The 87,059-nt window shown below is 73.4% G+C and carries 82 protein-coding genes and 1 pseudogene; 34 read left to right on the plus strand and 49 right to left on the minus strand.

The window, feature by feature from the left end:
- Both ABZ318_RS07035 and ABZ318_RS07040 read left to right on the plus strand, forming a co-directional pair.
- Positions 1-85 (plus strand): annotated as a pseudogene (locus ABZ318_RS07035) (polysaccharide deacetylase family protein); the annotation flags it as partial.
- A 128-nt stretch (positions 86-213) separates the two neighbouring features.
- Positions 214-1,536, plus strand: a complete 1,323-nt coding sequence (locus tag ABZ318_RS07040) for an MFS transporter (RefSeq protein ID WP_356901467.1) — start codon at positions 214-216, stop codon at positions 1,534-1,536.
- Here ABZ318_RS07040 and ABZ318_RS07045 read toward each other — a convergent pair.
- The 3 genes from ABZ318_RS07045 to ABZ318_RS07055 form a co-directional block, all read right to left on the minus strand.
- A complete protein-coding gene (locus ABZ318_RS07045; RefSeq protein ID WP_356901468.1) occupies positions 1,498-2,343 on the minus strand; it encodes a fused MFS/spermidine synthase in 846 nt (281 codons plus the stop codon). The two genes, ABZ318_RS07040 and ABZ318_RS07045, sit on opposite strands and share 39 nt — an antisense overlap.
- A gap of 192 nt (positions 2,344-2,535) precedes the next feature.
- Entirely contained in the window at positions 2,536-3,405 is an 870-nt protein-coding gene (locus ABZ318_RS07050; RefSeq protein ID WP_356901469.1) for a patatin-like phospholipase family protein, read from the minus strand.
- 49 nt (positions 3,406-3,454) lie between these two features.
- On the minus strand, positions 3,455-4,156 hold the full coding sequence (locus tag ABZ318_RS07055) for a DNA alkylation repair protein (protein ID WP_356901470.1): 702 nt from the start codon (positions 4,154-4,156) through the stop codon (positions 3,455-3,457).
- 215 nt (positions 4,157-4,371) lie between these two features.
- On the opposite strand from ABZ318_RS07055, the gene ABZ318_RS07060 reads away from it, so the two are divergent.
- Together ABZ318_RS07060 and ABZ318_RS07065 are read left to right on the plus strand one after the other, a co-directional pair.
- A complete protein-coding gene (locus ABZ318_RS07060) occupies positions 4,372-5,127 on the plus strand; it encodes a VTT domain-containing protein (RefSeq protein ID WP_356901471.1) in 756 nt (251 codons plus the stop codon).
- A 107-nt stretch (positions 5,128-5,234) separates the two neighbouring features.
- Complete coding sequence (locus ABZ318_RS07065) at positions 5,235-6,110, plus strand: undecaprenyl-diphosphate phosphatase (RefSeq protein ID WP_356901472.1); 876 nt, start codon at positions 5,235-5,237, stop codon at positions 6,108-6,110.
- A gap of 110 nt (positions 6,111-6,220) precedes the next feature.
- Here the strand turns inward: ABZ318_RS07065 and ABZ318_RS07070 are convergent, their stop codons facing one another.
- The gene (locus ABZ318_RS07070) at positions 6,221-6,814 is read right to left on the minus strand and encodes a flavin reductase family protein (RefSeq protein ID WP_356901473.1); all 594 of its coding nucleotides are present in this window, start codon (positions 6,812-6,814) and stop codon (positions 6,221-6,223) included.
- Positions 6,815-6,930: 116 nt separating this feature from the next.
- On the opposite strand from ABZ318_RS07070, the gene ABZ318_RS07075 reads away from it, so the two are divergent.
- A complete protein-coding gene (locus tag ABZ318_RS07075) occupies positions 6,931-7,374 on the plus strand; it encodes a nuclear transport factor 2 family protein (protein WP_356901474.1) in 444 nt (147 codons plus the stop codon).
- Positions 7,375-7,381: 7 nt separating this feature from the next.
- Here ABZ318_RS07075 and ABZ318_RS07080 read toward each other — a convergent pair whose 3' ends face one another.
- Together ABZ318_RS07080 and ABZ318_RS07085 are read right to left on the minus strand one after the other, a co-directional pair.
- The gene (locus ABZ318_RS07080) at positions 7,382-8,287 is read right to left on the minus strand and encodes a Gfo/Idh/MocA family oxidoreductase (protein ID WP_356901475.1); all 906 of its coding nucleotides are present in this window, start codon (positions 8,285-8,287) and stop codon (positions 7,382-7,384) included.
- A gap of 61 nt (positions 8,288-8,348) precedes the next feature.
- Positions 8,349-9,578 carry an FAD-dependent oxidoreductase gene (locus ABZ318_RS07085; protein ID WP_356901476.1) on the minus strand — a complete coding sequence of 410 codons (1,230 nt, stop codon included), beginning with the start codon at positions 9,576-9,578 and terminating at the stop codon, positions 8,349-8,351.
- A 172-nt stretch (positions 9,579-9,750) separates the two neighbouring features.
- Here ABZ318_RS07085 and ABZ318_RS07090 point away from each other — a divergent pair, with 172 nt between their 5' ends.
- From ABZ318_RS07090 to ABZ318_RS07100, 3 genes are all read left to right on the plus strand, one after another.
- On the plus strand, positions 9,751-10,368 hold the full coding sequence (locus tag ABZ318_RS07090; RefSeq protein ID WP_356901477.1) for a TetR family transcriptional regulator: 618 nt from the start codon (positions 9,751-9,753) through the stop codon (positions 10,366-10,368).
- Between the two features lie 52 nt (positions 10,369-10,420).
- The gene (locus ABZ318_RS07095; protein ID WP_356901478.1) at positions 10,421-10,948 is read left to right on the plus strand and encodes a DinB family protein; all 528 of its coding nucleotides are present in this window, start codon (positions 10,421-10,423) and stop codon (positions 10,946-10,948) included.
- Positions 10,949-11,054: 106 nt separating this feature from the next.
- Complete coding sequence (locus ABZ318_RS07100) at positions 11,055-11,540, plus strand: hypothetical protein (RefSeq protein WP_356901479.1); 486 nt, start codon at positions 11,055-11,057, stop codon at positions 11,538-11,540.
- Between the two features lie 7 nt (positions 11,541-11,547).
- On the opposite strand, the gene ABZ318_RS07105 is transcribed toward ABZ318_RS07100, so the two are convergent.
- The 8 genes from ABZ318_RS07105 to ABZ318_RS07140 form a co-directional block, all read right to left on the minus strand.
- The gene (locus ABZ318_RS07105; protein WP_093878975.1) at positions 11,548-12,021 is read right to left on the minus strand and encodes a hypothetical protein; all 474 of its coding nucleotides are present in this window, start codon (positions 12,019-12,021) and stop codon (positions 11,548-11,550) included.
- Positions 12,022-12,091: 70 nt separating this feature from the next.
- The gene (gene ung / locus ABZ318_RS07110; protein WP_030686303.1) at positions 12,092-12,775 is read right to left on the minus strand and encodes a uracil-DNA glycosylase; all 684 of its coding nucleotides are present in this window, start codon (positions 12,773-12,775) and stop codon (positions 12,092-12,094) included.
- An 81-nt stretch (positions 12,776-12,856) separates the two neighbouring features.
- Positions 12,857-14,434 carry an ABC transporter substrate-binding protein gene (locus ABZ318_RS07115; protein ID WP_356901480.1) on the minus strand — a complete coding sequence of 526 codons (1,578 nt, stop codon included), beginning with the start codon at positions 14,432-14,434 and terminating at the stop codon, positions 12,857-12,859.
- Between the two features lie 149 nt (positions 14,435-14,583).
- Complete coding sequence (locus tag ABZ318_RS07120; RefSeq protein ID WP_356901481.1) at positions 14,584-15,351, minus strand: SDR family oxidoreductase; 768 nt, start codon at positions 15,349-15,351, stop codon at positions 14,584-14,586.
- Positions 15,352-15,383: 32 nt separating this feature from the next.
- Positions 15,384-16,145 (minus strand): 3-oxoacyl-ACP reductase FabG, encoded by a 762-nt coding sequence (fabG, locus tag ABZ318_RS07125; protein WP_030686311.1) that lies wholly within the window; start codon positions 16,143-16,145, stop codon positions 15,384-15,386.
- Positions 16,146-16,315: 170 nt separating this feature from the next.
- The gene (locus ABZ318_RS07130) at positions 16,316-16,699 is read right to left on the minus strand and encodes a DUF3037 domain-containing protein (protein ID WP_356901482.1); all 384 of its coding nucleotides are present in this window, start codon (positions 16,697-16,699) and stop codon (positions 16,316-16,318) included.
- Positions 16,696-17,541, minus strand: a complete 846-nt coding sequence (locus ABZ318_RS07135) for a HipA family kinase (protein ID WP_356901483.1) — start codon at positions 17,539-17,541, stop codon at positions 16,696-16,698. Before ABZ318_RS07135 ends, ABZ318_RS07130 begins: the two co-directional genes overlap by 4 nt.
- Before the next feature lie 9 nt (positions 17,542-17,550).
- Complete coding sequence (locus ABZ318_RS07140; protein WP_356901484.1) at positions 17,551-18,003, minus strand: LPXTG cell wall anchor domain-containing protein; 453 nt, start codon at positions 18,001-18,003, stop codon at positions 17,551-17,553.
- 223 nt (positions 18,004-18,226) lie between these two features.
- Here ABZ318_RS07140 and ABZ318_RS07145 point away from each other — a divergent pair, with 223 nt between their 5' ends.
- On the plus strand, positions 18,227-18,874 hold the full coding sequence (locus ABZ318_RS07145; RefSeq protein WP_356901485.1) for a response regulator transcription factor: 648 nt from the start codon (positions 18,227-18,229) through the stop codon (positions 18,872-18,874).
- Between the two features lie 66 nt (positions 18,875-18,940).
- On the opposite strand, the gene ABZ318_RS07150 is transcribed toward ABZ318_RS07145, so the two are convergent.
- Positions 18,941-19,915 carry a TauD/TfdA family dioxygenase gene (locus ABZ318_RS07150; protein ID WP_356901486.1) on the minus strand — a complete coding sequence of 325 codons (975 nt, stop codon included), beginning with the start codon at positions 19,913-19,915 and terminating at the stop codon, positions 18,941-18,943.
- A gap of 205 nt (positions 19,916-20,120) precedes the next feature.
- On the opposite strand from ABZ318_RS07150, the gene ABZ318_RS07155 reads away from it, so the two are divergent.
- Both ABZ318_RS07155 and ABZ318_RS07160 read left to right on the plus strand, forming a co-directional pair.
- Positions 20,121-20,567, plus strand: coding sequence for a hypothetical protein (locus ABZ318_RS07155; RefSeq protein WP_356901487.1), 447 nt, complete (start codon positions 20,121-20,123; stop codon positions 20,565-20,567).
- A gap of 141 nt (positions 20,568-20,708) precedes the next feature.
- The gene (locus ABZ318_RS07160) at positions 20,709-21,458 is read left to right on the plus strand and encodes an AfsR/SARP family transcriptional regulator (protein WP_356901488.1); all 750 of its coding nucleotides are present in this window, start codon (positions 20,709-20,711) and stop codon (positions 21,456-21,458) included.
- A gap of 59 nt (positions 21,459-21,517) precedes the next feature.
- Here ABZ318_RS07160 and ABZ318_RS07165 read toward each other — a convergent pair whose 3' ends face one another.
- The 9 genes from ABZ318_RS07165 to ABZ318_RS07205 form a co-directional block, all read right to left on the minus strand.
- Entirely contained in the window at positions 21,518-21,799 is a 282-nt protein-coding gene (locus tag ABZ318_RS07165) for an acyl carrier protein (RefSeq protein ID WP_356901489.1), read from the minus strand.
- Positions 21,800-21,869: 70 nt separating this feature from the next.
- On the minus strand, positions 21,870-23,591 hold the full coding sequence (locus ABZ318_RS07170) for an acyl-CoA dehydrogenase (RefSeq protein ID WP_356901490.1): 1,722 nt from the start codon (positions 23,589-23,591) through the stop codon (positions 21,870-21,872).
- Entirely contained in the window at positions 23,588-25,399 is a 1,812-nt protein-coding gene (locus ABZ318_RS07175) for an acyl-CoA dehydrogenase family protein (RefSeq protein WP_356901491.1), read from the minus strand. Before ABZ318_RS07175 ends, ABZ318_RS07170 begins: the two co-directional genes overlap by 4 nt.
- The gene (locus ABZ318_RS07180) at positions 25,396-27,159 is read right to left on the minus strand and encodes a fatty acyl-AMP ligase (RefSeq protein WP_356901492.1); all 1,764 of its coding nucleotides are present in this window, start codon (positions 27,157-27,159) and stop codon (positions 25,396-25,398) included. The genes ABZ318_RS07175 and ABZ318_RS07180 overlap by 4 nt, the downstream gene beginning before the upstream one ends.
- Positions 27,156-28,559 carry a condensation domain-containing protein gene (locus ABZ318_RS07185; RefSeq protein ID WP_356901493.1) on the minus strand — a complete coding sequence of 468 codons (1,404 nt, stop codon included), beginning with the start codon at positions 28,557-28,559 and terminating at the stop codon, positions 27,156-27,158. The genes ABZ318_RS07180 and ABZ318_RS07185 overlap by 4 nt, the downstream gene beginning before the upstream one ends.
- Positions 28,552-29,340, minus strand: coding sequence for an alpha/beta fold hydrolase (locus tag ABZ318_RS07190; protein ID WP_356901494.1), 789 nt, complete (start codon positions 29,338-29,340; stop codon positions 28,552-28,554). The genes ABZ318_RS07185 and ABZ318_RS07190 overlap by 8 nt, the downstream gene beginning before the upstream one ends.
- Positions 29,341-29,576: 236 nt before the next feature.
- A complete protein-coding gene (locus tag ABZ318_RS07195; protein WP_356901495.1) occupies positions 29,577-29,756 on the minus strand; it encodes a hypothetical protein in 180 nt (59 codons plus the stop codon).
- Positions 29,757-29,937: 181 nt separating this feature from the next.
- Complete coding sequence (locus ABZ318_RS07200; RefSeq protein WP_356901496.1) at positions 29,938-30,366, minus strand: hypothetical protein; 429 nt, start codon at positions 30,364-30,366, stop codon at positions 29,938-29,940.
- A gap of 1 nt (position 30,367) precedes the next feature.
- Complete coding sequence (locus ABZ318_RS07205) at positions 30,368-31,753, minus strand: hypothetical protein (RefSeq protein ID WP_356901497.1); 1,386 nt, start codon at positions 31,751-31,753, stop codon at positions 30,368-30,370.
- Between the two features lie 261 nt (positions 31,754-32,014).
- Between ABZ318_RS07205 and ABZ318_RS07210 the strand changes: the two genes are divergently transcribed.
- The 5 genes from ABZ318_RS07210 (at position 32,015) to ABZ318_RS07230 (ending at position 52,575) form a co-directional block, all read left to right on the plus strand.
- Positions 32,015-36,595 (plus strand): amino acid adenylation domain-containing protein, encoded by a 4,581-nt coding sequence (locus tag ABZ318_RS07210; RefSeq protein WP_356901498.1) that lies wholly within the window; start codon positions 32,015-32,017, stop codon positions 36,593-36,595.
- Positions 36,588-38,876 (plus strand): amino acid adenylation domain-containing protein, encoded by a 2,289-nt coding sequence (locus tag ABZ318_RS07215; RefSeq protein WP_356901499.1) that lies wholly within the window; start codon positions 36,588-36,590, stop codon positions 38,874-38,876. The genes ABZ318_RS07210 and ABZ318_RS07215 overlap by 8 nt, the downstream gene beginning before the upstream one ends.
- Positions 38,873-50,044, plus strand: coding sequence for an amino acid adenylation domain-containing protein (locus tag ABZ318_RS07220; RefSeq protein WP_356901500.1), 11,172 nt, complete (start codon positions 38,873-38,875; stop codon positions 50,042-50,044). The genes ABZ318_RS07215 and ABZ318_RS07220 overlap by 4 nt, the downstream gene beginning before the upstream one ends.
- Before the next feature lie 71 nt (positions 50,045-50,115).
- Positions 50,116-51,339 (plus strand): MFS transporter, encoded by a 1,224-nt coding sequence (locus tag ABZ318_RS07225; protein ID WP_356901501.1) that lies wholly within the window; start codon positions 50,116-50,118, stop codon positions 51,337-51,339.
- A gap of 84 nt (positions 51,340-51,423) precedes the next feature.
- Positions 51,424-52,575: a histidine kinase gene (locus ABZ318_RS07230; protein WP_356901502.1), complete on the plus strand. Its 1,152-nt coding sequence runs from the start codon at positions 51,424-51,426 to the stop codon at positions 52,573-52,575.
- A 76-nt stretch (positions 52,576-52,651) separates the two neighbouring features.
- Here ABZ318_RS07230 and ABZ318_RS07235 read toward each other — a convergent pair whose 3' ends face one another.
- From ABZ318_RS07235 to ABZ318_RS07245, 3 genes are read right to left on the minus strand one after another with little or no spacing between them, the layout of a single operon-like run.
- Positions 52,652-53,251, minus strand: a complete 600-nt coding sequence (locus ABZ318_RS07235; protein ID WP_356901503.1) for a hypothetical protein — start codon at positions 53,249-53,251, stop codon at positions 52,652-52,654.
- A gap of 2 nt (positions 53,252-53,253) precedes the next feature.
- Positions 53,254-54,363 (minus strand): hypothetical protein, encoded by a 1,110-nt coding sequence (locus ABZ318_RS07240; RefSeq protein WP_356901504.1) that lies wholly within the window; start codon positions 54,361-54,363, stop codon positions 53,254-53,256.
- Entirely contained in the window at positions 54,360-54,578 is a 219-nt protein-coding gene (locus ABZ318_RS07245) for an MbtH family NRPS accessory protein (protein ID WP_356901505.1), read from the minus strand. The genes ABZ318_RS07240 and ABZ318_RS07245 overlap by 4 nt, the downstream gene beginning before the upstream one ends.
- Before the next feature lie 181 nt (positions 54,579-54,759).
- Here ABZ318_RS07245 and ABZ318_RS07250 point away from each other — a divergent pair, with 181 nt between their 5' ends.
- On the plus strand, positions 54,760-55,701 hold the full coding sequence (locus ABZ318_RS07250) for a TauD/TfdA family dioxygenase (protein WP_356901506.1): 942 nt from the start codon (positions 54,760-54,762) through the stop codon (positions 55,699-55,701).
- A gap of 16 nt (positions 55,702-55,717) precedes the next feature.
- Here ABZ318_RS07250 and ABZ318_RS07255 read toward each other — a convergent pair whose 3' ends face one another.
- Genes ABZ318_RS07255 through ABZ318_RS07265 form a run of 3 tightly spaced genes read right to left on the minus strand, consistent with a single transcriptional unit; the run spans position 55,718 to position 57,902 of the window.
- Positions 55,718-56,908 carry an MAB_1171c family putative transporter gene (locus ABZ318_RS07255; RefSeq protein WP_356901507.1) on the minus strand — a complete coding sequence of 397 codons (1,191 nt, stop codon included), beginning with the start codon at positions 56,906-56,908 and terminating at the stop codon, positions 55,718-55,720.
- Complete coding sequence (locus tag ABZ318_RS07260) at positions 56,905-57,486, minus strand: ImmA/IrrE family metallo-endopeptidase (RefSeq protein WP_356901508.1); 582 nt, start codon at positions 57,484-57,486, stop codon at positions 56,905-56,907. The genes ABZ318_RS07255 and ABZ318_RS07260 overlap by 4 nt, the downstream gene beginning before the upstream one ends.
- Positions 57,459-57,902, minus strand: coding sequence for a helix-turn-helix domain-containing protein (locus ABZ318_RS07265; protein ID WP_356901509.1), 444 nt, complete (start codon positions 57,900-57,902; stop codon positions 57,459-57,461). Before ABZ318_RS07265 ends, ABZ318_RS07260 begins: the two co-directional genes overlap by 28 nt.
- 247 nt (positions 57,903-58,149) lie before the next feature.
- Here ABZ318_RS07265 and ABZ318_RS07270 point away from each other — a divergent pair, with 247 nt between their 5' ends.
- The 5 genes from ABZ318_RS07270 (at position 58,150) to ABZ318_RS07290 (ending at position 64,114) form a co-directional block, all read left to right on the plus strand.
- Positions 58,150-59,157, plus strand: a complete 1,008-nt coding sequence (locus ABZ318_RS07270; protein WP_356901510.1) for a LuxR C-terminal-related transcriptional regulator — start codon at positions 58,150-58,152, stop codon at positions 59,155-59,157.
- A 100-nt stretch (positions 59,158-59,257) separates the two neighbouring features.
- Positions 59,258-60,262: a beta-ketoacyl-ACP synthase III gene (locus ABZ318_RS07275; protein ID WP_356901511.1), complete on the plus strand. Its 1,005-nt coding sequence runs from the start codon at positions 59,258-59,260 to the stop codon at positions 60,260-60,262.
- An 82-nt stretch (positions 60,263-60,344) separates the two neighbouring features.
- A complete protein-coding gene (locus tag ABZ318_RS07280; protein ID WP_356901512.1) occupies positions 60,345-61,361 on the plus strand; it encodes a TauD/TfdA family dioxygenase in 1,017 nt (338 codons plus the stop codon).
- Positions 61,362-61,474: 113 nt separating this feature from the next.
- Entirely contained in the window at positions 61,475-63,292 is a 1,818-nt protein-coding gene (locus tag ABZ318_RS07285) for a non-ribosomal peptide synthetase (protein ID WP_356901513.1), read from the plus strand.
- Between the two features lie 72 nt (positions 63,293-63,364).
- Entirely contained in the window at positions 63,365-64,114 is a 750-nt protein-coding gene (locus ABZ318_RS07290; protein WP_356901514.1) for an alpha/beta fold hydrolase, read from the plus strand.
- A 10-nt stretch (positions 64,115-64,124) separates the two neighbouring features.
- Here the strand turns inward: ABZ318_RS07290 and ABZ318_RS07295 are convergent, their stop codons facing one another.
- The 6 genes from ABZ318_RS07295 to ABZ318_RS07320 form a co-directional block, all read right to left on the minus strand.
- Positions 64,125-64,817: a DUF6230 family protein gene (locus tag ABZ318_RS07295; RefSeq protein WP_356901515.1), complete on the minus strand. Its 693-nt coding sequence runs from the start codon at positions 64,815-64,817 to the stop codon at positions 64,125-64,127.
- On the minus strand, positions 64,814-65,437 hold the full coding sequence (locus ABZ318_RS07300) for a hypothetical protein (protein WP_356901516.1): 624 nt from the start codon (positions 65,435-65,437) through the stop codon (positions 64,814-64,816). Before ABZ318_RS07300 ends, ABZ318_RS07295 begins: the two co-directional genes overlap by 4 nt.
- The gene (locus ABZ318_RS07305; protein ID WP_356901517.1) at positions 65,434-65,856 is read right to left on the minus strand and encodes a DUF6114 domain-containing protein; all 423 of its coding nucleotides are present in this window, start codon (positions 65,854-65,856) and stop codon (positions 65,434-65,436) included. The genes ABZ318_RS07300 and ABZ318_RS07305 overlap by 4 nt, the downstream gene beginning before the upstream one ends.
- Positions 65,850-66,593 carry a DUF6230 family protein gene (locus tag ABZ318_RS07310; protein WP_356901518.1) on the minus strand — a complete coding sequence of 248 codons (744 nt, stop codon included), beginning with the start codon at positions 66,591-66,593 and terminating at the stop codon, positions 65,850-65,852. Before ABZ318_RS07310 ends, ABZ318_RS07305 begins: the two co-directional genes overlap by 7 nt.
- A complete protein-coding gene (locus ABZ318_RS07315; protein WP_356901519.1) occupies positions 66,590-67,066 on the minus strand; it encodes a DUF6114 domain-containing protein in 477 nt (158 codons plus the stop codon). The genes ABZ318_RS07310 and ABZ318_RS07315 overlap by 4 nt, the downstream gene beginning before the upstream one ends.
- 84 nt (positions 67,067-67,150) lie before the next feature.
- Positions 67,151-67,837: a DUF6230 family protein gene (locus tag ABZ318_RS07320; RefSeq protein WP_356901520.1), complete on the minus strand. Its 687-nt coding sequence runs from the start codon at positions 67,835-67,837 to the stop codon at positions 67,151-67,153.
- A 135-nt stretch (positions 67,838-67,972) separates the two neighbouring features.
- On the opposite strand from ABZ318_RS07320, the gene ABZ318_RS07325 reads away from it, so the two are divergent.
- On the plus strand, positions 67,973-68,575 hold the full coding sequence (locus ABZ318_RS07325) for a TetR family transcriptional regulator (protein WP_356901521.1): 603 nt from the start codon (positions 67,973-67,975) through the stop codon (positions 68,573-68,575).
- A 3-nt stretch (positions 68,576-68,578) separates the two neighbouring features.
- Here ABZ318_RS07325 and lepB read toward each other — a convergent pair whose 3' ends face one another.
- Positions 68,579-69,187: a signal peptidase I gene (lepB, locus tag ABZ318_RS07330; protein ID WP_356901522.1), complete on the minus strand. Its 609-nt coding sequence runs from the start codon at positions 69,185-69,187 to the stop codon at positions 68,579-68,581.
- Between the two features lie 103 nt (positions 69,188-69,290).
- The gene (locus tag ABZ318_RS07335) at positions 69,291-70,322 is read right to left on the minus strand and encodes an AraC family transcriptional regulator (RefSeq protein WP_356901523.1); all 1,032 of its coding nucleotides are present in this window, start codon (positions 70,320-70,322) and stop codon (positions 69,291-69,293) included.
- Positions 70,323-70,467: 145 nt separating this feature from the next.
- On the opposite strand from ABZ318_RS07335, the gene ABZ318_RS07340 reads away from it, so the two are divergent.
- Complete coding sequence (locus ABZ318_RS07340) at positions 70,468-70,863, plus strand: Rieske (2Fe-2S) protein (protein WP_356901524.1); 396 nt, start codon at positions 70,468-70,470, stop codon at positions 70,861-70,863.
- On the opposite strand, the gene ABZ318_RS07345 is transcribed toward ABZ318_RS07340, so the two are convergent.
- Positions 70,850-71,521, minus strand: a complete 672-nt coding sequence (locus tag ABZ318_RS07345) for an isochorismatase family protein (protein WP_356901525.1) — start codon at positions 71,519-71,521, stop codon at positions 70,850-70,852. The genes ABZ318_RS07340 and ABZ318_RS07345 overlap by 14 nt on opposite strands.
- Before the next feature lie 85 nt (positions 71,522-71,606).
- On the opposite strand from ABZ318_RS07345, the gene ABZ318_RS07350 reads away from it, so the two are divergent.
- A complete protein-coding gene (locus ABZ318_RS07350) occupies positions 71,607-72,074 on the plus strand; it encodes a pyridoxamine 5'-phosphate oxidase family protein (protein ID WP_356901526.1) in 468 nt (155 codons plus the stop codon).
- A 75-nt stretch (positions 72,075-72,149) separates the two neighbouring features.
- Here ABZ318_RS07350 and ABZ318_RS07355 read toward each other — a convergent pair whose 3' ends face one another.
- Complete coding sequence (locus ABZ318_RS07355; RefSeq protein ID WP_356901527.1) at positions 72,150-73,052, minus strand: LysR family transcriptional regulator; 903 nt, start codon at positions 73,050-73,052, stop codon at positions 72,150-72,152.
- Between the two features lie 73 nt (positions 73,053-73,125).
- Between ABZ318_RS07355 and ABZ318_RS07360 the strand changes: the two genes are divergently transcribed.
- Positions 73,126-74,136 carry a DMT family transporter gene (locus ABZ318_RS07360; protein ID WP_356901528.1) on the plus strand — a complete coding sequence of 337 codons (1,011 nt, stop codon included), beginning with the start codon at positions 73,126-73,128 and terminating at the stop codon, positions 74,134-74,136.
- A 128-nt stretch (positions 74,137-74,264) separates the two neighbouring features.
- Positions 74,265-74,459 (plus strand): hypothetical protein, encoded by a 195-nt coding sequence (locus ABZ318_RS07365; RefSeq protein WP_356901529.1) that lies wholly within the window; start codon positions 74,265-74,267, stop codon positions 74,457-74,459.
- A 77-nt stretch (positions 74,460-74,536) separates the two neighbouring features.
- Here ABZ318_RS07365 and ABZ318_RS07370 read toward each other — a convergent pair whose 3' ends face one another.
- The 3 genes from ABZ318_RS07370 to ABZ318_RS07380 all read right to left on the minus strand — a co-directional run bounded on the left by ABZ318_RS07370 (position 74,537) and on the right by ABZ318_RS07380 (position 77,303).
- Positions 74,537-74,857 carry a hypothetical protein gene (locus ABZ318_RS07370; protein ID WP_356901530.1) on the minus strand — a complete coding sequence of 107 codons (321 nt, stop codon included), beginning with the start codon at positions 74,855-74,857 and terminating at the stop codon, positions 74,537-74,539.
- Complete coding sequence (locus ABZ318_RS07375; RefSeq protein ID WP_356901531.1) at positions 74,854-75,717, minus strand: isocitrate lyase/PEP mutase family protein; 864 nt, start codon at positions 75,715-75,717, stop codon at positions 74,854-74,856. Before ABZ318_RS07375 ends, ABZ318_RS07370 begins: the two co-directional genes overlap by 4 nt.
- A 251-nt stretch (positions 75,718-75,968) precedes the next feature.
- Positions 75,969-77,303: an aminotransferase class I/II-fold pyridoxal phosphate-dependent enzyme gene (locus ABZ318_RS07380; protein WP_356901532.1), complete on the minus strand. Its 1,335-nt coding sequence runs from the start codon at positions 77,301-77,303 to the stop codon at positions 75,969-75,971.
- Positions 77,304-77,338: 35 nt separating this feature from the next.
- Here ABZ318_RS07380 and ABZ318_RS07385 point away from each other — a divergent pair, with 35 nt between their 5' ends.
- Positions 77,339-78,025, plus strand: a complete 687-nt coding sequence (locus ABZ318_RS07385) for a pyridoxamine 5'-phosphate oxidase family protein (RefSeq protein WP_356901533.1) — start codon at positions 77,339-77,341, stop codon at positions 78,023-78,025.
- A 21-nt stretch (positions 78,026-78,046) separates the two neighbouring features.
- Entirely contained in the window at positions 78,047-78,691 is a 645-nt protein-coding gene (locus ABZ318_RS07390) for an FMN-binding negative transcriptional regulator (RefSeq protein ID WP_356901534.1), read from the plus strand.
- Positions 78,692-78,781: 90 nt separating this feature from the next.
- On the opposite strand, the gene ABZ318_RS07395 is transcribed toward ABZ318_RS07390, so the two are convergent.
- From ABZ318_RS07395 to ABZ318_RS07405, 3 genes are all read right to left on the minus strand, one after another.
- Entirely contained in the window at positions 78,782-79,747 is a 966-nt protein-coding gene (locus ABZ318_RS07395; RefSeq protein WP_356901535.1) for an EamA family transporter, read from the minus strand.
- A gap of 176 nt (positions 79,748-79,923) precedes the next feature.
- On the minus strand, positions 79,924-80,949 hold the full coding sequence (locus ABZ318_RS07400) for an EamA family transporter (protein ID WP_356901536.1): 1,026 nt from the start codon (positions 80,947-80,949) through the stop codon (positions 79,924-79,926).
- Positions 80,950-80,990: 41 nt separating this feature from the next.
- Positions 80,991-81,596, minus strand: a complete 606-nt coding sequence (locus ABZ318_RS07405; protein WP_356901537.1) for a Clp protease N-terminal domain-containing protein — start codon at positions 81,594-81,596, stop codon at positions 80,991-80,993.
- A gap of 196 nt (positions 81,597-81,792) precedes the next feature.
- Between ABZ318_RS07405 and ABZ318_RS07410 the strand changes: the two genes are divergently transcribed.
- On the plus strand, positions 81,793-82,017 hold the full coding sequence (locus ABZ318_RS07410) for a hypothetical protein (RefSeq protein ID WP_356901538.1): 225 nt from the start codon (positions 81,793-81,795) through the stop codon (positions 82,015-82,017).
- A gap of 69 nt (positions 82,018-82,086) precedes the next feature.
- Positions 82,087-82,515, plus strand: coding sequence for an SRPBCC family protein (locus ABZ318_RS07415; RefSeq protein WP_356901539.1), 429 nt, complete (start codon positions 82,087-82,089; stop codon positions 82,513-82,515).
- Positions 82,516-82,540: 25 nt separating this feature from the next.
- Here the strand turns inward: ABZ318_RS07415 and ABZ318_RS07420 are convergent, their stop codons facing one another.
- Positions 82,541-82,963 carry a PadR family transcriptional regulator gene (locus ABZ318_RS07420; protein ID WP_356901540.1) on the minus strand — a complete coding sequence of 141 codons (423 nt, stop codon included), beginning with the start codon at positions 82,961-82,963 and terminating at the stop codon, positions 82,541-82,543.
- Between the two features lie 308 nt (positions 82,964-83,271).
- Positions 83,272-84,474 (minus strand): erythromycin esterase family protein, encoded by a 1,203-nt coding sequence (locus tag ABZ318_RS07425; protein ID WP_356901541.1) that lies wholly within the window; start codon positions 84,472-84,474, stop codon positions 83,272-83,274.
- A 69-nt stretch (positions 84,475-84,543) separates the two neighbouring features.
- Between ABZ318_RS07425 and ABZ318_RS07430 the strand changes: the two genes are divergently transcribed.
- Together ABZ318_RS07430 and ABZ318_RS07435 are read left to right on the plus strand one after the other, a co-directional pair.
- Positions 84,544-85,263 (plus strand): TioE family transcriptional regulator, encoded by a 720-nt coding sequence (locus ABZ318_RS07430; protein WP_356901542.1) that lies wholly within the window; start codon positions 84,544-84,546, stop codon positions 85,261-85,263.
- A 40-nt stretch (positions 85,264-85,303) separates the two neighbouring features.
- Positions 85,304-85,462 (plus strand): DUF4158 domain-containing protein, encoded by a 159-nt coding sequence (locus ABZ318_RS07435; RefSeq protein ID WP_356901543.1) that lies wholly within the window; start codon positions 85,304-85,306, stop codon positions 85,460-85,462.
- Between the two features lie 210 nt (positions 85,463-85,672).
- Here ABZ318_RS07435 and ABZ318_RS07440 read toward each other — a convergent pair whose 3' ends face one another.
- On the minus strand, positions 85,673-86,020 hold the full coding sequence (locus ABZ318_RS07440; RefSeq protein WP_356901544.1) for a hypothetical protein: 348 nt from the start codon (positions 86,018-86,020) through the stop codon (positions 85,673-85,675).
- A 119-nt stretch (positions 86,021-86,139) separates the two neighbouring features.
- Here ABZ318_RS07440 and ABZ318_RS07445 point away from each other — a divergent pair, with 119 nt between their 5' ends.
- Entirely contained in the window at positions 86,140-86,949 is an 810-nt protein-coding gene (locus tag ABZ318_RS07445) for a PhzF family phenazine biosynthesis protein (protein WP_356901545.1), read from the plus strand.
- The last annotated feature ends 110 nt before the right edge of the window (positions 86,950-87,059 follow it).

Consider the following 87,059-nt stretch of genomic DNA (forward strand, 5'->3'; position numbering starts at 1 on the left):
CGACGCGGGACCGGGCAAGGACACCCCCCACCTCCTCGACGTCCTCAAGGAGAAGCAGGTGCCCGCCACCTTCTTCCTCCTCGGCAGCATCCGGGTCCTGACCGCCCGTGCGCCGGGGCCGCCGGGCCGGCCCCGGCGGACGACTCTCGGAGCTTGACGGACCGTCCGGATATCCGGTTGGCAGTACGGGGAGGCGCCGGGGATAGTCCCGGGGTGACCTCACCCGCCGCCTCCCCCCACCAGGCACCGTCCCGCTCCCGCCGCCCCGAGTGGGCCGGCCGCAACTACCTCCTGCTCACCGCCGCCACCGTCGTGACCAACCTCGGCACGCACGGCGCGCTGATCGCCACGACCTGGGCGGTCTTCGACGCCGGGGGCGACGCCGGCGACGTGGGTCTGGTCGCCATGGCGCGCTTCGCGCCGCTGGTCCTCTTCCTGCTCATCGGCGGCGCGGTGGCCGACCGGGTGCCCCGGCACCGGGTGATGGTCGCGGCCAACGCCCTCAACTGCGTCTCGCAGGCCGCCTTCGCCGTCCTCGTGCTCTCCGGCGAGGCCCGCATCTGGCAGATGATGGTGCTCACCGCGCTCTGCGGCACCGGTCAGGCCTTCTTCAACCCGGCGGCCGAGGGCATGCTCATGTCCAGCGTCAGCGGGGAGCAGGCGAGCCGTGCCTTCGCCGTCTTCCGGATGGCGATGCACGGCGCCGCCATCGGCGGTGCGGCGCTCGGCGGCGCGCTCGTCGCCTTCGTCGGACCGGGCTGGGTCCTCGCCATCGACGCGGTCGCCTTCGCCGTCGCGGGCGGCCTGCGCGCCTTCCTCGACGTGAGCGGCATCCCGGACCGCGCGCCCGGCGGCGGACTCTTCGCGGATCTGCGGGAGGGCTGGCGGGAGTTCGTCGGCCGGCCCTGGCTGTGGTCGATCGTCGCGCAGTTCTCGGTGGTGGTGGGCCTGATCGGCGCGGTCGAGTCGGTGTACGGACCGCTGGTCGCCCGGGACGAGTTGGGCGGCTCGCGCCCCTGGGGCATCGCGCTCGCCGCGTACGGGGCGGGGACGGTCGCGGGCGCCGTCCTGATGACCCGGTGGAAACCGCGCCGGATGCTCTTCGTCGGAACCCTGTGCGTCTTCCCGATCGCGCTGCCCTCCGCCGCGCTCGCCGTGCCGCTGGACGCGGCCGGTCTGACGGCGGCGATGTTCGTCAGCGGGGTGGCGATCGAGGTCTTCGGCGTCTCGTGGATGACGACCATGCACCAGGAGATCCCGGAGGAGAAGCTGTCCCGGGTCTCCGCGTACGACTGGTTCGGCTCGACGGCGCTGCTGCCGCTGTCCACGGCCCTGGCGGGCCCGGCGGAGAGCGCGTTCGGCCGGAGCGAGGCGCTGTGGGGCGCGGCGGCGCTGATGGTGCTGGTCACCGCGCTGGTCCTGCTCGTGCCGGACGTACGGAACCTGACGCGCCGTCCGCACACGAAGGAGGTCGCGGGCGCCCCTGCCGCCGGTACCTCAGCCGATGCCGAAGGCGCCCTCCGGGGGAACGGGTGACGGGACGGCTCCGGCGTCGAGGACCGGCTGTGCGCCGCCGGTGAACCGGTCGAGCGTCTCCCCGTGCTCCACGCGCGCGGGGAAGGCGTCGGCCGCCGCACGCCGCGCGAGACGGGCGGTGTCGATCCCCCGCCCGGAGGCGACGAGCACCGCGTTCCCGAAGCGGCGGCCGCGCAGCACGGCGGGCTCCGCGACGAGCGCCAGTTCGGGGAAGACGACGGCGAAGGTGGCGAGCTGGGAGCGGAGGAAGGCGAAGGGCGCGCCGTCGGCCAGGTTGGCGGCGTAGAGACCGTCGGGCCGCAGGACGCGCCGGACCTCGCGCGCGTACTCGACGGAGGTGAGGTGCGCGGGCACGCGCGAGCCGCCGAAGACGTCGCCCACGATCAGATCGGCCGAGGAGTCCGGCGCCGCCTCCAGCCAGGCGCGGGCGTCCGCCGCGTGCACGGTGGTCCCCGAGTCCTCGGGCAGCGGCAGGTGCTCCTCGACCAGGGCGAGCAGCCCCCGGTCGGCCTCGACCACGTCCTGACGCGAGCCGGGCCGGGTGACGGCGACGTACCGGGGCAGCGAGAGCGCCCCGCCGCCCAGGTGGAGGACGTCGAGGGGCGCGCCGGCCTCGGCGGCGCCGTCGACGACATGGGCGAGGCGCCGCGCGTACTCGAACTCCAGGTACGCCGGATCGTCCAGGTCGACGTACGACTGGGGCGCGCCGTCGACCGTCAGGAGCCAGGCCCGCTCCCGGTCCACGTCGGGCATGAGGCGCGCGGTGCCCTGATCGACCTCGCGGATGACGGGGATGTGCTCGTTCACGCCTTCATTGTGCCGCCACGGCCTCCGGCCCCCGGTGCCGGGCGACGCCACCACCGCTGCGGGCATCGTTCCGCGGGGCGAGGGGGTCCCCCTGCTCGAGCGAAGTCGAGAGCTTGGGGGAGGGTGGGCACGGCCCCCGTCGCCGGGTTCCGGCCCTCCGCGCGGCGCCCCCGAGGACCCCCACCCGGACGGTCAGCCCGTCCAGACCGCTGCGACCGCCCGGGCGCACGTGGCGGCCTGTGCCCGTCCCGCACGCGCCGCCGCCGCCCGGTGTGCGGGGTCCAGCGCGTTGCGCCCGATCGCCTTGCGGGAGGCCTCGTCGGGGGTGATCACCTCGACGCGCGCCCCGGCGGCGGCGAGGTCGGCGCCCTGCCGGGCCGGGGAGAGCACGACCTTGCTGCCCCGGGCGCTGGGGGCGATGACGACGATCCGGTCGTGGCCGGCGGCGAGGTGGGCGTTGGCCGTGGAGTGGATGCCGCCGTCGATCCAGCGGCGCCCGCCGATCGTCGCCGGGGGCCAGACGCCGGGGATGGCGCAGCTCGCGGTGACGGCGTCGGTCAGCGGGACCCCGCTGTCCTCGTCGTACGCGGTGAGTTCGCCGGTCTCGGCGTCGACCGCGGTGATCAGCAGCGGCCGCGCGGGCCAGTCGGCGGCCCGGCCGAGCCGCCGGGCGACGGTCGCGCGGCGGTCCGCCTCGGCCACCGTGGGGGCGGTGAGGGCGAGCCGGCCGAGCCTGCGCCCGTACTCCTCGGGGGTCCGGGAGCGGAGGACGGCGAGGGCGTACCGGAGGACGGTCGGGACCCCGAGCCGGGCGGCGGGCTCGGTGGCCTGCCCGTCGAGCTGCTCCTCGTACAGGGCGTCGAGCCCGCCCCGCCCGGAGGCGAGCCGTGCCCCGACGACGGCCCCCGCGGAGCTGCCGACGATCAGGTCGGCGGTGGTCAGATCGATCCCGGCGTCGAGGAGCCCGCGCAGCACCCCGGCCTCCCATCCCGCTCCGACGAGCCCTCCGGCCCCCAGGACCAGTGCCGTCCGCTTCCCCGCCCGCTTCTCCGTCTGCGTCATGTACCGAGTCTGGCCCAGGAGTTGATCCGTTCCGCGACCGGGGTGGGGGTCAGAGGTTCCTGAGGGCCTCGCGGACGGAGAGCGGGGAGAGACGTGAGCCGTGGGCGGTGACGAAGGCGCGGACCTCGGCGGGGGCCGTCCTGCCGTACTCGCGCAGGCTCCAGCCGATGGCCTTGCGGATGAAGAAGTCGGGGTGGGCCGAGCGGCGCAGGCAGTGGGCGAAGAGCCGGTCCGCGTCGGTGGCGTCCTTGAAGCGCAGCTGGTGGAGGAGGGCGGTGCGGACGACCCACAGGTCCTCGTCGTCGATCCACGCGTCCATCTCGGTGGCAAGGGCGGGATCGGCCGCGACCAGGCCGCCGACGACGTGGGCGGCGAGGTGGTCGACCGTGTCCCACCAGGAGACGGTGGTGACGAGCCGGCGGGCGACCGGCAGGAAGTCCGAGGAGCAGCGCTTCACGTGCCGGCGCAGGTAGTCGACGGCGAAGTAGTGGTACTCGCGCTCCGGGAGGGCGAAGCAGCGCAGGGCGATCGCGGCGCAGTCGGTCTCGTCGGGCCGCGGGGTGCCGTCGAGGACCGTACGGGACAGGGCTCGGCGCTCGGGCGCGCGGATGCCGAGGAAGGGAGCCGCGCCCTTCATGTACGCGACCATCTCCTGGGCCCGGAAGGGGTTCCCCGCGGCGGGGTAGACGGCGGTGAGCCGCTCCAGGACGGTGTCGGCGAGTCCGCTCGCGGGCGGCGGGGCGGCGCTCACCGGGCGCTCGCGGGTGGCGCGGTGTCGGTCGCGGGGGCGCCCGCGGGCGGCGCGGTCCCGGTCACGAGGTCCCTCGCCGGTGGCGCGATGTCGTTCATGGAACCCTCTCGGTCGCGGCGCGCTCGGGGACGCACCCGGACGGATCCGGGAGCGCACCCGGACGGACATGACGCACATTACGGCGCTCCTACGGACGCGTCCGTTACTCTCCCCGAATGCTCGCTCCCGTCCCCCGGCCGCCGGGCTCCCTCGCCGTCCGCTGTTCCCGGGCCCTGCTCTCCCCCCGCTCGCGGCTGTCGCTGCTCGCGCTCCTGCTGCTCACGGCCGCCTCCCTCGTGGTCCTCTACGAGCCGCAGCGGATGTTCGCCTCGGGCTGGCCGCCGCACACGGGCGGTGCCGGGGCGGTGCTGCTCTTCGGCCTCGCGTACGGGGTGTGCGCGGCGGCGTTCGTACCGCGTCCGGTGCTCAACCTGGCGGCGGGCGCGCTCTTCGGCGCGGCGGCCGGTCTGACGGGGGCGCTCGCGGGGACGGTGCTCGGCGCGGGGATCGCGTTCACCCTCGGCCGGGTCCTGGGGCAGGACGCGCTGCGGCCGCTGGTGCGGGGCCGCTGGCTGACGGCGGCGGACGGGCAGCTGAGCCGGCACGGGTTCCGTTCGATGCTGGCGATCCGGCTGTTCCCCGGGGTGCCGTTCGCGGCGGCCAACTACTGCGCGGCCGTCTCGCGGATGCGGTACGTCCCCTTCCTGGTCGCGACGGCGCTCGGCTCCCTGCCGAACACGGCGGCGTACGTGGTGGCGGGCGCCCAGGCCGGTTCGCCGGGCTCGCCGGCGTTCCTCTTCTCCGCGGGGTTCATCGTCCTGTCGGGCCTCGGCGCGGCGGTGGTGGCCTGGCGCAAGCGGCACGGCCTGCGGGCCGCCGTCCCGGCTGCGGCCCGGGAGCCCGGACCGGAGCGGGAGCCGGTGCTCCCGTAGCGCGTCCCGTCGTGCGACCGGGCTCGCCGTGGTCCCGTCATCTTGGGCATGTACGCTGCGCTCGACCTTCTGACCGCACACGTACATAACGGGACGGCCCTAGCCCCATGAGTTGGTTCGAATCGTTCATCCTGGGACTCGTCCAGGGGCTGACGGAGTTCCTTCCCATCTCCTCCAGCGCGCACCTCCGCCTCACGGCGGCGTTCGCCGGCTGGGAGGACCCGGGTGCGGCCTTCACCGCGATCACCCAGATCGGCACGGAGACGGCGGTCCTGATCTACTTCCGCAAGGACATCGCCCGGATCGTCTCGGCCTGGTTCCGCTCCCTCACCGACAAGACGATGCGCTCCGACCACGACGCCCAGATGGGCTGGCTGGTGATCGTCGGCTCGATCCCGATCGGTCTCCTCGGCGTCACGCTCAAGGACCAGATCGAGGGCCCCTTCCGCGATCTGCGGATCACGGCGACCACCCTCATCGTGATGGGCGTCGTCCTCGGCATCGCCGACCGGCTCGCCGCCCGCGACGAGATAGGCGGCCGGCACCGTGCGATGCGCGAGCGCAAGACGCTCAGGGACCTCGGCGTGAAGGACGGTCTGATCTACGGCGTCTGCCAGGCGATGGCGCTCATCCCCGGCGTCTCCCGCTCCGGCGCGACGATCTCCGGCGGTCTGTTCATGGGCTACACCCGTGAGGCGGCGGCCCGGTACTCGTTCCTCCTCGCGATCCCCGCGGTGCTGGCCTCGGGCGTGTTCGAGCTCAAGGACGCGGGCGAGAGCGGCCACATCTCCTGGGGCCCGACGGTCTTCGCCACGATCATCGCCTTCGCCGTGGGTTACGCGGTGATCGCGTGGTTCATGAAGTTCATCACCACGAAGTCCTTCATGCCGTTCGTGGTCTACCGGATCCTGCTCGGCATCCTGCTGATCGTGCTGGTCAGCATGGGTGTGCTCAGCCCGCACGCGGGCGAGTCCGCGGGCTGACGGAACAGGTACGCCCGGCGCTGTACGGCGCCAGGCGTACGGCACCTCCTGCCGGAAGGGCCGCCGGCCGCCGCGTCCGAGGGGGCGGCGGCCGCGCGCGTCAGGCGGCCTCAGTCCCGGTAGGGCACCCTGGCGATCTCCTCGATGCCGCCCAGGGTGCCCCACTCGTTCTTGCCGAGCCGGGTCAGCGGACGCATCAGGGTCATCTCGGGGTGGCCGTCGACCATGACGGACTCGTCGACCGCCGCGTGCACGACCCGGCCGAAGACGACCGTGGAGTCGCCGATCCGCAGCGTGCTGTGCAGCTCGCACTCCAGGGCCACCGGCGACTGGGCGACCCGCGGCGGCTTCACCCGCAGGCTCGGCTCCCGCTCGATGCCGCACGCGTCGAACTCGCTCACCCCGCGCGGGAAGTCGGTGGCCGTGGCGTTGATCCGCTCGAAGAGCCCCTCGGGGGCGAGGTTCACCACGAACTCCCCCGTCTCCTCGACGTTGCGCAGCGAGTCCTTGCGTCCGACCGAGGTGAACTGCACGACCGGCGGCGTGACCGAGGAGATGGTGAAGAAGGAGTGCGGGGCGAGGTTGTCCGTGCCGTCGGCCGAGGCCGTGGACACCCAGGCGATCGGCCGGGGCACGACGGTGGCGGTCAGCAGCCGGTAGAAGGAGGTGCGGTCGGTCAGGCCGGGATCGATGTTCACGCGCATGGCGGCCAGTATGACCGGCGTCCCGGCGACCGCCGCACGGTGGCCGGTCCGGCCCGCGCCCCGACGACCGCCGCACGCCCCTTGGCCCCCGGCGTCCGCTGCCCGACACTGAGGCGATGACGCAGCGCGTGGACCTCGCGACCGTGATGGACCGATTCGCCCTCGACGACCTGGTCACCGGCTACGCGGCGGCCGTGGACGAGGGCGACTGGAACGCCTACCGGGGCCTGTTCACCCCGGACGGCAGGGCCGACTACCGCGGCTCGGGCGGGATCGAGGGGCCGGCGGCGGAGGTCGCGGACTGGCTCGCCGCGACGCTGCCCCTCTTTCCCGTACGCCAGCACCTCATCGTGAACCGGCGGGTGCGGTTCCGGGAGCCCGGCGGGTACCCGGAGGCCGGGGACCGGGCGGACGTCGGCGCCGACTACGTCAACCCGATGCGGTTCGCCACCGGCGAGGACTTCGTCTGCGGCGGCCGCTACGCCTTCGCGGCGCGCCGCACCGCCGACGGCTGGCGGCTCTCCTCGGTCGTCGTGGACGAGCGCTGGCGCCGCGCCTGACGTGCGGTCAGGACGCCTGGGCCAGGGCGTCGCGGACGACGCGCTCGCACAGCTCGTGGGTGAGCAGGGCGTCCCGGGCGCTGAGCACCCGGCCGTCCCGTACCGAGTCGAGGAAGGCGAGGACCGCCTGCTCGATGCCGCGCTGCCGGGCCACGGGCACCCAGTCGCCGCGGCGGCGCACGGTCGGCTGCCCCTTGTGGTCGACGACCTCGGCGAGGTTGAGGACCTGGCGCTTGGTGTCCTGCCCCGAGACCTCCAGGATCTCCTCGGTGGAGCCGTTCATCCGGTTCATCATGCCGATGGCGGTGAACCCGTCGCCGGAGAGCTGGAGCACCACGTGGTGCATGAGCCCCTCGCGGATCCGGGCGCGGACGTCGATGTGCTCGATCTCGCCGGGCAGCAGGAAGCGCAGGGTGTCGACGACGTGGATGAAGTCGTCGAGGACGAGGGTGCGGGGGTCCTCGGGCAGGCCGATGCGGTTCTTCTGGAGGAGGATCAGCTCGCGCGGGTGGTCGAGGCACTGGGCGTAGGCGGGGGCGAGGCGCCGGTTGAAGCCGACGGCGAGGCTGACGGAGCGCTTCTCGGCGAGCTCCACGATCCGCTCGGAGTCGGCGTACTCGTACGCGAGGGGCTTGTCGACGTACGTGGGGACCCCGGCTTCGATCAGCCGGCCGGCGATCTCGGCGTGGGCGGCGGTGGAGGCGTGGACGAAGGCCGCGTCGAGCCCGGCGGAGAGCAGCGAGTCGAGGTCGCGGTGGCGCCGGTCGGCGGGCAGGTGCAGGGTGTCGGCCACTCGCTTCAGGGTCGCCGGGGTGCGGGTCTGGAGGTGGAGTTCGACCCCGGGGAGGGTGCCGAGGACGGGGAGGTAGGCCTTCTGCGCGATGTCGCCGAGTCCGATGCAGCCAACCTTCACGGGGGTCTCCCTTGTCGTCGTTCGCCGGCCCTGGCCGTAAGGGCCGTTCGCGCCGGTCAGCTTACGCGGGACGGGTCGCGTCCCCGGCCGGGGGGACCGGGTCGACGGGCGGGTTCCAGTCGCAGATGCCGTCGAAGCCGCGCAGGGCGAGGCCGGGCCCGAAGCGGGAGACGGCGCCGACGGCCGCGGTGCGGAGGGCGACGGCGGGGCGGGCGGAGAGCATGGTGATCGCGCCGGTGCGGGCGGCCTTGCGGACGATGGCCGTGGTGCGCGGCAGCCGGTCGGCGGTGTACGCGGCGAGTGCGCGGCCCGGCACGAAGCCGGGGGTGGTGCGGGCGTGGTGGGCGAGGACGACGGCGTCCTCGACGGCCTGGTTCCCGCCCTGGCCGAGGCTCGGCATCATCGCGTGCGCGGCGTCGCCGAGGAGGGCGACCCTGCCCCGGTGGAAGGCGGGCAGCGGGTCGGGCAGGTGGTGGACGTCGTGCCGCAGGATCCGGTCGGGGGCGACGCCGGCGAGGATCTCGGGGACGGGGTGGTGCCAGTCGCCGAAGAGCCGGAGCAGTTCGGCCTTCTCGTCGTCGGGCGCGTGGGCGCCGGCGGGGGCCACGGCCATGGCGTACGCGTAGACCCGGCCGTCCTTGAGGGGCTGGCTCCCCCACAGCCGGCCGGCGCCCCAGGTCTCGTGCGGGGCGAAGGGCCGCGCGGGCGCGGGGACGACGACGCGCCAGCTGGTGCTGCCGGAGTAGCGGGGGCCGGGGTGGTCGGGGAAGAGGGTCCGGCGGGTCGCCGAGTGGATGCCGTCGGCGGCGATGACGAGCCCGGCCTCGATCTCGCCGCGGTCCGTGGCCTTGGCGTCCGAGACGGTGAGCCGGGCGGGGCGGTGGTCGTCGCCGGGGTCGGTGACGGTGGCGGTCACGCCGGTGCGGACGGCGCCCTCGGGGAGGGCGGAGGTGAGGAGGTCGACGAGGGTGGCCCGGTGGAGGAGGACGAGGGGGCCGCCGAAGCGGGCGGCGGCGGCCTCGGCGTCGGTGCGGGAGAGCCAGCGGCCGGCGGGGGTGCGCATGCCGCCGTCGCCCTGCCAGGCGGAGAGCTCGCGGACGCGGTCGCCGAGACCGATGACGTCGAGGGCGCGCTGGGCGTTGGGGGCGAGGGCGATGCCGGCGCCGACGGGGGCGAGGTCGGTGGCGCGTTCGAGGAGGGTGACCTGCCAGCCGCGCCGGTTCAGGGCGACGGCGGCGGTGAGTCCGCCGATGCCGGCTCCGACGATGACGGCACGGTGCTGCTGTTCCATGGCTGCTCCTCGGTTCGGACGGTGAGGACGGGCGGGACGGCGGGGGCGGGCGGGATGGCGGGGACGGATGGGACGGCGGGCACGGGTGGGACAGGCCGGGAACTACAGGTGTAGTGACCCTTCCGTCGCGACGGTACTACAGGTGTAGTCACGCCGGTAGTAGGTTGTCCCCATGACGCGAGCCACCGCCCGGACCCCCGCCCCGGAGACCCCCGTCTCCCGCGCCGAACGGATCGGCGACGCCGCGCTCGCCCTCCTCGTCGAGCGCGGGATGCGGGGCCTGACCCACCGCGCCGTGGACGAGCGGGCCGGACTGCCGCAGGGGTCGACGTCCAACCACGCCCGCACCCGCCAGGCCCTCCTGGAGACGGCCGTACGGCGCCAGGTCCAGCGGGAGGCCGAGGTCCTCACCCCGCACGAGCTGCCCGGCCCGGAGAGCGGAGGCGACGCGCTGGTCGACGCGCTCGCCCTCGCCCTGCACCGCTACCTCACCGACCACCGATCCCTGCTCGTCTCCCGCTACGAGCTGGCCCTGGAGGCCACCCGCCGGCCCGAGCTGCGCACCTTCTTCGACTCGGCCGGCTCGACGTTCCACACCCCGCTGATCGCGATGATGGCGGCGGCCGGTTCCGCGGAGCCCGAACGGCACGCGCTCTCGCTGATCGCCTGGAGCGAGGGACTGATGTTCTCCTGTGCGGCGGGCTCCTTCCACGCGGCCGTGCCGAGCCGCGCCGAACTGCGCACCGGCTTCGACGAGTTGCTGCGCGGCATGCTCGGGGAGCCGGCCTGATCGGTACGACACCCCCTGGCGCCGCCCGCGATCATGGGAGACGATGCCGCCCATGACCACCGAACGCACCGAAACCACCCCGCGCGTCGACCCGGCCACCACCACCGGCGAGCGCGAGGCGCTGGAGCAGTGGCTCGACTTCCACCGCGCGACCCTCGCGATGAAGTGCGAGGGGCTCGACGACGCCCAGCTGCGCACCCCGTCCGCCCCGCCCTCGGACCTCAACCTCCTTGGCCTGGTCCGGCACATGGCCGAGGTCGAGCGCGGCTGGTTCCGCCGCGTCCTGGCCGGCGAGAAGGCGGAGTGGATCTACTCGACGGAGGAGGACCACGACCGGGACATCCACGTCACGGACGAGGACACCTACGAGGAGGCCCACGCCACCTGGCAGGCCGAGATCGCCCACGCGCGCACCCTGGCCGCCGGCCGTGGCCTCGACGACCTGGGCGCGGGCGAGCACCGCAGCGGCGAGACCTTCAACCTCCGGTGGATCTACCTCCACATGATCGAGGAGTACGCCCGCCACAACGGCCACGCGGACCTCATCCGCGAGCGCATCGACGGCGCGACCGGGGACTGACCCCGGCCGGGCCGGTCAAGACCGGGCCCCGCACGGCTCACCCGTGCGGGGCATTCCCCGCCGGTAGGGGCGCGAAGATCACGTACGGAGCAGCAGAGTTGCGCGGGTGCATGGAACCCGAACAACAGCGAAGATCCTGGTCGGGGCGGCGGTCGCCGCCCTGGCGGGCTGCGTCTCGGTGGACGCCCCGCCGACGGCGCCCACCCCCGTCCCCGCGCCCGCGGCCGACACCGCCCCCGCCCAGGACGTGGCACCGCAGATCGTCGAGGGCCCGGCCCGCGAGGCCCTCGAAGCGGCGCTCCCCGCTCCCCCGCCGTCCGCCGCGCCCCGCGTGACGTCTCCGGCGGGGCAGCACCGGCGGGCGGCGGCGCCGCCCCGCCCGGAGAAACCGCACCCCGCCCCCGTACCGCGACAGCGCGAGCATCCGCGGCCGGCGGCCCGGCCGGACCTTCCCGTACCGCCGGAGCTCACGGGGTTACCGGGGAACCCGCCGGTCTCCCGGGCGGACGTCTGCGACCTGGGCGAGCGGTACGGCGGCTGGGGCCCCGGCAGTACTCAGGCCAGGATCTGTCAGGGCGCGTACAACCGGTGAACCTCGGTCACGCGTCCCTGAGCCGCAGCTCCAGACGCTCGATCGCGGCCCGTACCCCGTTCCCGTAGCCGTCGTCGTCGAGGTGGTCCGAAGCGGCGCGGGCCCGGTCCAGATGGACCCGCGCGGCGTCGGGCCGCCGGAGCTTGACGTAGTCGGCGGCCAGGTTCAGATGGAGCGAGGGGTAGAGCGCCCGGAGGGCGGCCGCCGAGTCGTGCGCGGCGAGCCGCTCCTCGGCGAGCCCCTCGGCCGCGCTCAGCGCCCGCAGGTCCCAGGCCAGCTCGGTGTCGGGATCGTCCTGGGCGTCCGCCATGTAGTGGGCGAGGGTGCAGCGGTGCAGGGGGTCGCCGTCCGGGCCGATCTGCTGCCACAGCAGCCCGAAGCGGTTGCGGGCCTCCTCGCGGTCGCCGCCGTGGAGCAGCATCATGGCCTGCCCGATCCTGGTCATGACCCCGTCGTCCGACACCTGCTGCTGCTCGGTCACCGCGACCTCCACCCGCTCACCCACTGAGAGTGACGACGCTAGCCGCACCCGGCCCGGATCGGGCCGAGGCTCAGCCGAGGTCCGGGATGCGCCAGTCGATCGGCTCGTGTCCCTGGGCCGCGACGGCCGCGTCGATCTGGGTGAAGGGCCGCGAGCCGAAGAACTTCTTCGCCGACAGCGGCGAGGGGTGCGCGCCCTTCACCACGACGTGCCGCTCCTCGTCGATGAGCGGCAGCTTCTTCTGCGCGTAGTTGCCCCACAGGACGAAGACGGCGGGGTCGGGGCGGGAGGCGACGGCGGTGATCACCGCGTCGGTGAACTTCTCCCAGCCCTTGTTCTTGTGCGAGTTCGCCTCGCCGGAGCGGACCGTCAGCACGGCGTTGAGCAGGAGGACGCCCTGTTCGGCCCACGGCATCAGATAGCCGTTGTCCGGGATCGGGTGGCCGAGCTCCTCGTGCATCTCCTTGTAGATGTTCCGCAGGGAGGGCGGGGTCTTCACACCCGGGCGGACGGAGAAGCAGAGGCCGTGGCCCTGCCCCTCGCCGTGGTAGGGGTCCTGGCCGAGGATCAGGACCTTCACCTTGTCGTACGGGGTGGCGTCGAGGGCGGCGAAGACCTCGTCCTTCGGCGGGAAGACCGGTCCCTTGGCGCGCTCCTCCTCGACGAACTCGGTGAGCTGGGCGAAGTACGGCTTCTGCAGCTCCTCGCCGAGGACACCCCGCCAGGACTCGGGCAGCATGCTGGTGTCGGTCACGGTCAACAACCTCCGGTGGACGTTCCTGTTACTCGTCCGAGAACCTACCGGGGGCCACTGACAGTGGCCCCCGCAGGCCCGCTACCAGCTGGCGCGGCGGCTCAGCTCCCACATCTGCATGACCGTCTGCGGGTCGAGGGCGCGCTCGCCGCCGCCGATGTCCTCGCCGGCCGCGATGTACAGCTTGCCCTGCCACAGGGGCAGCAGCCGGACGTCCTGGACCATGATCTCCTGGGCCTCCACGAACTCGTCCGTGACGGTCCCGCGGTCGCTCTCGCGGCGGGACTTCGGCAGCAGTTCGTTGGTGATCCGGGAGCTCTCGTAGGGCGTGCCGAGGACGTTCTCCTTGCCCACGAAGGGGGCGACGAAGTTGTCCGGGTCCGGGAAGTCGGGGAACCAGCCGCGGCCGAAGACCGGGTACTCGCCCTTCTGGTAGCCCTCCTGGAACTCCTTCCAGGGCTTGCCGTGCAGGGTGACCTCGAAGAGGCCGGACTCCTCCAGCTGCCGCTTGAGCTCGGCGAACTCGGCGGCCGTCGAGGAGCCGTACCGGTCGGTGGTGTACCAGAAGTCCAGCGCGACGGGCTCGGTGATGCCTGCACTGCGGAGGATCTTCTTCGCCTTCTCCACGCTGGGCGAGCCGAAGCGGTCGAAGAACTTGGTGGTGTGGGCGGCGATGCCCTTGGGCACCATCGAGTACAGGGGCTCGGCGGTGCCCTGGTAGACCTTGTTGACCAGTTCGTCGCGGTCGACGAGCTGGGCGATGGCCTTGCGGACGGGGAGCTTGGCGACGGACTTGTCCTGGGTGTTGAAGACCAGGTAGCGGATGTCGGCGCCGGTCGACTCGATGAGCTGGAGGCCCTTGTTCTCCGGCTTGTCCTCCTGGAGGGCGACGACCTCCTCGGCGGTGAGGCCGCGGTAGGTGGCGTCGATCTCCTTCTTCCGGAGGGCGGCGACCATGGCGTCGGAGTTGTCGAAGTACCGGATCGTGACGCCGCCGTTCTTGCGGTCGGCGAAGCCCTTGTAGGTGGGGTTCTTCGTCAGCTCCGCCGTCTCGCGCTCGGTGTACGAGTCGAGGGCGTACGGGCCGGAGCCCATGACCTTGCCGTCCTTGCGGAGCTGGTCGGCCGGGTACTCGGCGGGGTCCACCAGCGACATCGCGGGGGTGGCGAGGACGAAGGGGAAGGTGGCGTCCGACTTGTTGAGCCGGAAGACGACGGTGCGGTCGCCGACGGTGTCGATCTTGTCGAGCGAGCCGAGCATGCCGTTCGGGCCGCCCTTGTAGTTGATCGTGCGGATGCGCTCGATCGAGTACTGGACGGCCTTGGCGTCCAGTTTGTGCCCGTTGGAGAAGGTGAGGCCCTCCACGAGCTTGCACTCGAAGACCCGACTGGAGGTGTCCGTGAACTTGCAGTCGGCGGCGTCCGACTGCGGGGTGGTGCTGCCCGTCGGGAAACTCACCAGGGTCTGGAAGACATTCCGGAAGAGCTCCCAGGAATTGTCCCACGCGGCGGCCGGATCAAGCGTGGTGGGAGAACTCGTCGTACCGACGACGATTCTCTGCTCCCCGGCGGATTCGCTGTCCGAGAAGACACCGCATCCGGTTACCAGGGATATGGACACAAGGGCTGCAGCGGACTGCAGACTGGTCCGGTTGAACACGTGCACGCTCCTCGTTCAGCCAGGGGTCGGCCGACGATACCGCAGCACCCCGCCAGGTCAATGTTCGAGCCTGCCGGGGCACTTGAGGCATTCGGCGCACAACCGGGCTCAATCCGGACAAGAGAATCCGGAAAGTGTCCGGTTATCGGTCACCCGACTCCGGCGTTCAGGAAAATGCCACCGTCGACGACGAGCGTCTGACCGGTGATCCACTCCGACTGTGACGAGGTGAGGAAGGCCGCCGCCCCGCCGATGTCCTCGGGCTCGCCGAGCCGGCCGAGCGGATAGGAGGCGGCCGCCTCCGCCTCACGGCCCTCGTAGAGCGCCCGCGCGAATTTCGTCTTCACGACGGCCGGCGCGATCGCGTTGACCCGCACGACCGGCGCGAATTCATGCGCCAGCTGAAGGGTCAGATTGATCATCGCGGCCTTGCTCATTCCGTACGCGCCGACGAAAGGCGAGGCGGAGACGCCGGCGATCGAGGCGATGTTCACGATCGCCCCGCCGTGCTCCTTCTGCCAGGCGTGCCAGCTCCGCTGGGCGAAACCGAGCGCGGAGATCACATTCGTCTCGAACACCTTGCGAGCCACCCCGAGATCCATGTCCGCGATGGGCCCGAATACGGGGTTCGTGCCGGCGTTGTTGACCAGGAAGTCCAGGCGGCCGAAACCGTCCATGGCCGCCTCGACGGCGGTGGCCTGGTGGGCCTCGTCGTGCGCCTTGCCGGGGACGGCGATGACCCGGTCGGCCCCGAGCCGCTCGACAGCCTCCTTGAGGGCCTCCTCGCCGCGTCCGGTGATGACGACCCGGTCGCCGCGGGCGACGAGGGCCTCGGCGACGCCGTAGCCGATGCCCCGGCTGGCGCCGGTGACGAGGGCGACCTTGCCGGACAGCTCCGGCCGTTCCTGTGCGGTCATGTCCGTCTCCTCTCGATGCCGATGCCGACGGGTCAGTTGAGCGGGCCGCCGGCCACGTACATGACCTGGCCGGAGACGAAGCCGGCGTCGTCGCCCGTGAAGAACGCGATCGCGTTGGCGACGTCCTCGGGGCGGCCGACCCGCGCCACCGGGATCATGGAGGCGGCGGCCGCCTGGAACTCCTCGAAGCCCATGCCGACGCGCTCGGCGGTCTGCGCGGTCATCTCGGTGACGATGAAGCCCGGGGCGACGGCGTTGGCGGTGATGCCGAACTTGCCGAGCTCCTTGGCGAGGGTCTTGGTGAAGCCCTGCAGACCCGCCTTGACGGCCGAGTAGTTGGCCTGGCCGCGGTTGCCGAGCGCCGAGGAGGAGGAGAGGGAGACGATCCGGCCGAAGCCCGCGTCCACCATGTGCTTCTGGACGGCCTTCGCCATCAGGAAGGCGCCCTTGAGGTGGACGTTCATGACGATGTCCCAGTCGGACTCGGACATCTTGAAGAGCAGGTTGTCGCGGAGCACGCCCGCGTTGTTGACGAGGATCGTCGGCGCGCCGAGCTCGGCGGCGACCCGCGCGACGGCGGCCTCCACCTGCGCGCCGTCCGAGACGTCGCAGCCGACCGCGAGGGCGGTGCCGCCCGCGGCGGTGATCTTCTCGACGGTGTCCTTGCAGGCCGCCTCGTCGAGGTCGAGTACGGCGACGGCGCGGCCCTCGGCCGCCAGGCGGAGCGCGGTGGCCGCGCCGATGCCCCGTGCGGCACCCGTGACAATGGCTACGCGCTGCTCGGTGGTGGACATGCTTGGTTCTCCTCGCCCTTGGATCGTCCCTGGTGGCGGCCGAACCATCCGTCCGCTCCTGCGTCCCGCACATGAGCGACCGCTTAGTATCGTCCGCAGGACGAGACGCTAGAAGCCCTGGCACCCGGTGTCAACGGCCCACCGGGTGCACCGGGTCACTCCTCCCGCTCCTACCGGACGAGAAGGTCGAGCAGCCGTTCCACCTCGGCCTCGGGGTCGGTGGTCAGACCCGTGTGGACGGGGCCCGGCTGCACGACCGTGGAGCGCGGCGCGATCAGCCAGCGGAAGCGCCGTCCCGCGTCGTCGCGCGCGGCCTGGCCCGCCGCGTCACCGCCCAGACAGACCCCCTCGACGGCGCCCAGCGCGGCCCGTACGCCGGCCACGTCGGCCGCCGGGTCGAGCACCGTCAGCTTGGCCTCGTCGAGATGCGTACGGGCGGCCACGAAGGACCGGGCGCGGCAGTAGACGACCACTCCCGCGTTGAAGCACTCGCCGCGCTCCACCCGGGGCACGACGCGCAGCAGCGCGTACTCGAAGACATCGCGGTCGGTCACGTCGTGCTGTCCTTCTCGGTGGTGTGCTTCCGGGGCGCGAGGCGTTCGGCGAGCCAGCCCGGCGGCCGCTGCGGCCGGTTCTCGGTGCGCGGCCCGAGCGTGATCCGCTCGTGGATGGTGGCGGCGCGCGGCAGCAGCGCCGAGACGTACGCGGCGCGCACCTCGTCCGTGCCGCCGAAGCCGGGCTCGTCGACGAGCCACTCGTCGGGGACGTCGGCGGTGACCTCCTCCAGGAGCTCGCGGGTGACGAGCGGAGCGAGCTCGGCGGCCGCGGCGGTGACGTCCGGGGCGAAGCGGGCGAGCGCGTGGTCGGAGGCGTCGTACGGCTTCGCGGCGGAGGCCTGGGCGCCCGGCCAGTTGTGGTGCCAGATCATGGTGGCCCCGTGGTCGATGAGCCACAGGTCGCCGTGCCAGACGAGCATGTTCGGGTTGCGCCAGGAGCGGTCGACGTTGTTGATCAGCGCGTCGAACCAGACGACCCGGCCGGCCTCCCGGGGGTCGACCTCGTACGCGAGCGGGTCGAAGCCCAGCGAGCCGGGCAGGAAGTCCATGCCCAGGTTGAGGCCGCCGCTCGCCTTGAGCAGCTCCTGCACCTCCTGGTCGGGTTCGGAGAGCCCGATGACGGGGTCGAGCTGGATGGTGACGAGCTCCGGCACCCGCAGGCCCAGCCTCCGGGCGAGCTGCCCGCAGACGACCTCGGCGACCAGGGTCTTGCGCCCCTGGCCTGCGCCGGTGAATTTCATGACGTACGTGCCGAGATCGTCGGCCTCGACGATCCCGGGGAGCGAGCCGCCCTCACGCAAGGGCGTGACATAGCGGGTCGCTGTCACTTCGGTAAGCATTTCGTCAGGCTATCCGGCCCGGTGCCCCGGCCTCCCCAGGTCGGCGCGTCCCATTCCCCGTACCGCCAGCCGGGCGCACAGCAGGGCCAGGGGGATCTCCGCGCAGAGGGCGAGGGCGAGGGCGGTGGCCGTCTCGGCGCCCGGGGCCGCGGTCATGGTGTCGAACCAGGCGTCCATGAGGAGCAGCGCCGAGGTGGCGGCGGCCGTGAGCACGTGGCGGGGGTCGCGCCGTGCCCGCAGCAGGCCCGTGCCGGCCAGTCCCGCCGCGAGCGCCGCGTCGAGGCCCACCCAGGCCGCCGTCCAGTGGTGCGCCTCCGCCGTGGCCGGCAGCGTCGCCGCGAGCACGAACATCCAGGGGACCAGCACCGAGCCCGCGACGACGAGAGCGGTCGACAGCGACGGCCTCGGCATCCGGAGCGGACGACGGGAGGTGCGACGGACGAGCGGTGCGAGGGTGGCCATGGGAGGGAGCTCCTTCCGTACCCGGGTCTCGGGCACGTACTCCAGCCTGGCCGCGGGGCCGCCGGGAGTCAGTAACGCAGGATTCCGTCCCGTGGTGGTGCCAGGTACACCCCCGGCCCGGAACCGTCCTTCACGGAGCCGCCCCGACCTGGCCTTTCTTCGCCGGTCCGGGTGGGTGAGGCGGTAGCGTACGTCGTGTCCCCCTCACTCTGGAGTGTGTGCTGTGCGTGCGGTCATCGCCGAGGACTCGGTCCTGCTGAGGATCGGGCTGGTCAAGGTCCTGGAGCTGGCCGGCTTCGAGGTCGCCGCCGAAACCGGTGACGCCGAGGCCTTGTTGGCGGCGGTCGACACGCACCGGCCGAGGCTCGCGCTCGTCGACGTCCGCATGCCGCCCGGTTTCACCGACGAGGGCGTACGCGCCGCCCTCACGATCCGCGAGCGGTGGCCCGACACCGCGGTGCTGCTGCTCTCCCAGTACGTGGAGGAGCGCTATGCCGCCGATCTGCTGACCGGCCAGGCGGGCGGTCTGGGCTATCTGCTCAAGCAACGGGTCGCCGACGTCGAGGAGTTCATCGACGCTCTGCGGCGGGTCGCGGCGGGTGGCACGGCCCTCGACCCGCAGGTGGTGGGGCAGTTGCTGACGCGGCGCGGCGGGAGGGATCCGCTGGAGCGGCTGACGCCGCGCGAGCGCGAGGTGCTGTCGCTGATGGCGGAGGGCCGTTCCAACGCCGGGATCGCCGAGCGGCTGGTGGTCGGTGAGAGCGCCGTCGCCAAGCACATCAACAACATCTTCGCCAAGCTCGACCTCGGACAGGCCGAGGGCGACCACCGCCGGGTCCTGGCGGTCCTGCGCTTCCTGGACGGGGCATGACACCACCCGGCCCGCCCCCGCAGAGGGGGCGGACCGGGTGGGTGGCGGGGTCCCGCGGGGGGATGCTCAGTCGAGCACAGGGCCGCCGCCGGGGCGGTGGATTCGGGTGCGCCGGTGGTCCAGGTGCACGAAGGTGCGGTGCAGCCAGCGGTCGCGGCCGTCGTACCGCGGGGTGAACGCCGTACGCCCGTGGATCGCCACGCGGTTGTCGACGAAGGCCATCTCGCCGGGCTGCAGCACCAGTTCGGAGGCGACGTCGAGGAACGCGTCGCGCAGGCGCTCCAGGGCGAGCTTGCCCGTGTCACCGAGCGCGTGGGTCGCGTGGAAGTCCACCCGGACGTTGGGGTCCTCGGGGTCGCCCTCGACGACCGCGTGCACGGGGGCGCTGTCACCGCCCCCGAACGACGGCGGCGGCTCCGTGACGAACACCGGGCGCCGGAGCTCCTCCAGCACCTCGCCGGGGATCAGGCGCACCGCCTCCCGGATCGACGAGACGAGGGTGCCGGCGCGACCCGAGTGGTCCCCTCGGAGGCACAACAGGCCCACGTAGTCGGGCCTGTTGGGATGGAAGGCGTTCTCCACGTGCAGGTCGAGCGGGCGGGAGCCGGCGTTGCTCTGCTCCGCCTCCTGGCCGGGCACGGGCACCACGTTCTGCACCAGCGCGCCGTACTTCTCCTCGCGGAAGGCCGCGATCTCCCCGAGGTGCAGGCTGAGCAGCACGGCCACGGCGGCCGGCACCGTGGCCGCACGCTCCACGGAGCCCTTCTCCGTGGGGGTGAGGGGCAGCTCGGTCTCGGGCAGCGGCAGGTTCCGCACCGTCATCAGTCCGCCGGTTCCGGGGTCGTGGCGGAACCGGCGGATCGCCTCCCGCACCGCGGCCGGGATGCTGCTGGACAGGGTGCGGGCCTGTTCCAGCCAGGCGGGATCGTCGACCTTCCGGGAGCCGGTGGTGGCCAGCGCCGCCGCCAGCCGTGTGAACGCCTCGCGCTCGGTCTCGCCGAGTGTGATGTCGAGGAGCCGCGTCCTGGGAGCCTGGGCCATCGTAGCCATCGTCGTCGTCCACTTCCTCTCGTGATCCGAGAAGGCCACGCTCCCCCGCGCCCCCATATTTGTTCGATACGAGGGCGGACGGGGGTGAAGCCAGCACCACCATGGACCGGGGTACTGGCGTTGAGGACCCCGGCCCGCGCGCCGACCAGACTCGCTTGCGTACCCGGACGTCGGGTACGGAAGGAGGCCGCGCGCCGTGTTCACCCTGTCGGAGCAAGAGGTGCCGGAGACCGGCCGGTTCCCCCTCCTGGGCACGCCCTGGTCGATCCGTCTCGGCCGCGCTTCACGGGGACGTACGGCCCTGGAGGTCTACGGCGAGGACGCGTTGCTCGACGTGGTCGTCGCGAGCGCGCTGGAGCCGTCGGTCCTGCGCGGCGCCCACACGCACGTGCGTGACGGCCGTGCGCTCACTCTCGCCTGGGGCGTGCTCGGCGAGGGCGGGGCGGCCGGGCCGCCCGCCGCGGTGACCTTCGCCCGGGGCCTGCTGCGGACGACGAGCAGGGACGCGCGGGCGACCGCGGTGGGGGGTGCCTTCTGGCTGTGCGTCGCGGAGGGCCGTGGGCACACCGTCTCCGTGACCCACACCGACGGAACCGTCGAGCGCTGCCGGGTGGACCGGGGAAGGATCGGGGCCGGGGGCTGACAGCCTGCTGTACGGGCAGGGTCCTGCCAGATCGGAACCACCCATTCCAGCCATGTTCTCGCACAGGATGTCGAAGCCGGACTGGTTCGGCAGTGGTTGCGGAGAGCAGGGGGAAGAGTGGAGTTCAGGATTCTCGGTCCGGTGGAGGTACGTGGCGGCCAGGAGCCGATCGCCCTGGCCGGCACGAAGATGAAGACCGTTCTGGCGGCTCTGCTGCTGGCGCGCGGCCGGACCGTGTCCGACGACCGCATGAGCGCCCTGCTGTGGGGATGGGAGCCGCCCACCACCAGGAACGCGCAGATCTGCACCTACGTGTCCAGGCTGCGCAGGCAGCTCGGCCCCGACGTCGAGTTGGTGAGGCGGACTCCCGGCTACCTCATCCGCACCGGGCGGGCGCGCCTGGACGTCCTGGAGTTCGAGCGGCTCGCCGACCTCGGGCGCGAGGCGCTGGCGAGGGCGCGGTACGGGGAGGCCTCCGCCCTGCTCGGCGCGGCGCTCGACCTGCATCGGGGCTCGCCCCTCGCCGATGTGACCGACTTCCTCGCGGACGCCGAGCGGCCGCGGCTCGAAGAGGCCCGTGCGACCGTTCTGGAGCAGCGCATCGAGGCGGACCTGGAGCTCGGTCGGCACAGCGCTCTCGTTCCCGAACTGACCGGTCTCGTCCAGGAGTTTCCGCTGCGCGAGAAGCTGCGGTCGTATCTGATGATCGCGCTGTACCGCTGTGACCGGCAGGCCGACGCGCTCGCGGTCTACCGCACCGGCTGCCGGGTCCTCGCGGAGGAGCTCGGCATCGACCCGGGTCCCGCGCTGACGCAGGCGCACCAGGCCGTCCTCGAAGGCAGCCTCGCGTACGCCGACGAGCTGCGGCACCTGCAGCTGGCGTCGGCCTGACGTCCGGTGCGCACACGTGGTGGGCCCCCTCCCCGTGCGGGGAGGGGGCCCGCCGCGTGTCAGCTCCGGCGCGGACCGGCCAGCAGGCCCACGATGGCGTCGATGGTCGGGTAGTCCCAGGCCAGCGTCGGGGACACGGGGATGCCGAAGGTGTCCTCGATGTCGCCGCAGAGCGTCAGGGCGTACAGCGAGTCCAGGCCGTACTCGACGAGCTTGACGTCCGTGGCGATGTCGGTCACGGGGCATTCGACGAAGTACGCCACCCGCTCCCGCAGCCAGTCGCTCAGCTCCTCGGGGTCGGGGGGCGTCAGGCGGTCGTGTTCGGCGGCGGTCGTGGTCATGGCGTGGCTCCTTCGGGGCAGGGGACGGATGAAGAGGTGGGGTGGGGCGAGTACGGTGCGCCCGCGGGTGTCAGGCAAGTCGTCGGCCGATCAGGTCGAAGCCGGCGTTCCGCTCACAGCGTTCGGTGAGCTCCCGGAAGACCGCCTCGGTGTCCGCCTCCGGTCCGGGTGCGTGTCCCAGGCGGACGGTCAGCCGCCGCAGGGCGGCCGCCAGCCAGGCCGTGTCGCGCAGGAAGGGGTCCTGTCGGTCACGGTTGTACTGCCAGACGCCCAGGCAGGCTGCGGCCGCGGCCAGCAGCGCGTACCGCTCGGCCAGTTCGAAGCCCCAGGGCTCGGCCAGCGGGGACGCGCCGCGCGGGGTGAGGGCGAGGCAGTCGTCACGCAGGCTCCGCAGGGAGTCGGTCAACCGGCCGCACAGCGGGCCCAGCACCGGATCGGAGCGCAGCCGCTCGGCGGCGTCCGGCAGGACCGCGAGAAGTCCGTCGTCGGCGGCCGCGGTGATCTCCGGGCGCCGGAAGTCCAGGTCGTCCAGGGGCGCGTCGATCCGGAACAGCTCGGGCGGCGCGGGCGGGGTCACGAACCAGCTCCGGCGGGCCGGCCGCGGCAGCTGGGGAATGATCGTCGCCTGGCAGACGGTCGCCCCGGAGTGGGCCAGGGAACCGACCGGCAGGTCGCGCAGATGCTTCTGGAAGATGCCCTGCGGGCCCTCCCGCAGGAAGGAACGGGCGCCGAGGACCACGGCCAGGCGGTCCATGGCCTCCTGGGTCAGCAGCGGGACGAGGTACTTGACCGCCGGTGCGTACAGGCTCGTCATCCGGGGCAGCACGTGCAGCGCCCGGCACACCGTCGTGGACAGGCAGTCGGCGATGAGCAGATCGGTGAACGCCCCGGTGAGGGCCGCCCGGGCGTGCGGGAGTTCACTCACCGGCCGGCCGTACAGCCGGCGCCCGGTCGCGAACGCGGTGACCGTGCGCAGCTGGGTGTCGAGCGAACCGAGCGTCGCACCGGACAGGACGGCCTTGGTGACCTGGAAGGCCCGGAGCACGGACTCCAGCGCGCCGCCCTCCTCTCCGACCAGCGCGGACCCGGGAAGCGGACAGGCGTCGAACTCCACGCCGCCGAGGTGGATCGCCCGCAGTCCCGAGGTGCGGAACCGGGGCAGGAAGCGCAGCCGGTCGCGCGGCACGGAGTCCATGTCGAGCAGGAACAGCGAGTGGCTGCGGCTTCCGGGCTGCTCGCCGGTGCGGGCGAGGACGGTCACGGCGTGGGCCCGTGTCACGTTGTTGATGACCTCCTTGCGGCCGGAGAGGGACCAGCCGCTCCCCTGCCGGGTGGCCCTCACCTTCGAGGCGACCAGATCGTGGCCGGAGGCCAGTTCGGTGTACGCCCCTGCCGTCTGACCGCCCGCGAGCAGCAGGTCCGCGAGCATCCGGCGCTGTTCGGGGGACCCCGCGGACCACACCGGTGCGCTCGCGATGAGGTTGATCGCGCCGTGGCCGAGTCCCAGGGATCCGTCCCGCCGGAAGAGCGGTCGGAGCACCCGCGCCAGTTCGTCGGCCTGGCGCAGGCGGCCGCCCAGCGCGCGGGGGACGAACTCGGCACCGAGCCCGTACGCGTCGAGGAGCGCGCGGCCCGCCGGCAGCGGGTCGCCCCGCTCGTCCGCGGCGAGGAAGGCGTCGTAACTCAGCGGGTTGTCCGGATCGAGGGGGTCTCCGAGCAGCTGCTCCAGGGGGTCGGGCAGGTCTGGATCGGTGTCGGCGCACGTCGCCGGCGGGCCGGGAAGGGGGGTCATCGGCGCTCCTCGGGGTGCGGGTAGGTCAGGAGGGAGGGCAGCCGGCCCGCGGCGCGCTGCGCGAGAAGCGCCACGACGAGGCGCTCGTGGACGTCGCTCGTGGCGTCGCCGGCGCTGTCGGTGTCGCCTTCGTGCGCGCCCGGCGCTCCCGGTGTCGTCCGCCGCAGCAGGTTCGTCAGACAGGCCTCGAGCCACAGGCCGCGGTCCCACAGACCGGCCGTCACCGGATCGTCCGTGTCGCCGCGGTTGTGCAGCCACAGATGGATCGCGGCCGAGGCCGCGAAGCACACGGCGTACCGCTCGGCCAGGTCGAAGGCCCCGGCCGGGACCTCGATCGCGGTCGGCCGGTGCTCGGCCAGCCGCTCGTGGAGCTCGTCGGCGACGGCCCGCGTCCGCGCGGCCAGCCGGCCGAGGGAAGCGGGCACCTCCCGCTTGTCGGCCAGCTCGCTCAGCGCGTCGCAGGCGGCGGGCAGCGCCTGGACCGGGCTGCAGCCGGAGCGGGTGAGCAGTTCGAGGCGGCCCGGGTCGAAACCGGGCAGCGGTTCGCGCAGCGCGGTGGCGGCGTACAGGCCGGCGCTGTCCACGCGGCCCCGCCGGTATCCCCGTACGAGCTGGGGGAACTGGTTGATCAGCGAGTGCAGGTTCACGACGGTGTTGCCGTCGAAGATGCCGACGATGCGATGGTCGCGCTGCACCTTCTGGAAGCGGCCGTGCCGGTAGGTGTCGCCGGCCAGCAGCGAGCGCGAGCCCATGACCCGCGCCAGCTTCGCGACGAGCCCCTCCACCAGCGTCGGCACGAAGAACTTCACGGCGGCGGAGGCGACGGCGAGCTCCCCCGTCAGCGTGTGGATGCCGCGCCCCGCCACCAACGAGACCGCCTCCGCGAGGAGGAGGTCGGCGTAGGACTCGCTGATCAGGTGCCGGGTCTGCGGCAGATCGATCAGCAGGCGACCGTAGTTGGTCCGCTCGTGGGCGTACGTCAGACTCATGCCGAGCGCCTGGTCGGCGGCGCCCAGCGACAGCGAGCTGCACAGCGTGCGCGTCAGCTGCAGGCTCTTGACGACGGTCTCCACGCCGTCGCCCTCCCGCCCGATCAGCGCGGAGTGCGGCACCTCGGCGCCGGTGAAGGCGATGCCGCTGATGTCGGCGCCGCGGATTCCGTGGAGTTTCACCGCGGGCAGCGGGCGGAACGCACCGGGGGCCAGGGCCTGTTTGTCCACGAGGAGCAGGCTGAGGCCGCGCGGCCCGCCGTCCTTCGAGGTACGGGCGAGCACACAGACGAGGTGGCCGCGGGTGGCGTTGTTGATCAGCCACTTCTCGCCGGTGAGGCGATAGCCGTCGGGTGTCCGCTCGGCGGTCACCTCGCTCGCCAGCAGGTCGCTGCCGTGATCGCGCTCGGTCAGACCCCAGGAGACGACCGTCCCGGTGCCGATCCGCTCGCCGAGGCGGGCGGCCTGTTCCCGGTCGCCGCCGACCCAGAGGCAGACGGCGCCCAGGAAGGTCTTGCCGTGTGCGACGGCGACGGTCACGTCCCGCCGGGCGACGGCGCGCATGAGCTGGATCGCCTCGTCGTATCCGTCCAGGGTGCCGCCGTGGGCCGCCGGCACGTAGGCACGCGGGAGCCCGAGGACGTCGAGCTCCCGGCAGATCTCCAGCGGGAACGACTCGGCGTCGTCCAGGGCGCCGCTGCGGGCGTACGAGAAGAGCCGACCGGGATCGTCCGGGTCGCCGAGCCGCTCGTCGAGGTGGAGAGCCGCGGCGTACGCCGCCGGCAGCCCTTCCGGTGTCCTGTTCCGTGTCGAGGTCATACGGCGGCGCCCTGGGAGCGGTAGCGGCGGACGATCTCCGCGTCGAGGTCCTCGTGCAGGGGCTTGAGCCCGCCCGTCATGAAGAGCTCCCGCATCAGCGACCGCTGCACCTTGCCGCTGCTCGTGCGGCGCACATGGCCGGGGCGCAGCAGGACGACGTTCGAGACGCGTACGCCGAGCAGTTCGCTGAGCTCGCCGCGCACCGTGCGGGTGACGTCGGCGGGATCGGCGTCCATGCCGGCGGGCGCCCGGAACTCCTGCAGGACCACGATCTCCTCGCGGGCGGCGGGCACCGCGCACACGCAGGTCTGGAGCCCCTGGAAGGCCTCGTGGAGGGTGGCGACCTCGCGTTCGATGTCGTGGGGGTAGAGGTTGCGGCCCCGGACGATGAGGACGTCCTTGATGCGGCCCGTCACGTACAGCTCGCCGTCGTGCCGGGCCCCGAGGTCACCGGTGCGCACGAATCCGCCCTCGCCGGCCGCGGTGGTCGCGTCGAAGGCACGGGCCGTCTGCTCCGGGTTGCGCCAGTAGCCCGGGGTGACGCTGCCACCGCGGACCCAGATCTCGCCGACCGAACCGTCCGGCAGTTCGGCGGCCGACTCGGGGTCGACGATCCGCACGTCGAGGTCGACCACCCGGCCGCTGCTGACCAGCCGGCGGGCGGCCGGGTCCGCCGGGGACGGCGTGAAGAGGTTCTTCTCCAGGTCCGCGACATCGACCGGGGTGACGACCGGACCGCGGTCCGAGGGCGTGCCCGCGACGAAGAGCGCGGTCTCGGCCATGCCGTAGCACGGCTTGAGCGCGCGGGGATCGAAGCCCGCGGCCGCGAAACGGGTGCTGAAGCGCTCCAGGGTCCCGGCGTCGATGGGCTCCGAGCCGTTGAGGGCCCAGCGCAGGCTGGAGAGGTCGAGGCCGGCGAGCTGCTCGTCCGTGATGTGCTTGGCGAGCAGGTCGTACGCGAAGTTCGGGGCGGTCGTGAAGGTGCTCCGGTGCTCCTGGATCAGTTCGAACCACAGCCGGGGGCGGCGCAGGAAGTCCATCGGGGAGATCAGGACGACGCCCGCGCCCAGGTACAACGGTGACAGGAGCATGCCGATCAGACCCATGTCGTGGTACGGCGGGAGCCAGCTGCACGCCCGGGTCTCCCGGTCGGGGCCGAGGGCCGTCTCGATCAGCCACAGGTTGTGCGCGAGGGCTCCGTGCGTGAGGAGCACTCCCTTGGGTTCGCTGGTCGATCCCGAGGTGTACTGCAGGATGGCCACCTTGTCGCCGTCGTACCGCGGCTCCGGCAGCTCTCCCTCCGTGTCCGGCTCGACGGTGTCCGTGGCCACGCAGGGCAGCGCGCCGAGACCCGCGTCCTGGAGGAACTCCCGGGCGGCGGCCAGATGCGCCGAGTCGGTCAGGACCATCGACACGTCCGCGTCCCGGGCCACTCCGGCCATGCGCGCACCACGCCGTCCGCCACCGCTCGGCGCGGGGGCCGGGACGGCCACCACGCCCGCGTACAGACAGCCGGCGAGCACCTTCACGAAGTCCGTTCCGGACGGGTAGAGCAGCAGGACGCGGTCGTCCTCGGCGCAGTGGCCGCGCAACCACCGGGCGAGCGCCCGGGCCTCCTCGCGCAGCCGCCCGAACGTCAGCCGCTCCTCGACGCGTTCGTCCCCCTTCGGTCGTACGAAGACGACGGCGTCCTTGTCCGGCAGTTCGCGTGCGTTGCGTTCGAGGCGCGTCACGATGGTGTCGAGAGGCAGCGCGGTCATGCGGAAACTCCTTGGATGTCGGTGGTCGGGGGCGCGGCGGGTGCGGCGGCCCACAGCGGCGCTCTCGCGACCCGCGTCGCCGGGTCGGCGACGGCGATCTCCACGGCGCGGACGTAGTGCCGGGCGAGGCGTTCCACCGTCGCGCGCTCGAACAGCGCCCCGTCGTAACGGAAGTCGCACGTCAGGGTGGACGGGCCCTGCACCACGTCGACTCCGAGGTCGAGCTGGCCCTCCTGCTGGGGCAGGGGGTAGGGGCGGAGCGCGATCCCCGCGTAGTCGGTCGTGGTGTCGGGACGACCGGTGTCGAGAACGGGGCGGAGGGCGGGTTCGAGGTGGGCGGTGCTCAGCATGTTGAACGAGATCGCGTACGCCCGGGCCCTTCCGGCCGCCGGAGCGCGGCCCAGGTCCCGGGCCACCAGCGAGAAGGGGTAACGGATGGCGTCGACGCCGGTCCTGACCTGTTCCGCGACCGCGACGGCCAGGTCGTGGAAGGACGTCGACGGTTCGATCGCCGCCCGCAGCACGATCGTGTTGATGAAATTGCCCACCAGGTGAAGGCTGTTCGAGCTCATCCGGGTGGTGACCGGGCAGCCGATCAGGAAGTCGCGCTGCCGTGTGGTGCGGTACAGCAGGCCCTGGAAGGCGCCGAGCAGCAGGGCGAAGGGGGTGACCCCGGCGGTCCGCGCGGCCTCGCGCAGCCGGGCGGCCGTGGCGGCGGGCACGGCCACCCGGCAGGTCGCTCCGGACAGGGACGGCGTGGCGGGGCGCGGCAGGTCCGTGGGCAGCTCGGCGGCTGCCGAGCCGTGGCAGATCCGCTGCCAGTGGCGTCCGAGCTCGGCCCCGCGGGGCGAGGCGAGGAGCGCCCGTTCCTTCGCCACCTCCTCGTCGAAGCCGCCCCGCAGGACGGGCAGCCGGGCGTCGGTGCCGGTGGCGCAGGACGCGTACAGCCGCAGCAGGTCGCGCAGGAGCACGGCGTCGGAGGCCGCGTCGGTGGCGATGTGATGGCCGCCGACGAGCAGGACCGCGTCACCGTCCGGCCGGGTCCACAGCACGATCCTGAACGCGCCGTCCTCGTCCAGACGGTAGGGCGCGGCGAGCGCGGCCGTGACCCGGCCGCGCAGCTCCTCCTCGCCCACGGCGCCGAGTGCGTGGTGTTCGAGCCGCAGCCGGCTCGTCTCCCGGACCCGGCGCACGGGCCGGCCGCCGTCCGTGGTGAAGGTCGAGCGCAGCATCTCGTGCCGTACGGCGAGCAGCTCCACGACCCGTCCGAGCGCGGCGACGTCCACGGCGTCGCGGATCCGGACCGCGACTCCGGTGAGGTAGGCGGTGGCGCCGGGGACCAGTTGGTGCAGGAACCACTGGGCTTCCTGCCCGTGCGAGAGGGGGCGGGTGTCAGTCACGGCCGCCGCCGAGCGCCGCGACGGCCTTCCGCAGCCGCAGATCGTCGGCCAGGCGGCCGGAGAGATCGGCGAGCAGTTCCGCCTCGCGGTCCTCCAGATAGAAGTGGCCGCCCGCGAACGAGCGTTGTTCGAAGCGCGACCCGGTCAGTTCGGACCAGCCACGCATGGCGTCGGGGCCGCAGCCGGGATCCTGGTCCCCCGCGTAGGCGACCAGGGGGCAGCCGACGCGTTCGGGGCGGCGCGCGCCGTAGGCGGCGACCAGCTCCATGTCCGCCCGCAGGGTGGGGAGCACCATGCGGAGCAGATCCGGGTGGTCGAGCGCCCTCGTGGAGGCGCTGCCGAGGCGGCGGAGCTCGTCGAGGAGCGTGGCGTCGTCGGTCGGCGGATCGACGGGCTCACGCAGGTGCGGGGCGCGGAAGGCGGAGGCGAAGAGCCGCAGGGGGCGTACCCCCGCGTGCCGTTCGAGCCGCAGGGCGACCTCGTAGGCGACGCCGGCTCCCATGCTGTGGCCGAAGAAGGCCAGCGGCGTGTCCGTGTACGGCAGCAGCGCCTCGGCCAGCCGGTCGGCCATGACCTCCATGGTGCGCACCGGCGGGTCCGCGAGGCGCTGGTGCCGTCCGGGGTAGCAGACGGCGAGCACGCCCGTGCGGGCCGGCAGCCGGGACGCCCAGCCGTGGAAGGAATTCGGTGTGCCGCCCGCGTGGGGAAAGCACACCAGACGGAGGTCCGGATTCAGGGTCTGGCCACTGTGGTGAAACCAGGCGCCGCCGGTGTCGGTCATGTTCTTCCTCTTCAGCCGTGACAGCCCGCGAAGGCAGGGGACGATCCGCGGATTCACGTTAGGAAGCGTGGCTATATTTGCCCCATACCAGCGGCGGCTCGCGCTCGATCGCGCGGGGGGGGCCGTCCAAACGCCGACACCCCGCCACCGGCCCGCCGGTGACGGGGCTTCGGTGACGGGGTGTCGGTGACGGGGCTTCGGTGGACGACTTCGCCTAACGGGGCAGGTGGGGGTGCTCAGTCCCAGCCGTTGTTGTCGCCGTGGTCGACGACCACCGGAGTCGGCGCCACGGGTGTGGCGTCGGCATCGGCGAACGCCGGCGCCGCCACGAGGGTGGACACCGCGAGGGCGGTGGCCACGCACAGGCTCGCGAGGCCGGCCTTGCGGTGAACGGAGCGGAAAGGAGAATCGTGCACGGGCATGTGGTTTTCCCATTTCTTGTCGCCGAGTTCGGTGGACGGCGACGATCAACGACGGTTCGGCACCCTCATGAAGTGCCGTCCCCATTGCTTGTGATGACGATTATCGCCCGCGTGGGAGCGTTTTTCCGCGTCTATCGGTGTCATGATGCGGTCATGGCAGCTCGCTGTCTCCGATCTACGCGCCGGAGGGGACGACGACCGTCAGGGTCACGAGTTCCGAGGCGCCGTCCGCCGTGCGCAGTCGCACACCGAGCTGCCACTCGCCGGCCATCACGAACAGCCGCCCGCGCGCCCGGAACCGCCCGTCGCCCAGCGCCTCGGCGGCCAGTGACGGCATCGCGTGCCCCATCCGCTCCATCACGGCCTCCACCGACACCCCGCTCGGCTCCCCCCGGTCGCGGTCCCGTCCGGTGACCTCGATGTCCGCCACGGTGGTGGCGGTGGTCAGGCGGTCGAGGCGCACGCGCACGTCGTAGTGGTCCGAACCACCCGTCAGCACGGTCCCCGGCTGCTCTCCTCCGGACCGGGCGATCAACAGGGCGGCCAACGCCAGGACCACCGTCGCGACGCCTCCCGTCACGGTCCACAGCCGGCGCTTCGTCATGTCAGTTCCCTTCGGCGGCGACGTCGATCGTCACTCGGGTGGTGTGGACGGTGAAGTTCCTGGAGTACTGCAGCCAGACCACATAGCGGCCGGCGGCGGGGAAGCTGTACGTGAAGCGGAGCACCGGCCCGAACCGCCCGACCGTCTCGTCCCTCCGGAGGGCCCCCGGCACGCTCGACCGCGCCATGGAGTCCAGCTCGTGGACGTGGGCGAAGAAGTCACCGCGTGGATCGCGGACGAACATGTGCCCCGCCATGCCGAGCCAGGGCTGAAGGTCACGCGCCGGTCCCGCGCCGGTGTCCACGCGCAGGTCGAAGGCCGTGGGCTCGCCCGCGACCGGCCGGGACGGGCTGATGGTGACCCGGGCCCGCTCCCCGTCGGGCGCGGCGGCCGGACCCGCCGTGTTCCCCGACGGGCCCTGCGCCGTGTCCCGTGGCGCGGGGAGCCGGGGGCCGCCCACCTGGAAGGCGCCCGACACCTGCTGGCCGCCGCTGTCGGCCCGCTCGAACTCCGTCTGGACGAGATAGCGGCCGGGCCGGTCGACCACCAGCCGGACCTCCAGGACTCCGGGCCCGGTGAGGACGGGGTGGACGTGCCGGAAGAATCCCAGGTCCGCGCTGGTCACCACCGTGTGGGCCAGCGCTCCGTGATGGACGGTCAGGTCGTTGACCGGTCGGCCGGTGGAACCGTCGAGGACTCTCATGCGCACGACGAGGACGCGCCCCGTCACGGGCGCGGCCGGGTCGGTCGTGACCACGGCGTCGGCGAACGGCCTGCCGTTCGCCGAGAAGCCCTGTGCCGGATCGTCGGCCACGGTCGGCGCCGCACCCCGCGGAAGCGCCGCCGGGACGTACGGGGAGAGGGAGGCCGCGGTGGCCGCCACCACCAGGGTGGCGGCCGTCGCGGCGGACAGCACGGCACTGAGCACGCGTCGGCGCCGGACGGCCGCGAGGAGCGTGCCGACGATGAGGACCCCGGCGACGGCAAGGGCCGGATACAGGGTCAGCTCCCAGGCGGCGGCGCGCGGTGTCATCACCCGGAAGGGCAGCACGGCGCGCTCCTCACCGGCCTGGACGGCCAGTTCCCAGCGCCCGGTGCGGTCGACCCGCAGAGCCGTGGAGTACGTCCCCGGACGCCCCTTCTCCAGTCGTACGGTCACCCCGTCGGGTGCCGGCCCCGTGGCGGCGCTCCCCTCCAGCGGCCTGGCCGTGATCCTCAGGGGGACGGCCCGCACGGGCTGGTGCGCGATCACGTCCACCCGGAGCGGGCCGGGGACTTCGGGGGCGCGGCGCACCACGAACGTGAGCTCGTTCCCCTCGAAGGACTGCGCGAACTCGACGTCGGCGGTGTCGCTGATGCCGTGGGCGGCGGCGGGCTCCGCCCCCACGAGACCCAGGGTTCCGAGGAGCCCCAGGAGTACCAGGAGGACCGGGAGGACCGGAGAGACGACGATCGGGGCCGGAAAGGGCCTGGACGGGCTTCTCGTGACGTTCCACACCCGCGCCACCCTGCGGGACACGCCTATACGGCTTCGATAGCGGCTGTCCGTATAGCCCTTGTATAGGGGGCCCTCGCAGGCTGACCGGCGCCGTCGGCTCGATCACTCCGCAGCCAGGCACCGTTACCGTCGAACTCGCGAGGAGTACCAGTGACCCGGCCCCCTCTTCTGCCCGACCTCTTCGCAGGCCGCGCCTCCCAGGAACCGGACGCGGTGGCGGTCCTGGAGGGCCACGAGGAGACGGGATACGCCCGACTCGCCCACCTCACCGAGCAGTTGACCCGCAGCCTGCACGCGCGTGGGATCGGCCGGGGCAGCCGCGTGGGACTGAGCATGCCCGCGGGAGCAGGCCTGGTGGCCTCGCTGCTCGCCGTCTGGTCGGCCGGGGCGGGGGTCGTCCTCCGCAGTGACGGCACCGACCCGCACGGCCCGGACCTGCTGCTGACCCCCGAGGACGTGGCAGCCCTGCGCTCCCCCGCCCCGGACGCGGGCACCGGGGACCGGGTCACCGCCCGGTCCGGCATCGCCGGCGACGACCCCGCGGTCGTCCTCCAGCACCGCGACGGCACCCCCGACACGGTGATCAGCCATGCCGAGGCAGCCGCCCACGTCCGCTGGCTCCTGGACGGCGGCCCGGGACTCTCCGGCACGGACCGACTGGCGCTGCCCCCCGCCCCGGTGCTCCCCGGGCCGCTCTGGGAATGCCTCGCCGCACTGGTGTCCGGCGCGACCCTGGTCGCCGTGGACCGCGCGGCCTGGTCCGACACCGCCGCACTGGCACGCGTCGTCGCCGAGCGGCGGATCACGGTGCTCGTGCTGTCCGGCACGACGGCACGACGGCTCGCGGAGGAGCCCGGACTGCAGGACTGCACCGCCGTACGGCTCGTCCTGGCCGAGGGCCCGGGCCTGGACGCGGCGACGGCCTACGAGCTGACCCTCGGAGGCGCGGCCGCGCTCTGGCACACGTTCGGATCCGCCGCCCTCGGGACGACGGCCACGGCTCACCGCTACGACCCCGAGCGCGACCTCGCCGACCTGCCGCTCGGCCGTCCGGTGCCCGGCCGGCTGGTGACGGTGGTGGACGAGTTCGGCGAGCCGGTCCCGCCCGGCGTGCCGGGCGACCTGCTCGTCGACGGCATCGCCACCGGCGTACCGGTCCGGCAGCGCAACGACGGCAGCCTGGACCACCTCGGCGGGACCGAGCCGGACGGGGACGGGGAGGATCCGGCCTCGTACGGCACGGCGAGCGGTCTGCTCCTGACCTCCGCGCGCCCCGCGCACATCGCCCCGGACACGCCCAGCGAGCGCCTGGTGGCCGCGGTCTGGGCCGAGATCCTGGAGACCGACGGCATCGGCGTCGACGACGACTTCTTCCAGCTCGGCGGCTACTCCCTGCAGATGCCGCTGCTCGCCGAGCGCCTCGGGGACGCCTCCGGCATCCGGCTGGCGCTGAGCGAGCTGTACACCGCGGTGACGGTACGGGACCAGGCGGCGCTCCTCGACGCCGGCGGCGACGGGACGCCACCGGTCACCCCGGTGCCCCACGGCGACCGGCTGCCCCTGTCCTTCGGGCAGCGCAGGCTGTGGTTCCTCGACCGGATGCACGCGCACAGCCCGGAGTGGGTGGTGCCGATGCTGCTGAAGGTGCCCGAGGAGGTGAGCGCCGTGACGGTGCGTCAGGCGCTCGACGCCCTCTCCGTACGCCATGAGTCGCTCCGCACCCGGTACGAGGCCGAGCGCGACGAGCCGGTCCAGGTGATCGAGGGGCCGCGGCCGGTCGAGCTGCGGATCGTGGACGCCCCTGCGGAGGACCCGGAGCCCGAGGTGCGGCGCGCGTTCGAGACCGGTTTCGATCTCGCCTCCGGAAAACTGTGGCGCGCCCTGCTCGTCAGGCGGCCGGGCGAGGCCCACACCCTGCTGGTGACGATCCACCACATCGCCTGCGACGGATGGTCCTCCACCATCCTGGAGCGGGAGTTCCGTGCGCTCTGCGCGGATCTGCACGCGGGCCGGACCCCCTCGCTCGCGCCGGCCGCCGTCCAGTACGCGGACTACGCCTCCTGGCAGCGCGCCTGGCGCGGAAAGGAGCGGCTCGGTCCCGACCTGGACTTCTGGCGCGCGGAGCTCGCGGACCTGACTCCGCTGGAGCTTCCGGCCGACCACGTCCGTCCGCCGGAGCGCGACCCGCGCGGCGGTCTCGTGCACTTCACCGTCCCCGCGCGGGTGGCCGAGCCGGTGGCCGCCCTCGGGCGGTCGCAGCAGGCCACGCCGTTCATGACGTGGCTGACGGCCTTCTCCACGCTGCTGGCCCGCTACAGCGGCCAGTGGGACGTGCCCGTCGGCGTGCCGGTGGCGGGACGCACGGCCTCGGGGGTGGAGGACGTGGTGGGCTTCTTCCTCAACACGCTGGTCCTGCGCTGCCGTCCGGCCGCCGGCCGTCCCTTCGCCGAGGCGCTGCGGGACGTACGGGCCACGGCTCTCGCCGCCTTCGCGCACCAGGAGGTGTCCTTCGAGCACCTCGTCGAGGAGCTGCGCCCGGAGCGCGACCTGTCGCGCACCCCGCTCTACCAGGTCGCGTTCAACTTCAACGACGACGAGGTCGGCGGTGGCATGCCGGCCCCCGGCGACGGCGACATGCTGCTGCGCGCCCGGCAGGTGGCCAAGACCGATCTGACGCTCTACCTGCGCCGAGAGCCCGGCGGCGAGCTGACCGGTGTCCTCGAATACGCCACCGCGCTGTTCGAGGCCGAGACCGTGGAGCGGCTGGCACGGCACTTCGTCACCCTGCTCGAGTCCGTGACGGCGCAGCCCGGGCGCCCCGTCTCCGCGCTCGACATCCTGCCCGCCGACGAGCGCGCCGAACTCCTCACGCGCTGGAACGACACGGCCGCGCCCCTCTCCGACGCCTCCGTGCTCGACCTCGTCGAGCGGCGCGCGGCGGCCCAGGGCGATGCCGTCGCCGTCGTCGCGGGCGAACAGCGCATGACCTTCCGGGAACTGGACGCACAGGCCACCCGCGTCGCCCACCGTCTCGTGGCCGCCGGCGCGGGGCCGGGCGGACTCGTCGGGGTGTGTCTGCGCCGCGGACCCGATCTGATCCCCGCCCTGCTCGGCGTGTGGAAGACCGGCGCGGCCTACCTCCCGCTGGACCCGGGCAACCCCGGCGACCGTCTGGTCCGGCTGCTGCGGGACAGCGGCGCCCGGATCCTCCTCACCGAATCCGCCCTGGACGTTCCGACCGCGGCGTTCGACGGGACGCGCGTCCTCCTCGACCGGGAGAGGTCGGACATCGCCGCCCTCCCGACCACGCCCCTGCCGCGCCCGGCCGACCCGCAGCAGCCCGCGTACGTCATCTACACCTCCGGCTCCACCGGCACCCCCAAGGGGGTCGTGGTCACCCAGCGCGGCCTCTCCAACCACCTGACCTGGGCCGCGCGGGAGCTGGTCGGCGGCGACGGCGGCGCCCCGCTGTTCTCCTCCATCGCCTTCGACCTGCCCGCGACCAATGTGTACGCGCCGCTGATCACCGGCCGGCCGGTGCACGTGCTGCCGCACGAAGCGGACGCCGCGGCGCTCGGGCCCGCCCTGGTGGCCGGAAGCCCGTACAGCTTCGTCAAGCTCACCCCCGGCCATCTGGAGCTGCTCGGCCATCAGCTCACCCGCGAGCAGGCCGCGGGGCTCGCCGAGATCGTCCTGGTGGCGGGCGAGGAACTGCCGGCGCGCACCGCCGACCACTGGCTCGGGCTCCTCGGCCCGGGCCGGCTGATCAACGAGTACGGTCCGACGGAGGCGTCCATCGGCAGCACGGTCCACCCGGTCGACGCCCCGCACTCCGCACCCGTACCGCTCGGCCTGCCCCTGCCCAACACGACCGCCCACGTCCTGGACGGCGCGGGCGAGCCCGTGCCCCTCGGTGTCATCGGGGAGCTCTTCGTCGGCGGCGCCGGTGTGGCCCGCGGCTACCTCGACCGGCCCCGGCTCACGGCCGAACGCTTCGTGCCCGACCCGTTCGGGCCGCCCGGCGCACGGCTGTACCGCACCGGCGACCTGGCCCTGCGGCGCCCGGACGGCAGCATCGTCTTCCGCGGCCGGACGGACCACCAGGTCAAGCTCCGCGGCTACCGCATCGAACCGGGCGAGGTCCAGGCCCGTCTCGCCGCCCTCCCCGGTGTCCGCGACGCCGTCGTCGTGGTCGCCGAGAGCTCCACGGGCGAGAAGTCGCTGAGCGGCTATCTGGTGCCCGAGGACGGGCCCGGGGGCGCCGTCGACCCGCGGCGTCTGCGGGAACTCCTGGCGGAGGAGCTGCCGGAGTACATGGTGCCCTCGACCCTGACCGTCATCGACGCCGTGCCCCTGACCGCCAACGGCAAGCTGGACCGGGCCGCGCTGCCGGCCGCCACCACGAGCACCGCCGTCGCCCGCACCGCCCCGGAGGGCCCCACCGAAGAGCTGATCGCCGCGCTGTGGGCCGAGCTCCTCGGTCTGGAGCGGATCGGCTCGGACGACAACTTCTTCGAGGTGGGCGGGCATTCGATCCTCGCCATCCGGATGGCGGCCAGGCTCCAGGACGCCTTCGACATCGACCTGTCCGTCCGGACGGTCTTCGAACAGCCCACGGTGGGACTGCTCGCCAAGGCCGTCGAGTCCGCCATCAGGGCCGAGATCGACCAGCTGTCCGACGCCGAACTGACCGGCACGACCACCGCGGCGGAAGGACCCGGAGATGAGTGACCACGCCACCGTGACCGACCACGCCACGACGGTCGACCCGCGCACCGCGCACCAGGAGTTCTGGCACCGGATCGCCGACACCCACACCCCGTTCGCCCTCCCCGACGTGTGGGGAGACCCACGCCGGCCCGGAGAGCGCTGCCGGGTCACCGTCCCGTTCGACGACCTGCGGGGCGCGCTGCGCGCCCTCTCCGAGAACGCGGGCGTCCGCCTCGCCGACACCCTGTTCGCCGCCCACCTGGCGGTGATGGCGGCGCTGACCTCCGAACCCGCCTTCCACACCGGCCTGTGGGACGACGGCCGCGACCCCGGCGGCCCCGGAGGCGTGCTGCCGGTCCCCCACACCCGGTCCGCCGGCGACTGGCTCGCCCTGGTCCGGGCGACCGCCCGGCGCGTGGGCGACGCCCATGCCCACGCGCCCCGGCCGCCGGGGGGCGTGCCCGAGGGCGGCGTCCTGTTCGCCCCCGCGGCGACGGGCCCCGTCACCGGCGACCACCACCTCGTCGTCCGGGCCCACGACCGCCACCTCGCCCTGGACTGCCGGACCGACGCCGTCGCACCGGTCTGGGCGGATCTGCTCGCCACGCTGTACCGGTCCGTGCTCCGCGCGATGGCCGAGAACCCGGGCGGCGACGCCACCGCGAGCCCGCTGCCCGGGCATGTCCGGCAGGCCGTCCTCGACACCGGACGCGTCCCCGGCACCGACCGGCCCGCCGCGACGGTGGCCGACCTCTTCGCACGACAGGCCGCCGTCACACCGGACGCCGTCGCCGTACTCGTCGGGGACAGGCGGACCACCTACCGGGAGCTCGACGTCCGATCCGCCCGCATCGCCCACCGGCTCCGGACCCTGGGAGCCGGCCCCGGCGCGGTCGTGGGGGTGCTCCTGCACCGCGGCGAGGACCTCCTCCCCGCGCTGCTCGGCGTGCTGCGGTCGGGAGCGGCCTACGTTCCGCTCGACCCGGCCGTCCCCGGCCGCCGCCTCGCGCACATCCTCGGCGAGACCCGTGCGCCCCTGGTGCTCACCCACGCGGCCCTCGCCGCCCGGATACCCGCGAGCCACCCCGGCGCCACCGTGGTCCTCGACGACGAGGACGAGCGGGCCGCCCTCGCCGCGCTGCCGGGGACGGCACCCCGGCAGGCCCTCGAAGGCCGGTCGCCGGCCTATGTCATCTACACCTCCGGGTCCACCGGCACCCCCAAGGGCGTCGTCATCGAGCACGACGCCCTGACCAACCTGCTGTGGTCCTTCCACCAGAGCCTCCCCGAAGGATCGGGCGCCGGTACGTGGCTGGCCTCGACCTCGGTCTCCTTCGACATCTCGGCCCTCGAGCTGTACCTGCCGCTGATCCGGGGCGGCCGGGTGGTCCTCGCGGACGACGACGAGGCGAAGGACCCCACGGCCCTCCTGGCGCTCGTCGACGCCCACGGCGTCACCCATGTGCAGTCCACCCCGTCCGGCTGGCGGCTGCTCCTCGCCGCCGGCCTCGACCGCCCGCACCTCACCGGCCTGGCCGGCGGAGAGGAGCTCCCCGCCCCCGTCGCCGCGCGACTGCGCGGTCGGCTGGCCTCCCTCGTCAACGTGTACGGACCCACCGAGACCACCATCTGGTCCGCCGCGTGGCCCGTACCGCACGACGTCGACCGGGTCGCCCTCGGACAGCCCCTCGCCAACACCCGGCTGCACGTCCTGGACCGCTCGGCGTGGCCCGTGCCGCCCGGAGTGCCGGGAGAGCTGCACATCGGCGGCGACGGACTGGCGCGCGGCTACTTCGGCCGGCCCGCCCTGACGGCCGAGCGCTTCGTCCCGGACCCGTACGGGCCCCCCGGCTCGCGCCTCTACCGCACCGGGGACCTGGCACGCCGGCTGGCGGACGGCACCCTGGAGTTCCTCGGCCGGATCGACACCCAGGTGAAGGTCAGCGGCTACCGCATCGAACTCGGCGAGATCCAGGCGGCGCTCACCACCCACCCGCTGGTACGCGACGCCGTCGTGGTGGTGCGCGAGCCGACCCCCGGCAACAAGCGGATCGTCGCCTACGTCGTCCCGGCGGGCCGGATCGAGGAATCCCGGCTCCGCCGTCATCTGGCCTCGCTGCTCCCGGCGTACATGATCCCCGCGAGCTTCGTCGCCCTGGAGCGCATCCCGCTGAGCATCAGCGGCAAGGTCGACCGCGCCGCCCTGCCGGCGCCCGGCCCCGAGAGCGGTCCCCAGCAGCACCGGCCGGCATCGCCGGCGACATCCGACAACACCAACCCGGTGAGGGAGTACCAGGCATGAGCGTCGACGACACGCCGAACGCACAGCAGGACACGGCGGCGTTGCGCGAAGAGCTGCTGCGCCGCCGCCTTGCGGGCGCACGCGGCCGCCGCAGGACCGCCATCGAACGGGTGGACCGCGGCGGTCCGCTGCCGCTCTCCTTCGGGCAGCAGCAGATGTGGTTCCTCAACCGCCTCGATCCCGACAGCCACGAGTATCTGGTGCCGCTCGTCCTGCGGCTGCGCGGCACGCTCGACACGGACGCGCTGCGCGGCGCGTGGCAGCGGGTGCTCGAACGGCACGAGATCCTCCGGACGCGGTACGCGCCCACCGAGGGCGACCCGGTGCAGCTGGTGGACCCGGCCGGGGACACCGAGCTGCCCGTCGTGGACGTCACCGGCTCGTTCGGGGAAACCGGAGCGGACACCGGAGCCGCAGCGGATGCCGACGCCGCCGGGCGCGAGGCGCACCTCCGGCGTCTCGTGGAGGAGGAGATCGACCGGCCGATCGACGTGGAGCGGCAGTGGCCGGTTCGCGCGAAGCTGTTCCGGCTCGGCGAGCGGGACCACGTCCTCGCGGTGACCTTCCATCACATCGCCTGCGACGCCTGGTCCGTACGGATCTTCGCCGGCGAGCTCAGCGCCCTCTACACCGCCGCGGTGACGGGCACGCCCGCCGCCCTTCCGGAGCTCCCCCTGCAGTACGCCGACTTCGCGTCCTGGCAGCGCCGCCATCTGACCGGCGACACCCTGGAGCGTCAACTGGCGTACTGGCGGCGCCGACTGGACGGCGTCCAGCCCCTGGACACCCCGATCGACCACCCCCGCCCCGCCGTGCGCGACTGGGCCGGGGACTCGGTGCCCTTCCACATCCCCGCCGCGACGGCCGACCGTGCCCGGGCACTGGCCCGCCGGTACGACACGACGCTGTTCAACGTGCTCCTCGCGGCCTACCAGGCCCTGCTGGCCCGCCACACCGCCGTCCCCGGCAGCCTGCCCGGCGCGGGTGCCGACGTCCCCGTCGGCATCACGGTCTCGGGGCGCGGCCGTCCCGAGCTCCAGCAGCTCTTCGGCTACGGCATCAACACCCTGGTGGCACGGGCCCGTTGGGAGGGCGACCCGTCCTTCGGGGAGGTACTCGCCCAGGTACGGGACACGGTCCTTGACGCCTTCGACCACCAGTCGGTGCCCTTCGCCCGGCTGGTCGACGAGCTCCAGCCGGACCGCGATCTGGCCCGCACCCCGCTCTTCCAGGTGGACTTCATCCTCCATGAGGACCGCGGCAGCGCCTTCGCCATGCCCGGTCTCACCGTCGAGTCCGTCATGGCCGACCGGGTCGCCAAGTTCGACCTCACCCTGAACGTCGACCACGCGGAGACCGGCGGTCTCGACGCACGGCTCGGCTATCCGACCGCGCTCTTCGAGCGGGCCACCGTCGCGCGGACCGCCGAGCGCTTCGTACGCCTCCTCGACGCGGCGACCTCGCGGCCCGACGCCCCGCTCTCCGACGCGGACCTCCTCACCGACGAGGACCGCGCGCTGCTCGCACGGCCGTACACCACCGCGGAGCTGCCGGGCGGCCTGCGCGACCGGCTCGTCGAGGAGGGGCTGATCGGCCCGGCGGCCACCACCGCCGGCACCGGTCTGCCGGTCCGCGTCGTGGACGCCCACGGCCGGCTGCTCCCGGTCGGTGTGGCGGGTGAGCTGTGTGTCGGCGCGGTGCCGGGCGCGCACGCCCCGGCCGCCTCCGAGGACTCCCTGCCCGACCCCTCGGGACCCTCCGGGGCCCTGCTCCACCGCACCGGACGGCTCGCACGCCGGCTGGCCGACGGCACCCTCGACGTCCTCGGTCTGATCGAGGACCAGGTCTCCGTGCGGGGCCGCCGAGTGGACCTCGGGCGGATCCGCGCGGCGCTCACCTCCTTCGCCGGCGTGCGCGAGGCGCTCGTCGTGGTCCGCTCCGGCGGGGCGGAGGCCTCGGGCCTGGCCGCGTACGCCGTCGCGACGGGTCCGGACGCCCTGGACGCGGCAGGGCTGCGCGCGCACCTCGCGGAGCGGCTGCCGGAGCCTCTCGTCCCGGGCTCCGTCACGGTCCTGGACGCGCTGCCGCTGACCGCCGGGGGGACCCCCGACCTCGACGCGCTGCCCGATCCGGGGGCGGCCGCGGACGGGGCCGCCGCGCGCACCGCGCCTCGTACGCCCGCCGAGGAGCGGCTCGCCACCCTCTGGCGCGAGGTGCTCGGCGTGGACGAGGTGGGGGTCGACGACAACTTCTTCGCCCTCGGCGGCGACTCCCTGCGCGCGGTCCGCCTGGCCGGCGCCATGCGCGCGGCCGGATTCGACATCTCCATCCGGGGGGTGTTCCAGCACGGCACGATCGCCCGCATGGCCGCCGCCGTCGAGTGGCAGGATCCCGCGGCCGCGCAGTCCGGACTCGTGCGATCGGTGGCACCGTTCGCACTCCTTGATCCGCAGGACCGGGAGCGGCTGCCGGAGGACGTCGTCGACGCCTATCCGCTCTCGCAGGTCCAGACCGGCATGCTCGTGGAGACGCTCACCCGGCCGGGCCAGGGCGCGTACGTCAACATCAGCAGTTTCCGGGTGCCGGACGGCGAGGCCTTCGACCCGGCCGCCCTGCGCGCGGCGCTGGACATCGTGGCGGCGCGGCACGACGTGCTGCGGACGTCGGTGGCGCTCGACGGCTACTCCCGGCCCCTCCAGCTGGTGCGCGACCGGGTGGAGATCCCCCTGGACGTGCACGACCTGCGCGGCTTCGACGAGGAGCGGCGGCGCGCCGAAGCGGCGGCGTTCACGGCCGGGCGACGGGCGGACTTCGATCTGCGCGCCGCGTCGCTGGTGCGGGTCGACGTCCATCTGGAGTCGGACGAGGCCTGGCGGCTGACGTTCACCCAGAGCCACGCCGTCAGCGACGGATGGAGCCAGCACACCCTGCTCATGGAGCTGCTCGGCGTCTACCGCGCGGTGCGCGACCGGCAGCCGCTGCCCGCCCACGAGACGCCTTCGGTGCGGTACGCGGACTTCGTCGCCGCCGAGCTCGCCTCCCTGGAGGGCGACGCCGACCGGGCGTTCTGGCAGCACGTCACCGACGAGCACGCGCCGTTCGCCCTGCCCGGCGCCTGGGGCGAGGACGGCCCCGCCGAGGGGTACCGCGTGGCCGTGCCGTTCCACGACCTCCAGGACGGGCTGCGGCGGCTGGCCGCCGCGGCCGACGGCTCGCTCAAGAGCGTGCTGCTCGCCGCGCATCTGACGGTGCTCTCCCGGCTGACGCCCGAACGCTCCTTCCACAGCGGTCTGGTGGCCCACGGCCGTCTGGAGGCACCCGGCGGGGACCGGGTGCTCGGCATGCACCTCAACACCGTGCCCTTCCCCGTGGTCCGTGCCGCCACCTGGCGTGAGCTGGTGCGCCGTACGTTCGCGCAGGAGACCCGCGTGTGGGGGCACCGGCGCCATCCGCTGCCGGCCATCCAGCGCGCCGCCGACAGCACCGACCGGCTGATCACCGTCCTGTTCGAGTACCAGGACTTCCACCAGGTCGACGACGCGCTCTTCGCCGACCGGGACGTCGCGAACGGCATCGGCGGCGTCGGCGGGGCGGTCAACGAATTCGCCCTCAACGTCCTCGCCAACAACGGGCACATCCATCTGATCAGCGCCACCGACGTCCTCGGCCGCGCCGACTCCGAGCGGCTGGCGGAGATGTACCGGCAGGTGCTGACCGCGATGGCGGCCGACCCCGACGGCGACGCCACCACCAGCCACCTGCCGGCCCGCGACCGCCACCAGGTCCTCGCCCGATGGCACACCACCGAGGGGCAGTTGCCGGTCCTGCCGGTCCACCGCCTCTTCGAGGACCAGGCTGTGGAGACCCCCCACTCCCCCGCCGTGCGTCACCTGGACACCGTGCTGAGCTACGCCGAGCTCGACGAGCGGGCCAACCGCATCGCCCACCACCTGCGGACCCTCGGCGCCGGTCCCGACACCCTCGTCGGCCTGCACCTCGCACGAGGCCCCGAGTTGCTCCCGGCCATGCTCGGCATCTGGAAGAGCGGGGCGGGCTGCCTGCCGCTGGACCCCTCGCTGCAGCGGACCCGGATGGCCACGATGCTGGCGGACGCCGGTCCGCACCTGGTCGTCACGACCTGCGATCTGCTGCCCGCCCTCGACGGTCTCCACGACGGCGAGACGGTCGTCCTCGACCGCGCGGCGGACTCCCGGGCGATCGCGGGCCGCCCCGCGACCCGCCCCGAGCCCGTCGGCTCGCTCGCCGACCTGGCGTACGTGATGTACACCTCCGGTTCGACCGGCACGCCGAAGGGCGTGCTCGTCCCGCACCTGGGCCTGGCCAACTACCTGTGCTGGAGCGCGGGGGCGTACGCCTCCCGGGGCACCGGCGGCGCGCCCGTGTTCTCGTCGATCTCCTTCGACCTGGGGCTGCCCGACCTGCTCACGCCGCTGATCACCGGTCAGACCACGCATCTGCTGCCGCAGGACCTGAACACCGCCGACCTCGGCGCGGAGCTGGCGGCGGGGGCCCCGTACAGCTTCATCAAGCTCACCCCCGGCCACCTCGACCTGCTCACGCATCAGCTCACGGCGGAGCAGGCCCGGGGCCTCGCGGGGCTCGTCATCGCGGCCGGCGACAGCTTCTCGGCGGCTCTCGTCGCCCGCTGGCGCGAACTCGCGGGCCCGGAGGGCACCGCGCTGGCGGCGGAGTACGGACCCACCGAGACCTCCATCGGCAACTCGGGCTCCCCCGTGGCCGACACCGTCACCACCGAGCTGGTGCCGCTCGGCGCGCCCGTCCCGAACACCACGATGTACGTCCTGGACGAGCGCATGCAGCCGGTTCCGGTCGGCGTGCCGGGCGAGGTGTACATCGGCGGGGTCGGACTGGCGCGCGGCTACCAGCGGCGCCCCGGCCTCACCGCCGAGCGCTTCCTGCCCGACCCGTACGGTCCGCCCGGCGCGCGTCTGTACCGCACCGGCGACCTCGCCCGCTATCTCGCGGACGGCACCCTGGACTTCCTGGGCCGGATCGACAACCAGGTCAAGATCCGCGGCTACCGCGTCGAACTGGGCGAGGTGCAGCACCATCTCACCGCGCACCCGGACGTCGAGGACGCCGTCCTGCTGCTGCGGGAGAACGGCATCGGGGAGAAGAGCCTGGTCGCCTATGTCGTCGGCACCGGCGCCGCGCGGCAGGGCACCCCGGACCTGGCCGGTCTGCGCGCCCATCTGTCGGCACGGCTGCCCGAGTACATGGTCCCGGCCGCGTTCATGGCCGTCGACCGCATCCCGCTGACCGCGAACGGCAAGGTGGACCGCCGGGCGCTGCCGGCGCCGGACCGCGAGGCGTTCGCCGGCACCGCCCACATCGCTCCGCGCACCCCCGTGGAGGAGCGCATCGCCGCCGTCTGGCGCGAGGTGCTCGGTGTGGACCGGGTCGGTGCGGAGGACGGCTTCTTCGCGCTCGGCGGCGACTCGATGCGCGCCGTGCGCCTGGCGGGCGCGCTGCGGGAGGCCGGTTTCGACCTCACCATCGGCGACGTCTTCGAGCACAGGACCGTGGCCGCGCTCGCCGTCGCCGCGGCGGGCAAGGACGGCACCCGTTCGCTGGTACGGGCGGTGAAACCGTTCGCACAGCTGGCGCCGGAGGACCGGGAACGGCTGCCGGAGGACGTCGTGGACGCCTATCCGCTCTCGCAGATCCAGACCGGCATGCTCGTCGAGATGCTCACGCACCGCGACCGCAACACCTACCACCACGTCAACAACTTCCGTATCAGGGACCGCGAGCCGTTCTCCCTGCCGGCGCTGCGCGAGGCGCTGGCCGTGGTCACGGCGCGGCACGACATCCTGCGGACGTCGATGGCGCTCGAGGGCTACTCCCAGCCGCTTCAGCTGGTGCACGCCCACGCCGACATCGCCCTCGCCGTGCACGACCTGCGCGGCCTCGGCGAGGAGCGGCAGCGCACGGCGGCGCTCGCCTTCATCGCCGAGGAGAAGGCGAACCTCTTCGATCTGCACGTGGCGCCGCTGTTCCGGATGACCGTGCACCTGGAGTCGGACGAGGCCTGGCGGCTGACGTTCACCCAGAGCCACGCCATCACCGAGGGCTGGAGCTACCACACGCTGCTGATGGAGCTGCTGGCCGCGTACCGCGCGGTGCGCGACGGACAGCCCCTGCCCGCGTACGAGACCCCGTCGGTGCGCTACGCCGACTTCATCGCGGCCGAGACGGAGGCGCTGGCCAGCGAGGAGCAGCGGGCGTTCTGGCAGGCGGTCGTGGACACGAGCGCGCCGTTCACGCTGCCCGAGGGCTGGGGCCAGGAGGGTCCCAGCGAGCCCTACCACCGGCTCGTCCCCTTCCACGATCTGGAGGAGGGCCTGCGCCGGCTGGCCACCGCGGCGGGCGGTTCGCTGAAGAGCGTGCTGCTCGCGGCGCACCTGACGGTGCTCTCCCGGTTGACTCCGGAGCGCTCCTTCCACAGCGGCCTGGTGGCCCACGGCCGTCTGGAGGCCCCGGGCGGCGACCGGGTCCTGGGCATGCACCTGAACACCGTGCCCTTCCCGGCGGTGGGCGGCACCACCTGGCGTGAGCTGGTGCGCCGCACCTTCGCGCAGGAGACCCGGATCTGGGGGCACCGGCGCTATCCGCTGCCCGCGATCCAGCGTGCCGCCGACAGCACCGACCGGCTGATCACCGTGCTGTTCAGCTACCTCGACTTCCATCAGGTCGACACGGACGCGGTGGACGTCGAGGCGGGATTCGGCGTGGGCGGCAACGAGTTCGCCCTGGACGTGATCGCCGCCCGAGGCCACCTGAGCCTCGGCTCCTTCACCGACGTCATGAGCCGGGAGAACGCCGAGCGGCTGGCGGACATGTACCGGCAGGTGCTCACCGCGATGGCCGAGGAACCGGACGGCGACGCCACCATCGCCCTGCTGCCGGCCCAGGAGCGGCACCTGCTGTTCGGCGAGTGGAACGCCACCGACGTGGAGTGGCCCGCCGGCTCCGTCCTGGACCTGTTCGAGGAGACCGCGGCCCGCGTCCCCGACGCGGTGGCGGTCGTCGCGGGCGAGCTCAGGCTCTCGTACCGGGAGCTCGACGAGCGGGCGAACCGCGTCGCCCACCGCCTGCGCGCGCTCGGTGCCGGTCCCGACACGCTCGTCGGCGTCTGCCTGAACCGCGGCCCCGAGCTGGTCGCCGCCCTCCTCGGGGTGTGGAAGGCCGGCGCCGCGTATGTGCCGCTCGACCCCTCCAACCCCGCCGAGCGCCTGGCCCACGTCCTCGCCGACAGCGAGGCCGCCGTCCTCGTGACCGACGGCGCGTCGGCCCGCGCCACCGAGGGTCACCGGGGGGCGCGCCTGGACCTCGACGTCGACCGCGAGGTCCTGGCGGCGCTGCCCGCGACGCGCCCGGAACGCCCGGGCGATCCCGGACTGCTCGCGTACGTCATCTACACCTCGGGTTCCACCGGCACCCCCAAGGGGGTCATGGTCACGCAGCACGGTCTGGCCAATCACCTGCGCTGGGCGGCCCGGGACCTCACGGGCGACGAGGGCGGCGCACCGCTGTTCTCCTCCGTCGCCTTCGACCTGCCGGCCACCAATCTGTACGTCCCGCTGATCACCGGCCGTTCCGTGCACATCCTTCCGGCCGACCTGGACACCGCCTGGCTCGGCGAGGCGCTGGCGGGCGGGGCGCCGTACGGCTTCATCAAGCTGACGCCCGGGCATCTCGAAGTCCTCACCCACCAGTTGCCGCCCGGCGAGCTGGCGAGCCTGGCGGGGACCGTGCTCGTCGCCGGAGAGGCCCTGCCGCCCCGGCTGGCCAACCACTGGCTCGGCCTGGTCGGACCCGGACGGCTGGTCAACGAGTACGGCCCCACGGAGACCTCGATCGGCGCCACCGCCCACCCCGTCACCGGCATGCAGAACGGCGCCGTACCGCTCGGCGGCCCGCTGCCGAACACCACCGCGTACGTGCTCGACGCGCGCCTGCGCCCGGTCCCGGTCGGGGTGCCCGGCGAGCTCCACATCGGCGGCGAGGGCCTGGCCCGCGGCTATCGCAACCGCCCCGGGCTCACCGCCGAGCGCTTCCTGCCCAACCCGTACGGTCCGCCCGGCTCGCGGCTCTACCGCACCGGCGACCTCGCCCGCCATCTGCCGGACGGCACCCTGGACTTCCTGGGCCGGATCGACAACCAGGTCAAGATCCGCGGCTACCGCGTCGAGCTGGGCGAGGTGCAGCACCGGCTCACCCAGTACCCGGGGGTGAAGGACGCCGCGGTCGTGGTCCATCAGACCGCGGACCGGGGTCCGGAGCTCGCCGCGTACGTGGTGGCCTCCGACGGACTGGCGCCCGACCGGGCCGCGTTGCGCGCGCACCTCGCGGCGACGCTGCCCGACTACATGGTCCCGGCCGTCTTCATGCCGGTGGAGAGCATTCCGCTCACGCCCAACGGCAAGCTGGACCGCAGGGCGCTGCCCGCGCCCGATCAGGAGGGCCGGCCGTACGTGGCCCCCGCCACCCCCACCGAGCAGGCGATCGCCGCCGTCTGGCGCGAGGTCCTGGGCCTGGAGAGGGTCGGCGCGGACGACAGCTTCTTCGATCTCGGCGGACACTCCATCCTCGCCGTACGGATGCTCGCCACGGCACGCGAGGCCGGGCTGCCGCTCGCCGTGTGGATGATCTACCAGGCCGGGACGCTCGCGGAGCTCGCCGAACTCGTGGACGCGGAGCACGGGCCCGAGGACGCGACCGGTGACGCCGGGACCGCAGCGGGGAGCGAGGGCACCCGGATGCCCCACCTGCCGGCCCACGCGCGGGCCGGCGCCGGTGCCTCCCGCTCGATCCGCCTCGGCCTGCGCCGTCCCGACCCCGCGCTCCTGGAGCGGGCGCTCGCCGCCGTGGTCGCCCATCACGAGGCGCTGCGTCTGCGGCTCGCGCCCGGCGGTGCCGAAGGCCGTATCGCCCCGGCCGAATCCGCTCGGCTGCTCGAGGTCGTCGACCTGCGCGGCACGGCCGTGGCCGACCGGGCCGACGCCGTCGCGCGGGCGCTCGACACGGCCCGCGACCGGCTCGACCCCGTGTCGGGCCCGGTCCTCCAGGCCACGCTGTGCGATGTCGGCGAGGAACGGCTGCTGGCCTCCGACGTCGCCTCCGAGCTGTGGATCACCGTGCACGAGCTGGCCGCCGACGAGGCCTCCCTCGCCCTCGTGGCGGAGGACGTCGAGACCGCCTACCGCATGTGCGCGCAGGGCTCGCCGGTGCGGCTGCCGTCCGTGCCCACGCCCCTGCGGCAGTGGGCGAGCAGGACCGCCGAACTGGCGGCGCGGCCCGAGACCGCGGACCAGGCCCACCAGTGGATCGGCCAGGAACGCGCGGGCGGGCTGCCGGTGGACCACCCGGGCGGTGACGACTCCCACGGCTCGGCCCGGACGGTCACCGCGGTTCTCCCACCGGAGCGGACCCGCGCCCTGCTCGCGGGGTACGAGCCGGAGCAGGCACTGCTCGCGACCCTGGGCAGGGTCGTGACCCGCTGGACCGGCCGCGACCGGCTCACCCTCGACCTGCGGACCGACCCCCGCGACGGCTCCGCGGACGGGGCCGATCTCTCGCGGACCGTGGGGCCGCTGGCCGACCACGTCCCGCTCACCCTGTGGCTGCCCCGGACGCGCGCACTGCCCGCCCTGCTGCGCTCCGTCGGCCGGCAGCTCGCCGAGCTGCCCGCGCCGCGCCATGTGTACGGAGTGCTGCGCGACCTCGCGCCCGACCCGGAGCTGGCGGCCGAGCTCCGCTCCGCCGAACGTCCCCGCCTTGCCTTCGCCCTGCTCGCCGCGCCCTCCGCGCAGACGGACCCCGCCGCCGAGCGGGACCATCTCCTGGACGTCGCCGCCGTGTTCGACGAGGGGCGGCTGTACCTGCGCTGGACGTACGGCTCCCGGCTCTACGACGCGGCGACGGTGCAGCGGCTGGCCGACGAGCACCTCGCCGAGCTGACCAGCCTCACCACGGCGCCCGCAGGGACCGACGAGGGCGGCCCGTCCGCCGCCCGGGCCACCCGGACGAGCGGCGCCACCCCCCGGGTCGCGACCCGTTCGGTGCCCGAGGTGATGACCCGCCACCGCATCCCGGGAGCGGCGATCGCGCTGATCGAGGGCGGCGAGCTGGCCGCGGTGGAGACCCATGGCCACCTCGGTGCGGACGGCGCCGAGCCGGTCGGCGAGAACACGCTCTTCGCCGCCGCCTCCATCAGCAAGCACGTGACGACCTTCGGCCTGCTGCGACTGGCCCAGGAGCAGGGCCTCGACCTCGACGAGGACGTGAACCGCTGCCTCAGCTCCTGGCAGCTGCCCGCCCCCGACGGCGGGGACGCCCCGCCCGTCACGCTGCGGCACCTGGTGGCGAACCTGGCGGGGCTCGCCGAGCCGCCGCGCCGCGCGGGCTACCGGATCGGCGAACCGGTTCCCTCCGTCCTCGACATCCTGCACGGACGGGCGCCGGCCGAACCGGGTCCGGTCCGCAGGGAGTTCGCGCCCGGTGAGGTCTTCCGGCTCAACAACGCCCACTACTGCGTGCTCCAGCAGGCGATGACCGATCTCTCCGGCGAACCGTTCCCGGCGCTGATGCGGCGGCTCGTGCTCGAACCGCTGGGCATGGAGCACAGCGGCTTCGACCCGCACTTCCCGGAGACCTCGGGTCTCCCGGTGGCGCTCGGTCACGACCTGGAGGGCGTGCCCCTGCCGGGCGGCCACGAGGTCTACCCGGAGTCGGCGGCGCGCGGTCTGTGGACGACCGCCGGGGATCTGGCCCGGCTCGTCCTGGGCGTCAGGGACAGCCGGCTGGGCCGGCCGGGGGCACTGGTCCCCCAGGAGGCGGTACGGGAGATGCTCACGCCGCAGTCCGACCGCCCGTACGGCTGGGGCACGATCGTCGACCACAGCGGCGTCGATCTCGAATTCGGTCACGGAGGCCAGGCGGCCGGATACCAGGCCATGTTCGGGATGCGCGCCCATGCCGGGTCGGGTGCCGTGGTCCTCACCAACGCGGCCTCCGGCAGGGAGCTGGTCACTCATCTGATGTCGACGGGCTGGTCCGACAAGGGCCGTCTGACCGGCTTCTGGCAGAGCGCGGCGGCGGAGACGGCCGTGCGGTCGCGATGAGGAAGCACACCGAGAGCCCCTCGGACTCCGCCGGCTCCCCAGAGTCCGAGGGGGCCGTCGGGACGGCCGGCATGTCCGGCCGTCCCCCGGTCCCGCTGCGCAGGAACGCCGACTTCATCCGCTTGTGGGTCGGCGCGGGCGTCTCGCAGTTCGGTACCCGGGTGGGCATGACCGCCTTCCCGTTGCTGACGCTGTATCACACCGGCTCGCCGGTGGACGCCGGCCTGGTGGGGTTCGCCGCCTCGCTGCCGAACTTCGTCGTCCAGCTGCCCGCCGGCGCGCTGGTCGACCGCTGGGACCGGCGCCGGCTGATGCTCTGGGGCGACGTCCTCGGCGCCTTCTCGATCGCGGCCGTCGCCGTCGCCGTGTTCCTGGGGCAGGTCTGGCTGCCCCATCTGATGGCGGCCGCCTTCCTGGAGGGCGCCCGCGGCATCGTCGTCGATCTGGGCGAGCGGGCGAGCGTGCGGCAGGTGGTGGCCCCCGGCCAGCTCCCTGCCGCGCTCGCCCAGAACGAGGCGCGGGGGCAGGCCATGGGCCTGCTCGGCCAGCCCGGCGGCGGGGGTCTGCTCGCCGTCGCGGGCTGGCTGCCCTTCGCCGCGACGGCACTGGCGAGTTCGGTGGCCGCGGTGTGCGTCGCGCTCATGCGCGGGAGCCGGGGCGTCCGCGCCGCCGCCCGCGCGCAGCCGCTGCACACCGACATCAAGGAGGGCGTGCTCTGGCTGTGGCGGCACCGGGTCGCCCGTCTCCTCGTCGGGCTCTTCGCGGGCTGCAACGTCGCCTTCCAGATCCTGATGCTCACCGTCATGGTGATCATCCAGCAGAGCGGCCGCTCCCCCGTGTTCGTCGCCCTGGTCACCGGCTTCGGCGGTCTCGGCGGTCTGGCCGGGGCGCTGGCCGCACCCCGGCTCCGCCGGCGCTTCGGTCTGCGCGCCGTCTTCCTCGCCGGCTGTGTGCTCTGGGTCCTGATCACGCCGCTGGTCGCGTGGATCCGCCACCCCGCGGGTCTTGCCGTCCTGCTGACCGCCACCACCTCGATCGTCGGCGCGCTGAGTGTCACCGCCTGGGTCTTCCAGGTCCAGCACACCCCCGACGAGCTCCAGGGCCGGGTGAACGGCACGGCGCGCTTCCTGGCCTCCGGAGCGAACTCCCTGGGCGCGCTGTGCGGTGGCTATCTGCTCGACAGGGCCGGCGCCGCGCCGACCGCCCTCGTCGTCTGCGGGATCCTGCTCCTGGTGACGACCGTGGTGGTGTCCGGGCGGCGGACTCTGGCCGAGCCGGCGGAGGGCCTTTCGTGACTTCCGGCGGAACTTCCCGGGCTTCCCGGGCTTCCCGAACTTCCCGAACTTCCCGAACTTCCCGCCGAGGCTAAGCTTTTGTTCATGCAATCCCTCCACCGGCTGATCCAGTGGTTGCGGCGCCCGTTAGGGAAGGTGTGGCAGACCCTCACTTTTCTGACCGTCGGTATTCCGCTTCAACTCGTCGGCCTTTTCTGCGCACTGGTTCCCGCCATGAGGCCGGTCCTGACCCTGGTGCAGCGATATCGCTTCCGTTCCATGCTCGGCGTGGAGATCCCGCACACCTCGGCCGACGATCCGAGAACCGGCCGGCGTCAGGCGAAGTACCACCTCCTGGCGGGCCCCGCGGCGGCGCTGGGGGCATCGGTCGGCCTGGCCCTGTGGGTCCTGGGGTTCGTGGCCGCCACGGTGTACGTCTGGGTGTGGCAGCTCCCGCTGCAGTGGCGGCTCGCCCATCACGGCTACTCGGTCACGGCGGCCTATGTCATGGGCGCCGGCCTCGCCGTGCTCGCCCTGGCGACCTGGGTGTGCCACGGCCTGGCCCGGCTGGACGCCTTCGCGGCCACCGGGCTGCTCGGCCCCTCCCGGGCCGAGGTCCTGGAGCGGCGGGTGGAGAACCTCACCGAGAGCCGGGCCGGCATGGTCGAGGCCGCCGACGCCGAGCGCCGGCGCATCGAGCGGGACCTGCACGACGGCGCCCAGCAGCGGCTGGTCGCCATGGCCGTCAACCTCGGCCTGGCGAAGGCCACGCTCGGCGAACTCCCGGAGGACGCCCGCAAGGTGATCGAGGCGGCGCACAGCGAGGCGAAGGAGGCCATCTCCGAGCTGAACAACCTGGTGCGCGGGCTGCATCCGGCCGTGCTCGAGGACCGGGGGCTCGACGCGGCGCTCTCCGGCCTCGCCGAGCGCGCTCCGCTGCCCGTGCGGCTCAACGTCGAACTGGCCGAACGGCCCTCGCCCACTGTCGAGGCGGTCGCCTACTTCGTCGTCTCCGAAGCCCTCACCAACGTGATCAAGCACGCCGGGGCGTCCCGCGCCGAGGTCACGGTCGGCCGGGTCGGCGACACCTTGCTGGTACTGGTCTCGGACGACGGGGCCGGCGGCGCGGACTCCGCGGGCGGAACCGGGCTCGACGGCCTCGCCAAGAGGGTCGCGTCCGCCGACGGCACGTTCGCCCTGAGCAGCCCGGCCGGCGGGCCGACCGTTCTGACGGTGACGCTGCCGTGCGGTTCGTAGGGCCGGGGAAGACACCGAAGAGCCGGCCCGGGGGATCCTCGATCCACCCGGGCCGGCTCTCGGGCCCTCGTACGGCTCAGTCCCACGTCCAGACCGCGGCCGTACGCCTGCCGCGACCACGCCACCACAGGGCGAGGCAGATCGGGACCGCGGCGATGGCCGGAAGCAGCCCCACCGCCCAGCTGGCCTGAATCGGCGGTCCCGGTCGTGGTCCCACGGGGACGGACAGGCTGCCCCGGCCCGCGCCCTCGGGCCCCTCGACCGCGAGGTCGAACCGCCAGGTCCCCTCGTCCGGCAGCAGCGTGCCGTCCAGCCCCCAGCGGTCGTGGGAGCGGGTGTAGCGGGGCAGCGCCCGCCCGAGGCCGGCGCCCCGCTTGCCGTAGTCCTCGCCCGACGGCGAGATGAGGTGCAGGCGCGCGGTGCGTCCCTTGATGCCCCGGTCGGCCTGGAACGTCATGTCCAGGGAACGGTCGGCATACAGCGGCCAGTCCGTGAAGGACACCTCGATGTCGTACGGCCCCGCCCGCAGCCGCTCGGAATGCACCACCGCGGGCACCTCGGCGGCCGAGGCGGCGGGCGCCGCGTGGACCCCCGCCAGGAGCGCGAGCGCGACCGCCGCGAGCGAGCGCCGCAGGTTCCGCGTACGGCGGCCCGGCCGCCCGGTGTGTCGTCGCATGTTCAGGCCTCCATCACGGGCCGCAGCCCTGGCTCGGGCACCGGGGCCGGCGCCGCCGGGGACGGGTCGCCCGCACCCGGCCCCAGCCTGCGCAGGGCGTTCGACGCGGCCCAGCCCAGCGGACCCGCGACCGTGCCCAGGACCGTCGCGAGCAGGATCGCGAGCGGCGAGAAGCCGTTGCCCAGCTGCGGGGTGTAGAGCAGCACCATCGCCAGGGCGGCGACGGCGCTGACCGCGGGGACGCCGGTCCTCGGGGTGGTTCCACGGCGCCGCAGGACGACCAGGGCGACTTCCACGAGGACCGCGATCAGCGGCAGCACCACGGGGTAGAGCGACGCCAGGGTCGGCTCGCCCGAGATGTTGTCCCGCAGCGACATGCCCAGGCTCTCGGCGTAGACCCGGGTGATCCAGGGGGCGAAGAACCAGTCGATCGCGTGCAGTGCCCCGAAGAGCAGTCCGGTGAGCGCGATCCAGCCGGGGGCGCGCGTCACGCCGGCGACCATCAGGAGGGCGAACAGCGCGACCGCGGTCACCGACACCTCGAAGGGCTGCGCCCAGAAGAGCGCGAACATCATCGAGGTCAGGGAGGTCGCCACGGACAGGACGACCCCCCAGCGGCTGACCGCCCGGTTCCCGAGCGCGGCGAACGCGAGGACCGCGCCGACGCAGATGGTCAGTCCGCCGAGGGAAAGGCCCACGTGGGGCGGGGAGTTGAGGGTGACGTCGAATCCGTACACGGTGTGCCACCACAGGTCGATCATTCCGTAGACCAGCTCGACGGCCGCGCCGATGCCGGCGACGAGGAATCCGACGGGGGCCCGGAAGACCCGCAGCACGGTGACCGAGCGACCGGTGGCGGCGACGCTGTCCGGGTCGGCGCGCCAGACGCCGGTGCGCATCAGCACGACCACCACGGCGGTCAGGCCCGCCAGGGTGGGTGCGGCGTAGATGAGCATGTGGGGGGCGGTGAAGAAGGTGTCCGGGCCGACGTCGTCGTGCCACTGCACGTCCCAGACCACGCCGAAACTGGTCGCGAGCAGGGCGACGGCCAGCAGCCAGCAGCCCACCAGTTCGGCGCGGTCGGAGCGGTCCGATGTCGTGGGAGTGGTCATGCGGCGGCGGACCGCTCCATGCTCAGGCGCAGACTCAGCGGCCGCATGTCCGTCCACACCTCCTCGATGTGGGCCAGGCACTGCTCGCGCGTGCCTTCGGTGCCCTCGGCGCGCCAGCCGTCCGGCAGTTCGCGCTCCAGCCACCAGATGGAGTACTGCTCCTCGTGGTTGAGGACCACGCGGTAGAGGGCGTCGTCGGAGAATTCTTCGGCCATGGGATGCTCCTCTGCAATTTCCGGAAAGGATTCCGGGGAATGCTCGGGCGCCGCCCTATACGGCCTCTATACCAAGGGGCCGATGCCGGGAACCGGAGAGTATGGCCGGAATATAGCCGCCTTCCGCACGATGAGCGGGACAGGAGTGCACGATCCGCCACACCGGGAGGTCACGGTCTCTATGGAGCACCGTCAGGGATGGAAACCGCTGGAGATCGGACCGGCCGACGCGGGGGTCACCGCGGACGCCGACGGGCTGGTCGCCCATCTGGATTCGCTCACCGATCTGGAGCAGCTTCTCGCCAAGGAGAAGGCTCTGGTGTTCCGGGGCTTCCAGGTGTCCGAGGGCGCGCTCGACGCCGTCATGGACCGGCTGCTGCCCAACCGGCTCGCGTACGTGCACGGCAACTCCCCGCGCACGAAGGTCGGCAAGAACGTCTACACCTCGACCGAGTACCCGGCCGAGTACGTGATCTCCATGCACAACGAACTGTCCTACGCCCACCAGTGGCCGGCCCGGCTGCTCTTCTACTGCGCCGTCGCCCCGGCGACCGGTGGCGCCACTCCCGTGGTGGACGGCCGGCTGTGGCTGGACTCCCTCGACGACGAGGTCCGCGAGGCCTTCGCGGGCGGCGTCCGGTACACCCAGAACCTGCACGGCGGCCGCGGGCTCGGCAAGAGCTGGCAGGACACCTTCGAGACCGACAGCAGGGACGAGGTCGAGGAGTTCCTCGCCGGTACGCGGGCGAGCTGGCAGTGGCTGCGCGGGAACGCGCTCCGGGTGACCCAGGAGCGGGCTTCGACCGTGCGGCACCCGCTGACCGGCGAGGAGGTCTGGTTCAACCAGGCCGACCAGTGGCACCCCGCGGGTCTCGGCGACGAGACCGCCGCCGAGCTGGCCAAGGTCCTGCCGGCCGACGAGCTCCCGCAGTCCGTCAGTTACGCGGACGGCAGCCCGATCCCGGCCGCCCACGTCCACCAGATCCGCGACCGGGGGCTCGCCGCGGCCGTCGACGTCGACTGGCGTCAGGGCGATCTGCTGCTGATCGACAACCTCCTGGTCGGCCACGGTCGACGGGCGTACACCGGGGCGCGCCGCGTGCTGGTGGCCATGTCGGACTGATCGCGCTCCCCCGGTCTCATCCGGGGGTGAGCAGCGGGCACGCCCGGTAGGCGCGCGCGACTCTGACCAGCCAGGTGATCTCCGCGCTCAGATCGGCCGCCGACGGTCCGTCGGCGGCCTTCAGCATGTCGGGCACCGCCGGCCGCAGGCCCAGACGCCGGGTGTGCAGGGCGGCCTTGAGCTGGGCGGCCGTGACGCCGGCCGCCAGCTCCTCGCCGACGAGACCGGTGGCTCTGCCGAGCCGGGCGGCCCGCTCGGCGACCTCCGCGTCGAGACTCTCCCGCAGGGCCAGTTGTCCGTCGCGGATCTCGATGGCCCTGCGGTAGAGCCGGAACTCTATGTTCCGTACGGTCAGGAGGGACGAGAGCCGGGAGTACCGCCCCTCCTCCAGGGTGATGTCCGGCCTGCTCCGCACCATCGCGAGCCACAGCGGGTGGAGGCGCTGGTACTGCCGGTAGTCGTGCGCGGCGCGCCGGGCCCTGGTGAGCAGCGGCCCCCAGCCGGGCAGTGTCCACCCCGTCTGGGCGAGCAGTCCCCCGATGCCGCCGCAGAGCCACGCGGCGCGCTCCGCCCAGGAGGGGTTCTGCGCGACGCACCCGCACACCCCGTTGGCGAGGCGGACCGCCCCGTATCCGAGCGAGAGCGCGGACCCCACCGCCGTGACGCACAGTCCGCGGCGTAGCCACAGCCGGTTCACCCGCCGTGCGAAGCGCAGGCAGAGCACCGACACCAGCACCTCGCCGGCCATGAACACGACGCTGTACAGCAGCAGGTAGCGCTGGTAGTCGGCGTCTCCCGCGTAGTGGACGGTGAAGTCTCCGGGGTGTTCGCCCGAGAGGTCCAACCGGGCGAAGAGCGCGGTCAGCACGATCAGCACCCCGCAGAGGACGAGGAGATGGCGGAGCAGGTTCCGCCGGGCCCGTCCGGGCGGGAGGAGCAGCCGGTCGAGCAGGACGCACTGCGCCGCGATCAGGCACATCACGGAGCTCTGGGCCAGCAGCGCCGCGCTGTCGGCGATCCCGGTGAGCCGGTCGACGGCCAGCCAGACCGTCGGGGTGGACAGGGTGAAGCTGAGCGCGGAGAAGCCGTGCACGGCGCACAGGGCCCAGAGAGCGGGGTCGCCCGGGGCGCGCCGCAGTGGACCGGCCTTGTAGAGCAGGGCCGCCACGGCGACCAGGGCGCACAGCGGGTGCAGCAGACTCGTCACGCGGGACCGGCCGCCTCGGGGGTGTCCAGGTGCTGGGGCAGCAGCGTCCGCTCCAGCCTGCCGACGAGCACGGCGGTCTCGGCCGTGGGCGCCCAGACGGGGTCCAGGGGCCGGTGGTTGGCGCCCTGGAGCAGCAGGCTGCCGATCAGCTCGGCCTCCTGCTCCTCCTCGTCCGTGTAGGCGGTCCGCCGCCGCACGCGGGTGATCGTCCGCGGGTCGATTTCCGGCAGCAGCAGTCGCGCCGTCCGGTCGCTCGCGGCCGGCTCCCGCGGCCGTTCCTCGTCATGGCACAGCAGGTGCCCCAGCTCGTGCCCGATGATGTGCTGCTGATGGATCGGGCTGGTCCTCTGCTCGTAGAAGATGTAGTCCGCCTGGGACGTGCGGACCCACACCCCGCAGTGGCCGTCGGCGGGGAAGGGCATCGCCTCCAGGTGGATGGCCCGTCCCGTCCGCTCCGTGACCCGCCGGCACACATCGGGGATGCCGTACGGGGACGGCAGCCCGAGTCCGCGGACGAGGGCCGCACAGCGTGCCCGCCGCCTGCGCGCCGTCACTCCTCGCACGGCTCGTCCGGGCATTCCGCCAGCCCTTCCAGCTCCCGTACCCGCTGGATCACTTCGGTGATGGAGTCCAGGCTCTTCGCGGACAGGCCGGAGGCGCGCAGGGCGATGGCCTGCACCCCGGTGTCCTTGAGCGCGGCCATGAGCCGCAGGTCCGCCGCCAGCTTGTTCTCGGCGCCGCTCTCGAAGAAGTAGTTCGGGGGAACGCCGAAGAACTGGGCGAGCGCCTCGACGTGACGGAGCGTCGGATTGTCCCGGTGTCCCTTGCGCAGCAGCCAGATGTAGCTCGCCGAGATGGGCACACCGCTGAGGGTGATGCTCCGGGCGACCTCCTCCGTGCTGTACGGGCGCCTGCCTCCTGGAGTCACCGTGTGGAACAGGTGGTTGAGCTTGTCGGCGAGACGCAGTCCGACCGTCGCGCCAGGTTCGTTCACGTGGACACCTCCAACTGGTGGTCGGATTCTACGTCGGTCGGTCCCTCCTGGCAGAAGGATCAAAGCTTTGCCATGCGTTGATCTTCCCGCTCCGTCGCCGGTCGGTTCCTTGGGTAGAGTCCACAACTCGTGTAGCAAGTACGGTATCGGGATGGCGTTCCTCAGTCGAGACCAGGACTGATGTCGTCCCTGTGAGGGCGACCGTGCGTGGGACAGGCGGTCGCCGTGTGCTTCCGGGGAGGGCACAGTGTTCGACTTACTTGGGCTGGATGACATCGCGCAGGCCGTGTACGAGGAGATGCTCAAGGATCCGGCGGCCAGCGCCGTGACCATCGCGTGGCGGCTCGACCGGCCCGCCGCCCAGGTGCGGAACGCGATGACCCAGCTGAACCGCCTCTCGCTGATCCGGCCGTCCTGGCAGGACCCGGGCGAGTACCGCGCCGTCGAACCCGAGGTCGGTCTGGGGCTCCTGCTGTCCACCCAGGAGGCGGATCTGCGCCGTCGGCAGGAGGAGATCGAGGCGAGCCGGCTGAAACTGGAGCTCCTGGCCGCCCAGTACGCCGAGTTCAGCCGCTCCCGGGAGGACACCGGCACGGAACGGCTCAGCGGGATCGACGCGATACGGCTGCGCATCGAGGCGCTGGCGGCGTGCTGCTCCTCCGAGATCATCGCCTTCGTGCCCGGCGGCGCGCAGTCGCGGGCCAACATGGAGGCGAGCCGGCCGCTGGACGAGTCCGTCCTGGCCCGCGGGGTGCGGATGCGCAGCGTCTACCTGGAGAGCATCGCGAACGACCGGCCCACGATGGAGTACGTGCGCTGGCTGGGCGACTCCGGTGCGCACATCCGCTTCGCCGCCGTCCTGCCGCCCCGCATGGTGATCTACGACCGGGAGGTGGCGATCATCCCTGATGATCCGGACGCCACCCACCGGGGGGCTCTCGTCACCCGGAGCAAGGGCGTCGTCAGCGCGCTGTGCGAGCTCTTCGAGCAGGTGTGGAGCGCCGCGCGGCCCCTGGACGAAGCGTCGTGGCCGGGCGACGAGGACGGACTCACCCTGCAGGAACACGCCGTCCTCGACCTGCTGGCGCAGGGGCACGCCGACGACCAGATCTCCCGGCGCCTGGGCATCTCCGTCCGCACGACCCGTCGCATCACCGCAGGCCTGGCGCACCGGCTGGGCGCCAAGAGCCGCTTCCAGACCGGGGCCCTCGCGGCGCTCCGCGGCTGGCTCGACACCCGGCGACCCGCCGTATAGAGCCGGTATAGGGGAGCGTCCGACGCTTCTCGGCGGCGCCGGCGGCCACTCACCCGTGGCCGTCGGCCGCCCCACCACTGTCGACCACACGAGGTGCGGCATGCTTCCCCACACTCAGCTAACCCAGGCGCGCGGAGCCCGGATCCTGGGCATCGGTGTCCACCGGCCACGGCGCGTGGTCGGCAACGACGAGACGGCGGCGAGGACCGGGCGTACGGCCGACTGGATCCTGCGCCGCACCGGAATCGTCGAGCGCCGTTACGCGGACCACGACGAGACCGTGGCCGACATGGCCGTGGAGGCGTCCAGGAAGGCGCTGGCCGACGCCGGTGTCACCGCCGCCGAGATCGACACGGTCCTGGTCGCCTCGATGTCGGATCTGCGGCAGAGCCCCGCCGCGGCTCCCGAGGTGGCCCACCGCATCGGCAGCCGGGCCGCCGCCTTCGACCTGAACGCCGCGTGCTCGGGCTTCTGTTACGGCCTGGCCCTCGCCGCGTCCATGGTCAGGGACGGCACGGCCGGCCACGTCCTGATGATCGGCTCCGAGAAGATGACCGACATCGTGGACCCCCACGATCCGGGCGCGGCGTTCCTGTTCGCGGACGGGGCGGGAGCCGTCGTGATCGGCCCCGGCCGCCCCGAGGAGGACGGGATCGGCCCGGTCGTCTGGGGTTCCGACGGCGGCCGCGGCGATCTGATCGCACACGACGCCTCCTGGGCTCAGTACCGCGACTCCCCCGGTGCCGCCTGGCCCGCGATGCGGATGGCCGGACCCGAGGTCTTCCGCTGGGCGATCGAGGACGTCCCCGACATCGCCGGAAGGGCCGCTGCGGCGGCCGGGATCACGCTGGACCGCCTCGACGCCTTCGTCCCGCACCAGGCCAACCTGCGGATCGTCGACGCCCTCGCCGAGCGCCTCGACCTTCCGCCGGAGGTCGCCGTCGCGCGTGACGTGACGCACTCCGGCAACACCTCTTCCGCGTCCATCCCGCTGGCCGTCTCCCGGCTGCGTGAGCTGGGTGCGGTCGGCAGCGGTGCCGCGGCCCTGCTCGTCGGCTTCGGCGCCGGACTCACCTGGGCGGCCCAGGTCGTCCGGCTGCCCTGACGGCCACGGAACGACACGTACGGGTGCGCGTCCGCGGACGCGCGTACGGACTTCAGCACGGACTTGAGACAAGGAGCACACGGTGAGCAGCGCAAGCACGGTCCGAACCGCCTCGCCGGCCTGGGAGTTCACCCCCGGCCGGCCGGCCCTCGCGACGATCGGCGGCCTGACGGACCTGGCCGAGGCGGAACGATGGCTGACCTCGGTCCGCGGCGAACTGCGGGGGGCCCTGCACGAACACGGTGCCGTGCTCCTGCGGGGCCTGCCCCTCACGGACGTCGACGGCTTCGCCGCCGTACGGGACGTCCTCCTTCCGCAGCGCACCCCGTACCGCGAGAAGGCCACGCCGCGCAGCGACTTCGGCAACGGCGTGTACTCCTCCACGGACCTGCCGCCCTCCCAGCCGATCCGGATGCACAACGAGAACAGCTACACCCTGACCTTCCCCGGTCTGCTGATGTTCGCCTGCCTGGTCGCGCCGTCCGAGGGCGGCGCCACCCCGGTCGCCGACTGCCGCGAGGTCCTGCGTCTCCTGCCCGACTCCCTGGTCGAGCGGATGCGCACCTCCGGCTGGCTGCTGCGGCGCAGTTACTCCGACGACATCTCCACCCACTGGACGACCGCGTTCGCCACCGAGGACCGGAGCGAGGTCGAACGCTACTGCGCGGAGAACCTCGTCTCCCACCAGTGGCAGGAGGACGGCAATCTGCGCACCAGCCAGTTGCGGCCCGGGATCGTCCGGCATCCCGCGACGGGCGAGGAGGTGTGGTTCAACCACCTCGCGTTCTGGAACGAGTGGTCCCTGGACGAGGAGCTCCGGGAGGCGCTGACCGACGAGTTCGGGCGGGACGGGCTGCCGTTCAACACCTCCTTCGGTGACGGCGATCCGCTCACGAAGGACGAGCTCGACCTGATTCAGGACGCCTACGACCGGGCCACGGTCCGGGCGCCCTGGCAGGTCGGCGATCTGCTGCTCGTCGACAACGTCCTGACCGCCCACGGGCGTGACCCCTTCCGCGGCGACCGCCGGATCGTCGTGGCCATGGGAGACCCCGTGGAGATCACCGACTGCCACCCCGGCGTCCGCCCCGCCCCCTGAGGCCGGCCCTCCGGGTCCGGCCGGGCCGACCCCCGTTCCCCCGTTCCAGGCCCGCCGTGTTCTCGCCCGACCCGCCGTTCCCGCCGTCTCTCGTTCTCGAAGGAGCCCGTTCCATGGCCGATCCCCTCCGGCAGCCGGCCGACCTGCTGAGCCGCTTCCACCAGGCGGTCCGCGAGGCCCCCGACCGCACCGCCGTACAGGCGGTGGACGGCGGGCTGAGCTTCGCCGAACTCGACCGGGCCACCGGGTGGCTGGCCGAGGCTCTCCGCTCCCGGGGCGTCGGCCGGGGAGACCGGGTCGGGGTGAGCCTGCCGCGCGGCAGAGGACTCGTCGTGGCGCTGCTCGCGGTGTGGCGCACGGGCGCCGCCTATGTGCCGCTCGATCCCGCCTACCCGCGGGACCGGCTGGCGTTCATGGCCGGGGACGCGGGCATCCGGTTGCTCCTGACGGCGGACGACTCCCCGGCCGGCCCGGCGTTCCTGCCCGCCGGCGTGGAGGTGCTCCCCGTGGAGGTGCGGTCCGACCGCCCGTCCCCCGAGCGCGCGGACCCGGACGTGTCCGCCCTCGCCCCCGCCTACGTCATCTACACCTCGGGCTCGACCGGCACCCCGAAGGGCGTGGAGGCGACGCGGGGCGGCGTGGCCTCGCTCGTCTCGGCGCTCGAAGAGGCCGGCGTGTACGACGCCGAGCCGCGGGTCGTCGCCTGGAACGCCAGCGCTTCCTTCGACGCGTCGGTGCAGCAGTGGGCGCGGGTGTGCCGGGGCGACACCGTCGTGGTCCTGGACGACGACCACCGCAAGGAGCCCGAGCTGCTCGTCGACCTGCTCGACCGGCACGGCGTCACCGACCTCGACCTGACCCCGTCCCACTGGGAGATGCTCCGCACCCGGCTGCTGCCCCCGCGTGCGGACGGCCGCGTGCTGCGGCTGTTCATGGGCGGGGAGCCCGTTCCCGCGCGCGTATGGGGCGAACTCGCCGCGGCCGGTGACCGGGGCGAACTCGAAGCCCTGAACCTCTACGGGCCGACCGAGTGCACCGTCGACGCCACCGCCGCCCGGATCACGGGCGAGCGGCCCCACATCGGCCGCCCGCTCGCCGGCGGCGGCCGGGTGCACCTCCTGGACGGGCAGCTGCGGCCGGTGGCGCCCGGCGCCGCCGGCGAGGTGTTCATCGGCGGCCCACGGCTGGCCCATGGTTACGTGAACCGGCCCGGGCTCACCGCGGACCGCTTCGTGCCCGACCCGCTCGGCGGTCCCGGCGCCCGGATGTACCGCACCGGCGACCGGGCGAGGCTGACGGCCGCGGGTGATCTGGAGTTCCTCGGCCGCGTCGACCGGCAGGTCAAGATCCGTGGCTTCCGGATCGAACCGGGCGAGATCGAGCAGGTGTTGTCCGCGCACCCGGGCGTCGCCACGACCGCCGTGCTGCCACGGGACGGCGGCGCCGCCGGTACTCGGCTGGTCGCCTACTGCGTGCCGGCGGAGCCCGTCGACGGGCCCGCCGCCACCGCGCTCACCGAGCGGTTGCGCGAGCACGCGGCCGGGGTCCTGCCCGCCCATATGGTGCCCTCCGTCTATGTGCTGCTTGCCGAGCTGCCGCTGACCCCGAACGGGAAGCTCGACACGGCCGCCCTGCCCGAGGCCCGGGAGACGAGCGCCGCCGCGGCGGCCGGAACCGCACCGCAGGGCGAGTTCGAGACCCTCATCGCGGAGGTCTGGTCCGCGGTCCTCGGCCGGGAGGAAGTGAGTGCGGACGACGACTTCTTCGCCCTGGGCGGCCACTCGCTCATGGCGCTGCGCGTGGTCGCCCGCCTCAAGAAGGACCTCGGCCTGGTGCTCTCGATCAAGGAGGTCTACCGCCATCCCCGGCTGCGGGACCTCGCCGGGCACATAGAGGCCATGCCCCGGCCTGCCGCTGCCGCCCGCACCTGACCCGTATCCCCCGGCCCCTCTCCCGCCCGCCCCCCGTTCCCCTTTCCCACGAGATCGCAGAAGAGGACAGAGATGCAGCTGCTCGACACGGCCCTGGTCCGCCCCCGGCAGGTGCCGGACTCCCGGCGGACACTGGTCTGCCTCGGGTTCTGCGGCGGGGGCGCGGGGGTGTACCTGCCCTGGGCGGACGCCATGCCGCCCGGCGTGGACCTCGCCGCCGTCTGCTACCCCGGCCGGGAGGGCCGGTTCATGGAGGACTTCGCCGCGGACTGGGACGCCCTGGCCGAGGACGCCCTGGCCGTCGTCGCCGCCGTGGAAGGACCCTATGTGCTGTTCGGGCACAGCATGGGGGGCTGGATGGCCTTCGACGTCGCCTCCCGCATCGAGGAGCGCGGCGGGCGTGCCCCCGAGGCCCTCGTGGTCTCCGCGGCGAACGCGCCCAGTCTTGGACTGACGGTCCGGGACATGTTCCCCGCGCAGCAGGACACCGACGAGCAGCTCATGGACTGGATGCGTGCGTTCGGCCTCCTGCCGGAGCACGTACTCGGCGATCCGGACCTCGCGGAGATGGCCCTGGAGCTCATGCGCGCCGACATCCGGGTCCGCGACACCTTCTACCACCGCGAGGGCGCGACGGTGAGCACGCCCCTGCAGATCCTCTCCGGCGCCGACGACGACATCATCGACCGGCACGTGGCCGACCACTGGCGCAAGCTGTCGACCGGCGCCTTCCGGCACGACGTGCTGCCGGGCGGCCACTTCTACACCCCGGACGTCTGGCGGGGCCTGCCCTCGCGCATCGCCGCCCTGGCGGAGGACTGAGCCGACGCCCTCAGGGCGTGCCGGGCGTCCCCGTGGGGGCCGCCGGGGCGGGGCAGGCGACCGTGCCCGGTCGTACGGAGAGCGAGAGCTTCGGGGTCGTGAGGAGGCCCGGGATCTGGAAGTCCTGGGCGGTGCCGGTGATCCGGTCGAACTTGGCGTAGCGCGCCTGGATGCCGAAGCGGTGCTGCGGGCTGTCCAGGGGGTTGGTGACGTACGCGCCGGAGGCGTCCTTGACGGTCTTCACGTCGGCGCCGTTGACGTTGAGGTCGACGATGCCGTCCATGTCGAGGACTCCGGTGGCGCTGCGCAGGTCGAGGACGGTGTTCTTCGTCCTGATCTCCCAGGAGCCCGGGTCGTCGTCGCCGAGGGTGAGCAGCAGGGTGTACGCGGCTCCCGCGATCTGCTGCTTCCGGCTCAGGCAGAGGCCGTTGATGACGCCGTCCGCGAAGCCCATGCGGAGCACGCGTTCGCTGCCGGTGGAGCCGTCGGGGCGTACGACGGTCTGGTCGACGACGGCGGCGCCGTACTGCGTCCCGTACAGGCTGCTGGTGGTGAAGTCGACGGGCCGGTCCTGGATGCGGAGGCCGACGGCCAGCGCTCCGGTCGCCATGGCGGAGCCGAGGCCGCCGGCGGCGAGGAGCGCGGGCAGGGCGACGGCGAGGGACCGGCGCCAGTGGGTGCGTCCTTCCTCTCGGGTCCTCATGGCGTGGTCACCGTGATGGTCCCGGGGAGGTGGACGGGGTTGTCGGTGGAGTCGAGTGCCGCGTGGTCGTCCACCGTCCGGATCGCGTAGATGTCGCCGGTGAAGTCCTCGGCTCCGGCGGTGAGCGGGATGAGGGAGCCGAAGAAGTCGAGCAGCCCCTGCACTCCGCAGATCTTGACGAGGACGCGGACGCAGACGTTGGTGATGTTCCCCCACATCGTCGTCGTCTCGGCCTTGCCCGCGCTGTCGTAGCCGCCGAGCGAGCCCTCCCCGGGGACGTCGATGGTGACGGTGTGTCCGGCGGCGCGCTGGACCACGTTCATGTGCGAGCGGATCTTGAGCTTGGTGAAGGTGTACCGGGTGGTGGTGCGCGTCGAGCCGTCGGAGAGCCGGATGGTGACGTTCTTGTCGACCGTCATCGAGACGGCGACCATGCTGCCGATGGTGACGTGCAGCGGGTCCGGGGAGGGCAGGAAGGACATGCCGAGCGGCTCGACCACGGCGCTCTCGCCCGAGGCGCTGCTCGGCTGCCCGGACCAGACGGCGGTGACGACCGCGAGGAGCAGGGCCGCCGCCACGGCGAGGGCCCTGTGGCGCGCCCCGCGTCCCCGGGCCGTCATCCTTCCACCGCCCGGCGGCGGGGACGCTTGGCTCCCCAGCCGACCGTCATGGAGCCGCCGAGCACGCCGAGGGCCATGCCGAGCAGGAAGCCGCCCAGGTTGGAGACGACGAGCGAGACGACGGCGAGGACCGCGCCGATGAGCCCGAAGGTGTACCGCTGGGCGGGCAGCGCCAGCGGGATCAGCCCGCACAGGATCATGCCGCCGCCGACGAGGTAGCCGGCCACTCCCCCGAAGCCGGTGCTGACGATCAACTGCAGGGAGCTGAGGGAGAACTTGAGGACGGTCCAGCCGCCGGCGACCAGCCACACCCCGCCCCAGAACGGCCGGGTGCGGCGGAACGCGCGGAACCAGGCGTACGCGGACTTCGCCCGGCTCGGGCCGAACCGGCCGGACGCGGACTTCGCCCGGCTCAGCATGCGGTCGCCGTTCCCGCGACGACCCTGATCTTCAGGTCGGGCAGGACGAGCGCCCCGGCCATCTCGGCGTCGTACGCGCTGGCGTTCAGTCCGTGCAGCGCGATGGAGCTGCCTCCCTCGCCGCCGGCCGAGCCGAGTCCGAAGCCGCCGGGAAGGGCGCCGGTGAGCGGCTTGCCGGCGACGGTGACCTGGTCGGCGGACTGGCCGAGGACCGCGTTCTGGAGGGTGGTGGGCCCGTATGCCTGGAGTTCGGTGGCCTGGATGTAGAGGTTCGAGGCGTCGATGTCGGTGGTGAAGGCGGCGGGCGGGGTCGCCGTCACCTTCTGGCCGCCCGTCAGGAGCAGGGAGTACGGGACTCCGGCGATCGTCTGGTGGACGATGCCGCACAGTCCGGCGAGCCCGGCGCTGGCGAAGCCGACGCGCGCCATCGCGGTGTTGGTGCTCGTGGTGCCGTCGGGGTGTCCGACGGCGGGGGTGTTGACGATGGCGCCGAAGCCGCTGCCCTCGACCCCGTTGGAGGTCAGGGTGAAGGGCTGTCCGGTGACGCTGAAGTTGGCGGCGAGCGCGCCCTGCGCGAGGGCGGTGCCGAGGACGCCGATGGCGAGGGCCGAGGGGACGAACGCGAAGGCGCCGCGCCCCCAGCGGGTGCCGCGGCGGGTGCCGTCGGCGGCCTGGGCGAGCATCCGGGCGTTCCAGTCGGCGGCGGCGCCGCGGGCCCCGGAGAGGAGGTGGTTCATGCGGATCCGCTCCCCAGGGACACGGGCCTTTCGGCGGAGGGGGTGGTACGGCGCGGGCGGCGCCGCGCGGCGGGCTTCTCCGGCAGCCAGGCGAAGGCCATGGAGCCGCCGAGGACCGAGAGGGCCATGCCGACGAAGAGGCCGCCGAGGTTGGAGAGCGGGAACGAGGCGACGCCCGCGATCACCGCGATGACACCGGCCGTGTGGCGCTGTCCGGGGAGCAGCAGGATGAGCAGGGCCATCGCCATCAGGAGGACGCCGCCGGCCATGCCCGCGATGCCCCCGACGCCGACCTGGAGGATCTTGCCGAGCGGCGCCATCGGCAGGAAGAAGATGACGAAGCCGCCGAGTCCGGTCCAGAGGGCCGCCCAGAACGGCCGGGTGCGGCGCCAGCGGCGGAAGGCGACACGCGCGCGGCGCGGCCCGCCGGGGGTGGACGTCTCGGGCGGCTCGGGTGGCGGATCGGTGGTCATGGAGGCCTCGCAGCGGTGGGTCGGGGTGGGAGGGCCGGGGCCCCGCGCCGTACGGAGGACGCGGAGCCCCGGTGGTGCGTGCGGTCAGGCTCCGCAGGTCTTGTCGCCGTGGGCGATCCCGATGGCGAGGTCCGGCAGGGTGATCGCGCCGGCGATGGTGGCGCCGTTGGCGTCGGCGTTGAGGTTCTTGATGTCGGTCCGGCCGCCGGTGGCGTCGAGGCCGAACTGGCCCGGGGTGCCGTCGTTGATGCCGGTGCCCTTGATCCCGGCGCCGTCGGCGGCCGCGCCGATGACGTTCGGGGTGGTGTCGCTCGCGTTGAGCGTGGCCGTGGCCGCCTTGAGCGCCTGCGCGTCGAGCACGAGCTTGTTCGCCTGGAGCCCGGCGCCGGCGACGAGTTGGTCGCTGGTGAGCGGGGTCGCGGCGGCGGGCGAGGAGATGTTGAGCGACCAGGTGCCGAGGCTGCCGATCACCGGGAGGTTGACCGACTGGACGGCGTGGACGCAGATGCCGTCCAGGCCCGCCTTGGCGATGCCGACCTCGGCGGCGCCCTTGGCCCCGCCGGCGTCGATGGTGTGCATGACCGCGCCGATGCCCTGGGGCGCGGCGACCGTCTTGGAGCTGAGGGTGAAGGGGACGCTGGTGAGCGAGAGGTTCGCGGCGAGCGCGCCCTGCACCATGGCCGTCGCCATGGCGGCGACGGCGGCCGTCGCGGGCACGGCGAGGAACGCCGATCTGCGCCAGCGGGTGACGCCTCTGGTCTCGTGCTGCATGTGATCTCCAACCGTCGTGCCGCACTGGCCGAATGACAATTCGCGGCTATCTGTTCGAGAATTGGACACTTCCATGAGAAGTGTCAACACTTCTGACAATCCTGGGGACTTTTCCGCCTGGTCTAGGCTTGGCCGATGCCACGGTTCAGGGAGACGGTCCGGACACTGCTGCGCGAACGCCTGCTGGACGCCGCGTACGAGGCGGTCGCGGACCGCGGCTTCGACAAGCTGCGCATGGCGCACCTGGCGAGCGCCGTCGGCGTCAGCCGGCAGACGCTGTACGCGGAGTTCCCCTCCAAGGAGGCGGTCGGCGAGGCCCTGTTCCAGCGCGAGCTGGAGCGCTGCCTCGTCGGCATCCAGCAGGGCCTGGACGCGCACCGGGACGACCTGCGCGCGGCCGTCGAGGCCTCCGTCGGCTTCACGCTCACGCTGGCCGGCCGGAACCCGCTGATCAAGGCCATGCTGACCAGCACCGGCGAGGACGGGCTCCTGTCGTACCTCACGACACGGTCGGCGGCGGCCTTCGACACGGCGACGGCGATGGCCGACGCGTACGTCACGGAGGCCTGGCCCACCGTCGACCCGGTGGCGCGCGAACTGGCCGTGGACGCGGCGGTACGGCTGACCGCCAGTCACATCGTCCAGGCCGGCCCCTCGCCGGAGGAGTCGGCCCGCCGCATCGCGGACACCGTGCTCCGGATCGCCCTGAGCACGGGCCGGGAGCGGATCCCCCGGTAGGACTCAGGGACTCGGCCCCCGGTACTCCTCGAGGACGGGCCGGTTGCCGATGTCCGGCGACGCGGAGACGGGGAAGGCCCGCACCCCGACCCGGCCCTCGATCCGGTCCAGCGCGCCCCAGCCGTATGCCCGCGAGTCGTCCGACAGGTCGGGGTTGTCGCCCAGGTAGAAGAACGCGCCCTCGGGCACGGTCCGCAGCCCGGGCCGCGCCGACCGGGTGCCGTCGGGTCCGCAGCAGGCGTTCGTACGGCGGGCCTGCGACGCCCACGAGGGTGCCACCACCCGGCGCACCGGACCCCGCCCGCCCTCCTGGAGGAGGACCTGGAAGGGCTCGTCCGGCGTGGAGGCGATCGCCACCCGGTCGCCGGGCAGGGCGATCACCCGCTTCACCAGGAGGGCGTCCTTCCCGGTGGCCCGCAGCAGCACCACGTCGAACCGGTGCGCCTCGCCCGCCGAGCCCGGGGCGACGAGGATCCGGTCCCCCGGCCGGAGGGTCGGGCTCATGCTGGTGCCGTCGACCCGGATGCCGAGGGCCGTGACGGCGACCCCGGCGAGGAGGCAGAGCAGGACGCCGGTCCCGAGGACGGCGCCGGCCGCCCGGCGCGGGTTCATCGGTGTCGGGAGGGGGCCGACGGCCAGGGGCCGCCGGACCGGTCGATTTCGGTCATGGCGGGAAGGTAGGTCCAGCGGCGGGCAGCGGCCGTGACCGTACCGCTCAGGGTTGTTGACCGCGCGTCTGATAAGAGCGGGGCGTCTCGCCGGTCCAGCGCCGGAACGCCCGGTGGAAGGCGCTGGGTTCGGAGAAGCCCAGCTGCCGCGAGAGCCGCTCGATCGACACCCGCCCGCCGGTCAGCTCGGCGATGGCGTGGTCGCGCCTCACCTGGTCGCGGAGCCGCTGGTACGTCGTCCCCTCGGCGGCCAGTTGGCGCCGCAGGGTCTGCGGGCTGACGGACAGCCGGTCGGCGAGCTGCTCGGGCGTCGGCACCGGCCCGGCGGGCAGCGCCCGGCCGATCAGGTGCCGCACCCGGCCGGTCACCGTACTGTCGTGGTCACCGCAGACCAGCACGTCGACCGGGGCGCGGCGGAGGAAGGCCCTGAGCGCCGCCGCGTCCCGCAGCACGGGTTCGTCGAGGTCCGCCCGGTCGAAGACGGCCGCCGTCCGTCCCGCGCCGAAGACGCAGGGCGCGCCGAAGAGCAGGGCGTACTCGCGGGCGTGCCGGGGTTCGGGGTGGACGAACTCGACCCGTCTCAGGCCGATCCGGCGCCGGACGAGCCAGCCTGCGAAACGGTGCGCGACCAGGACGGTCGACTCGGCGCCGAAGTGGAGGGGGTCGTCGTATCCGGAGACGTCGAACTCCATCCGCGCCTCGTCGGGTCCGCCGGTTTCGCCGGTACCGGGTTCGACGAGCCGGAAGCGCGGGCCGGCCGGGAAGAGGGAGTAGAAGGTCTGCGCGCGCCGGAGCGCCCCGCGCAGGTCCCGGCTGCCGTGGACCACGACGTGGGCCATCATCGCGAAGGTCCCGACCTTGCTGGGCGCGCCGCCGAAGCCGATCAGCTCGTCGTCGAGCGTGGCCCACAGGGTCCTGACGAGCTGTCCGAACTGCTCCGCCGGGATCCTGGCCCGCGATTCCCCCAGGAGCGCGGAGGGCAGTCCGGCGCGGGCGAGGAGCGGCCCCGGGGCCACCCCGCGCCGCTCGGCCCCGAGCAGCACGGCCCGTACGTGATGAGCACTGACCGACGAGTTCACCGAAGCTAGACACTTTCATCAAAGGTTGTCCAGGTTCCGACACTCTACTCAGAACTGTAAGGCGCCCGAAGTACGCATCCCGTGAACGGGACACAGCTCACAGCCGTACCGTCGGTGCAGCACACCGAAGGAAGAGGGGCAGTACATGAGCGGAGTGGCACGCCGGACAGTGGTCGCGGCGGCGGGCAGCGCGGGCCTGGCGGCGGCGCTCGCCGCCTGCGGGGGCGGCGCGGACGACAAGAACACGCCGGGGGGCACGCCCCTCGCGCGGACCGGGGACATCCCGGTGGGCGGCGGGAAGATCCTCGCCGACAAGGGTCTGGTGATCACCCAGCCGAAGGCCGGCGAGTTCAGGGCCTTCTCCTCGAAGTGCACCCACCAGGGCTGCGCCGTGAGCAGCGTCAAGGACGGCGTCATCGTCTGCCCGTGCCACCAGAGCCACTTCGACATCTCGGACGGCAGCGTGAAGTCCGGCCCGGCGCCCTCGCCGCTGCCGCCGGAGCCGATCCAGGTGGTGGGCGAGGAGATCAGCCCCGCCTGACGGCACCGCCGTCGGCCGCGGGAGCCTTCCAGCACCCCAGCACCTCGTCGGTCGTGGTGATCGTGGCGACGAGGGCGAGGGTGTGACGGATCATCGCGGGGGTGTAGTCGGCCGGCACCCCCGCGATGGCGTCCCCGGGCACGACGACCGTGTAGCCGAGGTTCACGGCGTCGAAGACGGCGTTGGGCACGGCCACGTTGGCGGAGACGCCGGTGACGACCAGCGTCCGGCAGCCGAGGTTGCGGAGCAGCGCGTCGACGTCGGTGCCGGCGAGCGGCGAGAGCCCGTGCAGGCGCCGGACCACCAGGTCCTCGTCGGCGACCTCGATCGGTTCGGCGATCCGGACGGCCCCGCTGCCGCTGTGCTGCTGCACGGGCAGCCGGGCGGCGGCCCTGAACAGCCGGGCGTTGGTGCTGGCGCCCCGGCCGTCGGGGCGCCGCTCGGCGACGGCGTGGACGACCTGGACGTCCGCCGCGTGCGCGGCGGCGACGAGTCGGGCGACGTTCCGCAGGGCGCCCGACGCGCGGGCGGCGGCGGCCAGTTCGGGCAGGGCGCTGTCGGGGCCGACGACGCCCCGCTGACATTCGACGGTGAGCAGGACGACTCCGCCGTCCGGGCGGATCCGCTCCCCGAGCCGTTCTCCCGTGCTCCGTCCCATGGCTCTCCCGCCCTCCCCTTGCACGCGCGCGACCGACCCCCCATGCTTTCTGACGTCTCATCAGAAATCCAGAAGGGTGCGGACGATGACCGTCGCGCAGCGCCGTGGACGCCGGATCATGATGACCCCGGCCGAGCTCGACTCCTTCCTCGCCGAACAGCGCACCTGCCGGGTCGCGACCGTCTCCGCCGACGGCCGCCCGCACGTCAGCGCGCTCTGGTTCGTCTGGGACGGCTCCTCGCTGTGGCTGTACTCGATCACCCGCAGCCGGCGCTGGGCGGAGCTGCGCGCCGATCCGAGGATCGCGGTCGTGGTGGACGACGGCGAGGAGTACGGGGAGCTGCGCGGCGTCGAGCTGTCCGGCACCGCCGTCTTCGTCGGCGAGGCGCCGCGCACCGGCGAGCCCTGCCCCGAACTCGACGTGCCCGAGCAGCTCTTCGCCGCCAAGAACTTCGGCCTGGACTCCATGCCGCACGACGGCCGGCACGCCTGGCTCCGGCTGACCCCGGACGCCGTCGCCTCCTGGGACTTCCGCAAGCTCGCGAACCCCTGAGGGCGGGCGGGGCCGGTCGCGCCGGCCTCCGCTCACTCCGCGAGCCACCGGCGGACGCGACCGCCGGCCCCCGGCTCAGCTCGCCAGCGGTTCCGCCGCCGCCCGCAGCGCCGCGACGACCGCCCGCACGGAGGGACGGCGGCCGGCGTCGGCGCGCCAGGTGGCGTAGATGTGGCGCCGCACCTTCTGCCGCACGGGGACGAAGGCGACCCCGTCCGGCACCGGACGCCCGAGCCGGGGAGTGATGCACACCCCGAGCCCGGCCGCGACCAGGGCCAGCTGGGTGTGGTGCTCCCCCGCGAGGTGCCCGATGCGCGGCTCGATGCCCTGCGAGCGCAGCGTGAACATCAGCCAGTCGTGGCAGAACTCGCCCTCGGGCCAGGACACCCACTCCTCGTCGGCGAAGTCCTCCAGGTCCACCGCCTCCCGTCCGGCCAGCGGGTGGCCGGCGGGCAGGGCCACGTCGGCGGAGTCGTCGAGGAGGTGGGCGCGCTCCAGGCCGCCGGGGACGGGCGCCCGCTTGTTGCTCCAGTCCAGGACGATCGCCAGGTCGGCGTCACCCCGCAGGACCGCCCGCACCCCCGGCTCCGGCTCCAGCTCCGTCGTGCGGACGCGGAGCTCGGGGTGGCCCGCGCGCAGGGCGGCGAGGGCGGCCGGGAACAGTCCGCGCGCCGCCGTCGGGAAGGCCGCGAGCCGCACCTCGCCCACCACCCTCCCCCGCTGGGCCTCGATGTCGGCCTGCGCCATCTGGACCTGGGACAGGATCCGGGCGGCGTGCTCGGCGAGCAGCAGTCCGGCGTCGGTGAGCCGCACGCCCCGGCCGTTCTTGGCGAGCAACTGCTGCCCGACCTCGCGCTCCAGCTTGGACAGCTGCTGGGAGACGGCCGAGGTGGTGACGTGCAGGCCGTCGGCCGCGCCGCTGACCGAGCCGTGCCGGGCGACGGCGTCGAGGGTGCGGAGGCGCTCCAGGTTCAACATGTAAGCGATACTAAGGGGAGGGGTCGAGGAATTCTCGCTTGTTCTAAGACGTCGTTCCGGTCACCCTGAGCGCATGAGCCCCGCAGCCCCGCCCTCCCCGTCCCCCGCGCCCGCTTCCGCCCCCGCCCCGCGTCTGCTCGACTGGCGCGTCCGCTTCGGGGCCCTGGCCCTCATCTGGGGCTTCAGCTTCCTCTTCATCAAGGTCGGCACGGAGGGTTTCGCGCCCTTCCAGGTCACCTTCGGACGGCTCCTGTTCGGTACGGCGGTGCTCGCCGCCGCGATCGCCGTCAAGCGCGACCGGCTGCCGCGCGGCGCCCGCGTCTGGGGCCACCTGGCGGTCGCGGCCTTCCTCCTCAACGCGCTGCCGTTCTCCCTCTTCGCGTACGCGGAGCTGACGATCCCCTCGACCCTGGCGGGCATCTGCAACGCGACGACGCCGCTCTGGGGCATGGTGCTCTCGCTGGTGGCGCTCTCCGAGGACCGCCCGACCCGGGTCCGCGCGGCCGGTCTGGGCATCGGCTTCGTCGGCGTGCTCACCGTGCTCGGCGCCTGGCAGGGCTTCTCCGGCCTCGACGTGACCGGCACGGCCCTGGCCCTGCTCGCCTCCTTCAGCTACGCGGTCGGCTGGATCTACGTCCGCAGGACCCTGAGCGGCACGGGCGCCTCGAACCTCTCGCTGGCCGGCTCCCAGGTGGGCCTCGCGACCCTGCAGCTGGCGGTGGTCACCCCCCTGTTCACCTCGGTCCCGGAGTCCGTGGAACTCATGCCGCTCCTCTCCGTGATCGCACTCGGCGCGCTCGGGACGGGGTACGCGATGCTGCTGCAGTACGGCGTCGTCGCGGAGGTCGGCCCGACGACGGCCTCGATGGTCACGTACTTCATCCCGGTGATCGCCACGGCGGCGGGCGTCGCCCTCCTGGACGAGCACCTCACCTGGAACACCCCGGTGGGCGCCCTGGTGGTCCTGGCCGGCGCGGCCCTCACCCAGACCCGCGCCTCCCGCCGCACCGCGCCGCCGGCGACGGCCCCGCAGCCGGCCGCCGTGCCCGCCGAGACGCCTCCCAGGGCGGCGAGCCGCGCCTGAGACCCGCCTTCCAGACCCGGCCCTGGGGCGTCGCCCGGACGGCGGGGCGCGCGGGCGGCGGCCGGGCGCCTCTCCCTCTCCCGTGTCACTCTCCGTTACGCACGGGGCCGCAAGATCGTTGACCGGGCATGAACCTCACCACCACCCGAACCCTCCTCGCCGCCCTCGCCGTGACCGGCGCCCTCCTCGGCTCGACCGGCGCGGCCCACGCCGCGGGCGCCCTCTCCGCCCCCGCGTCCGCGGTCACCGCCGTCGCCCCGATGGACGGGCCGGAGCCGGTCGAGCTCGACGAGCTGGGCCTCCCCGACCTCCTGGAGGACTGACCGCGCACGGCAGCGGGGCACAGGAACGGCCGGACACCACGAGGGCGGTGTCCGGCCGTTCCGTTCGTCCCCAGGCGTCAGCCGGCGTCCCGGCGCCCACCGCCGAACAGGACCTCAAGGGCGTCGACGGCACTGCCGTCGTGGTCACTGCCCGCCGTGCCGCCGCTGCCGTACTGCACGTTGGCCGCCCGGTCGACCTCCACGACGGAGTCCGCGTGGGAGTTGTCGATGACGGTGACCAGGCTGCCGCCGGCCGCGGCCGGAGCGGCGCCCGCCGCCAGCAGGGCGACGGCCAGACCGAGCGCCTTCAGCGGGGTCCTGAGCTGGCCGCCGGCCGCCGCCCTCGGCGCGGGCCCGAGCGTCCCCTCCCCCCGCTGTCCGGGGATCAGGGGGCTCACGCGCCGACCCGCTCGGGCACCGCGTGGTGGCGGGTGATGTTCCGCTCCAGGAGGCGGGTCGAGGCGGCGACGCCGACGCCGGACTCGGGGTCGAAGGACGGCAGCCGGCCGTCGTCCCGCTTCAGCTCGGAGAGCGCCGAGTCCATCGCCTCGTGCGCCGCGAAGAGGCAGGGCGTGCTGTAGATCGCCACGTCCACACCGAGATCGGAGAGCTCGGTGAGCGAGAGCCGCGGGGACTTGCCCCCGGCGATCTGGTTGAAGAGCAGCGGCTTGCCGTCGACCACCTCGCGGATCCGGTGGATCCACTCGACGCTCCGCACACCGTCCACGAGCACCACGTCGGCGTCGGTGGCGGCCAGGCACTTGGCCCGCTGGAGGATGTCCGCCTCGTCGGTGGCGTCGGTGCGGGCCACCACGACCATGTCCCGGCGGGTGGCCAGCACCATCTCCAGCTTGGCCAGGTACTCGTCGAGCGGCAGCACCTGCTTGCCGTCCGCGTGGCCGCACCGGCGGGGCCGCTTCTGGTCCTCCAGGATCACGCCCGAGGCCCCGATGCGCTCCAGGCCCTCCACCACGTGACAGGCCACCTCGGGGTCGACGTAGCCGTCGTCGATGTCCACGAGCAGGTGGTGGCGGGGGAACGCGCCGCGCAGCCGCTGCACGAACGCCACCATGTCCGGCCAGGCGATGAAGCCGATGTCCGGCAGCCCGTAGTACGAGGCGGCGAAGCCGAACCCGGAGACGAACATCCCGTCGTAGTGGTCGGCGGCGACGGAGGCCGAGTACATGTCGTACACGCCGATCAGCGGGGTCGTGCCCGGCGCCGCGACGGCCTCGCGCAACTTGTTTCCGTACGTCAAGGTCTGACTCCTGGTCATCTCGGGGAAACACGGAAAAGGTGCAGAACCGCCGCAACACGACGGAGCTTTACCAAAACCTGATGATTTCCTGAGAGGGGGCTGAACTTCCGCGGACGAGCGCTTTACTCACTCTCCAGGGCTAGCGCATTCACCGGAGAAACGTCACTTGCGCGAGGAACGGCCGTGCGCCGCACGCCGGATGGGCCCGAGACGCGTCCGTCACCGGCAAGACGCCCCCGGGCCCGGCCCCGCTACCCGTAGCTCCGCGCCGGCGCCGGCCCCACCGCCCCCGCCACCGCGTCCGCCAGCGCCTCGACCTCCGTGACCGCGAGCCCGGAGACGGTGAGCCGGACGGCCGGCCCCGCGTCCATCCGGAAGCGCGCGCCCGGCGCGACGGCCCACCCCGCGGCGAGGAGCCGGGCGACCGCTCCGGTCTCGTCGGAGACCGGCACCCAGACGTTCATGCCGCCCCGTCCGTGCGCCTCGACGCCGCGCCGCGCGAGGGCCCGCACGAGCCCGTCGCGCCGCTTCCCGTACGCGCGCGCGACGACGGCCGGATCCACCGCGCCCGTGGCCCAGAGATGAGCGACGGTCCACTGGAGGAGCTTGCTGACCCAGCCGGGGCCGAGGCGCTGCCGCCCGAGCACCCGGTCGACGGTCTCGGCGTCGCCGGTGAAGGCGGCGATCCGCAGGTCGGGCCCGTACGCCTTGGCGACCGAGCGGACGAGCACCCAGTGGTCGGTGACGCCGGCCAGCGGGTGGAGGGGCTGCGCGACGATGCCGTGCCCGTGGTCGTCCTCGACGAGGAGCACGCCGGGGTGCGCGCCGAGGACCCGCCGCAGCTCCCGGGCGCGCTCCTCGGTGACGCAGGCGCCGGTGGGGTTCTGCGCACGGTCGGTGACGATCACGGCCCGCGCCCCGTCCTGACGGATCGCGCGTTCGACGGCCTCCGGGAGGGGTCCGTCGTCGTCCACGGCGACCGGCACCGGACGCAGTCCGAGCGCGGGCACGAGGTCGAGGAGGCTGCCCCAGCCCGGGTCCTCGACGGCGACGGCGTCGCCGGGCCTGAGACGGGTGGCGAGCACCCGCTCGATGGCGTCGAGGGAGCCCGAGGCGACGCCGACGGGCCCGGCGGACACGCCGTCCGCGTCGAAGGCGGCGCGCGCCAGGCGCCCGAACTCCTCGTCGACGGGGGCCTCTCCGTACAGGCCGGGCCGCTCGGCGTACCGCCGGGCGACCGCCGCGAAGGCCTCGCCGAGGGGTGGGAGCAGGGCGGGGTCGGGACTGCCGTTGCTGACGTCCCGGACCCCGGCGGGCGCGTCCACGCGGAGGGAGCCGCGCGCGGTCGTGGCGGGGCGCGGCCGCACCCGACTGCCGCGCCGGCCGTCCGTCTCGATGACCCCGCGCTCGCGCAGGGTGCGGTAGGCGGCGGCGACGGTGTTGGGGTTCACGCCGAGGGTGGCCGCCAATTCCCGCATGGGCGGCAGCAGTTGGCCGGGTTGGAGCGCGCCCGCGCCCACTCCCCGCTCGACGCTGGCGGCGATGTCCGATGCGCGACGTCCTTCGATCCGATACTCTCCTAGCACAAACATGATTATGCACTAGTGCAATGGAGACGGCAATGAGCACCACCACGGAGACGTACGAGGCGGAGACGTACGAGGCGACCGACCGGACCGTGCCCACCCGCTCCCGTGACCGCGCCTCGTACGACAAGGACCTCGTCCACTCGATACTCGACGAGGCCTACGTCTGCCATCTCGGCTTCGTCCGCGACGGCGCGCCGGTCGTCCTCCCGACGCTCTTCGGCCGGGTCGGCGAGCGCCTCTACGTCCACGGCTCCACCGGCTCGCGGCCGCTGCGCGCGGCCGGCGACGGCGTGACCGCCCCCGGCCTGCCCGTCTGCCTGACCGTGACGCACGTCGACGGCCTGGTGCTCGCCCGCTCCGCGTTCCACCACTCGCTCAACTACCGGTCGGTCGTCGTCCACGGAACCGCCCGTCAGGTCACGGACCCCGAGGAGCTGCGGACCGCCCTCGACGCCCTCGTCGACCACGTCGTCCCCGGCCGCTCCGCCGACTCGCGCCCCGGGAACGCCAAGGAGCTCGCCGCGACCGCCGTGATCCGGCTCGACCTGGACGAGGTCTCGGCGAAGGTCCGCACCGGCGGGCCCAACGACGACCCCGAGGACCTCGGCCTCCCGTACTGGTCCGGCGTCGTCCCCGTACGGGGCGGCTACGGCACGCCCGTCCCGGCCGACGACCTCGACCCGTCCGTCGCCCTGCCCGGCTACCTCGCCTCGCTCTGACCCGGAGAGGACGGACCGACCATGCTGATCCACCCCTGGGACGCCGCCCACGACGAGGGCGAGTGGCGCGACTGGCTCTCCCGGCACGACTTCGGCCAGCTCGCCGTCAACGGCCTGGACGGCGAGCCGCCGTGGGTGCAGCCCGTGCACTTCCGGTACGACGCCGAGCCCGGCCCGTACGGCCGGGCTCTGACCCATCTGGCCCGGCCCAACCCGCTCTGGCGCGCCCTGGAGGCGAACCCGACGGTGCTCCTGAGCGTGGTCGACGACTACGTCTACGTACCGGGGCACTGGACGGCCCCCGAAGGCGCCCCGTCCGAGCACGGCACCCCGACCTCGTACTACGCGGCCGTCCAACTGCGCTGCACCGCGCGCGTGGTCGACGACCCGGCGGAGAAGGCGGCGCTCCTCAACCGCCAGGTCGCCCACTTCCAGCCGGAGGGCGGCACGGCGACCGTCGCGCCGGGCGAGGCCCCGTTCGGCCGGATGCTGTCGGGGATCCGGGTGCTGAGCCTGGAGGTGACCGACGTACGGGCGAAGTTCAAGTACGCGGGGAACAAGCCGCAGGAGATCCAGGACCGCGTCTCGCAGCGGCTCGCCGAGCGGGCCGGCCCCGGCGACCTGAACGCCCGCGCCCACCAGCTGCGCCGCCGCACGAACGGATGACCGCGCCGGGGCGGAGCCACAACGGCCCCGCCCCGGCAACCGCACGGGGGCGGGGCGGGGCCGTACATACCCCGCCCCGGTGGCGGTCCCCTACGCCGCCACGGGCTCCCGCCTGCGCGCCTCCGCCGCCGTCCCCGCCTCCGCGAGGGCGAGGCCCGTCACGGCGGCGAGCAGCAGCAGGGTGCCGAGCACGATCGCGGCGGTGAGGCGCTCGCCGAGCAGCGAGACCGCGATCAGGGCGGCACTCACCGGCTCCAGAAGCATGATCACGGAGACGGTGGCGGCCCGGACGACGGCCGCCCCGGCGAAGTACAGCGCGTAGGCGAGCGCGGTCGGCACCGCCGCCACGTACACGAGCAGCAGCACCACGCTCACCGGCGCGTCGGTGTGCGGGACGAGCCCCTCCGCGAGCGCGGCGGGCAGCAGCCCGACCGCCCCGATCGCGAAGGCCCAGGTGGTCGTCGCCAGGGCGTCCGCACCGCCGCCGTCACGGCCGAGCCACCGGGTGAGCAGGGTGATCGCCGCGTATCCGGCCGCCGAGACCACCGCGAGGACGACGCCGAGCGGCCGCACCTCTGCGGCTCCGCCGCCCAGGACGAGGACGAAAAGCCCGGCGAGCGCTCCGGCGACGGCGGCGATCCCGCCGCGGCCGAGGCGCTCCCCCATGGTGAGCCGGGCGCCGATCGCGATGAGGACGGGGCCCGCGCCCAGGGTGACGACGGTGCCGACCGCGAGGCCGGTCGCCTCGACGGCGGCGAAGTAGGCGCTCTGGAAGACGGTGAGACCGATGCCAGTGCCGAGGATGCGGGCCGTCCGCCGGCCGCGCGGTTCGGCGTCCGTACGGACGGCGGAGCGCCGGGGCCGCAGCGCCAGCGCGCCCAGGAGCAGGGCGAGCCCGCCGACGCAGCGCCAGAAGGAGAGGGCCAGCGGGCCCATGTCGCTGACGCGGAAGATCAGCGAGGCGGCGGCGCCGGCCGTGCCCCAGGCGATGCCGGCGACGATCAGATAGAGGAGGCTCCGCCCGACGGACAGGGCGGATCCCGAAGAGTTCGACACGTGGGTTCTCCGTGGAAGACAGGAGGGGAGGGTGGTCGCTGGGCTCCGCGCGCGGGCAGCGACGAACCGCCCGGCGGCGAGGAGTCGCCCGCCCGGGCCCGGTCTTCGTCGAGGAGGGTCTCCGCGCGCGCTAGGCGACGGGAGGCGGAAGCACGGTCGAATGCATGGTCGGCACCTTACGGGGCGGTTCGCCCGGCCGACAACCGAGTGTCCCGTCCGGCCCCCGCCGCGTCGGAATCGGAACCGTTCCCAGGCCCGGACCCGGCGACCGGCTCCGGCGCCGACGCCTTCGGCGTCGAGGACTGGGCGATGAAGGCCCCGATCAGGACCACCACGCCGCCGGCGATCTGCGGCGCGTCCAGGTGCTCGCCGAGCAGGATCCAGGCGAGGACGGTCGCGATGACCGCCTCCAGACAGGCCACGACGCCCGCCACCTGCGGAGAGAGCCTGCGCACCGAGATGACGCCGGTGACGTACGCGAGGACGGTGGCGATCAGCACGATCCAGCCGAGCAGCAGCCACGCGGGCACGCTCGTCCCGTCCATGTCGGCCCGCCCGGCGAGGACGCTCCAGTCCATGCCCCAGGGCCGGGCCACGACCGTGAGGACGAGCGCGCCGATGAGCAGTCCGTACGCGATGACACCGACCGGGTCGGCCCGCTCGGCCTGTTCGGCCTCGTCGGCGCCCTGGTCGGAGAGGACGAAGTACCCGACCTGGCAGCAGGCGGCGGCGAGGGCCAGGAGCAGTCCGACGAGGTCGAAGCTCAGCCCGGACCAGACCTGCACGACGCACGCGAGGCCGCCGGCGGCGAGGACGACGCCGAGGGCGGCGGCGCGGGTGACGGGCCGGCGCTGGACGAAGCGGACCCAGCCGAGGACGAGGGCGGGGGCGAGGTACTCGATGAGCAGGGCGACGCCGACGGGGATGCGGGATATCGAGGCGAAGTAGAAGGCCTGGACCCCGGCGACGGCGAGCAGGCCGAAGCCCACGAGGAGGGCGGGTTTGCGGCGCAGGAGGTCCCGGTAGCGCCAGGCCACGGGCAGCATGACGAGCGCGGCGCCGGCGACCCGGAGCCACACGACGTGGAGCGGGTCGAGTCCCGCCTCGATGAGCGGCTTGGCCGCCACTCCTGAACCACCGAATGCGAAGGCCGAGGCCAGGGCGAGTCCCAGGCCGGCGCTTCTCCCCTGAGACGCGTGCATCGGGCCATCATGACAGGACGCCGTCAGGGGCGTAACCCCCGTTACACCTGTTGAGACGGCTCCTCTTCCAGGGCGGCGATTCGGGCGGTCAGCGCGGCCGGATCGACCCCCGCGCGGCGCAGCACCTCCACGGCGCGGCTCTCGGGATCGGCGGCGACGGCCACGAGCAGATCGACACCGCGGGCCTGCGGCTCGCCGCGCTCGGCGGCCCGCAGGAAGGCTCTTTCCAGGGCGGCGGCCGCGGCCGGGGACCACGGGGAGGGGCGGGCGCCCGGGGATTCCGCCCCGCGCGCGGCGGGCAGCAGGCGCCGGGCCGCCGACCCCTCCTCCGTCCGCTGCCAGCGCAGGCCGTAGCCGATGGAGCGCTGGACGAGATAGCCGAGGACGCGGGCGAGCTGATGGCCGCCCTCGAAGGCGGCGCCGACCTCGGGGTCGGACTCGACGAGCGAGTGCAGGAGGTGGGCGGTGTCGATCTGACGGTCGCCGTCCCGGAGCGCCCTGCGCCGCGCGCCCGACACGACCGTGGCGAGCGGGGGCGTCAGGAAGGGCGCGACCGCCGCGAGCGAGGGCGACGGGAAGGGTGCGAGCTCCGCGCGCGGGGCGACGGACGGCGGGAGCGGCTGGGGGCGCGGGACGGGATGGTGCACCCTCCCACCTCATCAGGCCGCAGCAGCCGGAGCATCACCGGGGAGAAGCATGTCCGCATCCCACCGGAGTTGGGCACGGGCGCGCGGTTCCTCCTCCTTACGGATGAGATCGCGCGCGTCGCCCCCGAGAGGCGCGCGCCGCCTTGCTTCGCGCCCCCCACGCAACCACGGACCCCCTTCCGCGCGTCCTCCGGTCGTGTTCTGGATGGTGGGCCTGCTCGCGCGTGACGGGCGGCAGTACGTGTACCGGGTGTACGCACCCCGGGAGGCGCTGCCGGCCGATCTGTTCTGGGCGGCCTTCCACTGCCACGAGGAGGACGGGGCGCCACGGGCCTCGGACAGCTTCGACGCGGCGGAGATCCGGTGGGTCGGCGGCGGCAGGGGACCGACGGCCGCAGAACTGACGGTTCATCAGTATTGAATGTTCACGGCCGCCCCGCTACGTTCCGCGACACCGGAACCCAGTTGGCACGCGTGAAGGGGTGGTCTCATGGCCGAAGTCAGCGCGGAGGCACGCATCGAGGCGCCGGCCGGAAAGGTCTGGGCGCGGCTCACGGACTTCTCCTCGTACGGCGAGTGGAACGCCACCCACACCAGCTTCCCGAACGGCGGGCCGGCCGCCCTGGAGACGGGCGCGACCTTCACGGAGAACATGAAGCTGATGGGCTTCCCCGCCGAGGTCCTGTGGACGGTCGAGGAGCTGGAGTCCGAGCGGGCGTTCGCCATCAGGGGCAAGGGCCCGATGGGGGTCGTCGTCGCCACGCGCTACTCGCTGGCGGCGGAGGGGGACGCCACGACGGTGCGGATCGACGGCGAGTTCACCGGCGCGGCGGTCTCCCTGATGGCGGGCAAGCTCAGGGACTCGGCGACGGCGGCGCTGACCGAGTCCCTGCGGAAGCTCTCGGGCCTGGTGGCCTGAGCCGCACCCGTGGCGCACGCCGGGCTCAGTGCTCGTCGGCGAGGATCAGGTACAGCTTCTTGCGCGCCTCGTTGATCACGCCGATCGCCTTCTGCCGCTGCTCGGCACTGCCGGTCTTCCAGACCTGCCCGAACGCCTCCATCAGACCGGAGCCGGCCTGCCGGATCTCGTTCAGGGCATCCCAGTCGATCCCGCGCCCGGCCGCCTCCCACGGCGCGTCGGGGCCCTCCTCGGCCTCGGCCCGCCCGGTGTCGGTGAGCGTGAACAGCTTCTTGCCGCCCTCGGTCGCGCTGGTGATCAGCCCCTCGTCCTCCAGCATCTGGAGGGTCGGGTAGACCGAGCCCGGACTGGGCTTCCAGGCCCCGTCGCTGCGCTCGCCGATCTCCCGGATCATCTCGTAGCCGTGCATCGGGCGGTCCTTCAGGAGCGCCAGGATCGAGGCGCGCACGTCACCGCGCCGCGCCCTCCCCGGGCCGCCCCCGCGACCCCGCCCACCGAAGGGACCACCGAAGGGTCCCCCGCCGAACCCGGGCCCGAACGGCCCGAACGCGGCACGCCGCCCCTCGAAGTCCCCCCGAGGCCCGGGGCCGCAGCCTCCACGACCGTGACCGTGTCCGTTTCCGTACTCGTGTCCATGTGAACGCATCGCAACGCTCCTTCCGTCGAGATTCCATCGTCGAACTGTCGCGATGCCTCAACGATATATCGGAACTGTTCGGCGAGCAAGACCCGACAGGTCGGTCACGGAGAAAGGAACTAGCGCTGCGGGACGTCCCTGACGAACACCAGGCCGTCGCAGTCCGCCAGATGCGCCGGGTCGAGCGGGGCGTAGCCGAACCAGGGGGACACGCGCGGCGCGGGCAGCCTGTCGCCGAGGACGGCGGCCAGTCGCCGGGCGTCCACGACACGGCGCTCCTCCGGAAGCGCGTACAGCAGCCCTTCCACGGTGTCCGGCGGCGGCACGTCCACCCCCTGGTGCCGGATCGTGCCGAGGGCCATGGCCACGAAGGCGTACTCCTCACCGAGCTCGGCGTCGACCAGCGCGCCGGCGCTCCACCACTCCAGCGGCCGCCCGCCCATCCGCATCGAGCTCTTCTCCCGCTGGAGGTGGGAGTTGTGGGCGTACACGAACACCGGACCCCGGCGGGCGAGCGCGAGGAGGTTCCGGGACATCATCCGGTCCCGTACGCCCACCAGTCGGGCCAGGCGGGCCGGCGAGGCGTCGGCCATCCAGTGGTGGTAGCTCAGCAGACCGAGTGCCGTGCGCCCGTACAGGCAGGCCCTCTCCCATTCGTCCGCCGGACTCACCGTGATCAGGTACGGGCGCTGCTCGTCGAGCAGCGCCACCAGCTCGTCGGCGAGCAGCCGCAGCTGGCCGGCCTCGGCCGACCGCCCCACGGAACGAGCCGGCTCCCTCATCGCGGCGGGCTCGGTCCACCGGTCGTCGGTGCCGATCAGCTCGTCGAGCGTGTCCGCGGCGCAGGGGAGCAGGTCCGCGTCCACCCGGGCCGCGAGGTACCCGTGGAGCGCGGTGAGGGCCTGCCGGGGGCTCGCGGCACCGGTGATCTCCAGCGGGCCGTCGAATCCGGCGAAGCGGACCTGCTCGGACGCGGGACGGCCCTCGTTGTGGGCGCGCATCCAGCGCACGAGTTCGCGGTTGGCCGCAAAGGCGCCCCAACCGTGGCTGAATCCGTTCTCCATGGCCTCGTCGAGGCTGCCGGTGCCCGACGTGACGTGGTCGTCCACGACCAGGCCGTTCAGGCAGTCGGTCTCGAGTGCGATCGTCCGGTAGCCCTCCTGCTCGACGAGCTGCCGGAAGAGCTCGTTGCGCAGGTCGAGCAGGGCGTCCTCGCCGTGGGTGGGCTCGCCCAGGGCGAGCAGCCGGGGCCGGTCCGGAAGCAGCCCCATGAGGGCGGCAGCGTCGACGGCATGGGCGGTGTCCTTGATGTCAGTCGCCATGCCTTCAACGCTATCGTTGAAGTTTCGGTGGAAACTTTTCCGCGATGAGCCCGCGATATCGTCGGCTCCATGGGGAAGAACCTTCAAAGCGGGGAACGGCTGAGGCCGGTCGATCTGGCCCGGGCGCACGGTCTGTCCACGCAGGCGGTCAGGAACTACGAGGAGGCCGGGATCCTCCCCGCCGCCGGCCGCACCCCCTTCGGCTACCGCGCCTACACGCCGCTGCACGCCGACGCCCTGCGCGCGTTCCTGGCCCTGCTGCCCGGCCACGGGCACCCGACGGCGACGTCGATCATGCGGGCCGTGAACCAGGGCGCGGTCGGCGAGGCGTTCCGTCTGATCGACGAGAGCCACGCCCAGCTCCTCGACGACCGCCGGACCCTCCGGGCCGTGGAGAGCGCCCTGCGCGACCTGGACCGGGAGCCCGCCACGCCGCCCGACCCCGGCGGCACGTTCATCGGACCGCTGGCCCGGCAGCTCGGCGTCCGCCCCGCGACGCTCCGCACGTGGGAGCGCGCCGGACTCGTACGTCCGCGCCGCGACCCCCGGACCGGGTACCGCGTCTACGACGGGGCCGCCGTGCGGGACGCCCGGATGACCCACCAACTCAGGCGCGGCGGCTATCTGTTGGAGCAGATCGCCCCGCTGGTCGACCAGGTGCGGGAGGCCGGGGGCATCGAGCCGCTGGAGGCCGCGCTCGGCGATTGGCACCATCGCCTGTCGGCCCGCGGGCGCGCGATGCTGACCGGCGCCGCCGAACTGGAGGCGTATCTCCGCGCGCGCGGATGAGGCCGACTGCCGGGATCGACGCCATGTCGACGCAAGCGCAGTGATCCACTCTGCTGCCGGGGTTCGGCGGAAGACCGCACGCCTGGGCTTCGCGCTCCAGATGTGCACGGTCCGCCATCCGGGGCTGCTCCTGGAGGACCCGCTGGATCTGCCGTGGCCGGTGGTGGAGCGCCTGGCCGCGCGACTCTGCCGTACGTGACCCCGGAGGCTTCCGCCCGGCAGGCGGCCCGTCGGCGGTGGAGCGGCTGCCCGGCGGCCGTCCGGCACTGCGCGCCCCGTCCCGGAGGAGGCCGCCGGTGAGGAGGACTCCGCCGAAGACGACCGCGACGAGATCCTCATGGTCCTGGCGCCCTCGTGCCCCGGCGACCCTGCGCCCCCGTGACCCGGCGCCCTGTGACCGGGGCCGGTCTCACGCCTCGCCGCCGCCCCGGCCACGCCGGGCCCGTACGGCACGCACGAACCGGGTGATCCCGTACCCCAGCACCCACGGCAGGACCGTGATGCCGAGGACGTACACGAGGAGGTAGCCGACGAGGTCGTCGATCGAGGTCGGCTGTCCCCGCGGCAGAAGCATGGCGGTCGCGGAGACCCCCACCGGCACCAGGGGCAGCAGCACCGTCCACAGCCACGGCCACGGCCCGGGCCGCCGGGCGCACCAGACGCCCAGCCCGCCCATGACGAACGGCCCGAACGGCACCCACAACAGCACCGGGTAGAACAGCAGCATCCACCACTCGTCCCCGTACCCGAACATCATCGAAGCCCCCCGGCCCAGTCGCCCTCACGTCCTTCCCCGGACGACGCGCGGAAGGACCGGTCCAGTTCTCCGCGATTGGCCTTGGTCCGCGGTTTTCCGCCCCCGGTACGGTCGGTGCCATGCGCATCCGAATCGTCGACGCCTTCACCGACCGACCCTTCTCCGGCAACCCGGCCGGAGTCCTGCTCCTCGACTCCTTCCCCGACGACGCCTGGCTCCAGAAGGTCGCCGCCGAGGTCAACCTCTCCGAGACGGCCTTCGCCCACCCGCTGCCCGTCGGCGGCGAGGCGGACTGGGCCCTGCGCTGGTTCACCCCGACCACCGAGGTCGACATGTGCGGTCACGCCACCCTGGCCACGGCGCATGTGCTGCACACCACCGGCACCGCGAGCGGCACCGTCCGCTTCGCGGCCCGCTGCGGCCTCCTGATCACCACGGCCGAGGCCGACGGCACGATCACGATGGACTTCCCGACCTCCTCCCTCACCCCGCTCCCCGTCCCCGAGGGCCTGGAGAAGGCGCTCGGCGCCGAGATCGTCGCCGTCCACGACACGGCCGACCACATCGGCGACCTCGTCGTCGAGCTGCGCGACGAGGCCACCGTCCGCTCGCTCACGCCGGACTTCGCCGCCCTGAAGGGCCTGTCCTCGCGCGGCGTCATCGTCACCGCCGCCGCCGAACGCCCGCACGACGGGTACGACTTCGTCTCGCGCGGCTTCTTCCCCGCCGTCGGCATCGACGAGGACCCGGTGACGGGCAGCGCGCACACCGCGCTCGCCCCGTACTGGTCGGCCAGGTTCGGCCGCGAGGAGCTCACCGGCTTCCAGGGCGGCGCCCGCACGGGCCTCGTCCGCACCCGGCTGAACGGCGAGCGCACCCTTCTGAACGGCCACGCCGTCACGGTCATCGAGGGCGACCTGCGGGTCTGACGTACGAGAGGGGGTGATGACGCGACATCAGTCGCACTGCAGGTAGCGGGTAGAGGGGTCTTCAACCATGTCGCACTTCACCGACCTGGCCCACCAGTACATCGACGGCG

The organism is Streptomyces sp. NPDC006197, from assembly GCF_040613865.1.
Taxonomy (GTDB): Bacteria; Actinomycetota; Actinomycetes; order Streptomycetales; family Streptomycetaceae; genus Streptomyces.

Excerpts from the sequence above, each read along its gene's own strand:
- ABZ318_RS07415 (WP_356901539.1), top strand. The coding sequence starts at position 82,087 with ATGGCCGAAGTCAGCGCGGAGGCACGCATCGAGGCGCCGGCCGGAAAG.
- ABZ318_RS07140 (WP_356901484.1), bottom strand. The coding sequence starts at position 18,003 with ATGGCCACCCTCGCACCGCTCGTCCGTCGCACCTCCCGTCGTCCGCTC.
- ABZ318_RS07235 (WP_356901503.1), bottom strand. The coding sequence starts at position 53,251 with ATGCGACGACACACCGGGCGGCCGGGCCGCCGTACGCGGAACCTGCGG.
- ABZ318_RS07050 (WP_356901469.1), bottom strand. The coding sequence starts at position 3,405 with ATGACGCAGACGGAGAAGCGGGCGGGGAAGCGGACGGCACTGGTCCTG.
- ABZ318_RS07275 (WP_356901511.1), top strand. The coding sequence starts at position 59,258 with ATGCTTCCCCACACTCAGCTAACCCAGGCGCGCGGAGCCCGGATCCTG.
- ABZ318_RS07170 (WP_356901490.1), bottom strand. The coding sequence starts at position 23,591 with ATGACCCCCCTTCCCGGCCCGCCGGCGACGTGCGCCGACACCGATCCA.
- ABZ318_RS07175 (WP_356901491.1), bottom strand. The coding sequence starts at position 25,399 with ATGACCTCGACACGGAACAGGACACCGGAAGGGCTGCCGGCGGCGTAC.
- ABZ318_RS07200 (WP_356901496.1), bottom strand. The coding sequence starts at position 30,366 with ATGACGAAGCGCCGGCTGTGGACCGTGACGGGAGGCGTCGCGACGGTG.
- ABZ318_RS07180 (WP_356901492.1), bottom strand. The coding sequence starts at position 27,159 with ATGACCGCGCTGCCTCTCGACACCATCGTGACGCGCCTCGAACGCAAC.
- ABZ318_RS07065 (WP_356901472.1), top strand. The coding sequence starts at position 5,235 with ATGAGTTGGTTCGAATCGTTCATCCTGGGACTCGTCCAGGGGCTGACG.
- ABZ318_RS07220 (WP_356901500.1), top strand. The coding sequence starts at position 38,873 with ATGAGCGTCGACGACACGCCGAACGCACAGCAGGACACGGCGGCGTTG.
- ABZ318_RS07310 (WP_356901518.1), bottom strand. The coding sequence starts at position 66,593 with ATGAACCACCTCCTCTCCGGGGCCCGCGGCGCCGCCGCCGACTGGAAC.
- ABZ318_RS07070 (WP_356901473.1), bottom strand. The coding sequence starts at position 6,814 with ATGCGCGTGAACATCGATCCCGGCCTGACCGACCGCACCTCCTTCTAC.
- ABZ318_RS07150 (WP_356901486.1), bottom strand. The coding sequence starts at position 19,915 with ATGGCCCAGGCTCCCAGGACGCGGCTCCTCGACATCACACTCGGCGAG.
- ABZ318_RS07240 (WP_356901504.1), bottom strand. The coding sequence starts at position 54,363 with ATGACCACTCCCACGACATCGGACCGCTCCGACCGCGCCGAACTGGTG.
- ABZ318_RS07325 (WP_356901521.1), top strand. The coding sequence starts at position 67,973 with ATGCCACGGTTCAGGGAGACGGTCCGGACACTGCTGCGCGAACGCCTG.
- ABZ318_RS07305 (WP_356901517.1), bottom strand. The coding sequence starts at position 65,856 with ATGCTGAGCCGGGCGAAGTCCGCGTCCGGCCGGTTCGGCCCGAGCCGG.
- ABZ318_RS07400 (WP_356901536.1), bottom strand. The coding sequence starts at position 80,949 with ATGCACGCGTCTCAGGGGAGAAGCGCCGGCCTGGGACTCGCCCTGGCC.
- ABZ318_RS07355 (WP_356901527.1), bottom strand. The coding sequence starts at position 73,052 with ATGTTGAACCTGGAGCGCCTCCGCACCCTCGACGCCGTCGCCCGGCAC.
- ABZ318_RS07320 (WP_356901520.1), bottom strand. The coding sequence starts at position 67,837 with ATGCAGCACGAGACCAGAGGCGTCACCCGCTGGCGCAGATCGGCGTTC.
- ABZ318_RS07365 (WP_356901529.1), top strand. The coding sequence starts at position 74,265 with ATGAACCTCACCACCACCCGAACCCTCCTCGCCGCCCTCGCCGTGACC.
- ABZ318_RS07190 (WP_356901494.1), bottom strand. The coding sequence starts at position 29,340 with ATGACCGACACCGGCGGCGCCTGGTTTCACCACAGTGGCCAGACCCTG.
- fabG (WP_030686311.1), bottom strand. The coding sequence starts at position 16,145 with ATGTCCACCACCGAGCAGCGCGTAGCCATTGTCACGGGTGCCGCACGG.
- ABZ318_RS07360 (WP_356901528.1), top strand. The coding sequence starts at position 73,126 with ATGAGCCCCGCAGCCCCGCCCTCCCCGTCCCCCGCGCCCGCTTCCGCC.
- ABZ318_RS07425 (WP_356901541.1), bottom strand. The coding sequence starts at position 84,474 with ATGGCGACTGACATCAAGGACACCGCCCATGCCGTCGACGCTGCCGCC.
- ABZ318_RS07085 (WP_356901476.1), bottom strand. The coding sequence starts at position 9,578 with ATGGAACAGCAGCACCGTGCCGTCATCGTCGGAGCCGGCATCGGCGGA.
- ABZ318_RS07340 (WP_356901524.1), top strand. The coding sequence starts at position 70,468 with ATGAGCGGAGTGGCACGCCGGACAGTGGTCGCGGCGGCGGGCAGCGCG.
- ABZ318_RS07260 (WP_356901508.1), bottom strand. The coding sequence starts at position 57,486 with ATGCCCGGACGAGCCGTGCGAGGAGTGACGGCGCGCAGGCGGCGGGCA.
- ABZ318_RS07295 (WP_356901515.1), bottom strand. The coding sequence starts at position 64,817 with ATGAGGACCCGAGAGGAAGGACGCACCCACTGGCGCCGGTCCCTCGCC.
- ABZ318_RS07075 (WP_356901474.1), top strand. The coding sequence starts at position 6,931 with ATGACGCAGCGCGTGGACCTCGCGACCGTGATGGACCGATTCGCCCTC.
- ABZ318_RS07215 (WP_356901499.1), top strand. The coding sequence starts at position 36,588 with ATGAGTGACCACGCCACCGTGACCGACCACGCCACGACGGTCGACCCG.
- ABZ318_RS07135 (WP_356901483.1), bottom strand. The coding sequence starts at position 17,541 with ATGCTTACCGAAGTGACAGCGACCCGCTATGTCACGCCCTTGCGTGAG.
- ABZ318_RS07440 (WP_356901544.1), bottom strand. The coding sequence starts at position 86,020 with ATGATGTTCGGGTACGGGGACGAGTGGTGGATGCTGCTGTTCTACCCG.
- ABZ318_RS07290 (WP_356901514.1), top strand. The coding sequence starts at position 63,365 with ATGCAGCTGCTCGACACGGCCCTGGTCCGCCCCCGGCAGGTGCCGGAC.
- ABZ318_RS07390 (WP_356901534.1), top strand. The coding sequence starts at position 78,047 with ATGCTGATCCACCCCTGGGACGCCGCCCACGACGAGGGCGAGTGGCGC.
- lepB (WP_356901522.1), bottom strand. The coding sequence starts at position 69,187 with ATGAACCCGCGCCGGGCGGCCGGCGCCGTCCTCGGGACCGGCGTCCTG.
- ABZ318_RS07285 (WP_356901513.1), top strand. The coding sequence starts at position 61,475 with ATGGCCGATCCCCTCCGGCAGCCGGCCGACCTGCTGAGCCGCTTCCAC.
- ABZ318_RS07230 (WP_356901502.1), top strand. The coding sequence starts at position 51,424 with ATGCAATCCCTCCACCGGCTGATCCAGTGGTTGCGGCGCCCGTTAGGG.
- ABZ318_RS07245 (WP_356901505.1), bottom strand. The coding sequence starts at position 54,578 with ATGGCCGAAGAATTCTCCGACGACGCCCTCTACCGCGTGGTCCTCAAC.
- ABZ318_RS07095 (WP_356901478.1), top strand. The coding sequence starts at position 10,421 with ATGACCACCGAACGCACCGAAACCACCCCGCGCGTCGACCCGGCCACC.
- ABZ318_RS07120 (WP_356901481.1), bottom strand. The coding sequence starts at position 15,351 with ATGACCGCACAGGAACGGCCGGAGCTGTCCGGCAAGGTCGCCCTCGTC.
- ABZ318_RS07300 (WP_356901516.1), bottom strand. The coding sequence starts at position 65,437 with ATGACGGCCCGGGGACGCGGGGCGCGCCACAGGGCCCTCGCCGTGGCG.
- ABZ318_RS07345 (WP_356901525.1), bottom strand. The coding sequence starts at position 71,521 with ATGGGACGGAGCACGGGAGAACGGCTCGGGGAGCGGATCCGCCCGGAC.
- ABZ318_RS07090 (WP_356901477.1), top strand. The coding sequence starts at position 9,751 with ATGACGCGAGCCACCGCCCGGACCCCCGCCCCGGAGACCCCCGTCTCC.
- ABZ318_RS07350 (WP_356901526.1), top strand. The coding sequence starts at position 71,607 with ATGACCGTCGCGCAGCGCCGTGGACGCCGGATCATGATGACCCCGGCC.
- ABZ318_RS07315 (WP_356901519.1), bottom strand. The coding sequence starts at position 67,066 with ATGACCACCGATCCGCCACCCGAGCCGCCCGAGACGTCCACCCCCGGC.
- ABZ318_RS07445 (WP_356901545.1), top strand. The coding sequence starts at position 86,140 with ATGCGCATCCGAATCGTCGACGCCTTCACCGACCGACCCTTCTCCGGC.
- ABZ318_RS07060 (WP_356901471.1), top strand. The coding sequence starts at position 4,372 with ATGCTCGCTCCCGTCCCCCGGCCGCCGGGCTCCCTCGCCGTCCGCTGT.
- ABZ318_RS07225 (WP_356901501.1), top strand. The coding sequence starts at position 50,116 with ATGTCCGGCCGTCCCCCGGTCCCGCTGCGCAGGAACGCCGACTTCATC.
- ABZ318_RS07165 (WP_356901489.1), bottom strand. The coding sequence starts at position 21,799 with ATGACCACGACCGCCGCCGAACACGACCGCCTGACGCCCCCCGACCCC.
- ABZ318_RS07385 (WP_356901533.1), top strand. The coding sequence starts at position 77,339 with ATGAGCACCACCACGGAGACGTACGAGGCGGAGACGTACGAGGCGACC.
- ABZ318_RS07430 (WP_356901542.1), top strand. The coding sequence starts at position 84,544 with ATGGGGAAGAACCTTCAAAGCGGGGAACGGCTGAGGCCGGTCGATCTG.
- ABZ318_RS07250 (WP_356901506.1), top strand. The coding sequence starts at position 54,760 with ATGGAGCACCGTCAGGGATGGAAACCGCTGGAGATCGGACCGGCCGAC.